This window comes from Pseudoalteromonas sp. NEC-BIFX-2020_002, from assembly GCF_013002825.1.
In the GTDB taxonomy this organism is placed as follows: Bacteria; Pseudomonadota; Gammaproteobacteria; order Enterobacterales; family Alteromonadaceae; genus Pseudoalteromonas; species Pseudoalteromonas neustonica.
Map to the genome: position 1 here is coordinate 57,672 of NZ_JABEPJ010000012.1, position 105,864 is coordinate 163,535.

The following is a 105,864-nucleotide window of genomic DNA, read 5'->3' on the forward strand; positions in this document are numbered from 1 at the left end:
GCTAAAGTTGTGAACGGTTAATCTAGCGTTCTCATTATTTAAGGGCAAGTAGCAAGCTTGCCCTGATCTTCTATTTTACCGTTATTTATAAGGGAGCAAGCGGACTCATGATGATTCTTCGCCCAATCCAGCAATGTGATTACCCAGCTTTATTGAAAATTGCCCATGAATCAGGGCATGGTTTTACCTCTTTGCCTAATAACGAAGCGTTATTACAAAAGAAAATTGACCATTCAGTAAGCTCATTTGCAAAAAGTGCATCTCAACCGGGTGACGAAGGTTACTTGTTTGTTCTTGAAGATAGCGAAACAGGTGAAGTGGTCGGAACCTCAGCCATTGAAGCCGCAGTTGGTTTAGATGATGCGTTTTATCATTACCATTTAAGCAAAGCAATTCATTCATCGCGTACGCTTAATGTGTATAAAGCGGTTGATATTTTAACGCTATGTAATGATTACACAGGCGCTACAGAGCTTTGCACTTTATTTTTAAAAGATGGCTACCGTAAAAACAACAACGGCAAGCTACTTTCAAAAGCCCGTTTTATGTTTATTAAACAGCATAGAGAGCGCTTTGCTGAAACCGTGATTGCAGAAATGCGCGGTGTATCAAATGAAAATGGCGACAGCCCTTTTTGGCAATGGTTAGAAGAGCATTTTTTCTCTATGGACTTCCCAACTGCCGATTATCTAACCGGTATAGGCCAAAAAGTATTTATTGCTGAGTTAATGCCAAAATACCCAATTTACGTCAATCTTTTAAGTAAAGATGCACAGGCGGTTATTGGTCAAGTACATGATAATACACGCCCCGCAATTTCATTACTTAAAAGTGAAGGCTTTACCTTTAACGGTTACGTTGACATCTTTGATGCAGGTCCGACCGTTGAAGCAAAAGTAGATAATATAGCGACAGTACGTAACGCCAAAAACTTTACCGTTAAAATTGGTGAAAATAGTGGCGAGACATCGGTAATGCTAGCAAACGAAAAACTCAATGATTTTAGAGCAACCGTAGCAGAGCTAACGTTTGATGCGAAAAACCCAGAGATTATCTTGTCACAAGAAATCGCTGACGCATTGCACCTTCAAGCTGGCGATACTGTCACAGCAACAAGTTTATAATTTAGGAGAAAGTATATGACTCATCCTGCACAATTTATTAATGGTCAATGGTCACAAGGCCAAGGCGAAGCATTTAGTTCAGTAAACCCAGCAAATAACACCGTTATTTGGCAAGCAAATTCAGCAACAGCTGAACAAGTTGATACAGCTGTTAATGCTGCACGCGACGCTTTTTACAGCTGGGCTGATAAGACATTCGCAGAGCGCTTAGCTATTGTAAAAACGTTTGCTGAAACACTTAAAGCACACAGTGAAGAATTAGCTGTCGCAATCGCACAAGAAACGGGTAAACCATTATGGGAAACTCGCACTGAAGCGGGTGCTATGGTTGGTAAAATTGCAATTTCTGAAAAAGCCCTTCTAGAACGCACTGGTGATGTTGAAAACCCAATGCCGCAAGGCCGTGCGATGATCCGTCATAAGCCACATGGCGTTGTTGCTGTATTTGGCCCGTATAACTTTCCAGGTCATTTGCCTAATGGCCACATTGTGCCTGCACTTTTAGCTGGTAATACAGTGGTATTTAAGCCATCAGAGCTAACGCCCGCTGTTGCAGAGCTAACACTTAAGCTTTGGGAAAAAGCAGGTTTACCAGCCGGTGTTATTAACCTTGTTCAAGGTGAAGTAGAAACAGGTAAAGCATTAGCCGCGCACAAAGGCATTGATGGCTTATTCTTTACAGGCTCATCACGCACGGGTCATATTTTACATGAGCAGTTTGCAGGTCAGCCAGGTAAGATCCTAGCATTAGAGATGGGGGGTAATAATCCGCTTATCATTACTGATGTTGCAGATACTAAAGCAGTGATCCACGATATTATTCAATCAGCATTTATTTCAAGTGGTCAACGTTGTACGTGTGCACGTAAACTGTTTTTACCTGCAGGCGAGCAAGGCGATATAATTTTAGCCGGTTTAATTACTGCCACTAAAGCGATTAAAGTCGGTAACTACGATGACGCAGACCAGCCATTTATGGGGTCGATGATTTCATCAGTGGCAGCCGCAGGAATGGTTACAGCACAACAGCAGTTAGTTGAACTTGGTGCAAAGATGTTAGTTGAGCTTACTCACACTGCCAACACGGGTTTTGTTACTCCAGGCATTATTGAATGTACTGATGTTGCTAACTTCCCAGATGAAGAGCATTTTGGGCCACTGTTAAAAGTATTCCGCTTTACTGACTTTGATCAAGCAATTGATAAAGCTAACGATACAAGCTTTGGTTTATCAGCAGGCTTACTGAGCGATAACGCTGCAGATTACGACCACTTTTTACGTCGTATTCGCGCGGGTATTGTTAACTGGAACCGCCCAATCACAGGTGCATCAAGTGCCGCACCGTTTGGTGGCATTGGCGCATCAGGTAATCACCGCGCAAGTGCATACTATGCGGCAGATTATTGTGCATACCCAGTTGCCTCCGTTGAGCTTGAAAAAGTAGCCATGCCAGCAACATTAAGCCCAGGTTTAAAAATTGACTAATTACTATTAATAAAAATAGCAATAAAGAATTGAAAAAGCAGCCTTGGCTGCTTTTTTTGTATTGCTTCTTGAGCAAAGGTAGCATTTAAATGCGCTTTCTGCTTAAATCAATAGAGTCGTATTTTATTAGGTGAAGAGAATTATGGTTTTAGATAGGCAAGGGTATGATGACCTCATCATGTATCTTACTCAAAACTTAGCTTTATTTGAGAAGCCTGGCGAGATAAAACCAGGTGCACCAACGATTATGGCGTTGATAGAGGATGACATCGCTGAAAATGTGATGCTGATATGCCAACAAAACAAAGCGCTTTCTACAGAGCAACGCAGCCAAATAGTACGTGAAGTGGATGGGATAGTTTACGACCTCCAAGAAGTGCTAAGTAGTGTTACGAGTAATCAAGTTACGATAGAGCAACATGCATTTATTGATGAGTTTGCAGCGTTGGTTAAAAACCTATTCGATAGCGCGGTTGCTGAAAAAATTTAACGACCTCAGATTATCGCTTTTAATTTGCAACTGCCTGTGACTTCCTTACAATCAAGAAAATAACTTCTTTGAGAGTAATAAAATGCAAGCGAATGTAAAATGGGTTGAAGGCGATACGTATCTTGGGCGCTCTAATTCTGGGCATAACGTTGTGTTTGACGCAGGCAGTGATAGCGCAGCACCAAGTCCTATGGAAATGGTGCTCATGTCAGTGGGTTGCTGTTCATCAGTAGATGTGGTCAGCATTTTAAAGAAAGCGAAACAAAACTTCTCAGATGTTCAAGTTAAATTGAGCGCAGAACGTGCTGAATCAGCTCCTCGAGTCTTTACTAAGATTAACTTACACTTTGTAGTAACAGGGGATAATGTCTCTGAGAAGCACCTTGCACGCGCAGTTACATTATCAGCTGAAAAGTATTGTTCAGTTGCATTAATGCTTGATAAAACAGTAGAAATTACCCACAGTCACGAAGTTGTGCAAGAACAGGCAAAATAAGGCTTTTTCCTGCGGTGAAATTCGTATAAAATCCGCGAACTTTCATTCTGCTGTGGCAGATTTCACTAGTTTATAGGTTGGTTTATTATGAACAAACCCTTCGATAAAATTAAACTACATGGCTTTAACAACTTAACCAAAAGTTTAAGCTTTAGTATTTACGATATTTGCTACGCAAAGACCGAGCAACAACGTAAAGAATATATTGAATATATCGACGAGCAGTACAACGCGGATCGACTAACCGATATTTTAGGTGAAGTGGTTGATATCATCGGCGCTAATATTTTAAATATCTCGCGTCAAGATTACGAGCCACAAGGTGCCAGTGTTACTATTTTGGTTTCAGAAGAACCAATTGAGCAGCAGCAGACATTTGACGTTGATGAAGCACCAGGGCCGTTACCTGATACCGTAGTTGCACATTTAGATAAAAGTCATATCTGTGTACATACTTACCCTGAAGCGCATCCTGATGATGGTATTTGTACTTTCCGCGCTGATATCGAAGTATCGACCTGTGGTATTATTTCGCCACTTAAAGCGTTGAACTTCCTGATCCACAGTTTGGATTCAGATGTGGTGACAATCGACTACCGCGTACGTGGTTTTACCCGCGACGTAGATGGCGTGAAGCATTATATTGATCATGCGATTAATTCAATTCAGAATTATATGACGGAAGATACCAAAGAAGCGTACCAAATGATGGACGTAAACGTGTATCAAGAAAACTTGTTCCATACAAAGATGATGCTTAAAGAAACAGATCTAAATACATATTTATTTGGTGTGTCTACTGATGACTTATCTGACGATGAAGAAGAAGAAATTCGTTCTAAGTTAACCCGTGAGATGCAAGAAATTTTCTACGGTCGTAACTTACCATATACAGAATAAGCTAACCCAGTTAGGTTGTTTTAAAGCGGCGTGCAATGTAAATTGCGCGCCGTTTTTGTTTGTGGCGCGTAATATGATACTAATCTACATTTTTTTGAAAGTGTTTTACTACCCAACATCTAGGTTTAGTCGTCGTATGGTTAGCTTGTTGTAATTATAATCAACTGTAATGCCCAATAATGCGGTGTAATATCACGTAATATCTTTTTGTAGTTCATTCCTTTATAACACCCCTAGAACTTAATAATAGTAATAGGTTAGACATGTCTACAGCAGTTCAATACGATTTAATCGTTATTGGAGGCGGCCCCGTTGGGTTATCGACCGCTTTTCATGCATCGCAACGAGGCCTTAAAACACTGGTAATCGAAAAACATGGCTATTTTAATGATTTAGGAAGCTCAGCCGGATACTCTAGGCAGTTTCGTTTGCAGTATGATCAACAGCATATGTCTGAGTTATGTTTAGCATCACAGCAGTATTGGCAGCAAATACAGGCATTGTCAGACGAGCCATTAATTGGCGATGAAGGAAGTTTATGGTTTGGTCAAAAAGGCGTTAAAGATGCGCGAGAAGGCGGTATCGACGAGGCTGAAAAAACCATGGATGCGTTAAATATTCCTTATGAGAGACTGGCAGATGCCACCGCAATACAAAGTAAGGCCTGCTTTGAAGGACTCCCTAAAGAGTATTATGGTTTTTTTCAATCAAATGGCGGCACCATTAATATAAAGCAAACAGAGAGAGCATTTTTTAATGCGGGGTTAAACTCTGGGTGTGTGACTTATCGCGAATGGGAAAATGTGCAAACGATTACCTCATTAGCAGATGATATTGTTGAAGTAACGACCCAGCATAGTGCTGAAGAAGGCATCACTACTACATGTTATACATGTAAAAAACTAGCGATTACTACGGGTGCATATATTAACGAAACCGTACGTAGTTTAGGGGTGTCAGTGCCTATTATTATTTGGCAAATGGCATCAGCGTATTTTAAGAAAGTTGACCCTGTAGCAACGACCCCATCTTGGTTTGTATTTCAACAAGCAGAGAATGAATCAGACCCACGAACCGCAACTAATTCTCTTTTGTGTGGTTTTCCTGAACTTGAATGGGCAAACCCAGGCTACATTCGTGTTGCGACTAATTTTCCTGACGATGCAATTATTTATGATCCAAATGATCGACAGTTAGCCCCAAGTAAGCAATCATTAGCGATTGCGTCCTCATGGGTTGAACAGTTTATGCCGGGCTTGGAGCCAACCCCGTATTTTACTACAACATGCTTAATAGCATTGTGTGATTCACCATTGAAAAAAGGGCAAAAAAAAGCAGAGTTTTTTCTTGATTACATGCCGGATTATATACCTAATAATAAAAATATAGTGACGTATACCGCAGGTTGGGCGGGTAAATTTATACCTATTTTAGGTGATATGCTTTGCCAGATGCTAGAGAACAATGCGCTGACTGAGTTTAATTTCTCCGTTAGCTACAGTACTTTTAGCATCCCAAAAAATCATTTTGCTATAGCGTGGCAAACAGCTAACATTTGATCGGTTAAATAGGTGTTTGCTGGTGAAAATTTACGTAAAGAGTTTTGAGATCATTAGGTAATACTTGCCAATATGGCGCAGCATTAATAGGTGTTACCTGCCAAAAAAGATTCTCAATGATCCCAACATCAATATATTCACGTATCTCTTTACCTGCAAATTGGAATTGACTGCTGAGATACTCAAATAGGCCAGTATATACGGCTGCATCGGATTTATTATACATCTCATTATTGACGACACTTGCAACGCATTCGAACCATGTGTAAATAAATTCAGGCTCTAACTCTCCCCATTGTTTAATGTAATGTTGATCTGTTTTAAGGGCTATGTCTGGAAACTTCTCTCTAAACTCATTGTAAAAAGACAGTACAATCATTTTGGTTTTATACTCTTTGTGGGTGGATTTGTATTGTTTAGCACCAATGAAAAAACACAGCCCTGTATAAAACCAGACTGAGCTTGCCACAATTTGCCAGGTATCAGCCCCTTGCTCTGTTATAAACATAGGTATTGCGATTAAACCTCGCACTATACCCACTGTAGCAATGACAAATAAAGCCACTGTCGTAAAAGGCAGTTTAGGTAGTATTTTTAAAGCAGACAAGGCAAATGCCGAACAAGTAAACATCAACCCCGCAACAACAATCGCCCCCAATGGTGCAAGAAGTGTTCCCTGCTTCGATGACGCAATTAATTGTTCCGGGGCACGGGCAAAAGCAAACCAACTTGGCCCACCCCAAATGCACAATAAGTGCCATACAGCTGCCGCAAAGGCGATAACCGTAGCACTCATTAATAATCTTGATTCAATATTTTGTTGCACTATAAAACCCTGTATTTTAATTATTATATTAATTCATTCATTATCCGGGGGATCACCAGAATCTTCTTTGCGCTTACGCTGTTCTTGCTTTGCTTTTTGTACATTCTCAAATTGAGGTGGTGGGATCGGGAATAACGAAATCAGCGGGAAGAAAGCCAAAAATTAAAATGTACCCCGTGACATTGTTTTACCCGAGGCCAGAATTTTAATCATGGCCCACACTGTAATAAGTAACAGTAAGGTGACTACAAATCAATGTAGCAGTAACGCACCAAGCGTACCCTATCTAATACATTCATTTGTTGTCAATATGGCCACTAGTACAAAGTTAATGAGAGTTAATTGAACAATATCAAGTCAATAGGTGCATTAATGTCATGTGGGTCATGATTTATCGCGACAATTAAACTCGTTTTTAAACCAACTGCAACAAATCCCACTTATTACCGTACAAATCTTCAAATACCACTACAGTACCGTAGGCTTCTTCGCGCGGCTGCTCGTTGAATCTAATGCCATTTTTTTGCATCGTTTTATAATCACGCCAAAAATCATTAGTGTGTAAAAATAAAAACACACGGCCACCCGTTTGGTTACCAATAGCTTCTAATTGCTCTGGTGTACTTGCTTTAGCGAGTAATAGGTTAGTGCCATTGGAGTTGGGTGGTGACACTAATACCCAACGCTTACCATTGCCAAGATCAGTATCTTCAACCAAATAAAAACTCAGTTTTTGTGTGTAAAATGCAATCGCGTCATCATAATTTTTTACAACTAAAGCCATACTACCAATGTGCTGTTTTATATTTGTCATCGCGTTACTTTGAAATAATAAAATGCTTAAAAGTGTTTTAACATATAAGGAGACATAACCCGAGGACAAAAGGCTGGTAAGTTAAATGCCATGTGTGATTCACTTGTAGGTCTGACTTTAGTTAGAAGAATTTTCGGGATAAATCCTGACTTACAGAAGGGGGAATTATTTTATTTGCTACTTTATTGTTGCTCTTAAAGCTAAAAACCCAGCCGAAGCTGGGTTTTTATAAGCGAGGTGCTTAGGGACTGATTTACATCATGCCGCCCATGCCACCCATTCCGCCCATGCCACCCATATCAGGTGCGCCAGCTTCATCCTTAGGGATTTCAGCTACCATGGCTTCAGTAGTGATCATAAGACCCGCAATCGAGCCTGCAAATTGTAGTGCAGAGCGCGTTACTTTAGTTGGATCTAAGATACCCATTTCAATCATGTCGTTGTATTCGCCAGTGGCTGCGTTGTAACCAAAGTTACCTTCGCCGCCTTTAACTGCGTTAATAACAACAGACGCTTCGTCACCTGCGTTAGTTACGATTTGACGAAGTGGGGCTTCCATAGCACGAAGTGCTACTTTAATACCGTGCGTTTGATCTTCGTTGTCGCCAACTAAATCAATAAGCTTATTTGCTGCACGTACTAGTGCAACACCGCCACCAGGTACTACACCTTCTTCAACCGCAGCGCGAGTTGCATGTAATGCATCTTCAACGCGGTCTTTTTTCTCTTTCATTTCGATTTCAGTCGCTGCGCCTACTTTGATTACTGCAACACCGCCGGCAAGTTTTGCCATGCGCTCTTGTAGCTTCTCTTTGTCGTAGTCAGACGTTGCTTCTTCGATTTGTGCTTTGATTTGTGCAACACGACCTGTAATGCCATCTTCTTCGCCAGCACCATCGATGATTGTTGTGTCATCTTTAGTGATCACAACGCGTTTAGCAGTACCTAGGTCTTCAACCGTGGCTTTTTCAAGCTCTAAGCCGATTTCTTCAGAGATAACTGTTGCGCCAGTTAATACAGCGATGTCTTGTAGCATTGCTTTACGACGGTCGCCAAAGCCTGGTGCTTTAACTGCTGATACTTTAACGATACCACGCATGTTGTTAACAACTAATGTAGCTAGCGCTTCACCTTCAAGGTCTTCAGCAATGATTAGTAGTGGTTTGCTTGCTTTAGCAACCGCTTCTAATGTAGGAAGTAACTCACGGATGTTAGATACTTTTTTGTCTACAAGTAGAATAAACGGATTGTCTAATTCAACAGCGCCTTTTTCTGCGTTGTTGATGAAGTACGGAGAAAGGTAACCACGGTCAAACTGCATGCCTTCAACAACATCTAGTTCGTTTTCAAGTGATTGGCCTTCTTCAACAGTGATTACACCACTGTTACGGCCTACTTTTTCCATTGCTTCTGCAATGATGTCGCCAATTTCTTTATCAGAGTTAGCTGAAATAGTACCTACTTGTGCGATTGCTTTTGCATCAGCACATGGAACTGAAAGTTCTTTAAGCTCAGCAACTGCAGCGATGATTGCTTTATCGATACCGCGCTTAAGATCCATTGGGTTCATGCCCGCAGCAACTGCTTTTAAGCCTTCATTTACAATAGACTGTGCAAGCACTGTAGCTGTAGTTGTACCGTCACCGGCTGCATCGTTTGCTTTTGATGCAACTTCTTTAACCATTTGTGCGCCCATGTTTTCAAACTTGTCTTCAAGTTCGATTTCTTTCGCCACTGATACACCATCTTTAGTGATCACTGGTGAGCCAAATGATTTGTCTAGGATTACGTTACGGCCTTTAGGACCTAATGTTACGCGAACTGCGTTTGCTAAGATGTTTACGCCAGCTAGCATTTTAGCGCGTGCGTCACCTGCAAAAAGTACTTCTTTTGCTGCCATGATTAATTTCCTTTAAATTCTAAATGTATGTTAAACGAAAAGTAGGTTTAGCCTACAATGCCTAAAATATTGTCTTCACGCATGATCAGGTACTCTTGACCTTCGATCTTTTCTGCTTTTTCAACATATGAGCCGAATAACACAGTGTCACCGACTTTAACTTCTAATGCTCTCACATCACCGTTATCTAGAGTACGGCCATTACCAACAGCGACAACTTTACCGCGGGTTGATTTCTCAGCCGCAGAACCAGTTAATACAATACCGCCAGCTGATTTAGTTTCTTCTTCTAGGCGCTCAACGATCACGCGATCATGTAAAGGACGAATGTTCATTTTTTAGTTCTCCTAACAGTTTCTGAACAGGACAGAAAAAAGTTGTGTGTGTACCAATTGGCTGGAACCTTATGGTTTAGCGCAATTGGTTTAGTTGTACTCAGTAATGGGGGTGGTGAGTCAAAATCCAAGTGAAAAAATTAAAAAATTTAATCTTTTCTCTCGTATTCACCATCAATCGTGGTTGGCTCACTCATTTTACGCGGTTCTGGCTCTTGTTGAGTCTGTTGTGTAAATGGTGAAGGACCTTGTTGCATGCCTGCACTCATGCGTACAGTTGCTTGACTGGCAAGGCCTGCAGCTAGTTTATTACGAATGACAGGCGTTAGTAATAAAAAGCCAAATACATCGGTCATAATGCCGGGAGTAAGGAGTAAAACGCCAGCGATAATCACACATAAACCGGTAAATAGTTCTTTAGCAGGCATTTGCCCTTGTGCCATTTGCAGTTGTACGTTTTGTAATGCACCCATACCTTGTGTTTTAACTAATTTGGCACCCACAATGGCAGTTATAACAACCAGCGCGATTGTGGCAAAGCCGCCAATCACATCAGCGACTTGAATTAATAATGCGATTTCAATAATCGGCACGAGAATAAATAACAAGAATAAAAATCTAAACATAAAACTCTCTAAATAATGGTCACTCAAGTGAGTGTATGAAATATAAATATGGGTAGTAAGGTCTTTTTTCAAGAGCAGTGATATTGGGTTATGCGCTTGGCTACACTTTGCCTTAGCTATCAGCTACTATGGGTTGGGCAAAGCAATCAATTAAAGGTTCAATATGACGACTCATTTTCGGCTTGTTTTTACCACTTGCGCTAATGCAAGTGAAGCGCGCGCTATGGCAGAGCAACTTGTTCAGCAGAAATTAGCAGCCTGCGTGAGTATTCTTCCAAATGTAGAGTCAGTTTACATGTGGGAAGGTGAAGTTACACATGCAACTGAGTGTAAGTTATTAATTAAAACTAAGTCAGAAAAAATGAACCAAGTGATCCAAACTATAAAAAAATTGCATAGTTATGAGATCCCTGAGATTCAGGTAGTGGACGTATCAACAGGCAATTTGGCCTACTTTAATTGGATGGATGAGGTACTTAATTAATGCGTTGTTTTATTTTATTGCTTTGTGCGCTCTCGCTGATGCCAGCGCAGGCTACAACTAATAATTTATTAAGTGATTTACTGCAACCCGCAGAGCAAACGTTTTTACCTGTTGATCAAGCATTCTCGTTTGATTTTGATCAGCAAGGCAATACACTTTTTATTGGTTGGGATATTGCTCCTGGTTATTATTTGTATAAAAAGAAGCTCGAAATTATTGGCAAAGGCGCAAACATTCAAGTGCCAGAGCTTGGCAAGGGCGTCGTTATTGAAGATGAATTCTTTGGTAAGACGGAAGTATTTTTTGATTCATTAAGTGTAATCAGCAAACTAAGCAATGTTGCTCAAGATGGTATTGTTAAGGTGCGCTATCAAGGCTGCGCAGAAGCAGGGCTATGCTACCCGCCAGAAATTATCTCTATTCCTTTAAGTGTTATTGCAGGGGAAACAGTTGCGATTAAGAATGCGCCGGATTCGGCAACTGCAGGCAATGCACTTACAGCACTTGGTATTGAATCGCCTCATTCTCCAGAAGATGCTGTAGTTCAAGAGGATGATCCTGAAAAAGAATTAAACTTTACTGAAAAACTCGCATCACAAGGTTTGTTGGCTAATTTAGCGATCTTCTTTTTAGTGGGTATTGGCCTTGCCTTCACACCGTGTGTGTTTCCGATGTTTCCGATTCTATCGAGCTTAATTGCCGGGCAAAAAAATCTCTCAACTAAAAAAGCATTTGCGTTGTCTTTTATATATATCCAAGGGATGGCAGTCACGTATGCAGCATTAGGATTGGTGGTTGCATCTTTAGGCGGTCAAGTACAAGGCTATTTGCAACACCCGACAGTATTAATTAGTTTTAGCTTATTGTTTGTTTTACTCGCTATGTCGATGTTTGGCTGGTACGAAATAAAGCTCCCCAGCGGTATGATGAACAAGCTCACGCAGGTTAGTAACAATCAAAAAGGCGGCAATTATATTGGTGTGTTTTTGATGGGCGTATTATCAGGCTTAATTGCATCACCTTGCACAACAGCACCGTTGTCAGCCGCGTTATTATTTGTGGCACAAAGCGGCGACTACCTGGTGGGTGGTTTGACTTTATATGTTTTAAGCTTAGGCATGGGGATTCCATTATTACTACTTGGAACATCTGGTGGTAAGTTGTTACCTAAAGCGGGTGGATGGATGGAGCAAGTTAAAACCCTGTTTGGTTTTATCATGTTAGTAGTGCCACTAATATTGCTAGAGCGCATTGTGGATGCTGACATTATATTACTAATGGCGGGTTTATTAGCGCTAGCAACAGCTTTGTACTTGCATCATTGGCAGAGTGCTCAAACACAAGGTAAATTAAAAACAGCTCTGTGGTTTGCTGCAACGCTATTAGTTGTAGGTGGTGCGAGCTTAACTAAAAATTATATATGGCCAACAGCCCAAGTTGTTAGTACCACAAATGACGAGCAGCAAGAGCGTGGCTTTAAGTTAGTTGCGAACTTAGCTGAACTTAAACAAGCAATTGGTGATGCTAATAACGAGGGCCGATTAGTGATGGTCGACTTATATGCTGAATGGTGTGTTGCGTGTAAAGAATTCGAAAAATACACCTTTCCAGACGCTAAAGTGCAAGCTGAATTTGCTAACTTCGAGTTACTTAAAATTGATTTAACCGAAAGTGACGACATTACAATTGAAGTAATGGAAGAGTTTACGGTATTTGGTTTACCAAGCATTTTATTTTTTGATATGCAAGGCGAAGAGCTTGGCGCACAGCGTGTGACGGGCTTCTTAAACGCAAATGACTTTGCTGAGCATTTGGCAAAGGTAAGTAATAACGTTAAATAAGTACTTTTTTAACGTTATTTTAAACGCCACTTATTATAAGTGGCGTTTTTATTTTTGTTCCTAGCCTTAGTCATTAGACCAGTATTTTGCTGCTATTTACATCGAACTGACTATAATAGGTGGTTAACGTGAGAAATAGTTGCTATTTTAGTTTTCACCCCTTACATTTTATGGGGATTTCTAATCAAAATGGCTTAACTCATTATTTATAGGATTATCGCGTATTATGGCTGCAAAATTTAAACTTTTAGTTGTAAATGGCCCTAACTTAAATATGCTTGGTAAGCGTGAACCAGAAAAGTACGGTTCACAAACACTTAGCGATATCATGAGCGAACTAACAGTGGTTGCTGATGGTCTAGATGTTGAGTTAACGCATTATCAAAGTAATAGTGAGCAAGCTTTAATAGAGCACATACACAGTGCGTGGCAAACTATCGATTACATTATTATCAACCCAGCGGCATTTACGCATACAAGCGTGGCTTTACGTGATGCTCTACTGAGTGTTGATATTCCGTTTTATGAAGTGCACATAACTAATGTGCACGCGCGGGAAGCGTTTCGTCATCATTCGTATTTTTCTGATGTGGCGCAAGGCGTAATATGTGGATTAGGCGCAATGGGTTATCGTTCAGCACTTGAGGCTGCGGTACATCGGTTGCAAAACTCGAATTAATTTTAAACTAACAAACTAACAGGCGGGTCGTTCATGGATATTCGCAAGATCAAAAAGCTAATTGAACTAGTAGAAGAATCAGGTATTGCTGAATTAGAAATCACCGAAGGTGAAGAGTCAGTACGTATCAATCGTAATAACATGAGCGCAGGTCCTGCTTACGCTCCACAATATGCACCACAGTATGCACCCGCTCCGGCTCCAGTAGCTGCGGCACCAGTTGCAAGCGCAGAAGCGCCAGCACCAGCAGGTCCAACAGGTCATCAAGTATTATCGCCAATGGTTGGTTCATTCTACTCAGCAGCTTCTCCAGAAGCGCCTTTATATGTTGAAGTTGGTTCGCAAGTTAAAGTAGGTGACACGCTTTGTATCATCGAAGCGATGAAAATGATGAACCAAATTGAATCAGATAAAGCGGGTACCGTTAAAGCTATTTTAGTTGAAAATGGCGAGCCAGTAGAATTTGATCAACCTTTATTCATTATTGAATAATAGCGTAACCTAAAAGGCCAACTCTAATGTTAGATAAAGTAGTCATTGCAAACCGAGGTGAAATTGCACTTCGTATATTGCGCGCCTGCAAAGAGCTTGGGATCAAAACGGTTGCTGTTCATTCAACGGCAGATCGCGATCTTAAGCACGTATTGCTTGCAGATGAAACAATTTGTATTGGTAGACCTGCTGCTACTGAAAGTTACTTAGATATTCCGCGCATTATTGCTGCGGCAGAAGTAACAGATGCAGTCGCTATTCACCCAGGTTATGGTTTCCTTGCAGAAAACGCTGATTTTGCTGATCAAGTTGAACAAAGTGGTTTTGTATTTATTGGCCCAACAGGCGATACAATTCGTTTAATGGGCGATAAAGTATCAGCAATCAACGCAATGCGTAAAGCGGGTGTACCGTGTGTTCCTGGTTCTGATGGCCCGGTATCGGATGATAAAGACCGTAATATGCAAATAGCTAAGCGCATTGGTTACCCGGTAATCATTAAAGCTGCTGGTGGCGGTGGTGGTCGTGGTATGCGTGTTGTTCGTAGCGAAGCAGAGTTAATTGACTCAATTGCTTTAACGCAGCAAGAAGCTAAGCAGTTTTTTGGTAATAGTATGGTTTACATGGAGAAATTCCTTGAAAACCCACGTCATATCGAAATTCAAGTTTTAGCTGACGGCCAAGGCAATGCAGTTCACCTAGGTGAACGTGATTGTTCTATGCAACGTCGTCATCAAAAAGTAGTTGAAGAAGCGCCAGCACCAGGTATTACTGCTGAAGTGCGTAAGTTTATCGGTGAGCGTTGTACACGTGCATGTATCGAAATCGGTTATCGTGGTGCGGGTACATTTGAGTTCTTATACGAAAATGGTGAGTTCTACTTCATTGAAATGAACACCCGTATTCAGGTTGAGCACCCAGTAACAGAAATGGTTACTGGCGTTGATTTAATCAAAGAACAATTAAAAATTGCTGCTGGTCAACCGTTATCATTCACGCAAGATGACGTGGTTATTCGTGGTCATGCTATTGAATGTCGTATTAACGCAGAAGACCCTGAAACGTTTATCCCATCACCGGGTAAGATCACGCGTTTCCATCCAGCGGGTGGTTTAGGTATTCGTTGGGACAGCCATATTTATGCTGACTACACAGTACCACCACACTATGATTCAATGATTGGCAAATTGATCACTTACGGTGAAAACCGTGATGTAGCTATTGCCCGTGCACGTAACGCATTGAATGAGCTTGTGATTGACGGTATCAAAACCAATACACCACTGCATAAACGCATTTTAGCCGATGAAAATTTCCAAAATGGTGGTACTAATATCCACTATCTTGAGAAAAAATTAGGTTTGTAATAACGTTTACAGTCGTTATTTAAAAAGTCGGCAACTTTGCCGACTTTTTTGTGTCTGATGATCGCTGATTCGCCTTAAGAAAATAATCTGGTATGATTAATTAAGTAATGATTTATTTGTTTTTCATGGGGTACGGATGACGCACAGTGTTGGTTTTCAACTCGCTGATGAAGCTGCAACGGTAAAAATGGGCAATAAGCTTGCCGAGTTTATAGACCAAGGCGCAGTAATTTATTTACACGGTGATTTAGGAGCGGGTAAAACGACTTTAACGCGTGGTGTGGTGCAAGGTTTTGGCCATCAGGGTAAGGTTAAAAGCCCAACTTACACTTTAGTTGAACCGTATGAACTGGCTGAAGCAAATGTGTATCACTTTGATTTATATCGCCTTGGCGATCCTGAAGAGTTAGAGTATATGGGAATTCGCGACTATTTTTCGCCTACAGCTATTTGTGTGGTGGAATGGCCTGAAAAAGGCGGGGAGTTTATTCCGACTCCTGATTTAGATATTACTTTGCGATATGTAGGCGATGCGCGAGAAATTGAGATTCAAAGCATTAGTACCCGTGGTGCTAATATTATAGATAAGCTCAAAAACCAGATCGAGTAGTTACATTCTTAAACAATAATAAAGGTGTATTGGGTCAAATGAGTCAAACTATCATTAAGTGGATGTGTACTTTACTGTTGCTTGTTGTCAGCAGTCATTTGTATGCGAAAAATACTATCAATAGCGTACGAGTTTGGCCATCACCGGATAGTACTCGGGTAGTATTCGACTTAACGGATAAACCAGAATTTAGTTATTTTATGCTGAAAAATCCATTACGTTTAGTGGTTGATTTAGAAGACACTAATAAAATAAAATATTTGCCCAGCATTCCAAAAAAACACCAAATTGTTAGTAAATTAAGATATTCAAAGGCAAAAAATAAGCACGGTGTTAGGCTTGTATTTGAGCTAACTGGCGCTGTTAAGCCAGTGATATTTGCTTTAGCCCCGACGGGTCCATATAAAAATCGCTTGGTGGTGGATTTATATGATAAAGAGCAAGCACAGCCAAATACATCAAACGGAAATTCTACGGTTAAAAAGCGTGAGCTTAAGCAGCAACGTGATATTGTCATTGCAATTGATGCTGGACATGGCGGAGAAGATCCCGGCTCAATTGGGCCGTCAGGTACTTACGAAAAAACCATTACACTGCAAATTGCTAAACGTTTAGAGCGCATGATTGACGGCGAACGCGGGATGATTTCACGCATGGTACGCAGCGGTGATTACTTTGTAAAACTTAATACGCGAACTAGCCGAGCTCGTGCGAAAAAAGCAGATTTTTTTGTTTCTATTCATGCTGATGCATTTACTAGCCCACAGCCAAGCGGTGCCTCTGTTTGGGTGTTATCGTTGCGCAGAGCGAACTCCGAAACGGCTAAATGGATAGAAGATAAAGAAAAACACTCCGAATTGCTCGGTGGTGCTGCTGATGTAATTAAAGACACTGCAAGTGAAAAATATTTAGCGCAAGCGTTGCTTGATATGTCAATGGATCACTCGATGAAGACGGGCTTTAACGTTGCTGAAGAAATGGTGCAAGAGCTAAAAAAAGTGGCCAAGCTACACAAAAAAGAGCCACAAGCTGCCAGTTTGGGAGTGCTTAAGTCGCCAGATATACCGTCAATTTTGGTCGAAACAGGTTTTATATCCAATCCACGCGAAGAAAAACTATTAAAAAGTGCTAACCACCAAGAGCGTTTAGCAAAAGCGATATTTACAGCAATTAAAAGTTATTATTTAAAAAATCCACCGGATGACTCGCTGTTCGCGTCATTAAAATCAAAATACCCTACCAAGCATAAAGTACGCCCTGGTGAGTCCTTGAGTTTGCTAGCGAGCCGTTATGGGGTCTCTATAGGTAAGCTTAAGCAGGTGAATAAACTTAAATCAAACACCTTATTTATTGGTCAAGAGCTCGATATTCCACAAAGCTAATAATGATCAGTACAACGTATATAATTAGGTTAAAACACCATGAGTATTGAAATACTTCCAGCGCGGTTAGCTAACCAAATTGCAGCAGGTGAAGTGGTCGAACGGCCAGCATCCGTTGTTAAAGAGCTTGTTGAAAATAGCTTAGATGCAGGTGCGACACGCATTCAAATAGATATTGAACGTGGCGGTCATAAGCTTATTCGTATTCGTGATAATGGTTCGGGTATTAATAAAGACGAGCTAACGCTTGCGCTTTCTCGCCATGCGACCAGTAAATTAAAGTCCCTCGATGATTTAGAGAATATTTGCTCATTGGGTTTTCGTGGTGAAGCATTGGCTTCGATAAGCTCGGTATCGCGGTTAACTTTGAGCTCAAAAACCAAAGAGCAAGAGGCTGCGTGGCAGGCATTTGCTGAAGGTCGTGATATGGCGGTGCAAATAAAACCAACAGCGCACCCTGACGGCACGACAATTGAAGTGAAAGACTTATTTTTTAATACGCCCGCACGGCGCAAATTTTTACGAACTGAAAAAACCGAATTCAACCATATTGATGAGCTAATTAAACGTATTGCGTTAAGTCGCTTTGATGTATCAATTACGCTTACGCATAACGATAAAGTTGTACGACAATACCGTGCTAAAACTGACCCTGCTCAAGCAATAGCCCGTGTAGCTCAAGTTGCAGGTAAAGCCTTTGCAGAGCAAAGTTTATATATTGAGTCGGGTGATACCGGTTTGCAGTTATATGGCTGGGTGTTGCCTGTGGGCTCCAACAATACGACGCAATATACCTATGTAAACAACCGTATGATGCGCGATAAACTTATTTTACACGCGATACGTCAAGCATTCGAAGAAGTCGCAGGGCAAGAAGAGCTACCCGGTTTTGTAATTTATATTGATATTGACCCGCGTCAGGTTGATGTAAATGTACACCCTGCGAAACACGAAGTGCGTTTTCATCAAGGTCGTTTAGTCCATGACTTTATTTTACAGGCAATCAAACAAGTTGTAGTCCCATTACAAGATGAATTCACAGGTGTTACTCACTCCGTTAACCATCAAGATAATAATCAGCCTCTTCAAACTGAAGAAGCTTCAACTTCACGACTGCACGCTGAAAGTAGTTTATTTGATTATCCTAAGTCAAGCCTTCAGCCTACAGATAGTGTGAGTTACAACGCTAATTCGGCAGCAAAAGGTGGTTCAGGATATAGCACCACAGATAGTAGCCGTGACAGTAAAGCTAGCAGAGCAAATCATCAGGATGTTAGTGCGTTTTACCAAGGTGTAAATGAGCAACATGCAACGCATTTTGATCGAGCTGCAGAAATCACGCCTGCAATTGCAGCTCATTCGCAAGCGCTCAGCGCTCAGCCGTTATTAATTCAAGATGACGGTAGCTGTGTATTTAGTCAGCAGCAACAGCTGTATTGTTCGCATTTTAAATACTTATTAGTAGATGATTGGCTTGAGGTGATTACAGAGCAAGGCCACTTAGAGGGTAAGGCGTTATTATTACCGGTACGGGTTAATATAAGCAAAGAAGACAATGTGAGTTTAACGCAGCAGCAATCATGGTTTACGCTTTTGGGTTTTGACGTGCTCTTGGAAAAACACTTTGTAATGGTTAAAAAGCTCCCTGTATGTTTGTACTTACTCGATGTTAGTAATGCGATTAATATATTACTAGCGGCAGCTAAAGCTAACTTTGAGACTATTGAACAATGGCTTAGTTGGTTGCAGAGCCAAGTACCAGAACGTTTTTTTGCAAGTCAGGCTTTTGCATTGGATATGAAGCGAATGCAAAATAATCCGCAAACAATTCAGCGCTTATCGGCAAAAGCGGTTAAAATAGATTTAAATCATTTTTTAGCACAATTAGATTAAGGTCACCGAGTTGAGTAATTTACCTGTCATTTTTTTAATGGGCCCAACAGCTGCAGGTAAAACTGCGTTAGCAATCGCCTTATGTCAGCATTTAAAAACTGAGATAATCAGCGTCGATTCAGCCTTAGTGTATAAAAATATGAACATTGGTACAGCCAAACCGAACTCGGACGAGCTTGCATTAGCACCACATCATTTAATTGATCTGATAGATCCGAGTGAAAGTTACTCTGTGGCTGATTTTCGCCGTGATGCGATTGAAAAAATTGATCAATTTCATCAGCAAGGTAAAGTACCTGTATTAGTTGGTGGTACAATGATGTACTTTAAAGCCTTAATTGACGGTTTATCACCTTTGCCAGAAGCGTGTCCTATTATACGTGCTGAGCTTGAATCGCAAGCAAATGAGCATGGCTGGCCAACATTATATAAAGAGCTTGAGGCAATTGATCCTCAGGCGGCTCAAAAAATGAGCGAGAATGATTCGCAGCGCATTAACCGTGCGCTTGAAGTGTATCGTTTAACAGGCAAAACTATGACTGAATTGCAAAAATGCAAGCAGCCAAGTTTACCGTATACTTTTCATCAATTTGCTATTGCACCGGATGACCGTGCTGATTTACATCTGCGAATTGAACAAAGGTTTAAAATAATGCTTGATCAGGGGTTTGAAAATGAAGTTTCATCCCTATATCAACGTAAGGATTTACACCCTAATTTGCCTTCTATTCGTTGCGTAGGTTATAGACAAATGTGGGATTACATTGCTGGCGAAACTGACTATGATGAGATGGTATTTCGCGGTATTGCAGCAACACGGCAACTTGCAAAGCGTCAATTGACGTGGTTGAGGAGCTGGCCCGAAGTAACTTGGCTCACTACGGGTGATGAAGAAAACTTGCAACGTGTTGTAAGTTCGCTAAGCTAGTAGTAGTTGAATGTTTTTTAGCTTTGTTAAATGAGTTCAGCCACTTAATTATAATAACACCTAGAACGAAGGAAAATAACATGGCAAAAGGCCAATCGTTACAAGACCCATTTTTGAATGCGTTACGTCGTGAACGTATTCCAGTATCAATATTTTTGGTTAATGGTATCAAGCTGCAAGGTAAGATCCAGTCATTTGATCAATTTGTTATTTTGCTTGAGAATACTGTAAATCAAATGGTGTATAAACACGCCATTTCTACCGTAGTTCCTGCTCGCGCTGTTAACTTCCAAGGTGTACAAGGAAGTGAAGAGGGCGAAGAGCCAGAAGCTGGAAACTTTTAAATTAGGAGCGTAATGTTTGTTTGACCGTTATAAAGCCGGCGAACAGGCAGTTTTAGTTCATATCGACTTTCCTAAAGAGGGAGATCGTGAAGATCTTCATGAATTAGAAATGTTGGTATCTTCTGCTGGTGTTAGCAGTTTGGCGGTTGTGCAAGGCAGCCGTCAATCACCACATCCGAAACTATTCGTCGGTACCGGTAAGGCAGAAGAGATCGCTGAGATTGTCAAAATCCACAATGCAGATGTCGTCATTTTCAATCATCAACTTAGACCATCGCAAGAACGTAATTTAGAACGCGTTTGCCAATGCCGTGTGCTTGATAGAACGACACTTATACTTGATATTTTTGCCCAACGTGCACGTACCCATGAGGGTAAATTGCAGGTTGAGTTAGCACAGCTTCGCCATATGTCCACTCGTTTAATTCGAGGTTGGACTCACCTTGAGCGTCAAAAAGGCGGAATTGGTTTACGTGGCCCGGGTGAAACTCAGCTTGAAACAGATCGTCGCTTGTTAAGAGTGCGAATTCAAAGTATCCGTGCACGCCTAGAGAAAGTCGCAGTACAGCGTGAGCAGGGTAGACGAGCGCGTAATCGCAATGAAATACCTACGGTATCGCTTGTAGGCTATACTAATGCGGGTAAGTCGACCTTATTTAACCGTATCACTAATTCTAATGTATACGCAGCAGATCAATTATTTGCAACGTTAGACCCAACATTACGTAAACTTGAAATAGACGATGTTGGCTCGATAATTTTAGCGGATACAGTCGGATTTATTCGTCACTTACCGCATGATTTAGTCGCCGCATTTAAAGCGACGTTAACGGAAACCCGTGAAGCCGATTTACAATTACATGTTGTAGATGTTGCTGATGAGCGTCGTAAAGAGAATATAGAACAGGTACAATCGGTACTTAAAGAAATTGAAGCTGATGAAGTACCACAATTATTAGTTTACAACAAAATTGATGCGCTAGAAGATGTTTCACCGCGTATTGACCGTGATGACGAAGGTGTGCCGATTCGTGTGTGGTTATCTGCGCACAGTGGTGCAGGCTGTGAGCTGTTATCTGAGGCCATAAGTGAGTTGTTAGCAAAGAAAATGTTTGCTAAAACACTAAAACTAGCACCACAATATGGCCGTTTACGCGCTGCACTGTTTAATTTAAATGCGGTGCATGAAGAGGCGTTTGACGAACAAGGGCAATGGCTACTGACCACTCGTTTACCTGTGGTAGAGTGGAATAAACTCAAAAAAGAGTTTGGTCCTGAAATTGACTCATTTATTTTGTTAAACTAGAAATCTACCGCACACTGTCGTTTTTAGTATGAGAAGTGCGTTATTTTTGTTAGATTTAACGTAATTACCAAGATTATTTTGATAACAATGGAGTATAGCTATGGCCTGGAATGAACCGGGTAATAATGGCAATGACAAAGATCCGTGGAACAAAAAAGGCGGACGTGATCAAGGCCCACCTGATTTAGACGAGGTGTTTCGTAAGTTCAGCAACAAGTTTGGCGGCTTATTTGGCGGTAATAAACCCGGCAAAGAAGGTGGTGGACTTGGCGGTGCAGGGCTTTCATTCATACTAATTATTGCTGTGATTGTTTGGGCTTTGAGCGGTATTTATACTGTCAAAGAAGCTGAACGCGGAATCGTTTTACAATTTGGTAAATTTGAACGCATTGCCGATCCAGGTTTACGCTGGAAAATGACCTTTATTGAAACCGTACTTCCAGTAGATATTGAAGCAGTTCGTTCATTATCGACGTCTGGTTTTATGCTCACTGAAGACGAAAACGTAGTAAGCGTTGAGTTCCAAGTGCAATATCGTGTTATTGACCCATACCTTTATAAATTTAGTGTAACTAATGCTGATTCAAGTTTAGAGGAAGCATTAGAAAGTGCACTACGTTATGTAGTTGGTCATTCAAAAATGGACCAAGTGCTAACGAATGGTCGTGAAATTGTGCGTCAACGTACATGGGATGAATTGAACAAAATTGTTGAACCTTACAATCTTGGTTTAATCGTCACTGACGTAAACTTTAAAGATTCTCGCCCACCGGCAGAGGTTAAAGACGCTTTTGATGATGCTATTGCTGCGCAAGAAGATGAACAGCGCTTTATACGTGAAGCTGAAGCGTATGCCCGTGAAATTGAACCGCGTGCTCGTGGTCAAGTTACGCGTATGACGCAAGAAGCGGAAGGTTATGGCGAGCGTATTATTCTAGAGTCGCAAGGTGAAGTTGCTCGATTTGAGAAATTGTTACCACAATATCAAGCTGCAAAGCGTGTAACACGTGAGCGTTTATATATTGATGCGATGGAAGAAGTACTTGGTAGTAGCTCAAAAGTGCTAGTTGATGTAAAAGGCGGCAATAATATGATGTATTTACCGCTTGATAAAATCATGGAAAAGCAAGGAACTGCAACACGTGTTGCGCTGCCTAGCTCAAGTGATATCAACGATTTACGCAATAAAGTTAACACATCACGCAATAGCACTGTGAACTCAAGTTCAGACCGCTTTGGTGCTGATCGCTTTAATGATGGGAGATAAGCGCAATGAAAAACTTTAGTTTAGTTATATTATTAGCGGCCATTGTGTTGTCTTTTTCGTCTGTTTTTGTAGTACCTGAAGGGCAAAAAGCAATTGTAATGCTATTCAGTAAAGTTCAAAAAGACAGTGATGATCAAGCAATCGTTTACAGCCCAGGTTTACAATTCAAAGTGCCTTTCTTTAGTCAAGTACGCCGTATTGATGCGCGTATTCAGACTTTAGATGGTGCGCCGGATCGTTTTGTTACTAGCGAAAAGAAAGACTTAATCGTTGATTCGTTTGTTAAGTGGCGTGTAGATGACTTTAGCGCTTTTTACTTACGTGCTCGTGGCGACAAGCAATACGCTGAAACGCTACTTAAGCAAAAAGTAAATAACGGCCTTCGTACAAACTTTGGTTCGCGTACAATCCGAGAGATTGTCTCAGGTGAACGTAGCGAGTTAATGGCAGAAGCACTAGTTCAAGCATCAGAAAGTGCAAAAGAGCTAGGTATTGAAGTGCTTGATGTACGTGTTAAGCAAATTAACCTGCCACAAGAAGTCAGTAGCTCTATTTACCAACGTATGCGCGCAGAGCGTACTGCAGTGGCAAAAGAGCACCGTTCTGAAGGTCAAGAAAAAGCCGAAACTATTCGTGCTGAAATTGACCGTCGTGTAACGGTAATGCTAGCAGATGCTGAGCGAAATGCGCGAAGTGTTCGTGGTCAAGGTGATGCCCAAGCAGCTGAAATTTATGCTAATGCGTATAACAAAGATCCTGAGTTCTTTAGTTTTGTACGTTCATTAGAGGCTTATAAAAAGACCTTTAAAGATAAGCAAGATGTAATGGTGTTATCACCTGATAGTGACTTCTTTAAATACATGAAAGGCGCGACTGCGCAGTAATTATTTCCTTACATGTAGAATAAATCCAAACCCTGTGTATGCAGGGTTTTTCTTTTAGTGAGACGAATTTTTGTGAGTAACTTAATGTTATTCAACCAGTTAATTTTTGTTGTTGCGGTCAATTAACGATCAAGCAGAAAAAATAACCTAAACGGGGGTGATCTTTACCCTCATTTTCTGGTAAAATCTCGTCCTAATTTTTTCTAAGTGAATTTACAATGGGTAAAAACGTTGTTGTATTAGGCACCCAATGGGGTGACGAAGGTAAGGGTAAGGTAGTTGACCTCCTTACAGACAAAGCATCTTTAGTAGTTCGTTACCAAGGTGGCCACAACGCAGGTCACACTTTGGTTATCGAAGGTGAAAAGACAGTTTTACACCTTATTCCATCGGGTGTATTACGTGACAATGTTAAGTGTGTGATTGGTAATGGTGTAGTTGTATCACCTGAAGCGCTTATGAAAGAGATTGGCATGCTTGAAGAGCGTGGCGTACCAGTACGCGAGCGTTTATTGATCAGCGAAGCATGTCCGCTTATTCTGCCTTTCCACATCGCATTAGATGTAGCCCGTGAAAAAGCACGCGGTAATAAAGCTATTGGTACTACAGGTCGTGGTATTGGTCCAGCTTACGAAGATAAAGTAGCTCGTCGTGGTTTACGTATCGGTGATTTATTTAATCCTGAACTATTTGCAGCGAAGCTTAAAGAAGTATTGGAATACCATAACTTTACTTTAGTAAATTACTACAAAGTAGATGCAGTAGATTTCCAAAAGACATTTGATGATGCAATGGCTGTTGCAGATATCCTAAAAGCAATGGTTGTTGATGTAACAGAGTTACTTGATCAAACGCGTATAGCGGGTGACAACATCTTGTTTGAAGGTGCACAAGGTACATTACTAGATATCGATCACGGTACTTACCCGTACGTTACGTCGTCTAATACTACTGCCGGTGGTGTTGCTACAGGTGCTGGTTTTGGTCCACTAAATCTTGATTACGTGTTAGGTATTATCAAAGCGTATACAACACGTGTAGGTTCAGGTCCTTTCCCGACAGAACTTTACGATGGTGTTGATAAGCAAGATCCAGTTGGTAAACACTTGGGTACTGTTGGTCATGAGTTTGGTGCTACAACTGGTCGACTTCGTCGTACTGGTTGGTTGGATGCTGTGGCAATGCGCCGTGCAGTACAAATCAACTCTATTTCAGGTTTTTGTTTAACTAAACTTGACGTTTTAGATGGTTTAGAAACACTTAAAATCTGTACTGGTTATCAGTTAGAAGATGGCACAATCACGAACGTGACGCCACTTGCAGCTGAAGGTTACGAAAAAGTAACACCAGTATACGAAGAGATGCCAGGTTGGAGCGAAAACACAGTAGGCGCAACTACTGTTGAACAGCTTCCAAAAGCAGCGCTTGATTACATCAAACGTATTGAAGAAATCACAGGTGTACCTGTTGATATTATTTCTACCGGTCCTGATCGTGTAGAAACTATGGTATTACGCAACCCATTTGCATAATTACTAATAGAACTAAAAAAGCTGCCTTGTGCAGCTTTTTTTGTGTCTGTTAATTACGATTGTGATAAATAATCGTGATTAACTTTTATTCTGGAACGATCTTTGTATAAACTTTAATAAGATGGTTTTAAATTTAAAGTGACCTAAATGCGTTTGTTAACTTGTTTATCATTAGTGCCGCTATCGTTATTGCTAGCAAGCCACACCCAAGCCCAAGAACAGCTGGCTGCAGTTCCACTGTACACAGAAACAGAGCTGTTAGCGTTAATTAATAAGAATACACATTTAGCACGCGTCAAGGCAGATGATTGCCAGTTAGTACAGGATATTGAGGCACGAGCCAATAAAATGGCACTGCCATCGTATCAATTTTTATATGGCGATATGCTGGCTTATGCGGTGTGTGTTGATCGCAATGTGGAGTTAGGTGTGTACTACATGCGCCAAGCTGCAGGACAAGGCTTAGCGGCGGCATTAGAGCAATTAGGGCGCTACTACGACATTGGCCGATTGGTACAAAAAGATAAAGCGATGGCGGTGACCTATTTACGAGAAGCATCAGCACAAGGGAATCTAAAAGCGCAATTAAGATTAGTTAAATTATTTAATGATGGGTTCGGCAGCCCGCGTGACTATGAAGATGCTTATCGCTGGTTATTTCATGCCATGGTTGCAGATAAAGCGACTCATCAAAAGATAGAAACAGCGTTAGCCCAACTTGCGAAAAAAATGCCAGACAGTGTTATTGCGCGTGCCCGTTTGCCTATGTAGGAATGAAGTTAGCAAGGCTGAGGTGTTAATTTTAGCGCAGCAAGCTTGGGTTAGGTAGTTTGAAATCCAAAGAGAAAAAGTTTAACAATAAAATTTATTAAAAACAAAAAGGGCTAGGTTTTTCACCTAGCCCTTTTGTTTATTCTCTAATTTCTTTTGGTTCTTTGTTTTTACCGTTGTTAGGATCTTTTAACACCGACATTTTAGGTGGTAGCATAGCTACAACGCGCTCACCTTCTTGTGGGGGTTTATCCATATTAATAGTAAACGGACGCAGCTTGATTGGTGTATCGTCATCGCTATCTTTATCGCCATTTAGAATGAACAATGGGATAGCTTCGCTGTTCATCTCTAGGTATTGCTCCCAGCTAAATTCTTCAGAAATACGCGTTGCACTGACCTTGCCCCCTTTGGCAATTAGGCTACTTAAACGTGCATATGAACCGCTATCACCAAATAAAATTTGGCGTGATAAGAATGTTGCGCTGTCTTTATTTGCCTTGGCATGAGTGTTCGAAGAGCGTAGAGAAAATACATTCTTCTCATTGAGTAAATGCGAAAAGTACTGCACACCGAGCGCGTTATGATGGCGATTAGGCGACAATGCAATAACACTACGAATAGTTGTTAAGGGTAAATAGCGTTCAGCATGCTCAGACTGCGGGTTACCATAATAACATGCTAGGCCGTCCATGCGCGCCATACGACAGTTTTCCCAAGCAGGATCAGATAAATGCACTGGAATATTTTGCTCTTTCAATCCGCACGCAATCGCTCTTGCGACATGGTTTGCACCAATAATCAAAATTGTATTTGGCGACGGTTGGCGTACACCAAGTAGTTTAGCTACAGGGATTGCTGTTAAGCTTTGCAGTACCACGGTGATAATAATCACGGTGAAGATCAATGGGACTATTTTTTCAGCATCGGCAACACCCGCCTCCATCATACTTAATGCAAACACAGAGCCTACAGCCGCAGCGACGATACCGCGAGGCGCAATCCACGCTAGCACCAATCGTGATTTTACCGGAAGATCTGTACCATATGTAGATATTGCGATACACAATGGGCGCGCAATAAACAATACAATAGCGAGAAAGATAAACACATCACTATCAAGCATCATCAAATCAGATAGTTCTAAACGGGCAGCGAGTAAAATAAACAGTGTAGAAATTAAGATCATAGATAAATCTTCTTTAAACTCTAACACTGAATCTATTTCTAAGTCGTCTTGATTAGCTAACCAAATACCAAATACAGTAACCGCCAATAAGCCTGACTCATGGCTAAGGTAATTTGAGATGCTAAAGCTAATTAACACTAAAGCAAGTATACCAAACTTATGTAATTCAAAAGGTAACCACTCTCTACGAATAAGCTGTGTGGTTAACCATCCAGCAAATACACCAATAGATAAGCCCACGCCTAGAGTCTTAAATAAAGCGACTACAGTATGCAGAAAGACCTCACCTTGACCCACGAGCATAACGGCTTCAAACACTAATACGGCAAATAAAGCACCGATAGGATCAATTACAATGCCTTCCCAGCGTAGGATACGGTCAATATCTTGAGTCGGTCGCATTGAGTTTAATAATGGTGCAATTACCGTTGGGCCAGTAACTACTAATACAGCGCCGAGCACTGCCGCAACGCGCCAGTTGAGCTCTAAAATCCAATAAGCACTTAAACTGATAACGATACAGGTAGCAATCATACCAATAGAGCATAAATTTCGGACCACCTTACCGATACCTTTGAGCTCTCTAAAGTGCAATGTTAATGAGCCTTCAAATAAAATGACTGCAACACTCAGAGAAACCACAGGAAAGAGTAAATCGCCAAGCAGTGCGTCAGGGTCTAATAAACCAGTCGCAGGGCCTAACAGCAACCCTGTAAGTAACAAGAATAAAATAGCAGGGACACGGAAACCCCAGGCTACCCACTGGGCCAAAACCGAGCAAAGGGCGATTCCTGCGATATAAATAGCTGACATAGATGAAGTATTCCTTATTTATAATTAGGGGATATATCCAAACCACCTCAAGATTCGAGCTTCAGTTGGAATTAAAAGCGATTTAGGCAAGGCATTGATTGCAGAGAATGGTTATTCCCTTATTAAAATCGATAACGCAGCATAAATCGCTTTTAAACCAACCCTTAGGGCGTTGCACAGGCACTTATTCCCTGCGTTGCTACTTCTTAAAAGGGATTACCATTCTTACAAAGTAACGCCTTGATACTAAGCTCCTGTGAAACGCTGAATTCTGTATCGTGAGGTGGTTTGGGTATAAGCTTACAAAACGAATAATACAGGGGTATACACGTGTATGTGAACTTTTCCTAATAGAATTTTAGCTGTTTATAAATTTATTTGTGGAAGAAATGATAATTTAGTCGTTTTGAATAAATCTAACGTAATTAACATCAGCTTAACCTATTGAATATGAAGAGTATTTAACCTTTGCTGTGCAGTTAATAAACTATACGGGCGAAATGTAGCCTTGATCTCTAGGTCGATATTAGCGTATTATAGTTAGTGTTCAAACAATTAGTTATCTAATTAATATTAAGCTTAATATAAGCGAATACATATAGTTATTTATTACTACTGATTTATTTAGTAGTTTTAATTGAGGTTACTATATTTATATACTTAAAAATCAAGCTTTTAATTCTTTGAACGATGTTTTGTATGTTTAAATTCACTTTTTAATAATAGTTAACCGTAAAGGCTGTTCCATTATTTGGAGACGAAATACCTTTCGTGTTGAATTGTTATTTCCAATATTTGACACCCATCGTGGTGAGCAAATCTCGGTCCTTGAGTCATCACCCTATCTGTTGGTGTACCAGACTCTAGAGGCTCTATGTATGTTGTTAATAAAAAGGCCTCACACAGTCTTTTACAGCGATGCATAAACAACACTTTTTATTTATTTTATAACAGTTCAGTCTAATGATTGAGCAAAGTTATGCTATACCTGCAATCCACTTTGTTGTAAAACTTAGTGATCGGCTTTTTGCCGAGCGCAGAAAAGTGATAAGTGAAAAATGGAATATACAAAATGCTAACTCGTAACCTAATAAGAAAATTAGGTGATTGTTTTCAGACTGACCCCAAGAGGGTCGTCATAGTTAAAATGGAAAGTTGAACACTTATGCAAAAGTTAAATTGGCGACGTATCGTACTCAAAGTGGGTAGTGCACTAATTGCACCAGACCAAGATGGTTGCCGTTCACGTTATTTATTAACCATCGCACAGTTTATTGTTCGTTGTCGTAGTCAGGGAATCGAAGTGATTTTAGTGTCGTCAGGCTCAGTAGCCGCTGGTGCACACTTATTCCCAGCGACACAAGAGCGTACGGTGAAGATGAAAAAGGCGATGGCCGCAGCAGGCCAAACAGAAATGATGGCGATGTGGGACCGTTTTTTTGATTTTCCATCGGCCCAGATTTTATTAACACATGGTGATTTACGTGACCGTGAGCGCTATCAAAGTATTCGTGAAACAGTATTCACTTTATTAGAGCATGGTGTGCTGCCCATCATGAATGAAAATGACACGGTAACAACAGATGATTTAAAAGTGGGTGATAATGACAATTTATCAGCCATGGTTGCGGCGGCGGCTGATGCCGATGCGCTAATGATTTTTTCAGATGTTGATGGGCTTTATGATAAAAACCCAAATTTACATGATGATGCGGTGTTATTACCTGAAATTAAGTCAATAGATGAGTCAATCTATGCAATGGCAGGATGTGCAACAAGCGCGGTTGGCACAGGTGGGATGAAAACCAAGATTGAAGCGGCTGAAAAGGCGACGTCACACGGCATCGTTACTTATATTATTAATGGGTTTAAAGAGCAGACTTTTACGCAGTTACTTGAAGGTAAAAACCCTGGGACAATTTTCCTACCTTACGAGAAACCAATGCAAGAAGCCGTGCATTGGATGACCCACACCGCAAATGAGCAGGGTGAAGTGGTCGTTGAAGGTTCATATGATGAATCTTTAGAGGGTGAAACTGGTTGCATCCGCGGTGATGAAATCGTTGCCGTTCATGGTGAATTTGCTGTTGGTGATACTATTTTAGTACGTAGTAATGATGGCACTCGCTTAGCTAAAGCGACAGCCAACTACAGTAGTTGTTTATTGAATTTTATAGCGGATAACGAGCAAAGTGAATTTAGCGACAAAATGCAAGATTCAATTGGGCCTGTTATTTCAGAAAAAGATATCGCATTATTGGAGAAGTCATGAGTTTAATTACGGATATATCACGTCAAGCAGCTAAAGCTGCACATCAGTTAGCTTTACTCGATACCGAGACAAAAAACCATGTTTTATTAGATATGGCAACTGCATTACGTGAACAAAAAGCATTTATCATCAAAGAAAACGAAAGTGACTTGGCTGCGGCGCGTGATAATAATTTAGCAGCGTCGATGATCGACCGTTTAACACTCAACGATGAGCGCATTGAAGCGATGGCTGAGGGGATTGAGGTTATCGTAAGTCTTGATGATCCAGTTGGACAGTTACGTGATATTACTGAGCGACCAAATGGTATCAAAATTCGCAAAATGCGTGTGCCACTGGGTGTGGTATGCATGATTTATGAAGCACGTCCTAATGTCACTGCAGATGCAGGCGCTTTGTGTTTTAAATCAGGTAATAGCGTTATATTGCGTGGCGGTAAAGAAGCATTGAAAAGCTCACAAGCAATAGCAAGTGTTATGCATCAAGTGCTTGAACAGCATAATTTGCCTGCAGCGTTAATTTCAGTTATTCCTGATCCAGACCGTGGTTTACTCATGGAACTTATGCAGCAACGCGACAGCATTGATTTAATAATCCCACGCGGTGGTGAGGGGTTGATCAATTTTGTGACTGACAATAGCACTATTCCCGTGATCCAACATTTTAAAGGTGTGTGTCATTTGTATGTGGATAAGGATGCCGATTTAGAAGTGGCAGTTAACTTATTACTTAATGGTAAAACACAGCGTACAGGTGTATGTAATGCGCTTGAAGGCTTGGTTGTACACCAAGATATTGCTGATGAATTTTTAAACTTATGTGCAGTTGTGTTGCGCCAAGAAGGTGTGAAGATAAATGCCGATAGCCAAGCTGCAAAGTATTTTGATGATGCAACAGTACTTGAAGCAGACCAGTTTGGTGAAGAGTACCTAGATTTAGAAATTGCAATTCGCATTGTATCGGATTTTGCTGGTGCGATTGACCATATTTCACAATTTGGCTCACATCACACAGAAGTTATTTGTACAAAAAATCAAGCTACTGCAGAGTTATTTCAACGTAGCGTTGATGCCTCAGTTGTGATGGTGAATGCATCGTCACGTTTTTCTGATGGTTCGCAGCTAGGCTTAGGCGCTGAAATTGGTATAGCAACTTCAAAGCTGCATGCTTATGGGCCTATGGGCCTAGAATCATTAACAACAGAGAAATACCTTGTTAATGGTGAAGGGCAAGTCCGCGAATAATATATAGCGTATACCCAAGCCACCTCAAGATACAGACTTCAGCGTTTCACAGGTGTTTAATATCAAGGCGTTACTTTGCAACAATGGTCATCCCTTTTAATAAGTAACAACGCTGAGAGTAAGCGCCTGTGAAACGCCCAACGGGTTGGTTTAAAAGCGATTTATACTGCGTTATTGATTTTAACAAGGGAACAACCATTATTTGCAATCAATGCCTTGCCTGAATCGCTTTTAACTCCAACTGAAACTGCATCTTGAGGTGGCTTGGGTATATAAAACATGCCCTAGTTCAGGGCATGTTTACTAAGTTTTGGTTAAAATATTTACTTTGAATTAAAGTACTAAGCCGATTGTAATTAAATTCAACGCAGTAAGCGTTGAATTTAGCCGGTTAAGATTACTTTATTATTCAGCGCTCGGGTTCGTTAAGCTATAAAACCATGAATCAGCAGGTTCAGGCTTATGAAGATGATAGCCTTGTAAGATCATATTAGGGTAAGCTTGCAGCATGGTGAAATGTTCCTCGCCTTCAACACCCTCAGCGACAACTTTTAGATCAAATAAATTACCTAAACTGACGATCATATCAATAATCAGTTTGTCATTTTTGTTTGTTGGGGCTTCAAAAACGAATGACTTATCTATTTTAAGCTCGTGGATCGGCAGCTGTTTTAAGTAGGTTAAGCTTGAATAACCAGTACCAAAATCATCAATTGATACCCTAACGCCTAGCTTTTTTAAATGATGCACAGCTGCAATCGCTGCTTCCATATGGTTTAGTAAAGTCCCTTCAATAATCTCAATTGTAAGCGTACTCGGGTTTATTTTACTGCTTTGTATTTGCTTGGTTACAAAGTTCAAAAAACGATTTTCGTGAAAGTGACGACCACTAATGTTAATTGATAACCCGAGTTTTGAATTGAATTGGTTAAGCTTTGCAAGTAGCTCTAATGCTCTACATGTTACCCAGCAATCTAAGTCAAAAATTATATCCGACTCTTCAGCGATCGGGATAAACTCAGCGGGACTAATAAAGCCTTTTCTAGAATGCTCCCAGCGCAGTAATACTTCAGCGCCTTTGAGTTTATGCTGGCTATCGTATTGTGACTGCAGATAAAGCGTTAACTCATTTTGACTAATTGCTTTTCGTAAATCTTGTTCTATTTCAAAACGGCGTTTAGCTTGCTCACCAAAGGAAGTATCAAAAAATGTGATTCGGTTACCGCCCTTTTCTTTGGCTTTATAGCATGCAGCCTCACAATTACGAATTGTCTCAATTGCATTTTCGCGCACATCCATACGCGGAAATATATAGCAGCCAATACTAACGGTTAAAGTGACTTTTTCTTCATCAACAGTAAAAGGTTCGCTTGCAGCGATAAGTAAATTTTGTGCCTTTGTATTAGCGAGCGCTTGGGCTCTACTTCTACCTGTGCCTTTGTTTGTTGCGCACAGAACGGCGAATTCATCACTCCCTAAACGTGCAACGATGTCTTTGCTATCGAGTGTACTATCAATTCGAGCAGCTAACTCTTGGAGAACTTGATCGCCCGCTAATAAACCGAGGCCATCGTTAATGGAATGAAAGCTGTCTATATCAACAATAAAAATATAAGCATAATTCAAATCGATATAAGATTGATTGAGCTGTTGATCTAATAACTTTAAAAAGTTATTTCTATTTGGAAAGCCGGTTAGTTCATCATGCCAGGTTAAATAATCAATACGTTCTTGAGTCACCTTAACACTAGATATATCGCTAAATACACCTATAAAGTTAACGTTCGTATCAATGTCATTTTTCACCATACTCAACGTTAAAAGCTCTGGGTATAGTTCACCATTTTTACGTCGTGTTATTAACTCTCCACTCCAATATCCCGCAGTGCTCGCATGCTGCCAAATGGCATCAAAGTTCATTTCAGGCAGATTATTTTGTTTAATTTTTTTTAGCTGTGTTTCAAGTGCTTCATTCTCACTAAAACCGGTGATCCTGCAAAAAGAGGGGTTAACAGCAATAATAATTCCTTTATTATTGGTAATTACAACGCCATCAGCTGTACTTGTAAGCGCTTGATAGAATAATTCTTGTTTAGCGGTTAATTTTTTTAGCTCGGTGTCACGTTTACTAAGCTCAGAGGCGAGGATCTCAATTTCTAGCAGCTTATCGTGTAGATCAAAGTTCTTTTCAATCAATCTATCTAACATGCCTTGTACGGTCATGTGGGTGCGAATGCGGGCTCTTACTAGCGAAAGTTTATAAGGCTTATGAATATAGTCTATTGCGCCTAATTCAAATCCGTGTTCTTCAGATTCTTCCTCCGTCATTGCTGTAACGAAAATGATAGGGATCCCTTTGGTATTTTGATTACTTTTAAGAATCTTACAGACTTCGTAGCCATCCATTTCAGGCATCATAATATCGAGTAAAATTAAATCAGGGCGTGTAATTTCAATAAACTCTAAGGCTTGCGCGCCGCCCGTTGCAATGCGTACATCATAATCAGAAAGCAAGCCTTCTACCAAAATATGTAAATTATTTGGTTCATCATCGACGATGAGTACCAAAGGTTTTTGCTGCCTATTTTTCATCATAACTTTTGATGTAACTTGATTATTTGAGTGCACTTGCAATCCATGTGTAGCTACTTAACTAATTAAAAAATAGTTCATTGTTCTGAGTCTTGTCTAGTTTTTTGGTGGATTTAAATAATTATTAATAGTCCCTATAACTGTTTGATAATTGAATTGATCAATGGCTTCTTTAAGTTGTAGTAATTGAGGGTCATTACCCGAGGCTACAAGGTGTTCATTTAATTGTTGATTAAGGTTTGCCGTTATTGGGCGAGCTTCTTGAGCGAGTACTTTTATCTCGTTCAAATAAAGTTTTTTATCATCGGAGAAAAGTGTAATTTCTTTGGTCGCTTTCAATTGATTCGTAAGTATGTATTGATCGATAGCGCAACACGCCATCGTTAATTGCTGCTCAAATACAGTTAAGTTGATGAGTTGCTGTTGCTTGATTTCCTCTTTGACCTTAAGTGCTGTTGCTCTTAGCTGTTCGAGTCCTAGCGTGCCTGTAAGACCTATAAATGTGTGGAGTGAGCGCCTTAATTCGAGAATATGTTGCTTTGCGTACAGCTCCTTGATTTGGATATTGTAATCATTGTAATCATTTTTAAAGCGTCGATATAAATCAGTAAGCAGTCGATCATTAAAGTCTAGATTCTCAAGTGCGGTGGGTAAGTCTAATAATTGAGGTTGTTCAAGGTTCTGCATAGTAGCGCCTTCGGGGTCGACTAAAGTAAATGAGAGATTAAATGAAAATTTAGTACCTTCATCAAGTTGGCTGTCAGCTTGAATTTCTCCTCCAAGCAACTTGACTAATTTTTGACTGATTGTTAATCCTAAGCCCGTTCCTCCATGCACTCTACTTGCACTGTTATTACCTTGTGCAAATGAACTGAAAATTTGTTTTATCTCATCAGGTTTTATTCCCGCGCCGGTATCTTGAACTGTAAAGCGTAATGTAATGAGCTGTTGCTGTTGGGAGCAGACCTCAATCAAAACGATCACCTCACCTTGCTTTGTGAATTTAATAGCATTATCAACAAGTGCACCGAGTACTTGTTCGAGTCTTACAGGATCCCCTATGAGCATGGCATCTTTTTTTAAATGGTTAGTCAGTATTAAGTTTAGGCCTTTTTGCTTAGCATTGATTGAAAACCTTTTTTCAATATTTTTAATAATATCGTGCAGTATAAATTGGCTGCTTTCTAATTTTAATCTATTGGTATCAAGCTTGGCAAAATCGAGTAAGTCATTCAATATCTTTAATAATTTACTAGCGCTGGAAAGGGTTTTATTAACATTGCTTTTTTGTTGGTCAGTTAACGGGCTTTCTAACAGCAGCTGTTGCATGCCTAAGATGGCATTCATTGGAGTACGTAACTCATGACTTATATTAGCAACAAAATAGCTCTTAGCTCTGTTGGCTTGCTCAGCTTGATCTTTCGCTAACGATAATGCGGCGTTTATGCTTTGCATTTGGGTATTGAGTGTTTGTGTTTCATGTAATAGGTTTACAGTTTCGTTATTTTTTCTGTAAAGTGAATTTGCTGCAGTTATCACACTACTAAGTTCATTCTTTTTATTCGGCTCAGCCAGTTCTTCATTTTGTGTGCCGTTGTTTAAATTATTCAGAAGCACAATTATCTTGTTCATTGGTAAAATGATTGCAACCACGATAAATACACTAACAATAATACTTAAAATAAACATAGCCAGAGAGAGAAATTGAGATTCTTTAGCGCTATCAGCCAAATGTAGATTGAGTGTTTCTTGTGACTTAATAAACGTACTTTTCTCGCTGTTATTTATTTGTTTTGTTAGATATAACAGTTCGTTAGCAATGCCGGTTAAAACAACATTAATAGAGTATGTATAGCCTCTAGTTAGTAGTGTTAATTGGTTGTAAGCTCTGCGAATGTTGAGCAACTGAGTTTTAAAGTCTACATTAGGAAGTGCATTATTTAGTAATCCATCCTGCTCAATATGGTTTAGCTGTTGCTGTAAAGTCTGAATGCTTAGTTGCGCTTTTTGAGATGAGTCATATTGTGTGTCGTTTAAGTAAGTCAGTGTGGCATGTTCGATACTTGTTACTGAGCGTAATACCTCAAAGTAGCGGTACTTGTGTTCGTTGCTTGCTTTATCTTTTAAAGCATTAAGGCTTGTTTGTAGTGACGCAATGGCTGGCTTGAACTTCTCTTCAACTAATTTTTGACGATGCTTTTTATTGTCAATAACTTGCTCGAATGTATGGCGATAATTATTTAAATGCTCATTTAAGCGCAATAATAAATCATCATACTGGTGCGGGGTTTTATTTGCATTATGTGTAAAGGAAACTAAATCAGCATTTGCCGCGAGAAAAAAACGCTTAAAATTATCTAAAGCAATGGGTCTGCTTTCTTTTCCAACATAGTCAACAACTTGACCTTGTAATGAGATCACATTATTTTCTAGACTGGTTGCAACTTCACTTTGCGCAAGGGCGTGATATTGCAGCGCAAGTAATGCCCTTAAGTCATGCTGAGATTTGTCAAATAGATAGCTTTGCAGTAAAAGCAGGCTAATTAATATGCCCAACGTAATGGATATTTTTGATTTGATTGAAAGCATAATAGTTATCGGCTTATTAACTCATACCATTTTTGAAGGCTATAGTCGTAAGTTGGCATTACAGTGTTCCACACCGCAACATTACTTAGACGTTTTAAATAGCTTCCCCCACTGCGCATAGCGCCCGTTGTTACGGATATTTTTCCTTGTGGATTAAGTAACGGCTCTATAGCTTGTTGGCCTTGATACCAATATTGCCATTCAGCATCAGATAAAAAAGGTTTTGAGCGTTCAGGGTTACTAATGTAATAACCTTGTCTGGCGATAAATGCACCTGGCCACCCAGATAACCACCAATTCATATACTCATAGGCGGCACTTTTCGTGTTTTCGTTCACTTGGGATGATAGGCACATCACGCCATGCCAGCCTCGATAACCTTCCTTAGGAGCAGCAAAGCGCACATTGATACCTTGGCTGTTTAAGCTCTCGACAGCGGGTGAAAACATACTTTCAATGATGGCTCTGTCATTACGCATAAAATCAACTGATTCAGGCACAGAATTCCAATAACCGCTAAAGTGACCTTGTTTTTTGTAATTGAGCAAAATACTAAATAGCTTATCGAGCTCTTGGCGAGTCATTGCACCAATATTATTAAATTTAATTAATCCCTTACTTTGCGCGGCAAGCGCTAAATCAAAAATACCAATTGATGGGGCGTTAACTATAGCGACTTTACCGCGGTGTTTTTCATCTAATAACCATGCCCAGCTTTCACTTTCATACGCGGTGCCAAGTGGTATGTGAGCTGTATTGTACCCAAATGAATCAACATTATGGACATAGGGTAAGTAGCTAATAAAATCGGTTTCATTGCTATTTAAAGTACCGTCATCTTGGATGTTTAAAAGTTTATATGGGGCATCGCCAGCACCGATTGATGCATCTGGAGTGAGCTTGCCTGTTTTAGTGAGTGCGTTAATTTCACTAAAGTTATGAATGCGTTTTTTATCAATAGCTTGGATACTGCCAGCGTTCCATAACACATTGATACTATTGGACCACTGTTCGTAAAGGTCAAAAGAGCCGGGAGCCATCGATGCTTTTTGTAGTACCGCAGCACTGCCAGCTGGTTGAAATACAATATCTATACCCAAGTCAGCCATAGCTTGCTTACGAATAGCCTCTTGTAATGTTACGTGGGTTCCTAACACTCTCAGAGTTGTTTTTTTGCGGGCAAAAACATAGGGAGCGTGGGTGATGATACCGGCGCTTATTCCAAGCGCTGCAATTTTTTTTAGCGTAGCCCTTTTAGGCTCATCCATAATTTAGCCAAAATAACGATAGTTAATGTTTAGGTATAGCTAATGACGGACAAAGGCTCAAGCATTGACGATGAATTATTGAGAATAAAGTAGTATAAAGTTTTAGAGGGATTACTTGAAAAAGTAGATGTTATGAACTTAAAAAGAAAAGGTAGGAAAGTGGTGGAGCTAAGCAGGATCGAACTGCTGACCTCCTGCGTGCAAGGCAGGCGCTCTCCCAGCTGAGCTATAGCCCCACATTCCTAAAATTACGAATTTCGTAACCTACTTGATGTTCCCTTTCAAGCGGGACGAACTTTAATGAGATTTATCAATTTGGTCAAGTTTTTTTTATATATTTGGTGAATTTTCACGTAAAGAGTGATTTTTTGATAGACTACCTGCAACTAGGTAATAAAAATGATTTCGTTATGAAGATATGCATATGGATATTAGTTGTTTTATTAAGTGGTTGTGCGAATCAAAGTGATGACCAACTTTTTGAGATTATTAGCAAGCAGTTATATACCAAATTAGATGAGCAAGAGAGTAAAGTCTTTGCTTATATAGTAACCGTTGAAGCAAAAACGCGTAAAAATGTGAAATTAGATAGGCCGCTTACACGCCGTGAGTTTAAAGATTTTGCTAATCAAGAATACTTTGAAGAATCCAATAGTTTAAAACTCAAGCTAGAAGATCAAGCAGTGCAATTATTAAAACAAGAATTAAATAAAAAAGAATATTGCGAGAATAATAAATATGAAATAGAAGAGGTGTCATGGCGAGATCTCAGCGTACGACTAACAGGACGTTGTTTATAAATGTTGGCTGATAAAACTAAATTAGCGGCGTTTTTAGCGCATTTAGATATTCATTATGATGCGATTGAACATCCAGCGTTACATGGCAGCCTCACCGCAGATGAGTTAATGGTTGAGCGTCCTGGAACACGGCTAAAAAACTTATTTTTACGGGATAACGAAGGTAGAAACCACTTTTTAGTGATTACCGCCCACGATAAGCAATTAGATTTAAAGGCTCTAGGGCGTGTTGAGCTTTGTGGATTGAAATTTGTTCAATCTAGGGGCGATTTAATCGCGGCGCGAGGTTTGTAACCTAGCGGGCTAAGTCAAAACCGAGCAACAAAGAGTCAATCGCCCCTAGAAAGAACCCTTTGGGCAGCGCATGTTTGGCATTTATACTGCGTTATCGCCTATTTATGGGGAACAACCACACACCATAGGCTCTGCCTTGCCTAAATACCAAACATACTGCTGCAAAATTAATCACGAAAGGTCAACACGCCCTAGCTAAATATCAGGGCTTATCGAGATTAGGGTTTGCTTCTGATGAGCGTTTAGCACGTTATTTAAAAGTCGCACCTGGCTGTGTCTCAATGTTAGCGTTAATGAACGACAAGCAAAATAATGTAACGTTATGGCTTGATCAAGATATTTGGTTTGGTGATCTATTTCATTGTCATCCCTTTGATAATAAGCAAACGTGGCTATTAAAAAAAATGGATCTAGATACTTTTTTTACAGCGACAGGGCATCAGCCTAAAGTGGTTTTTTTGCCAGCGAGATAACCTGAACTCACTAACGCTAATCCACATAGGCAGACGAACAGTAGTGATACTATAAACGCGATATGACCAAACTGTTGATAAACCATGCCTGGTACAAAAGAGCCAAGGGCCCCTCCACTGTAATAAAACGATACATATGCGCCGTTAGTAACACTTGCTGGCGCACTGCTTATTTTATTAACCAACGGCGCAGCAGTTGAATGAATAATAAACATTGCACCGCAAAACCCAGTAAAAGCCAATAAAAATACAGCCAGTTGAGAACTCATTAATGCCACTAATGTCACGCTATACAAGGTGAATATTGCGCATAGTAAATACCACGGAGAATGACTTTTTCTTAATAGCCACGGCGTAGCTATAGAAGCTAGCGCACCAATTAAATATCCGCTATAAACTAAGCCAATATCACGCGTGTTGGTGATTAAAAAGGTATCTTGCAGAATAAACGGCAAGTAATTAAGCAGTGCGGCAAAGCAAAAAAACATACAAAATACTGCACCATACAATTTTAATACCGCAGCATCTGCTAGCTGTTTTATATAACTTAATGGCGAAAGTGGATTGCTAACTAATTGCGCTTGATTGCGCGGAATGCATAATGCTAAACCCGTTAGACCCGCAGCGATGATAAAATAGAAACTTTGCCATGCCCATAGATCTGCAAAAACTGCTGCTAATACACGGCCAAAGTAACCGCCGGCAATAGTGCTACCTATATAAAGAGTCATATTTCTTTGTAGGTTATCGGCTTGATAGTTACTGCCTATGTAAGTGGTCATTGCCGTTAATGCGGCCGGTAAGGTCAAACCTTGCAAAAAACGTAACAGCAGTAATAATTCAAAGCTGGGAGCGTATGCAAAAGCGATGCAGGTAAGCGCTAGCACTAACATTGCATAGCGCAAAATTGTTAGAGGGTTACGTTTAGCAAGGAGTAGGCCGTATATTAGCGGCGCAATGGCCAGTGGGATCATAGTGGCAGTCATTAAGCTGCCTGCAATTGCGGGGCTAACAGCAAATTGATCCGCGAATAGACTCAATAATGGCTGCGGGGCATAGAGCACAAAAAAGATAAGCAGTGAGCAAATTAATAAATGACTTAAACGCATTTGTTGCTCCGACTATAAAAATTGTAGCTTAACCTGATTGATATTAAATTCAATTAAGTTAAGTGTTTTTTCTTTAAAATCATCATTTATTGCGCTAAGTCAGGTTATCAATTACTACACTTTGCTAGATTAATGGTCATAACACTATGATTTATGCGCATTGAAGATTAAAATAATCTTAATATCAGTTTTTAATGGAACAAAGCTATGGGTTCATTACAAGACCAATTGCTACAAGCAGGATTAACTACATCACATAAAGCGAAAGTTGCAAAAAGTGAAAAACGTAAGCAACAGAAAAAGCCAAAAAAAGGGGCGACTAGTAACCCTAGTGATCTGCAAAAGCATATTCAGCAAACAAAATTAGAACAGCAAAAAAAAGCAGAAGAGCTAAATCAAGCTCGTCAAGGTGAGTTAAAGCAGCGCGGAGAAGTTGCTCGCGTTAAGCAAATATTAGAGCACCATAATCAAGATACGATTCGTGGCGAACGTACTTTTAATTTTACTTACGAAAATAAAGTAAAAGAGCTGGACGTAAACGAAAAGACTCAAAAAGCACTATCCGGTGGGCGTCTAGCTATTTGTGTTTTAGAAGGGCAATTTTTTGTATTGGAAGATGAGCCTGCTCGTAAAGTCGCTGAAGTCGATGAAAAGTATATTGTTTTCCATGTTGAACCTGAAGATAAAGGGAAAGATGTAGATGATCCATATGCTGACTTTGAAGTCCCAGATGACCTTGTTTGGTAACTAAAAGACTTGTTATTTTTGACAATGTTATGTGATCTTTTGCGTGTATAAATTACGTACAAAGTTAGCATGACATTGAGCATAGTCTACAATTAAGTGAATAGATTTATAAACCGTCATAAAGAAGAGAAAATACAATGAGCAAGATAAAAAAATTACTCTTAGGAGCTGGCCTTGCAATGGCAGCAAGTGTTTCATTTTCATCAATGGCTGCTGATGGTGCAGCGCTTTATACAGCTAAAAACTGTCAAACATGTCACGGCGCTGAAGGTAAATCACCGATCATGGCAATGTACCCTAAGCTAAATGGTCAAAATAAAGAGTATCTACTCGCGCAAATGAAAGATATTAAATCTGGTGCTCGTGCAAATGGTATGAGCATAGCAATGAAAGCAATGGTTGCAACTGTAACTGATGAAGAGCTAGCTGCGATTGCTGACTATTTATCAAAAGTAAAATAATACTTTCTAAGCTAACTACTTTTTAAGTTATTTTATAAATAGCCACGCCATTTTGGTGTGGCTGTTTTGTTTTAAAAGAGATTGATCATCCTCCCGCACTACTTTAGACTTCTATCCATCTACTTCGTGTTTTTCACGTTTGAATAAGGTATTAAAATGTTTGAATTACCTCAACTTGATTTAAAGAATAAAGTTTCTGCCCAAGAGTGGCAGTTACGTGTTGATTTAGCTGCCTGCTATAGGTTAGTTGAACACTTTCGTTGGGGTGATTTGATTTACACGCATTTATCAGCGCGCTTGCCGGGGACGGACTATTATTTAGTAAATGCGTTTGGTTTAACGTTTGATGACGTGACGGCGTCTAACTTAGTAAAAGTAGATTTAGACGGCAATATTTTGGATGATACGCCGTTTGCAATCAATCCTGCAGGTTTTACTATCCATAGCGCTATTCATGAAGTTCGCGATGATGCGCATTGTGTTATTCACTTACACACAAAAGAAACGATTGCAGTCGCAACTCAAAAAAATGGTTTATTGCCTTTGAGCCAGTATTCAATGTTTTCATTACCATCGTTGTCCTATCATGGTTATGAAGGCTTAGCGGTCAATAATGACGAGAAAAAGCGCTTACAAGATGATTTAGGCGATACCAACCATATGTTATTGGTTAATCATGGTGGCTTAACTGTTGGTCCAACAGTCGGTGATGCTTTTATGCGTTTTTACGATTTACAGCGTGCGTGTGAAATACAGCTTGCATTACAAGCGAGCGGCCAAGCAGTTACACCTGTGCCACAAGTCATAATCGATAATATTTATAATCAAGCGAATGTTGTACACAGTGGTAGCACTGGTGGGCAACTTGCTTGGCCTGCGATGTTACGCAAGGCCTATCGTCTTGATCCTAGTTTTGCAAAATAACCTAAGTTTGGTTAATAAGGAATTTTCATGAAAGTTAATCGCGTTGAAGTATTCGATATCCATTGCCCAGATAGACCTGCATGGACGCCAGTATTCGTTCGTATTCATACTGATGAAGGTATTAGTGGTGTTGGAGAGGCTGGCCTTGCTTATGACTTAGGTCACAGTGCGGCGGCGGCCATGATCAAAGAGATGGCAGATGCCTTCTTAATTGGTCATGACCCATTTCAAACCGAAAAGTTATGGTCGCGTATGCTGCGTGAAAGCTTTTGGGGTTTAGGTGGTGGGCCAGTGGTGTATGCAGCGATGAGCGCGATTGATACAGCCTTATGGGACATTAAAGGTAAAGCGTTAGGTTTACCTGTGTACCAGTTATTAGGCGGCAAAGTAAACGATAAGCTGCGTACCTATGCATCGCAGTTACAGTTCGATTGGGATACAGAATTTAAAGCGTTAGTACATCCACAAGAGTACGCAGAAGCGGCATTAAAAGCCGTGGCACAAGGGTATGACGCAGTAAAAGTTGACCCTATTCAATATGATAAAGATGGTAATACGTATTACGACCGTACCAATATCATTTCACGCGCTGAAATGAAGCTGTACCGTGCGCGTATGCAAGCAATTCGTGAAGCGGTAGGCGATGAAGTCGACATCATTTTTGAATGCCACAGCTTACCGGGTGTAACCTCGGCAATTCAAATTGGTGAAATTGCCAAAGAATTTGATTGTATGTTTTATGAAGAGCCGGTTAACTACTTAAATCATTCTTTACATGCAAAAGTAGCTGATAAAGTGGCAGTACCTATTGCTGGTGGCGAGCGTTTATATAACCGTTGGGGTGTGCGTCCGTATTTAGAAGATCAGAGCATTAATGTACTTCAGCCGGATATTGGTTTATGTGGTGGTTTTACTGAAACTAAAAAAGTATGTGACTATGCTGATATCTTTGATGTGCGCATTCAAGCTCACGTATGTGGTGGCCCTGTGGCAACTGCTGCGTCGTTACATTTAGAAACGGCGATTCCAAATTTCTTGATTCATGAGCATCATACGTATGCAATTAAAAAGTGGAATCGTGAATTATGCTTACAAGATCCACAGCCTAAAAATGGTTTCTTTGAAGTATCTGAAGAGCCTGGTATTGGTATTGAGCTAAATGATGAGATTGTAATGCGTTCACAGCGTGTTGAAATTAAATAAGCTGTTCTTTACATGATTTGAAGAAAAAGCCCGTTCGGGCTTTTTTATATTTAACCAGAGTGAAAACCATTCACTTTGCATTGTACTTTGGGTAAGGGTTCAGTTGCTTTGCTATCAAGGTGGCGCAAAAAGCATGTGTTATTTTTGATCAGCAACTCAAATCGATCGGGCATGTTAAGTTGCTTCCCCATAATGGGGTTACCCATCCCATCGCTTTTATTTACATTATCAACAACCATTACACTTTGCTGCATAAATACATCATCCGCCACGGCGATAGGATTACTGCGCATTAGCCTTGCCATACCTTGCGCTATTAGCTCACTTTGTGGCTTTATTAATAGTGCGTGCTGTAGTTTGGGCGTGGGTTTATCTGCATAAAAAGCACAACCGGCAAGTAGAAATATAGATAAAGCTGGTAATAGTCGTTTATTAAATAGCATTACTTAACCTCTTTAATACCCTCAATTAGCGACCTAATTTGAGGGTAAAACCTTATTGGTTTCAATTAATGTGGTAGCACGATTATCAAATACGTCAGGTGTATCGCTAACGCTTGATGGTGCAAAGCCTTGTATACTGGCAGTTGAGGTAGCGACAGGGCAGCTACCATTACTTCGATAGCTTAAAGCTGTTTTAAGTAAGGCTTCATTTGGATCGCCTAGTTGGTAACTAAAATCATCAGCCACTGCACAGCCCGCTATGCGCACAGGTAAGCGCTCATTATCTACTGTATTTTGCGGAGCAAAGCCATCTGAATATTCACCAAACCCTTTATTATTTTCTCCTGTAAATTGAATACTGAAATAGGTTGTATCGCAGTTATCGGTAGGATAAAAACCGTAAGGTTTACCGCAAGTACCTGAACCAATTTGAATTACTTCTATATCAGCTCCTTGTAAGCCATTAATAATCGCTTCACTGGCTGAGCAAGTGCTACTGGTCGTTAATACATAAACCCGTTTTAAATTAAGACTCGGTAAAGGCGTGCCGGGACTTACCGCTGGATTCTCAGCAAAGCCGATAAACTCGTCAATAAACATAACGGGTGCTAAAGGCTTAGCAGTAACAGGGTTTATAGTTGGGTGTTTGTCGTTAAAAATAGTGCGTTCAAATATTTTGTTATTTGTATTGGCGGCTCCAGCGATCATGTAGCCTATTTGGCTCGCCATTTGTAGAAAGCCCCCCCCGTTGTAACGCATATCAATGATGAGATCAGTTACGTTACTTGCTTTTAGAGAATTAAAAGCATCAAAAAGTGGCTTTTCTGCAATCGCGTTGTGGCTATTAAATTGAAAATAACCCACCGAGTCATTTTCAAAGGTTTTTACATTAGTGACTGGTTGCGATGCAATGCTTTGTGAGATTAGCGTTACTTCACGCGTTTGTTGATTATTGATATCTTTGAACAAAAAAGTGGTGCTCACACCAGTTTGTTTTGGATATAAACCAGCATTAAGAGTATCTACGTCAGCTTGGCTGGTCGCGTTAATAAAATCGACACCATTGACTTCTAAAATTTCAAACCCTCGGCGAAGATTTTGATTACTGGCGGGAGAGTTCGCTTCAGTATAGCTGATCAGGCCTTTTCGAGGGGCACTTGAGCTAAATAGCTTCACTTTAAAGCCATAGCCAAACGTGATACCTGATTGACTTTGTGCTTCCCACTCGGCGGTAGAAAGGCTGGAATGAAAGTTATCTTTGTTGGCACCAGAGTCAGTTTTTTGTTCTGTTTTTAATAAGGTGAAATAGTCACTCACACTTGCTGTTAGTGCAGGATCTCGGTCTATTATTTCGTCATACCATAGGTAAGTTTCGTTACTCCATGAGCGAAGAAAATGCTTTTGATTCAATGCTTGGCATTGTTTATCAAAATTATCTGATGGCTGAAAGACACCTTGAGTCCAGCTAATTGTGTTACCAGTACTGCCGCCACTATCGGCCATGGTACTGCCACCACCGCAACCAGTTAGTACGGCCAAAAAAGTAACGTTAAAAAGGCCTAGTATGAGTTTGTTTTTAGATGAAGTAGTCATAAAAGCGTTCTGTTTTTATACAACAATAAGCTGAATATAGCGGTTTTTAATTAAAGTTGATAGCAGTGACGCGCGTTTTTATAACTTAATTGTTGCCATAAGCTGTGGGTTTTGCAAAGCGCAAAATTACTTAACCAGCGCTTTTGATAGCTTGAATTGATTTGGCATACGGGAAAATTACTAGCAAACATCATGCGCTGTTGACCAAAGCATTGAAGAATAAAGTCAAAACACGCTTGTTGCTGAGCTTGCAGTATAGCTGTAAATAGCTCAAAGCCTGAGAATTTAATCGTGCAGTTGGGTATGTGAGCGAGTCGACGAATTCCCTCTTGCCATAGAGAGAGGTTATTCGGCAAACCAGCATGGTTTATGACTACGTGCAAGTTTGGGAGTTGTTGGCAGTACTTAATTAATTGCTCGGTGATAGCTAAGTTTTCAACATTAAACTGTGCTTCAAACATTAGTTGGCAATCATTCAAAAGCGTTAAATTATCAAGGCAATTAGGGTGAGTTAACCGAGTTGCATCCGCACCTTCGGTTATGTCTCTAATCCCCACCAAACTTGAATGTGATAAAGCGTTTATCGCATTATTAAAGTCCTCAGGTGGACTATCAATGCAAGCAAAACCTACTGCTTTATAGTTTTCCCCGTGCAGATGCTGCGCCAGCCAGTTTAGCTCATTAATTGGGTTTTTATTATCAAACCCTGCTTCAATATGCACCAGCCCTATGATTTCAAATGGACTCGTTTGTTGTAGTTGTGCAGCATTAATAGGGCGTTTAATAGTCTCTAAATTTGGCCAAGAGGGCGGATTACTTCCTTGTAGCCACTCATATTGCCCATCTAGCAAATTAAAAAAATGCACGTGAGGGTCAATAATACGTTCGCTCATTGTGCGGTATAACCGCCATCGATAGTTTGTAAGCTGCCAGTAATAAAACAGGCCTCATCGCTGGCTAAAAAATTGACTAACGCGGCGACTTCATCTGCTCGACCCAGCCTACCTAGCGGTTGCAAAGCTCCTTCTTCGGCAACTATGCTGGCTTTATCTGCGCCACTGCGAGCACAGTATGCATCAATCGCATTATGAAATAAGGGGGTTTCAATGGTGCCGGGGCATACAGCATTAGCACGAATATTAAACTGGGCGTAATCAAGCGCGGTTGTTTTTGCCATTGACGCTAACGCATGTTTGGTGAGGTTATACGCAAACGAGTTTGTTTTAGCTATGACGGCTTGATCTGAGGCAATTAAAATAATCGCCCCATTTTTTTGCGTTTTCATACTTGGTAATACGCTTTGAATTGCCGCGTACGCACCTTTTACATTAAGCGCAAACAAACTGTCGAAGGTTGCTTCATCCGTGTTTTCAATGGTTGCACTTAAATGGCGGCCAGCATTAGATACCAATATATCAATGTGCTTAGTTGTGCTAGCAATGTCAGTAATAACGCTTTTAACCGTATTTACATTACTGACATCACAGCGGTGCCAAGTACCTAAATCTGAATGTTCGAGATCAAGGTTGTGAACCTGATAACCATTTTTTATAAAACGTGCAACAATAGCTTGGCCTATGCCTTTACTACCGCCTGTAACGATTGCAACCTTTGACATAGAATTTCCCTAGTGGTTGTGACCACAACCGCCTTCGCTGTGAACGTGACCGTGTGATACTTCTTCACTTGTAGCTTCACGTACGCTTAATACTTGCACATCAAAAGTCAGTGTTTTACCAGCAAAAGGGTGGTTTAAATCACAGTCAGCATTAAAACGACCTACTTTAACAATCGTTACTTGATGACGACCTTGGTTAGAGCTAACCATTGCAGTCATGCCAGCTTTCCACACTTTGGTGTCACCTTGGAGGTGTTTAAGTGGAATACGTTGGATTAGATCATCAACACGCTCACCGTAAGATTCGCTTGGCTCAAGAGTAACACTGAAGCTATCACCAGCGGCTTTGCCTTCAAGGGCTGTTTCTAAACCTGGAAGCATGCCTTCAAGGCCATGAATGTATGTTAATGGTTCATTGCCAGTGCTTGTTTCTATTTGTTCACCGGCTTCACTTAATGTGTAGTGAAACTCAACCGCTGAGTTTTTGCTGATTTGCATGCCAATCTCTTTAATATTTACTGAATGAAACGCTAATTTTACGCTAAATACGGATGATGTGAAACTGCTGGTTAGTGTGGTTGTTTTAAGGTTTTCTCTAATCCTAACAATAAGCCATCATTTTGTAATTGGGAGATCGGCTTTATTGCTTGTGGCAAGTGTAATACGAGCGTTATACCCGGTTTTAAGATGCTAGAGGCACTGAGTTTATTCCACTGTGCGAGGTCTTTATGCGAGACATCATAAAGTTGACTGATATCCCAAATTGTATCCCCAGGCTTGACTTGGTAATTAACAGTAATGGTTGCAGTGGCTACTTGGGTATCATCTAAATAAGGACTGATTTTATAGTCAATTGTCAGTGAGCCTGGCATTGTTTTTGGCTGTCCTGTGAGTAGGCGTTCGCCAATACCAATGAGGTTGGTCTTTTTATTATTTAACATTTTTAGCTTTTTAACGGGCATATCAAACTTTTTAGCGATGCCGTATAAGGTATCGTTTTTCTTAACAAAGTACTCTCCAGTAAAGTTACTCTTGAAGAACTGACTGCTTAGCAATGCTTGCTGTTGCAATGGGAGGAGCAATGTATGAGGCCCATTTGGTGAACTTTGATTTTTTAAATAACCAGGGTTGAGTTTATGCAATTGGCTGCGCCCTACACCTGATAGATTAGCAATAACAGAAAAATCAAACTGTTGACCTACATTAAACTCAGTAGTTTGGGCTTTATTCTTAAGCTTAGGGCGTATTAAGCCTAGCTTAGGGTTTTGCACTAAATAGCTTAATGCTAAGAGCTTAGGTACGTAATCTGACGTTTCTTTAGGGAGTTTGAGAGACCAATAGTCGGTGCTTTTACCACGTTTTTTATTATTAGCAATTGCGCGTTGTACTCGACCTTCGCCACTATTATAAGCCGCGAGTGCATGCATCCAGTTACCATCAAAACGTTTATATAAATATTCTAAATACGCCAGAGCAGCATCTGTTGAAGCCAGTACATCTTGACGGCCGTCATACCATTGATCTGACTTAATACCAAAATGATGCGCAGTGGCTGCGACTAACTGCCATACCCCAACAGCTTGAGCAGAGGAACTGATCGTTGGGCGAAAGTCACTCTCAACAAAAGGTAATAATGCCAGTTCCATCGGCAGCTTACGTTGTTCTACTTTATTGACGATATGGTATAAGTAAGGAGCAGCTCGCTCGTTCACTATTTGTAGATATTTAGGTTGGCGGGTATACCATTTAATACGTTTGTTGAGTGCCCTATTTAGATAGATTTTAATATGTAAGTTGTCAGCAATATGCTGCCATAAATCAGGGCTTGCGGATCGTGAGTGTGACTTTTCAATTGTAGGTTTATACGGACTCGGTACTGTGTGATTTTTTTTATTGGGTTGCAGTAGTTCAGTCGATATAGTGGTCGTAGGCGGTGTTGCTTGTGCGTTCGTGCTTACCGCAATCGCGTTTTTTGTTGACGGCTTAAAGTGGTTAAAAATAACGGGGGCTTGTTCTATATCAGGCGCTGCAGGTTGCAGCTTTGTAGACTGACAGCCGCTGAGTAATATTGCTATTACGAAAATGAAAAAATAATTCCTGCGCATAAACACCACCGAATCAATATCCCTTTATAAGCTTAGCACAACCTTGTGTAGGGTCTATTTTGACTGTTTCGCGCGCTTAAGTCCAGCTTGTAGAAATAAAGGGTAAGCTTTATAGGCAGTTGTATCAATTTGATAATCTTTAGCAAATTCAGCAGGGAAGCTTTGCTGTAATGTTGTAAGTTCCACATTGGGATTGGTTGATACATGCTTAATAATTTGTTGTAAAAACCTGTATGGCTGACTTAAATCAGTTGCTTTTAAGGGCGCTCCATGGCCAGGTAAAATTATTTTTATCTGTTTGTTATTGCTAAATTGTTTAAGTAGTTCTGCCCATTCAACTAAGTTGCCGTGTCCAGGGTAAGGCAGCCAATCTACAATGTCTCCCCCTAGTAAGATGGTTCCTTGTTCTGCTAGTAATGTCAGATCTCCATTTGTATGTGCTTGATGGGCGTGCAGCGTTATAGGGTAGTCACCTAAATTGAGTGTGAGAGAATCAGAGACTTGCATTGCATTTGGCTGCAAATTAAATTTTCGCCAGCGAAGTAGACGCTGTTTGGCTAATTCTAATTTCTTTCTCCATTGTGGCTGTAAAGAAGCTGGTTGTTCAGCTAATCGTTGATAACTAAGCTCAATACTTTGCTCGTAACTATCAAGTTTATCTTCAAAGGCACGTTGAAAATTTGCAAACTCGCGGGCAATCTGTTTATGAACAATGAGTTTGGCGTTTGGGTAACTGTGTTGCAAAATGGCCATGCCTAATAAGTGGTCATCATGAAAATGGCTCGCAACTAAATAGCAAAGAGGGGTCGTCAAAGTTGACTTTAGTTTTACAATTGTAGCTTCAACGGCTGCAAAATTGCCGCTGGCATCAAACATTAAAGCGCACTCTTTACCTTGGATTAATACTTGGTTGGAATCATAAAAGCGTAGCTTTGGTTGCTGTTGTAAAAATTGAATGTTTGGGCTGATTGTTTGCCAAGTTACGGCACTATAGGCGAAAGGTGCTAAGCTGATTAGTAACCCAACAATTAGCAGTTTAAATGTAGTTATTAGTTTGAAAGGACTACTTAGCATGGGTCATATCGATCAATAAAATAGGTCGCTTACAGTAGCTTATTTTATTGGTAATAACAAAAAAAGCGCTAAGTAGCGCTTTTTATTTGGCTGATGAGCTACCTAAGTATGCACTTAGTTTATCAACAAGCTGATCGTGCTGTTGTAGTTCTGCACTTTGCTGTGCTTTTGCTTCAAGCAGTTCGTGACTAATGTTCAAAGCAGCCATTAATAAAGCTTTTTGATCATTGCGAACCGTTGAGCGTTGCTTCATTTGCTCGACTAAATCATTAAGATGTTTAGCGGCAGCAATTAGAGCGTCTTCTTGTCCTACAGGGCAAGCAAATTGCTGCTCTTTACCAAGCAACTCAACGGTGACTCGCTGGTTTTGCAGCTCAGACATTAGTTTGCCTGTTGAGCGCTTTGTAGTTTCTCAAGTAGGCCTGTTAACGTTGTGCTGGTATCTTTTTGTTTTTCTTCGCTTTCAAGTGCTTCAAGTTGAAGAATTTCATTTTCATCGATCAGCTGACTGTTTTTATCTTTAAGTTCATTCACTTCTGTTTGAAGTTGTGAATTTTGGCTAATTAATTGGTCGATCAGTTGTTCTAATTGAGAAAGGGTCTCGTTATTCATAAATGCGCTCATAAAACTGTGATTATTGTCATGCAAATGTAAAGCAAAATTGCTTTATATGCCAGTATTTACGTGTGTTTTAGCTGATTTTTATTCGTCGTTAAGGGATAATTCAGCTAACGGGCTATTTCATTCAGAATTGGTTCACGCTCAGTTGCCAAATGCATAATGTTTATGGTTCACTGGTTTTATAAATAAGCTTATAGCGAAATTAAATTATGCTCAGTTACAGACACTCATTTCATGCGGGTAATCCGGCCGATGTTGTTAAACATTTGGTACTTGCTCAGGTATTAAGTTACCAAACTCTTAAAGATAAACCGTTGGATTATATTGATACGCATTCTGGCGCCGGTTTTTTTGAATTGGCTGGGGCAGATGCCCAAAAGACCCAAGAATACCTCGATGGTATCGCCAAGCTCTATCAACATACGAGTGAACATCAAGAGTTAAATGATTATATTGATCTGATTAAGTCGTTTAATGAAAGTGAGGCGTTAGCGTTTTATCCAGGGTCACCAAAAATTGCAGAGCACTTTTTACGTCGCCAAGACAAAGGTTGGTTCTTTGAGTTGCATCCACGAGACTTGGTATTATTACAAGAAAATATGAGCGGCAAGCGCTCTATACGTGTCCGTGGTGAAAACGGCTTTACAGGCCTAGTCGGGTTATTGCCGCCAGCATCTCGTAGGGCATGTGTATTAATTGATCCACCTTATGAAATTAAAGATGATTACGACACCGTTGTAAAAACATTAACGAAGGCTTATCAGCGTTTTTCTACTGGCACTTATATGATTTGGTATCCAGTTGTAGATAGAGAGCGTATTGAGCGCATGGAAGAGGGCTTAATCGCATCAGGTATGCGTAATATTCAATTATTTGAATTAGCCACAGAAGAAGATACAGACGTTCATGGCATGACAGCCTCAGGTATGATCGTAATTAACCCACCGTGGAAGTTAAAACAAACAATGGATAATGTATTACCTGAGCTAGTTAGCTTATTGAGTGATTCATCAGGTTTTTATCGCAGCGAACAATTAGTCGAAGAATAAAAGTAAACGCCCAGCATAACTGGGCGTTTAATACTCAGAGAAATCAAAATTAATTAAAATACATGGCTTTAAACGTTGCAAGTTGTTTGCCTTGCAGATCTTTTAAAATCAGTGATTCGCCATTAATATCCCATAGAGCTGTGTTCTCTAGTACTGCCGACATTGCACTTTCTTGTTCCATGCTTTTAAAGCACATCATTTTAGTGCTGGCTTGCGGGCCAAATGTGAGTGATTGCTGGTTGACTTGATAACTGCCAGTAAAGTTATTACATCCTAAAAAGCCATGGCTTTTGTTATCTTTACTAAATTGTATAAACGGCTCTCTGGTTTCAACAGTTACAGGCTTACCATTTAAGGTAATGGCTTTAAAGTAGGTGTTAACTAAACTTACATCGGGTTGTTGTGCGGCAACTTTAGAAACTGTAATGGTAAGAGGTTCACTCTGTTGCGAGTGTGAGAACGGGTTATTATGTGTTGTGCTTACATAAAGTAAATTATCTTGATTAACGATACGTGCGCTAACACTGTAGCGGCTGCGTTCGTTTAATATGCTTGCGTCGTAGGGGAGTGTCACTGTGTATGGCGGCGCACCAGCAATATCAATAGTTTGTTGACTGATAATATCGGCAGCTACATCCATTTTCGACACATCGGCTAAAGTTACCGTTAATTGTGAGCCGGGACGCAGCATGCTGCGATCAAGGTAGGTTACTTGTGTTGTTAGCATTGCGACAGTTTCATTTTTAATTGCATGGCTTGCGTTTGTAGCCTGCTGATTTACACAACCAGACAGAATTAACGTGCTGCAAGCTAATATACTAATGTTGGTAATTGATTTTAAAACAGATCGAGGTTTATGTAACAGCATGACTTATTCCTTGAAATAAATTAAGTCAGTAGATAGTGGTTACAGTGTAGTTATTTGCTACTTAATCGCAGCTTAATTTTAAGTATAAAAAGCGCTATTTAGCGCTTTTACTGGATATATGAATAAGACTTACTTTTTAACAAATTTAGTTAAAATAACAATTCGTTGACCGTCAACGCGACCTTCAATGTGCTCAGGGTTGCTGGTTAAACCGATATTACGAACTGCTGTTCCACGCTTTGCAGTTAAGCTGCTGCCTTTCACGTCTAAGTCTTTAATTAGCGTGACAGTATCGCCCGCTTGTAATGTTACGCCATTACTATCTACATGTTTGATGTCATCGTCTTCAGCAAGTGCTACTTTGGCCCATGCTAACGTATCTTCTTCAAGATAAATCATATCTAACGCATCTTGTGCCCAGCCATTATCAGCAGCTAAACGAGATAGCATTCTATAAGCCACTACTTGGACTGCTGGCACTTGGCTCCACATACTATCGTTTAGACAATGCCAATGTGTTGGAGTGATATCGATATTACTTTCAACTTGGTCTTTACATGTCTGGCAGGTATAAATGCACTTGTCTGAATGGGTTTCTGTAACAGGTGGCACTTCGTATACAGATAAGTTGTCAGTTGCAGAGCACAACTCACATTGGTTACTGCTACGTTCTACTAAGGCTTGTTCAATGCTCATGTCATTAGCTCTTGTGATTTTTTACAAAAAAGTATGGCGCTATTATACCCAACCTCAGCCCTGATGAGAACATATCCATGATAAATGTATGGTTATAGTGCCCGATGTTTTTGTTGTGGGTACGAAAGTTGAGGAATCTGAAATTTCGTACCCACAGCATTGTGTTTAGTTAATGCAAGCTTGCAAAAGTTCACTATACTAAGTCAATACAAAAAGAACAATTTAGCTGGCATGAGTCGCTATAAATTATTAGCAGGAAATAATATGCCGAATACACAAATTACAGCGAACGTACCAAATATGGTCACTCAATATATAGCACGACAGCCAATATTTAATACTGATAAGAGTATTTTTGCTTATGAGTTATTGTACAGAGATTCAAGCGATAATTTTTTCCCTGTAGGGACGACCGACGGACAAGCAACAGGTCGCTTATTTTTTAATGCATTGATGTTGATTGGTATCGATAAATTAACAGCTAACCAGTGTGCATTTATCAATCTTTCAACGGATGCTTTGTTAGATGATTTTCCTAAACTATTACAGCCAAAAAGCGCTGTAATAGAAATTGTTGAAAGAGCTGGCAATATAGAGCAAGTTACTAAAAGGGTACGTTCACTGAAGCAAGATGGTTATGTGTTTGCATTAGATGATTATGACGGTGATGCAAAATGGGAGCCCTTATTAGAGCTGGTAGATTTTATAAAGCTAGAAGTTGAAAACCCAATAATTAAAACGAATATTCAACTTAAAAAGCTTAAAAGACGCTTTCCCGATGTAAAAATTATTGTGGAAAGAATCGAAACTCACGAAGAGTTTACGACTTTAAAAGATGCAGGCTGTGACTACTTTCAAGGCTTCTTTTTTGCGCGACCAGAGATGCTCACTTACCACAATGTTGAGCCTTCAAAACTAGCGGTGTTTGATCTTTTACGGTGTACATCGCGACCGGATATTGATTTTGATGAAGTACATCAAAGAGTTGCCAAAGATGTTGGTTTAACTGCACGTATTCTTAAGCTAGTTAATGCGCGCTCGGGTAACCAAAATTTAGAGATTACTTCTATCTCTCAAGCGGTTATTTATTTAGGCGAAGATTCAATCCGCCAATTCGTAAGGGTATTAGCACTTAGCGAATTAGGGGTAGATAAACCCAGCGAGCTAACTAAGCTTGGTTTAACACGAGCCCATTTTATGCTGCTGATGCTTGAGCCTGGCGGTAAGGAAATGTCAGAGCGAGGTTACTTAGTTGGCCTGATGTCTGTACTTGACGCTATTTTAAGCATGGAATTAGGCGCAATAGCAAAAGAGTTTTGTCTAGGTGATGATTTGTCTAGTGCGTTATTGTGTTTTAACGGCATGTTAGGTGCGACTTTACAATTAACTCGCGCTGTAGAAGAAGATAACTGGCTATTGGCAACCAAGTTATTAGAAACCATTAGACCAGCTTCAGAAATTGACATTGTATACAAGGCTATGTTTGTAGCCCGTGAATACGGTGATGAAGTTTTAGCCTCAATTATTGAACAAGCATAATGCCTTGGGTATGATGCGTTATTACAAAGTAATTTTTAAAGACTAGCTATGCGTTTATTATTGCCAATTGCCACTATTTTAATTGCGTTAGCATTGCTTGTACCGGGTGTCACTCAGCCAGTGCTGACGCTAGAAGGTAAAATTGATAAGTCAAAACTAGCTAAAACAGGTATTGAAATGCTTGCTGATGAAGGCGACAGAAATACCAGAAGGATGCTCACAATGGCATCAAGCATGTTTGGTCTTGATAAGCTTGAAGGTGAAGTTAGCGCTTACAAAAAAACGCGGAGCATCTGGGGAACAGTTAACGAACTTGCGAATAACAAAAATTATTTAGTTGCAGGGCTAGTGGCGTTATTTTCAATTGTAGTGCCTACTTTAAAACTGTTAATGCAATTAGTGTATTGTTTAATACCGATGAATAAATTCAAGCATAAACTCGGTCAAGTGATACAAAGCCTGAGTAAATGGAGCATGGTAGATGTATTCGTGATTGCCTTAATTGTTGCGTATCTTGCAGGAAATGCTGATGGCCAAATGGGCGAGCTTATCAACATGCACGCAGAATTTGGCGCAGGTTTTTGGTATTTTACTGGTTATTGTTTATTTGCCATCGCTGCAAGTAACTTAATAAAAATTGCACCAAGAAACAGTTAAACGTTTGTGTTAGCGAACAAGTTACCATAGACTTACAGCTTACAGCTTACAGCTTACAGCTTACAGCTTACAGCTTACAGCTTACAGCTTACAGCTTACAGCTTACAGCTTACATTTATTAAAGGCACTTTTTTGCAACGTATTTACCTTAGTATATTGACCGTCGTTTTGTTACTCACTTTAGTGGGTCAAGCGGTTGCGTCAGTAACTATGAGTTGCGAAATGCCACATATGAACCAAACCGATTCACAAGTCACCGATACCAGCGATATGCACCATGACATACCAGCAGGTATGATGAACATGGATTGCTGTGACGATGACGCAACGGCTAATCAAGAATGTGGCTGCCCGATGAGTGCGTGTAGTACTCATTCAATGTTAAGTATGAACGCGCTATTTAGCGTTACGCTAACTCCCCCCGAAAAAGTACAGCTTTACACACCGCAAAATCAACATCGTATAGCCAGTTCGTTATACCGTCCTCCTATGTCTGCTTAATAGCAGGATAGGTGCGTCTAAAATTTACATAAATCACCTTTTCTGCCTCTAAATTTAATCATTTTTTAATTTTAGTGGAGTAAGTGATGAATCACTTCAGAATATTTAAAGTCAGTTTTTTAGCGTTTTTGCTAACAGTTACAATCTCAGCGCATAGCAATGAGCTTAGCCTCGATGACGCGCTTAGCTATGCGCTTAATAACGAGCCATGGCTAACAGCCAGTAAATATCAACAAGCCGCAGTACAAGCGCAAAGTTTAGTCGCGGGCACCTTGCCAGATCCAGTATTAACTATCGGGCTAATGAATTTACCTACCGATGGCTTTGCGTTTGACCAAGAAGGGATGACCCAGTTAAAGGTTGGTGTAAGTCAGATGTTTAGTCGCGGCGATAGCCTTGCACTTAAAAAACAGGCATTAGCGCAGTCGGCGCAGCAATATCCATGGTTACGATCTGACCGACTCGCACAGGTTAAAACCATCGTGATCGAATCTTGGCTCAATGCGTATCGTGCGCAGCAAAGCATTGCTTTAATTGAGCAAGATAAAGCATTATTCTCGCAGCTGATTGATATTACAGAATCAAGTTATGCCAGCTCGATAGGTAACACTCGCCAACAAGATATTATCCGCGCACAGTTAGAGTTAACCCGTCTTGAAGATAAATTAATGATGCTTGAACAGCAGTTTGAAAGTGCTAAAAAGCGTTTATCACAATGGTTGCCAATCAATATGTTAACTCAGCCTGTGAGTGCTAAGCGCAGTGACATAATACCACTAGTCGATTTTGCACAACTTGAGTTTACACAGTTAATGCAGCTGCTGATGGCGCATCCTGCAATTGTCGCAATTGACCAAACGGTAGCCGCTAAAAAAACTGAAATTGATATTGCCAAACAAGGTTATAAACTACAGTTTGGGGTAAACATGGGCTATGGGTATCGCGATGGTACGCCAATCGGAGACTCGCGGGCGGATCTGTTTTCGGTAGGATTGAGTGTTGATTTACCGCTATTTACTGATAACCGTCAAGATCAACAAGTAAATGCGGCTATCGCCATAGCGGAAGCCGTAAAAACACAAAAGCTGATCGCACTACAAAAGCTTAAAGGCATGTACTTTAAAGAGTTTAGTCAGTTAGCACGGTTAGCTAAGCGCGGTGGGCTTTATCAAACTAAACTGCTGCCACAAATGGCAGAACAAGCGCAAGCCACATTAAACGCCTACACCCGCGATGATGGTGACTTTTCAGAAGTAATGCGCGCGCGTATTAGTGAGCTCAATGCCAAAATAGATGCGTTAAATATCCAAATCGATCAACAAATTATTATTGCTCGCCTGAATTATTACGCCAGTAGCCAAGATGCTGCTGTGATGGCTGAGCAGTTCGCAGGAGATCAAAGTGAATACTAATATAAAGCTTCTTATCGCAGCACTATTAGGTGCGGGAGTCTCCGTTGGTGCATTGTCTTTGCTGGGGAGCAGTAATGAGCATGTTGCTAACGGTACAGAGAAAAAGCCACTATATTGGGTGGCCCCTATGGATAGCAACTATCGCCGTGATGAACCTGGACTCTCACCGATGGGGATGGATTTAGTGCCTGTTTATGATGAGGGCAGCAGTAATAACCAAGATGGTCCTGGCGCAGTGACGATATCACCTGCGGTGTTTAATAACTTGGGGGTTAGAACCGAGAAAGTACAGTTTAAGGCACTGCAAAGTGAAGTAAACACGGTGGGCTATGTGCAGTATAACCAAGACCAACAGGTGCATATTCACCCGCGGGTTGAAGGTTGGTTAGAAACGCTTTACGTTAAAGCGGCCGGTGCTCAAGTAAAGCAAGGCGAACCACTGTATACTTTGTATTCACCACAGTTAGTTAATGCTCAAGAAGAATTTGTACTGGCAGTTAATCGTAAAAATACGGTGCTTATTCGCGCGGCCAAAGCGCGCTTAAAAGCATTGAATGTGTCGGACGGCTTTGTTGAGCGCTTACAAGCTAATAAAAAAGTGATGCAAAACATTACCTTTTACGCACGTCAAAGTGGGGTGGTTGATGAGCTCAATGTACGCGAAGGTTTTTATGTTAAGCCGGGTACTTCAATGATGAGCATAGCTCAGTTGGATGAAGTATGGGTTGAAGCCGAAGTATTTGAGCGCCAAGCACAGCTAATAGAAATAGGTTTACCCGTTACCATGACCCTAGATTACATTGCAGGACAAAGCTGGCGCGGTAACGTTGATTATATCTACCCAACACTGGATGCTAAAAATCGCACACTGCGGGTACGCTTGCGCTTTAATAACCAAAATCACCAGTTAAAACCAAATATGTTTGCGCAGGTGAGTATTCACGCTAAAGAAAGTGACAAGCAGCTTATTGTGCCAAAAGAAGCGGTGATCCGTACCGGCAACCAAGACCGTGTTGTGCTGGCATTAGGTGAAGGGCGCTTTAAATCTGTGGCGGTAGAGCTTGGTCGTAGTGATAACAATGACGCAGTGATTTTATCGGGTCTCAAAGCCGATGATCACGTGGTGACTTCAGCCCAATTTTTATTGGATTCTGAATCAAGTAAAAGCTCCGACTTTAAACGTATGCAAGCGCTAGACACTATCACTCACGTGTGGGGTAAAGGCGTTATTAACAGCGTTATGGCGGATCACCGTATGGTGAATATTAGCCATGAACCAATGGACGAACTCGATTGGCCAAGCATGACTATGGATTTTATAGTTACAGAAGATGTTGATTTCAGTGCGTTACAAGTAGGGCAAACACTGCATTTTGAGCTAACTAAGCAAGTTGATGATAGCTACTTACTGAGCGGTATTCATATTATGGACTCAACACATGTGATGGTCGAGTCTGCGAATACGGCAACCGTAATAGGTACTATCAACCATATTGATAAAACAACGCGTACCGCCAATATTAGCCGTGGTGAGATTGTAAAATGGAACCGCGAAGCTGCCACATTAGATTTTATGTTTGCAGCAGATGTAGACCTCACTGACTTATCTGCACAGCAGCAAGTGGAGTTTACCTTTAGTTTGCAAGACGGTGAGTTTGTGATCAGTCGTATCAAGACTGCAGCAATCATGCAACCAAATAGCGATAGCACCCTGTCATCGCATAACGGACATTAGGAGGCCTTATGATAGCAGCCGTTATTCGTTGGTCTGTGACTAATCGCTTTTTTGTATTGTTACTAACTGCAATACTAATTGGTGGCGGTTTATTTGCCGTTAAAAATACCCCTATAGATGCCTTGCCGGACTTATCTGATGTGCAGGTGATAGTTAAAACGTCATATCCTGGGCAAGCGCCGCAAGTGGTGCAAGATCAAGTTACTTTTCCGCTTACCACCGCGATGCTCTCAGTGCCCGGGGCACAAACGGTCCGTGGTTTTTCATTTTTTGGTGACTCCTACGTGTATGTCATCTTTGATGAAAAAACGGATCTTTATTGGGCGCGTAGTCGAGTACAAGAGTATTTAAGCCAAGTCGCTAGCCGTTTGCCCGACACTGCAACCGCGGAGCTTGGCCCAGATGCCACCGGTGTAGGTTGGATCTATTTATATGCGCTGGTGGATAAAACCAATCAGCACGATATTAGCCAATTACGTAGCTTACAAGATTGGTTTTTAAAGTTTGAATTACAAACTGTGCCAGGAGTGTCAGAAGTCGCCTCCGTTGGCGGCATGGTGAAACAATATCAAGTCAATGTAGAGCCAGATAAACTGCGTGCTTACGGTATTCCACTGAGCTTAATTCAAACGGCCATTAAGCAAGGTAACCAAGAAATGGGCGCTTCGGTAGTGGAAATGGCCGAAGCCGAATACATGGTAACCAGCACCGGTTATATAAAAAGTGTGGCTGATTTAGAGGCCATTCCGCTGGGGGTGAACGCCAACGGCACACCGCTGCAATTACGCGATGTAGCCGATATTCGCCTTGGCCCACAAATGCGCCGCGGCATTGCTGAACTAAACGGAGAAGGTGAAGTTGCAGGTGGTGTCGTGGTGATGCGCTATGGCGAAAACGCACAAAAAACCATAGAGCTGGTTAAAGAAAAGCTCGAATCACTCAAAAAAGGTCTACCTGAAGGCGTTGAAATAGTGCCTGTGTATGACCGCTCTAATTTAATTAAAAGCGCAGTGGATAACCTAACCAGCAAACTACTTGAAGAGTTAGTGGTGGTCGCACTGATCTGCATCGTGTTTTTGTTTCATGTGCGCTCATCCTTGGTGGCTATTATTACTTTACCGCTGGGAATTTTAACGGCATTTATCATCATGTATTGGCAAGGCATTAACGCTAATATTATGTCGCTCGGCGGTATTGCCATTGCCATTGGCGCGATGACCGATGGTGCGATTGTCATGATCGAAAACATGCATAAACACATGGAAAAAACACCGTTGACTGATGAAAATCGCTGGCAAGTTGTCACCGATGCCGCCAGCGAAGTCGGCCCAGCGCTATTTTTTAGTTTAATGATTATTACTGTGAGCTTTATGCCAGTATTTATTTTAGAGGCGCAAGAAGGGCGCATGTTTGCCCCGCTTGCGTACACTAAAACCTATGCCATGGCGGCATCTGCAGGTTTAGCAATTACCTTAGTGCCAGTATTAATGGGCTATTTTATACGTGGCAAAGTGATTTCAGAGCAGAAAAACCCTGTTAATCGCTTATTAGTTAACGGATATAAGCCATTACTGAATCTCGTTTTACGTTTTCCTAAAATGACCTTGGTGTTGGCTGTAGTGGTCGCTATTGTTGGCTTTTATCCAGTGAACAAAATTGGCAGTGAGTTTATTCCGCCACTGGATGAAGGCGATCTAATGTATATGCCAACTACTTACCCTGGTTTGTCGATTGGTAAAGCGCGAGAGATTTTACAGCAAACAGATAAGCTCATAGCCACAGTGCCCGAGGTGTTAACCGTGTTTGGTAAAGTAGGACGCGCAGAAACCGCTACCGATCCTGCGCCACTGACTATGATTGAAACTTTTATTCAGCTCAAGCCAAAGGATCAATGGCGCGAAGGCATGACCTTAGAAAAATTGAAAAAAGAGCTTGATGGTTTAGTGAAATTTCCAGGTCTTACCAACGCATGGGTGATGCCGATAAAAACCCGTATTGATATGCTAGCAACAGGCATAAAAACCCCTGTAGGTATTAAAGTGGCGGGGCCTAATTTGAGTGAAATTCAAAAAATTGGCCAACAGATTGAGGTCTTGCTTAAAGATGTACCCGGCACTGCTTCCGTTTACTCTGAGCGTGTTGCTGGTGGGCGTTATATCAAGGTTGATATCAACCGTGAAAAAGCCGCTCGTTATAGCTTAAACATTGCCGATGTGCAGCAAGTGGTCGCGACCGCAATTGGTGGTATGAATGTCACCGAAACGGTTGAAGGGCAAGAGCGTTACCCAGTTAACCTACGCTACCCGCAAGATTACCGTGATTCACCCGAAGAGTTGATGCTATTGCCAATAGTTACCCCTACAGGGCAGCGTATTGCGCTTGCCGATGTGGCTGATGTATTTATTGAAGATGGCCCACCGGGTATTAAAAGTGAAAATGCCCGCTTAAATGGCTGGAGCTTTATTGATATTGATGGCATTGATATTGGCAGTTATGTAGACAATGCGCGCCAAGTGCTTGACGAAAAGCTAGTGCTACCTGCAGGTTATTCAATAACGTGGGCAGGGCAATATGAATACATGGAGCGTGCCAAAGAGAAGCTCGCCTATGTATTACCACTAACCTTAGCGATTATAATTGTGTTGTTGTATCTCAATTTTAGAAGCTTTGTTGAAGTGGCAATTATAATGGCCACGTTACCGCTGGCGATGCTAGGCGGGATCTGGCTCATGTACTTAGAGGGGTTTAACTTCTCGGTCTCCGTGGGGGTTGGTTTTATTGCCCTTGCCGGTGTCGCAGTGGAAATAGGCGTCATTATGCTGGTGTACTTAAACCAAGCCTACAATGAAAAGTGCGCCCAAGCACAACAAGCAGGTACTACGATTAATTTTGTAGAGCTTAAACAAGCCATTGTCGAAGGCGCTGGCCTGCGAGTACGCCCAGTGATGATGACAGTCGCGACTATTATAATTGGTTTACTGCCCGTGCTTTATGGCACCGGCACTGGTAGTGAAGTAATGAGCCGCATTGCAGCACCCATGGTCGGCGGCATGTTCAGCGCGATAGTTCTGACCTTGTTAGTGTTACCCGCCGTGTATTTATTGTGGAGAAAGCGAGGCCTATAAACTTTACATTTTTTGTGTAACTTATACTAAAAAGAAAAGTATAAGTTGCACCATAATTACCTTTACTGTTGTTCTTAATCACTTTTTTATGTGGCACGTTTTACGCATTCGTTAACTTAAATTAAATGAGTAAGGAATGCACATGCAAGTTAAAACAATACACGAAGTGTACGATTGGACTGTACTCTTTCACACGCAAATGGCTGCCAATTTTTTTAGTTTAAAAGATGATTTAGCAGAGCATAACCGTATGCTCGCAGACTATTTTGTAGAGTACGAAAAAAAGCTAGCTGAAGATTTAGTGGGTTTTAAGGCCATCACTGAAATCAATACACTAGACACGTATTGCTATGAGTACTTTGTTGAAAACCCTGAGCTGATTAATTTTACTGATTTAAACCGTAATACGCGTGTTGATGAGCAAGTGATGCAAGGTTATTTATCAGATCAACACCAAAAGGTAATTAACCTTTATGAGTACTTACTTAGTCGTGCAGAAACACCAGCTGGCAAAGAGAAGCTAGCACAATTGCTAGAGCTTGAGCAGCAAAGTTTAAAGCAGATGATACAAAGTTCTAATCGCCATATGGATATGTAACCATGTGACGAATTGTCGTTTAAATTTAGATAGCTAAGGCTATCCAAATTTAGCTACGTCTGTAAATCATACAAAGTCGATTAAAAAACCCACCTTTTTCAAGTACCTTTGCTCTTGTTGTAAATCGGCATGCAGCAGGGTTTGTTCATTGAGCCAACCTAGTGGAAACTGCAAAAGCATGCTGTTGCCTTTTACTGAAACCACTAGGTCTTGATATTGATCATTAAGGCGCTTTTGGTTCAATAATATGGCCAATCTCAGTAATACAATTAATTGTAATATTTGAAAGTGCGGCACCGAAAGTAAAGTAGGAAATTCTTCTAAGCGAATTTTTTTACGGTAAAAGCGTATCATGCAGCTTAATAGCGTTTGTTGCTGTTGAGTAAACCCCGGTAGTTGGCTGTTTTCAACTACATATGCGCTGTGTTTATGTAAACCTGATGAGTTAATACCTAAACCTATCTCGTGTAATTGCGCTGCCCACAGGAGCAATTGATGATTATCTAATGAATCTAATTGCCACTCTTTTTGCACTTGCAAGAATAACCAATCAGCGGTATTAGCTACACGTTGTGCGTGTACTTTATCTATTGTATTTCTTTCGCTTAAATTAGTAATGGTATTGGTGCGTATATCTTTGAGTGCCAGCTTTTGTTGCATCTCATGAAGTAGGCCTTCGCGTAGCGAAAAGTCACTGTAGTTCATCTCAGTAATATTAAACAGCTCAAAGATTGCGATTAAAATGGCTAAACCACCACAGATACTCACTTGGCGCTCTGGGCTTAAACCTTCAATCAGTAGGTTATCAACAGTCTTTGCCGCAATGAACTGGGTTTTAAGTTCGAGCAACCGCTCTAAAGTGATATGTTTTTGCTCGGGATCATTTGTGCTGATCATCGCTAAAATTGACTTTATTGTGCCTGACGTGCCAACTACTGATTGCCAGCCAGCGCTAATATAAGTGGCAAAAATAACTTCAAGTTCTTGCTCTGCTTTTATTTGTGCTTTGCTAAAGCGTTTATCGTTAATAATACCATCGGCAAAAAATTGTTTTGTATAACTTACGCAGCCCATATTACGACTTGTTAGCAGCTTATGTTTAAAGTGTTTGCCAATAATGAGCTCTGTACTACCGCCACCAATATCAATCACTAAGCGGTTTTCATCGTGATGAATGTAATGGGCAACGCCTTGATAGATTAAACGTGCTTCTTCTTGCCCTGATATCACATCAATATGATAGGGAAAAACAGTACTTGCTTGAGTTAAAAACGAGTTAATGTTTTTAGCGCGTCTTAATGTGTAGGTTGCAGCAATTTTTACATTGCTGGCAGGGAAGTCTTGTAGCGTTGTTGCAAACTGCTTCAGTATCGCCAGTGCTCTATCAATCGCAGTTTGGCTTAATTGATTTTTGTCGTCTAAGCCATCAGCTAAATATACGCGTTGTTTTTCTTTATGCAAAATTTGTAGATTGCCATCCACTTCTCTTGCTACGACTAAATGAAAGCTGTTTGATCCTAAGTCAACCGCAGCAATTGAGGGATAATTATTCATTATTGTAATTGCCTTCCCATTTTTTTAAGTGATCATAAATAGCAATTTGTGAGCGTATTTTTTTACGATTGCCACGCCTCACATAATTATTTTTTTGCTCACTATCGATAATGCGCGCTTTGGTGCGATCTTTAAATTGTAGCTCAATAATATCTACAATAAGCCGTTTTAGTTGCTCATCGTAAATGGGAACGCCCACTTCAACACGATGGTCAAGGTTACGGGTCATCCAATCAGCAGATGAAATATAGACTTTTTCATCACCATTGTTACCAAAAATCATAACGCGTGGATGCTCTAAAAAGCGATCAACAATACTAATAATACGGATGTTATCGCTAAAGTTATTGAGCCCAGGAACTAATGAGCACATACCGCGGACAATAATACGGATTTTAACGCCTTTTCGGGCTGCTAAATAAAGGCTATCAACCAGCGCTTTATCCACTAGGTTGTTTATTTTTACTGTGATTTTACCACTGTGGCCATTTTCAACATGCGTGATCTCTTGCTGAATTAAATTTAAAAGTACGTCACGGGCGTTAACGGGTGAAATCATTAAGTGTTCAAAGGTGAACGGCTTGTAGCTGCTTTCTATAAATTTAAATACGCTATCACTTTCATCACAGATGCCTGTATGTTTAGTGAATAGGCTAAAGTCGGTATATATTTTTGCTGTTTTTTCGTGAAAATTACCAGTGCCTATATGTGCATACTTTACTATTTGGCCTTTCTCACGACGATGAATGATACACAGCTTACTGTGAACTTTGAGTGCAGGGATCCCAAATATAACTTTAATGCCTGCACTACTGAGTATTTTTGCCCACTCGATGTTGTTTTGCTCATCAAAGCGGGCTTTTAGCTCCACCATTACAGTGACTTTTTTACCATTTTTAGCGGCATTGATCAGTGATGAAATAAGCCGAGATTTACTCGCAACACGATAAATATTTACCTTAATTTGCGTTACTTTTGGATCAAAAGCAGCTTGGCGAACATATTCAAGTAAATGGTTAAAAGTATGATATGGATAATAAAGTAAAATATCTTGTTGGCTAATTGCATCAAATACACTGGCATGATTATTAAAAGCTGTGCATTGCAGCGCGGGGAGTGATTTGTTCTCTAAGTATTGACGACCAATATTAGGAAAGCCGATAAAATCCCTAAAGTTACGATAACGTCCGCCTGGGATAAGTGCATCATGGTGGGTGACTCCTAAGCGTTTTTTCATTACTTTTAGCATAGGTTCAGGCATCGCTTGATCGTAAACTAAGCGCACAGGTTCAGCGTAAATACGCTGTTTTAAACCTTTAGACATTTTATCTAAAATGCCTTCTTCAAGCTCATCATCTAAGTTGTATTCTGCGTCTCGTGTGAGCTTTATTGAGTGACCATGGATTTGAGTAAAGCTAAAGAAACTGCTAAATACATCACTTAAAAAAAACAAAATAATGTCATCTAGCATCACGATAGTCTTGTGACGACGGGTTTTTTCAGAAGGTAAAATAACGAAACGTGGCACTCTATCAGTAGGCACTTCGAGCATCGCGTAGTGGCGTTTGTCGTTAAGCATCTCTACAAATAAGTAAGTCATAGTATCGTTTATATGATCAGAGTAATCTTTGTTTTCATCCAACATAATGGGCGATATGTGCTGCAAAACATTGTCATTAAAAAAATTTTTAAGCCAATCAATGTGAAAATCACTAAGTTTTTCAGGACGCTGAACATGAATGTTATGGCTGTTTAAATCATGAAGAATTTGCTGGTGAATAAGATTAAATTTTTGACCTAACTGCAGTACTTTTTGTTGTATTTGGGTGAGTAGGATCTCATCTTCATCAAAATTTGTATCAGGTAGTTTATTTAGTAAAATACGACGTTTTACATCTGCAACTCTTACCCTGAAAAACTCATCAAGGTTATTCGAAAAAATACCTAAAAAACGCATCCGTTCAATAATTGGATTGCTTTTGTCTTTGGCTTCTTGCAATACGCGTTCATTAAATGACAACCAACTTAATTCTGGAGCAAAATAACTAATTGTTTGAGGCAACTCAGTGCAGGCGTTCATGTTCTATTCCTTTGATAGCAGCAGAATAAAATATAGAACATAAAGATGACAGTATAATGACAAACATGTCATTTTTGTGACATGTTTGTCTGTGTTAATTACTGATTTTTAAAAATTATTTATACATCTTCAATATCAACAATTAAATCGGCGGTTATCGCTTCAAGCGCAGCTACAACTTCATCTTTGTTCATACCAGCAGGTAAAGAGACTGTTGCGACGGCACTAAAAATAGGCACTCCCCAGTTTGGGGCGCTTTGTTGTTTAGAGTTTAAGTGAGTGATGTTTGCGCCCTTGTGGCGAATAACACTAGCAAGCTCTTGCACAATACCAGGGCGATCATTACCAGTGATAACGAAATTAAGCTTGGCGGCACTGTTATCTGTTGTGTCATCATTCCCCGTTTCAATGCGTACTTCTAATTTAGGAAGTGCATGTAATGAATCTTGTAGTTCTTGTAAATGTTCTTCAGGTACTGTCACTTCTAAAATGCCGGCAAAATGCCCTGCTAAATGACTTAAATTACTGCTTAACCAGTTACCGTGGTGGTTTAAAACAGTGGATGATATGTCTTCGACAAGTCCGGGACGATCTTGCCCTAAAATAGTTATAACTAATTGCTTCATAAAGTAAATCCCTTAAAATGCCGTAATTAAGTGATAAATGCTCAGGCATGAGAATAGTTGAATGATTATTATATTTAAAAATGAACCGAATTGAGTATTGACTCGGACCTAGAGTTTGTCCAATTTTTTTGCGCTTTCATTAATTAAAAAACAGTAATATAGTACTAGCGTTATTACCTTTATTGGGTAAATTGCTGTTTCTCAATGATAATTTATTAAGTTGAATTTTTTTCATACAGATAGCTTCCTTAAAACAAAATAACGCTATTATGACGTTTGTAACATTACTGTCATCTTGGTGAAATACACTATTCGCAACGTTAAGATTTAAAGGTGTTTTGATGACTTCCAATCCGAATAAACCGTCTTTTAATACGGATAGAAGCCGTCTATTTAAAGATCGGTTTGCCCAATTTAGTATTACAGCCGGTGGAATAATGGTGTTAATAGCGTTGCTATTGATCTTTTTCTATCTACTTTATGTAGTACAGCCTATTTTTGAATCTGCAAAAGTAGAAACGCGTAACAGCTTTACTTTAAGTAATGCTGAGCAAATTGTTGGCTTAGGTGTTGAAGAGCAAACCGAAGTTGCTTTTTTGCTTGGTAAGCAGGGCAATGTCGATTTTCATAGTGTAGAAAAAGCGACCTTTGGTAAAAAGTTGGCAAGCTTGCCCGTTACACTTGACGGTGGAGTAAGCAGTTTTGCAAAAAGCGCCCCTTTTCAAGGGCTTTATGCTTATGGACTAAAAAACGGTGCGGTGATGATCGTGGCACCAAAGTTTTTAGTTACTTTTCCAAATAATACTCGCAAGCTAACACCTCGCTTGGATTATCCTCTTGGTGAAACACCTTTAGTTGTCGATGATGAAGGCGCTGCATTAACGCAGTTTGCATTTAGCCATTACGAAGAAAAAACGGCAGTAGTTGCGCAAACAGCCGATAAGCGTGTTGTATTTAGTAGTTTTGTGGCTGAAGAAAACATGTTCAGCGGTGAAGTTGAGTGGGTCGTTGAGCGCACCGAACTCGATGTCGATGGTCGTGTTGATCAACTGCTTATGTCGCCTGACACTACGCGTACATTTGTACGTTCAGCTAATCAAATTTATGTTTATGATACGCGTGACCCCAGTGAAGTCGAACTGATTCAAATGCTGGCAGCCAATGAAGAAAATGCCAATCTTGTTTCAGCTCAGTTGCTCGCAGGTGCTAACTCGTTGATGCTAGCAAATGATAATGGTGAAGTATCCCAGTGGTTTGAAATTAATACAGATGAAGGTCGTGAATATCAAAAAATTCGTGCCTTTGAAACATCAAAACAAAGCAAGCTGGATATTTTTACTGAATTTTATCGTCGTACATTTTTTACTACCAGTTCAAATGGTGAGTTAGGTGTGTATTACACCACCAGTGAAGCAAAGTTATGGCAAGGTAAAGTAAGTGAAGGGCCGATTGAAAACTTTGCAATAGCGCCACGTTCAAATGCGGCACTTATTTTGGCAGATAACAAGCTAACCGTTGTTGAAATTCATAATGAGCATCCTGAAGTTACCTGGTCTGCATTATGGCAAGAAGTGTGGTACGAAGGTTACCCTGAGCCAGGTTATATTTGGCAATCAACATCTGCCAGTGATGACTTTGAATCTAAATTCTCGTTAGTACCAATTTCATTCGGAACATTAAAAGCAGCCATGTATGCAATGCTATTTGCTGTGCCGATTGCTTTATCAGCCGCAATCTACACAGCCTACTTTATGTCAGGTTCATTGCGTAAAGTGGTAAAGCCAACGGTAGAAATAATGGAAGCATTACCTACCGTAATCCTAGGTTTCTTAGCTGGTTTATGGCTTGCGCCATTAATTGAAGAGCACCTTCCTGCGATAGTTGGATTATTGATCATGTTACCACTGGGGATTTTGGCCACTGCATTTGGTTGGACGAAATTACCGACCAGTATACGTCATCGCATACCAGAAGGGTCGCATTCAATTTTACTTATCCCAGTTGTGTTATGTATTGGTTGGTTGGCATTTGCCATGAGTGGTGTGATTGAGCAGTGGATGTTTGATGGTAATGTACGCCAATATCTAACCAATGAATTAGGTATGACATTTGACCAACGTAACTCGCTTGTTGTGGGTATTGCAATGGGTTTTGCGGTTATTCCAACTATTTTCTCGATTGCTGAAGATGCGGTATTTAGTGTGCCAAAACACTTATCTAATGGTTCCTTGGCATTAGGTGCAACACAATGGCAAACATTGGTCAGCGTGGTATTGCTAACAGCAAGCCCAGGTATTTTCTCTGCAGTAATGATGGGGTTAGGGCGTGCGGTAGGTGAGACAATGATTGTACTTATGGCGACGGGTAATACACCAATAATGGATTGGAGCATTTTCCAAGGTATGCGTACGCTTGCGGCTAATATTGCAGTAGAAATGCCAGAATCTGAAGTGGGTAGTTCACACTATCGAATTCTTTTCTTAGCAGCCTTTGTATTGTTCATATTCACTTTTATTTTCAACACAATTGCTGAGTTTGTTCGTCAGCAGTTGCGTGATAAATACAGCTCGATGTAAGCGGAGAGACACGACATGGTAAAGCAGTGGTTTAAGTCTGGTTCTCCTTGGATATGGATGACAGGTGGTGCAGTTAGTATCAGCTTGATTTCCGTCTTAGGGTTATTAGCAATGATTGCCTGGAAAGGGTTAAGCTTTTTCTGGCCTTCACAAGTAGTGCAACTTGAGTTGCAAGGTTCAGTGGTAAAGCAAACCGTTATTGGTGAGATTTATGACCGAGAAATGGTACCAAAATCACGCCTAGAGGCAATGGGTGTAGATTTATCTGATTACGATAAAGAAGAGCTTGAGCGCTTATTAATTAAAACCGGTAACCGTGAATATGTTGATTTGGACTTTCGTTGGGTTTTAGAAACCGATATTAACTCTCATACCGCACCTGCAACATTGGCGGTGTTTGAACGAAGCAAAAACGGTAACTTTTACGGTTATGTTGACCAAGTGATTAAAGACGGGCAAGTCATCACTGACAACAAAGTAGAGGTGCTAGATGAGCTCGTTGAACGCGCGGTAGACTTAAATGATCAAGCGCTTGATTTACAAAATGGCGATATTGGGCATATTAACTTTGAGTTAGAGCGCTTACGTTTAAAAGAAAAATCTTATTTACTTGATGATGCATTAACGGATGAACGCGTTGCAGAGCTTGCGCAACAGCGTGCACAATTAAGGTCAGAATATGGCGTGCTTGAAAAACAATTGTTTGCACTTCGTAAAGAGGCCAAGCGTGACCAAGTAACGGTAAAAGATATGCGCGGCGAAATAGTCACATTGCCTTTGTATCAAGTTTTGGATTTTTGGTTTCCAAATGACATGGGATTCTTTGCTAAGCTTGGCCATTATTTTGTGCAGCTTGGTAAGTTTGTTTCAGATGACCCGCGTGAAGCAAATACCGAAGGCGGTGTATTCCCGGCTATATTTGGTACTGTGTTTATGGTCATGCTAATGGCTGTAATTGTGACTCCTTTTGGCGTTATTGCTGCAATATATTTACATGAGTATGCAGCTAAAAATGCAGTGACAAAGATGATCCGTATCGCGGTAATTAATTTGGCTGGTGTTCCTTCGATTGTTTATGGGGTATTTGGCTTAGGTTTCTTTGTTTATGTGCTTGGGGGGAGTCTGGATCAATTATTTTATCCTGAAGCATCACCAAGCCCTGTATTTGGTACGCCAGGGGTTATGTGGTCAGCACTAACGCTTGCTATCTTAACCTTACCTGTTGTTATTGTATCAACTGAAGAAGGTTTATCTCGTATTCCTAGTACGGTACGTCATGGTTCACTTGCACTTGGTGCAACAAAAGCAGAAACTCTATGGCGTATAATAGTGCCAATGGCAAGTCCGGCAATTATGACAGGCCTAATACTGGCTGTTGCACGTGCTGCTGGTGAAGTTGCACCACTAATGTTAGTAGGTGTTGTAAAAATGGCACCGACTTTACCGCTTGATGGTAACTTTCCGTACTTTCACTTAGATAGAAAGTTCATGCATTTAGGTTTTCACATATATGATGTTGGCTTCCAAAGCCCGAATGTTGAAGCTGCACGACCGTTAGTCTATGCCACTGCATTCTTATTGGTATCAGTGATTATCGCACTGAATATCACTGCAATCGGTATACGTAACCACTTACGTGAAAAATTTAGATCGCTTGATCAATAATTAGTAAAGATTTTAAGGTAATAAACATGATTACAGTCGCTCCACAGGTAACCCAGTCAAACACGAGTTTGAAGTTGGACTTAGAAAATTTAAGCACTGAGCAAACGGCGCTTCAGATCAAAAACTTAGATCTTTACTATGGTGAAAAACAAGCGCTTAGTTCAGTAAGTATGAATATACCAAAGGGCCAAGTAACGGCTTTCATCGGGCCATCGGGCTGTGGTAAGTCAACGCTATTACGCTGTATTAATCGTATGAATGATTTAGTAGATAGTTGCCGTATTGAAGGTGAAATTTTACTTCATGGGCAAAACATCTACGATAAAAAAGTAGATGTTGCGGCGCTTCGTCGCAATGTAGGAATGGTATTCCAACGTCCAAATCCATTTCCAAAATCTATCTACGAAAACGTAGTTTATGGCCTACGCTTACAAGGTATTAAAGAAAAGCGTAAGTTAGATGAAGTAGTTGAACAGTCACTGCGAGGGGCTGCGTTGTGGGATGAAGTAAAAGACAGACTCCACGACAGTGCATTTGGTTTATCAGGTGGTCAGCAACAACGTTTAGTTATTGCTCGTTCAATTGCGATTGAACCAGAAGTATTATTGCTGGATGAGCCAACATCAGCACTTGATCCAATTTCTACATTGGTTATTGAAGAGTTAATCAATGATTTAAAAAATCAGTTTACCGTTGTTATTGTAACGCACAACATGCAACAAGCGGCGCGCGTTTCTGATCAAACCGCATTTATGTACATGGGTGAGTTAATCGAGTACTCAGATACAAATACGTTATTTACTACGCCGAACAAAAAGAAAACAGAAGACTACATTACCGGCCGATATGGTTAGTATAGTGGGCGTACTGTTTAGGTGATGTTAGCGATTCTGATAAGAAGGTAGACAATGGAACACAATATTAATAAGCATATCTCTGGCCGTTTTAATCAAGAGTTAGAGAACGTGCGTAATCATGTTTTAAGTATGGGCGGATTAGTTGAGCAGCAACTTAATAGCGCACTTGATGCTGTGAGTAATGGTGATGCTGAATTAGCGCGAAAAGTGCGTGAAAATGATTATAAAGTAAATGCCATGGAAGTGAATATTGACGAAGAATGCACTCGTATTATTGCTCGCCGTCAACCTGCAGCCAGCGATTTACGTTTAGTGGTTGCGATTGCTAAAACCATTGCTGATTTAGAGCGTATTGGTGATGAAGCTGAACGAATAGCTAAAGTTGCCCTCGATTCATTTACTAAAGATCAGCAAGATTTATTGGTAAACATTGAAAACATGGGGCGTCAAGTATCTAAGATGTTGCATGATGTTTTAGATGCTTTCGCACGTATGGATGTACAAAAAGCCTTTGAGGTACATAAGGAAGATGCCAAGGTCGATCGTGAATACGAAGCCATTACACGTCAAATAATGACCTATATGATGGAAGATCCACGTTCAATCCCAAAAATTATGGATTTAGTTTGGTCAGTGCGTTCTTTAGAACGAATCGGTGATCGCTGTCAAAATATTGCTGAATATATAATCTATTTCGTAAATGGCAAAGATATTCGTCATACATCTCAAGAAGATATAGAAAAATCATTGTGATTTTTTTTGGTAATTTTTTTTTTATTAAAGCGACCAATGGTCGCTTTTCATGTTCTCGTTATAATTAATATTATGTTCAGGCACCAGTGAAGTAATAAAAGCATTCACAATCGTGGTGAATGCTGTAAAATTCACGCCGCAAAGCATACTAATTTGATTTAAGGGTCAGCTATGCCTACAAACGCATTTTTAGGAGTATTCGCAAAATCTCCTATAAAGCCAATGGAAGATCACATCAAGAAGGTACATCAAGCTAGTAAAGCTTTGATCCCTTTTTTCAATCACGTATTTAAAGAAGAGTGGGTACAAGCAGAAGTGATTCGCTTGGAAATTCGTACTTTAGAGCGTGAAGCCGACGACATGAAAAGAGATATACGTTTACAACTGCCGCGTGGATTGTTCATGCCGGTAGAGCGTACAGATCTGCTCGAACTCGTCACCCAGCAAGACAAAATTGCTAATAAAGCAAAAGACATTGCTGGTCGTGTAATTGGTCGTGAGATGACCATTCCAAAAGAGATTCAAGTCAATTTCTTAGCCTATGTAACACGGTGTGTTGATGCGACTAAACAAGCGTCAAATGCAATTAACGAGTTAGATGAGTTATTAGAAACTGGTTTTAAAGGTCGCGAAGTGACCTTGGTAGAAAAAATGCTCGTTGAATTGGATGCAATTGAACAAGACACGGATGATATGCAAATCATTATACGCCGCCAATTGCGCGCCGTTGAGGATGGGCTTAACCCAGTTGATGTTATGTTTTTATATAAAATAATTGAATGGGTTGGCGAGCTTGCGGATATCGCAGAGCGCGTAGGTTCACGTCTTGAGCTGATGTTAGCTCGTTAATTTACACTCAGTTCAATAACGAAAGATTAAGGTTACACAATGGATATCATTGCATCTTATGGCACGGTATTAATTTTAATTGCCGCAGCAGTCGGTTTTTTTATGGCTTATGGTATTGGCGCAAATGACGTTGCCAATGCTATGGGTACTTCAGTAGGGTCTAAAGCGCTTACAATTAAACAAGCAATTTTTATTGCGATGATTTTTGAGTTTGCAGGTGCTTACTTAGCCGGTGGTGAAGTAACATCGACGATACGCAAAGGCATTATTGACTCTGCCCCATTTATGGATATACCTGAATTAATGGTGTTGGGTATGATCTCAGCGTTATTTGCAGCAGGTAGCTGGCTATTAATTGCTTCTTTTCTTGGTTGGCCAGTATCAACTACTCACTCAATTATTGGTGCTATCATCGGATTCGCGTTAGTTGCAGTTGGCAGCGAAGCAATCCAATGGAATAAAGTGGCTGGAATTGTTGGTAGCTGGATAGTAACACCATTAATTTCAGGTTTTATTGCGTACTTAATATTTATGAGTGCACAAAAACTTATATTTGATACCGAGTCACCACTTAAAAATGCTAAACGTTATGTACCTATATACATGGGTCTTGCGGGTTTTATCATGTCTTTGGTTACGATCAAAAAAGGCCTAAAGCACATTGGTATTGATTTAGGTGCAGTAGAAGGCTATGCATTAGCAATTGGTATTGCTGTTGTAGTTGGTATTATTGGTAAAATAGTTATTTCCCGCTTGAAGATAGATCCAAAAGCTGACAAGAACATGCAATTTAATAATGTTGAGAAAGTATTTGCTATCTTAATGGTATTAACAGCATGTTGTATGGCATTTGCACATGGGTCTAATGACGTAGCTAACGCGATTGGTCCTCTTGCTGCTGTTGTTAACATTGTAGAGAATAATGGTGAAATTGCTAAACAAGCTGCTATTGCATGGTGGATTTTACCGCTGGGTGGTTTTGGTATTGTTGCAGGTTTAGCTATTTTAGGTAAAAAAGTAATAAAAACCATTGGTGAAGGTATTACACATTTAACACCTAGCCGTGGTTTTGCTGCTGAATTAGCCGCTGCTTCTACTGTTGTTATCGCATCAGGAACTGGTTTACCCATCTCAACGACACAAACGTTAGTGGGCGCGGTTTTAGGTGTAGGTATGGCGCGTGGTATTGCTGCACTTAACATGGGCGTGATCAGAAACATTGCTGTTTCTTGGGTAATAACATTGCCAGTTGGCGCTGCCCTTGCTATTGTTATTTTCTACATACTAAGATTTGCCTTTGGAGTTTAATTCCTACGGCTTAAGTATTACAGACTTTTAGCTTGAAAAGATCTCAATGCCCATGGTGTTGGGGTCTTTTTATTTGTGGGTAAGAAAAGTTATGACTAATTTACCAAGTATAAAACAACTGCAATACTTATTAGCGGTTCATCAATATCAGCATTTTGGTCGAGCAGCAAGTGCCTGCTTTATTGGTCAATCCACATTAAGTAGTGCAATTCAAACGCTTGAAGAAACTTTGGGATGTCAGCTTATTGAGCGTGAAAATCGTAGCCTCATGTTTACCGCCATTGGTGAAGATGTCGTAGAGCGAGCGCGCAAAATTATAGATGATACTCTCAGTGTTAAAGAGCTTACAAAAAGCCATTTAAGCCCACTTAGCGGCAAATTAACGCTTGGTGTAATTCCTACTATTGCTAGTTTCATAGCTGCGCCTTTATACGCACTATGCCAACAACAATATGTGGATTTAGAATTAGTACTGGTTGAGGATACAAGTGACAGCTTATTAAATAAGTTAGAGCACGGCCATATAGATATGGCATTACTCGCTTTACCCTATGAGACCGACAAGTTTCATACACAAGTACTTGCACAAGATCATTTTAGCTTAGTGCATCACAAAGATTATTTGCCAGCAACAGGGGTAGAAGACTTTAATCTGTTACCGGATGCAAGCGTATTCCTACTTGAACGAGAGCACTGCATGACAGGTCATGCATTGAGTGCTTGTCACTTAAACCGTTCAAGCTGTATTAACCCGTTTGAAGCGGCAAGCTTACACACACTATTGAGTATGGTTGAACATCAGCTCGGGGTGACCTTTTTGCCACAAATGGCAATTAATGCGGGGATTTTAGATAACAAAAACATGTTAGCCACGGCCTCTCAAGGTGATGCTTATCGTGACATTGGTATTTTATGGCGCAAAACCACAGGGCGAATTCGTGATTTTCGTTTATTTAGCCAAATGCTAGAAAATTTTTTAAAACAGCAATGCCGTTTAATACCAATCGACTTAAATATTTAACCATTCTAGCGAGCTAAATAAAGCGCTAACTGCGTTTATCTGTCGCTATAAATGGTCAGTAACTTAACACGATTGGTATGCAGGAATAGCTCATCAAGGTGAGCTATTTATTTTTTAATTTATTTTCATCTTTTCCAAACTATCCTCGCGCTCCTATCGACTAATCTTATAAGTAAAATAACTAAGCATCGAGAATCGTGTTTTTTCAATCAACAGAAACATTAATCGCCAAAGCACAGCAAGGTAATAAGCGAGCCTGGCTTAAGCTGGTTAAGCAGCACGAGAGCCGAGTTTATAACCATTGCTTGCGGATGCTCAGTAACCCGGATGATGCCATGGATTTAATGCAAAAGGTGTTTATCTCTGTCTATAAGAGCTTGCCAAGTTTTCGTGGTGAGCCGTGATTTACGTGAGTTAGAACGTGAAAAACGTGACTTAGAGTTTGCTAATCGTCACGATAATAGCGCCGCAGCAAAAGAGCTTGAGCAACGTAAAAAAGCATTAGAAAAAGATATTGCGAAGCTTGAAAAGCAACAAACTACGCTTACTAAGCAGCAACAGCAATTACGCCAAGATATACAGGCAAAGCAGGTTGAACGTGAGAGGCAGCAAGCCGCGGAGCAGCAAAAATTACTCACTCAAGTAAGTACGAGTATCAGCCTTACTCTGTGTGATTACGGCAGTGGGCTACGTAGTTCACCTAATGACGAACATGTTAGCTTTGTTCTGAAAGGGCTCGGTGATAAAAACACCAACTTAATTAAAGTGTTTGATAAATCAGATATTAAAAAATGTGTAGTAGGCGACATAAAAGCCAGCGATTTAGCACTTAAGGCAATTACCTATCAGTTTTAATTTGATAAAAACTTATCCCTGACCAACAAAGCAGTCGTTGTTACAAAGGCTGCTTTTCATTATGTCTTTCATATTCAAATTGTTTATTGAAAGGGGTAATGTCTGGCAAAAATAATAAATACACCCACACCACTAAATTGAAATAGGGTATTAAACCTAAGCACGTAAATGTGCTGATAGGATAACCTTTGATATTAGCATAACGGTGGCATTGGTAAGCTATCCCTAAGTTTACTGCCAACAATAATACAATTAATTGCACCATAACCTTCTCCATAAGTAGACAATAGCATAATAAATAACACATTTGTGTTTATTGAGTATGTTATCGTAGATTGGTGATGTCTTGTTTATTTTTGTTTATCTTACAAAAATAGTGACATTTAAAATCTGTATGAGCAAAGTATAGATGAGATTTCAGCGGATGGAAGTAAAATTTTCATCGGTAAGCTTCAAAAATCAACCATGTTTACTTAGGTGCTTGTTCGTAAAAAGTTTTGTTCTGAGAAATTTTTTCTAGTTCGTAAGGGATTCTTTCAATTGGTACTGGGCGAGAAATAAAATACCCTTGGCCGTAATCAACACCAATTTCTTTTAGTGCTAAAAAGATCTCTTTATTTTCAACGTATTCAGCTACAGAGCGCTTATCGAGCGAGCGGCTAATATCATTAATAGCTTTAACGAGTGCTAAATCAATTGGATCATTGAGCATATCCCGAACAAATGAGCCATCTATTTTGACATGTTGAGCGGGAAGCTGTTTAAGGTAATTAAAGGTGCTAAAGCCGGTGCCAAAATCATCTATCGAAAAATGACAACCTAGACGGTTAAGCTTTTCAATCATTGCGCGAGTAGCTACTAGGTTGTTAATACTTGCAGATTCGGTTATTTCAAAGATTACTCTCGTTGGCGATACCTTATATTCTTCGAGGCTAGATTCTATGTGTGGTAATAAACGTTCATCTAAAAATGATTGTGCAGATAAGTTAATAGCGACTTGATTAAGCTCTGGGTATCGCGAAATTGCAGCTATAGCATTTCGGATCACGCATTGGTCCATTAAGTACGTATCGTTAAGCAGCTCAAGAGACGGAATAAACTGGTTAGGGTAAATTAAATCATCGTTGAGTTTTAATCGTAATAGCGCTTCAAAATAGGCAATGTTACCTCTCTTAAAGTCCCAGATTGGTTGATAGTGTAATTCAATTTGATCTTGTTGCAGTGCTTGACGAATGCTGTGCCCCCATTCAAGGCCTGCTTGCATAGTGTTGTTATCTGAATCGTCTTTTGAGTAGCAATGGACTAAGTTTCGGCCTAAATTTTTGGCAACATATAACGCGATATCAGCTTGTTTTAAACATTCACTCGGATCGTTATTTGCTGCTGTAATTTGGGTTAGGCCAATAGAGCAACTAATGGAATAGATTTGCTCTTCTGACTGGAACTGATGGCCTTCAATTGCCATACAAATACCCTCAGCAACTAAGTGTGCATCAAGCAAGTTAATATTTTTTAAAATGATCGAAAACTCATCGCCACCAATACGACATATCAAATGCTCATCGCTAATATTGGCAATAAATAATTGCGCCACTTCCTTTAAGACAATATCACCTTGTTGGTGACCTTTACTGTCATTAATAATTTTAAAGTGATCAAGATCGATATAAATAAGTGCATGCTCAATTTCGCCATGAGTGAGCTCTGTTTGGCATATATGATTGAGCTGCTGATCAAAATAATAGCGGTTATGTAAGCCCGTTAAAGTATCATGCAGTGCTAAATGACGAAGTTGTAACTCAGCTTGCTTACGTTCATGAATATTATCAATAGTTGCAGTAATGGTCGTTGCATTACTGCTGTTTTTTATCAATTGTAAGCGGCACTCTACCCAAATTGTTCTGCCATCTTTATGGCTTATTTGAATTTCAATTTGTTGCTGTTCAATACCTGCGTTCAAAATACTGCTAATTGTATCGAGTAATTTGGGTTTATCATCAACATGGCAGTAATCAGTTAATGATTTAGTTAGTGTTTCTTTAATACCGTAGCCTGTTAAGGCTTCCCAAGCTGGGTTGATAAAACGAATACGTCCTTGCTGATCAAATTCAAGTACGACAGTATTTAAATGCAGTAAAATTCGTTGATGTGCTGAAAATAGTTCTTTGTAGCGACTCTGACTTTGGCTTAATTGTTCTACTTTTTGCGCAAATTCAGCATAGCTGACCATAAAATCTTCACGACGAGCAGCATGATCACATACTTTGGTTAAAAAAGATTGCTCATAAGGCGCACGGATAAAGTCAGTCACGCCAGACAGTAGTAGCTGCTCAGCGTAATCAGCATCATGCGTATCTATTATTGTTACTATTGCTTGCTTAGGATTATGCTGCAGTATTTCTTTGACTAGTTGATTTGCAGATGCTGCTTGTGCAGCGGTGGCATCGAGCAACACGATAGAAAACTTTTGCTGCAAGTAAATAGACAGCGCTTGCTTATTATTAATGACATGTGTGCAAGCAAAATTAAGTTGTAAATGTTGCTCAATTTCAGCGGCTCTATTGTCATCAGTCTCTAGAAGTAATAGATTTAATCGACTGCTTTTTTCAAGGTGAGTAGAGAGCACATTGGCCAATACTTGTGGCAACATATCTTGGCGCTCAAAAGGCAAAACAGCATCAATACCATAACTACGGGCTGTTGTTTCTGCAATTCGCTCACAATAGATAGGAGGGGTAAGTAATATTGGGGTGTTTTTAGGGGTGCTAAGCAGGCCCGAGCGTATCATTCTCGAGAACCGCCAGCCATCAATTTTACCTACATCAAGCCCTGTAATAATGATATCAACAGCTTGATTTTTTAAAATGTCGAGTGCTTGTTGACTGTCATTAACTTCAATGAAAGTAAATACATTGAGTCTATTGAGGGTGGACTTAATGGTTTGACGTTCAGACAAACTAGCGTTTAAGATCAGCAACTTTAGCTGCTTAGCCATAACGTCATACCTCTTTTTCAGTCATGATTAATTCAGTTGATTAGGATAATGCCATTTGCCATGAACCACAAGAGAACATTACAGGGTATTTTTATTCACCTCCTTAGTTGAGCAAATAGCGCGATACAGTTAAACTTGGCGCGACTTTTTTGATGTGGATGTTCCCTCTTATGCGCGTGGCCGATTTTAGCTTTGACCTTCCTGATGAATTAATTGCTCGTTTTCCTAAACAGGATCGAACCAGTAGTCGATTACTCACCTTAGATGGCCCCAGTGGCGACCTAGAACACAAGATATTTAGTGATGTACTTGATCTAGTTAATGAAAATGACTTGCTTGTATTTAATAACACAAAAGTAATCCCTGCGCGTATGTATGGCCAGAAATCCTCTGGTGGTAAAGTTGAAGTATTAGTTGAACGAGTACTCGACGAGCATCGTGTGTTGGCCCATGTGCGAGCCAGTAAATCACCAAAACCTGGGACCACCATCATCCTTGAAGGTAAAGCTGAGGCAACTATGGTGGGTCGTCATGGTGAGTTATTTGAATTGCAATTTACTGATAGCCAAAATGTACTAGAAATATTGAATGACATTGGCCACATGCCATTACCACCTTATATTGACCGCCCAGACACAGACGAAGACCGTAAGCGCTACCAGACTGTTTACGGTGAAAAGCCTGGTGCTGTTGCAGCGCCTACCGCAGGTCTGCATTTTGATGACGCTTTAATGGCGGCTTTAAAAGCAAAGGGTGTGAGTATGGCATTTGTTACATTACACGTAGGCGCAGGTACATTTCAGCCTGTACGTGTAGATTCGGTTGATGATCATATAATGCACTCAGAATACATTGAAGTGCCTGATGATGTTGTCGCTGCTGTAGCCGCAACAAAAGCCAAAGGTGGGCGAGTTATTGCAGTGGGTACAACGTCTGTACGCTCACTTGAATCAGCAGCAAAGATCCATGGTGGCCAATTAGCCACTTACTTTGGTGATACCGATATATTTATTTACCCAGGTTATGAGTTTAATGTAGTTGATGCCATGGTAACTAATTTTCATTTATCAGAATCAACACTGATTATGCTAGTGAGCGCATTTGCGGGGCAAGATAATATTATGGGTGCATATCAAACCGCTATTGAGCAAAAATATCGCTTTTTCAGTTATGGCGATGCAATGTTTTTAACTCGCAAATAGTTTTTATTGTTAAAGTAGATAAAACCCAACTCAGTGTTGGGTTTTTTAGTTTTAGTTTTACACTTTTAATCGCCGCTTTTAGCCCAATTAATGGTATTGCAGTAGTAAGTAATGATAGAATCGAGCGGTTAAATTATAGCTTGTTGGTGTTCGTGACCAACATCAGTAGTTGGACTGTTTTTCCGACATTGAGGTAAATATGAAATTTGAATTAGACCGTACAGATGGTAAAGCCCGCCGCGGCCGCTTGATTTTTGATAGAGGCGTAGTAGAAACGCCTGCATTTATGCCTGTAGGGACTTACGGCACAGTCAAAGGCATGACGCCGGATGAAGTTAAAGATACTGGTGCGCACATTTGCCTTGGTAACACTTTTCACTTAATGCTTCGCCCTGGGACAGAAATCATCAAGCAACATGGTGGTTTACACGGTTTTATGAATTGGGATAAACCAATTTTAACCGATTCAGGTGGTTTCCAAGTATTTAGCTTAGGCGCAATGCGCAAGATTTCTGAAGAAGGTGTTTTATTTAGTTCGCCAGTTAACGGTGAAAAAATTATGTTATCACCTGAAAAAGCGATGCAAGTACAGCGTGATTTAGGCTCAGATATCGTGATGATTTTTGACGAATGTACGCCTTACCCAGCGACTGAAAAAGAAGCGAAAGACTCAATGGAGCTATCACTTCGTTGGGCTAAACGTTCTAAAGAAGGTCATAGTGATAACCCGTCAGCTTTGTTTGGTATTATCCAAGGTGGCATGTATCCAGAGCTACGAGCTCAATCACAAGCTGGTCTTGAAGAGATTGGTTTTGATGGTTATGCGCTAGGTGGTTTATCAGTAGGTGAGCCAAAGGCTGATATGATTAATATTCTTGATCATTGTGCTTATAAAATGCCAGAGAACAAACCTCGCTACCTAATGGGTGTGGGCAAGCCTGAAGATTTAGTCGAAGCGGTACGCCGTGGTATCGACATGTTTGATTGTGTGATGCCAACTCGAAATGCACGTAACGGCCATTTATTTATTACTGGTGGTATTGTCAAAATACGTAACGCAGTACATAAAACAGACACCGGCCCTTTAGATCCAGAATGCGATTGCCATACGTGTAAAAATTACTCTCGCGCTTACTTACATCACCTTGATAAATGTAATGAAATATTAGGTGCGCGACTAAATACTATTCATAACTTACGTTATTACCAGCGTGTTATGGAAGGTTTGCGTAATGCCATTAGTGAAGGCAAATTAGATGAATTCGTAAATGATTTTTATGCACGCCGCGGCCAAGAAGTGCCAGAGCTTGCTGATACAGAAAATTAAAAAATTAAATTTTATAAAAATTAAAGAGGAAGTGTTATGAGTTTATTTATTTCAAACGCCCACGCAAGTGCGGCAGGTGCAGCTCCAGCCGGTGGTGGTTATGAGATGTTGATTATGCTAGCTATTTTTGGTTTAGTATTTTACTTCTTGATTTACCGTCCACAAGCTAAGCGCGTAAAAGAGCATAAAAGCTTAATGAGCGCGATGGCTAAAGGTGACGAAGTACTTACACAAGGTGGTTTAGTCGGTAAAATTGCTAAGATCTCTGAAGATAAAGACTTCATCGTTATCTCATTGAATGACCAAGCAGAAGTCACTGTACAAAAATCAGCAGTGTCAGCTGTGCTGCCTAAAGGCACAATGAAGTCACTATAATAATAAAAATAAGGACGCCCACGTGTTAAACAAGTTTCCATTATGGAAGTATTTACTTGTTCTAGCTGTGATTGCGATTGGCCTTTTATATGCCTCTCCTAATTTGTATGGTCGTGATCCGGCCATACAAATTTCAGGCACTAAAGGCGCTGACGCTGATCTCAGTGTAGTAGATAAAGTAAATTCCATACTTAAAGATCAAAACGTTACTGTAAAATCAGCAAAACTGGAAGACGGCCAAGTATTGATCCGTTTCAAAAATGTTGAAGAGCAGCTTAAAGCGCAAGATTTATTGCGTGATGGATTGAGCGAAGATTACATCTCAGCCATTAATATGGCCCCGGCGCAACCTCATTGGTTAAAAGCCCTTGGCGGTAACCCAATGAAATTGGGCTTGGATTTAAGTGGCGGTGTTCACTTTACGATGGAAATCGATATGGTCACTGCGGTTGATAATGCGCTTGAGCAAATGAACCAAGATTACAAAAGTGACCTACGTGAAGAAAAGTTACGCTATCGCACGGTTCGCCGTGTAGCGGGTACTGAACGTATTCGTGTTGAAATGCGTAACGAAGAAGACAAAGACGCTGCTGAGCGTTTCTTACAATCACGTTACCCTCTACATAACTTCATCGATGATAGCTCTAACGATAATGCGTTTTACGCGAATATTAGTGATCAGAAACTAAAAGAAATTCGTGACTACGCTATCAAGCAAAACGAAACAATTATTCGTAACCGTATCAACCAAATTGGTGTTGCAGAGCCTAATGTTCAACGCCAAGGTGCAGAGCGTATTATTGTTCAGCTACCAGGTGTACAAGATACAGCCCGCGCCAAAGAAATTTTAGGTGCAACGGCAACGCTTGAGTTTCGTGAAGTGGATGAAAATGCAGATCCGAGTGCCGCAGCACAAGGGCGCATTCCACCTGGCACCGAAATGATCATGAGCCGTGATGGTTACCCTGTGGTATTAAAAAAACGCATCATTCTTGAAGGTAGCCACATTACTGGCGCGCAATCAGGTGCTGATGAGTATCAACGTCCACAAGTAAGTATCAGCCTTGACAGCAAAGGCGGCGCAAAAATGAATGCCTTTACCAAGCGTGCTATTGGCAAGCGTATGGCAACTGTATTTATTGAATATAAGCCATCAGGTAAAACTGACGAAAACGGCAAAGCATTACCGCCAATTAAAGTGGAAGAAGTAATTAACGTAGCAACCATTCAAGCCCGCCTTGATCGTTCGTTCCGTATTACCGGCATTGATAACCCAGCAGAAGCGCATAACTTAAGTTTATTACTACGTGCGGGTGCACTTGTAGCACCAATTCAAATCGTTGAAGAACGTACAGTAGGACCAAGCTTAGGCCAAGAAAATATAGAAGCTGGTATGACTGCGGTTGCATTAGGCTTTCTTTTCGTACTGATATTCATGTTGGTTTACTACAAAGGTTTTGGTTTAGTCGCTAACCTTGCATTGGCAGCTAACTTAGTACTAATAGTGGGTGTAATGTCGCTGATCCCTGGTGCTGCATTAACACTGCCTGGTATTGCCGGTATCGTATTAACGGTTGGTATGGCGGTCGATGCGAACGTACTAATATTTGAACGTATTCGTGAAGAATTGGCTGATGGACGTAGTCCTCAGCAAGCAGTTCATCATGGTTATGACAGTGCATTTAGTACAATTTTTGATGCTAATATTACAACCTTAATTGCAGCAGTTATCTTATTCGCTGTTGGTACAGGTCCGATCGCAGGTTTTGCAGTAACACTTGCCATTGGTATTCTTACTTCAATGTTTACAGCCATTGTTGGTACCCGTGCGGTGATCAACTTATTCATTGGCGGTAAGCGAATTGATAAGCTGTCAATCTAAGGAGCATATATGCAAATTTTAAAATTAGGTGGCAGAACGTTAGGTTTCATGTCACTTCGCAAAGTTGCAATGAGTATCTCAACGCTACTTATTTTAGCTTCGTTTGCTTCTTTCTTTGTGAAAGGTTTAAACTTTGGCTTAGATTTTACGGGTGGTACAGCCGTTGAAGTCGGTTTTGCACAGCCAGCGGATTTAAAGAAAGTACGCTCAGTATTAGCTGAAAATGGCTTCGCAGATGCATCAGTACAATTATTTGGTTCAAGCCAAGAAATTTTAGTACGTCTTGCCCCTCGTGGTGATGATGTAAAAGCTGAAGTTATTGGTAACCAAGTAATTGACGCGTTAAAAATAGCCGATAGTAGTGTAGTAATGCGCCGTATCGAGTTTGTTGGGCCAAGCGTAGGTGAAGACTTAAAAGAGCAGGGTGGCCTTGCCATGCTTACTGCACTTATTTGTATCTTAATATACGTGGCGTTTCGTTTTGAATGGCGCTTTGCCGTTGGCGCTGTAGCTGCCCTCTTACACGATGTTATTCTTACTTTAGGTTTGTTCTCAGTATTAGGTTTAGAGTTTGACTTAACCATTTTGGCAGCAATACTAGCGGTAATAGGTTATTCACTTAATGATACGATCGTTGTATCTGACCGTATTCGTGAAAACTTCCGTAAAGTGCGTATAGATGACACTGTTGAGATCATTGATATTTCGTTAACGCAAACACTTAACCGTACCTTAGTAACATCAATCACCACTATTTTAGTATTGATTGCTTTGTTTTCTTGGGGCGGGCAAACAATTCACGGTTTTGCAACCGCGCTATTGTTTGGTGTGTTCATTGGTACTTACTCTTCTGTTTATGTTGCCAGCGCCGTTGCTATTGCAATGGGTGTAAGCAAAGAAGATTTAATACCAGAAGTAATCGAAAAAGAAGGCGCAGACTTAGACCCTATGCCGTAGGCTGGTTCTTAATAGAACAACTAAGTTTTCGTTTAAAAACCGCTCATTGAGCGGTTTTTTGTTTTTGGGTATTAAATTTTTAGGGCTGACCCTTACGCCGCGCAAATCAAGCTCAGATAACATATCAAACCTGCGCGAGGTAAACTCCCGCCTACGGGCGTGATTAACTCGGGCGTGTAAAATCTCTTAAATCTCCTATTTCTAAAATGCGATGTATTATATATAATGAGAATCATTATTAAATATGGATGTAATAAAAGTATGTTAAAGCAACTTGTGTTAGTAAGCAGTCTGTTCACACTCGCAGCATGTAATGATTCAGAACCAAAGCAATCAGCGGCGACCGAAAAAGGTCCATTAACTTCGCTTGAGCAGTATGATTTACAAGCCAAGACTTTATTGGCTAACATACGAGCAAAAAAAGATGCAGCAAGTTTAGAGGTTGAATCAGCTGACTTAGTCACGGTTTCACAAGTACTGTTGAGTGAGTTTACGGTTAAGTACCCGCAATGTACTGAGTATTTAAATGCACTTAATGCCGCAGCTAAATTGATCCCAACGTTGCCGATAGAAGAAATTGAAACGGGTTATCATGCTGATGGCAAATTACCAAAATTTGATGACCCAGTTTGCTATCATGCGAAAGACTTACTTGTACACCCTGCAACAGTACAGGCAATTGCACGTTTAGGTTTTGTTGATGAGCAAGCATTTCAAGATGCAGAACTTGAAATTGTTGAAGTAATAGCTCATTTTGATCAAGTACAAAAAGCACTGAATAAATAACGGATAATACAAATGAGGGTGGGCTCTGACATGAAATTGTCATACACCCTTGATACTTTAGCCGCTTCCCTATTTAAGTATTGGTCGGTCAAGGTGAATTATCAGCTAGCGATACTCGAAGATATACTACAAAACAGTGCAATAACAACGCTTTTCCAACCCATTTTTGATATTTCAGGACAACAAATTTTAGGCTATGAGGCACTCAGTCGCGGGCCTAAATCGTGCGTGTTAGAGATGCCAAGTGCCTTATTTAGTACCGCCGTATATTTTGAAAAAATCTCCGAGCTAGAGTTACTATGTCGCTCTAAAGCAATTGAAAACTTTGTAAACTTAAAGCTGCAAGGTAAATTATTCTTAAATGTGAGTCCTAAAACACTTTTAGATCCTTGCCATCCAAAAGGGGAAACGTTACATCTTGTTGAACACTTTGGTTTAGCTGCAAATAGAGTTGTTATTGAAGTCACCGAACAAGAAAAGGTGGATGATGGTTTTTTACTCTTAAAAACCATCGGGCATTATCGAAAACTTGGTTTTTCAATTGCTATAGATGACCTAGGTGCGGGCTATTCTGGTTTAAAACAATGGTCAGAACTATGCCCTGATTACGTAAAAATTGATCGTTATTTTATAGATCATTGTGATGAGAGCGTTGTTAAAAAAGAATTTTTAAAATCGATTATTGAACTGGCAAAAGTAACAAATACCGCAGTAATAGCCGAAGGCATTGAACGTGTTGAAGAGCTCAGTTTACTTGAAGGGCTGGGCATTATGCATGCTCAAGGTTTTTTATTAGAAAGACCCAGTCAATCCCCCAGCACACAGTTTAATTCTAAACAATTACAAGGGTTAAGTTTTACGCCTCCTAGTAATCAATACGATCAATCATTAGTAATAGGCCGTCTAGCGGTAGAGCATGTACCAATTGATTGGCAAACACGCTGTAAAGATGCACATAATATTTTTGAAAAAAATAAATCCATCATAAGTTTAGCGGTAGTAAATGAAGAGAATGCCCCCATTGGTTTACTGCATAAAGACCAGCTTACTGAAGTATTTGCGGCACCTTATGGACATGCCCTCTATGATAAACGCCCTGTTACTGCGCTAATGCACAAGCAACCTTTAGTTGTTGATGAAAATCAACCACTTGATACCGTAAGCCAACAAATAACAGAAAATGACTTCGACATTCGCCGCCATATTATAATTACTCGTACAGGTCGGTATCTAGGATTAGCGCCGTTACGTGATATTCTAAAACACATTACAGCAGAGAAAATCCGTCATGCTCAGCATGCAAACCCCCTTACAATGTTACCTGGAAATGTGGCGATTAATGAGGCAATTGAGAGCCGTTTACGTGTGAAAAATGGGTTCTCACTTGCTTATATAGATTTAAACCATTTCAAGCAATTTAATGATCTATATGGTTATGCCAGCGGAGACAGCGTAATAAAATTACTGGCAGATGTAACCGTTCAAGCTTGTAAAGATGTTCCCAGTTTTGTGGGTCATATAGGTGGCGATGATTTTATGGTGGTGTTTGATAATGATCAGGCAGTTGCTGTTTGTAATACCATTATCAGCAACTTTGAGTTGCAATCACGTGCTTTTTTTACGCCGGAGCATATCGCCAGTGGAGGATATTGGGCCTCTAATCGAGAAGGTGAAAAACAGTTTGTACCGTTATTAACATTATCGATAGGTGTTGTAGAACCTGATTTGGATCAATGCATTAATAGTCATCAAGTTGCGGCCTTAGCAACAGATGCGAAAAAAGAAGCTAAGCGATATCGTCATAGCTATTTATTTGTGTGTAATCGACGAGGCCCTGCGCCTGCTGTTGTACGCTTAAGTTCAGATAAACAAGCAGTATAAAGTTTACTTAATAGGTACGTATTTTACTTGAGTATTTACTCATCAAGGTGTAGCTTAAAAAAAACACTAGAATATAACTCTGATGACTAAATATTTTTTCTCGTTAGTTTCACTGTTCGTAATGCTGTATGTAAATAATACGCAGGCTCAACAAGCTATTAATATAGCGCAAGAGCAACGCCCACAATATAAGCGCGATGAATATTTAACAACATTGCTCACTCTCGCGCTCAATGCGGCTGAACAGCCAGCCAAACTCAATACGGTTAATGTGCATCCACACCAGCAGCGTACTCTTATTGCGTTAGATAGCGACGCAATTGACTTGTATTGGAGCATGACTAGTCCAGATCGTGAAACGCTAGCAATCCCTATTAAAGTTCCTTTATTTAAAGGATATATAGGAAAACGCGCCTTGGTTACACAACAGGCTTTTTTAAATAGATTTGAGAATATAACAACGCTCGATCAATTAGCATCGTTTACAGCAGTGCAAGGGCATGATTGGCCAGATACAAAAATTTTAGCAAGCAATGGCTTGTCAGTTCGCCCATTGGCTAACTATGAAGCCATGTTTGGTTTGGTCGCAAATGGCCGTGTCGACTATTTTCCACGTTCTTTTATTGAGGTCAGCTCTGAGCTAGTACAAGTTAACAATAAAGCATTAGTGATAGTGCCCAATATATATATTAGTTATCCTAGTGCATTTTATTACTTTGTTACAAAGCGAAAACCAGAGCTTGCTGATGCATTATATAAAGGGCTTGAAATCATGCAAAAAAATGGTTCTTTTGATGCGCTATTTATGAAGTACTTCTCAGCTGATTTAAAAGCATTACCTTTTGAATCAGAGGGTGTCATCGAAATAAAGCTAGATAACCCTTATTTTAAGCCATAAAAAAGGAGCCAAAGCTCCTTTTTTAGTATTAACCAGGTTTTAATTCGCTATTAACGAAGTAAAGCTTCAGTTAATACAGGGCGAATCTCACGAATAATTGCTTGCGTAAGTTTAGGTGAGCCGCAGATAATGTTACCGCTGTGGTTATAGTTATTACCACCTGCAAAATCAACAACCATACCGCCAGCTTCTTTAACCATTAATTCACCTGCAGCGCTATGCCATGGTTTTAAACCAATTTCAAAGAAACCATCAACGCGCCCAGCTGCAACATAAGCCATATCTAATGCTGAGCTACCTGCACGGCGAATATCAGCAGTATGTACAAATAAGGCTTTGAATGCTTCAGTGTATGCATCAATGTGGTGTTTGTTTTTGTATGGGAAACCAGTGGCAAGTACAGTACCTGACAGTACAGTCGTTTTGCTTACACGAAGACGCTTGCTATTTAGCTGTGCGCCTTGACCACGAGAGGCAGTGAAAAGCTCACCACGAATAGGATCGTAGATAACAGCTTGGTCTAAACGACCTTTTACTTTAAGTGCGATAGAAATCGCATAATGAGGAAGACCTTTGATGAAGTTTGTTGTGCCATCAATAGGATCTACAATCCATTGGTAATCTGCATCCTTGCCTACATGTTCGCCTAACTCTTCACCAACAATAGAGTGAGCAGGGAAAGACTGTAAAATAGTGTCACGTATTACGGCTTCGGCTTCTTTATCAATATTAGTTACTAAATCGTTAGTGCCTTTTTGTTGCACTTCAACTTTTGATAAATCTTCACTTGCGCGAAGTAAAATTTTGCCTGCGTTGCGCGCAGCGCGAACCGCAATGTTTAACATTGGATGCATGGTATACCCTTGGGTTGTAAAAGAACGTTTATATATTTCAGCCGGCATATTCTAGCGATTTTTGACACAAAGTAAACAATAAAGCCTAAATAACTTTGTGTGTTTTTTATACGTTATTGTTTACGATAAGGTTTGTTGGTATTGTTTTCCGTCAGCCGTCAGCCGTCAGCCGTCAGCCGTCAGCCGTCAGCCGTCAGCCGTCAGCCCATAAATTTGCATTCTATGGTTTTTGTTCCTATATATTCAACTTATCGTCTATGGACTGGAAATATAATGAACTTTGAAAATTTAGCTGTATGGAAGCGCTCAGCAAGATTAAGCGCTGATATTTATAAATTTACGGTAGAGCTAACCGATTATGGTTTTAGGAATCAATTTACCAGATCGAGTTTGTCTGTACCTAGTAACATAGCCGAGGGAATGACTCGCGAAAGTAACAAAAAGAGCGAGTTAGATTCTTAGATATTTCTAGATCTTCGTTAGCGGAAGCGAGAACACAAATTTATATCGGGATAGACATTAATTATATAAATAAAAATATCGGCGTTCAGTGGATAAATGAAACAATAGAGCTATCAAAAATGTTGACAGCTCTAAAGGAAAAAATCAAAGCTGATAGCTTTTCTCTATGTTATAATCCGCGCAATTTTGGTATGAGTTAAGTGGCATAGTAATGATCTTAGATGACATCCGTATTGTTTTAGTAAACACCTCACATGCTGGTAATATCGGCTCAGCGGCACGCGCAATGAAAACCATGGGTTTATCAAAACTTTATTTAGTTGACCCAGCGTGTGAAGTCGATAGTCATGCCAGTGCATTGGCTGCAGGTGCAACAGATGTACTTGGTAACGCTGTGATTGTTGATACGGTTGCAGATGCAATTGCGGGTTGTGCACTAACGATTGGCACGAGTGCGCGTTCGCGTACATTATCTTGGCCGATGGTAGAGCCACGCGAGTGTGGAGAAAAGTTAGTTGCAGAAGCCGTAAATGGTCCTGTAGCACTTGTCTTTGGTCGTGAAAACAGTGGTCTAAGTAATGAAGAACTGCAAATGTGTAATTATCATGTATGCATTCCCGCTAACCCAGAATACAGTTCACTTAACCTTGCAATGGCCGTTCAAACGCTATGTTATGAAACACGCATGGCATTTTTAAATGAGCAGCCAAAAAAAGTCGAGCAAGATGACGCAGTATACCCAAGTTCAAAGCAAACAGAGTTGTTCTACGATCATTTAGAGTCAACATTGTTGGATACTGGTTTTATTATCAAGCAGCATCCTGGCATGGTGATGACGAAATTACGTCGTTTATTTAACCGTGCTCGCCCAGAGGATGCAGAACTAAATATTCTACGCGGTATTTTAACTTCAATAAATAAGTCTACTAAATAAGCGAAAGTTATAAGGCAATATACCCACTAATACTTGACTAAATTACTCAAGTAATTACAATATGCACAATACCTGACTAAAATAGTCGGGTATTGAAGAATATTGAAGGCTCTAAGCTCACGGCTCTATAGCTGATTCGATATAATACTTGATTATTTTACTCTGGTAATTAAAATTTGCACTCTTTAGTAGTGCGGGGGCTCTATGAAGTTAACATCAAAAGGCAGATATGCCGTCACAGCGATGCTAGATGTTGCACTACATACAAGTGTAGGGCCAGTTCCCCTTGCCGATATTTCAGAACGACAAGAAATTTCGTTGTCGTATCTTGAACAATTATTTGCCCGATTACGTAAAAATGGTTTAGTAAGCTCAGTGCGCGGTCCAGGTGGAGGTTATCTACTTGGTCGAGATCCAAGTGCAATCTCGGTGGGCGATGTAATAAGCGCCGTCGACGAATCAGTTGATGTAACGCGCTGTCATGGCGCAACAGGCGGTTGTCAAAGCGGTATGCGTTGTTTGACACACACTTTGTGGTCAGATTTAAGTGCCCGCATAGAAGATTTTTTAAATGGTATTACCCTTGCTGAATTGGTGGAAAAGTCAGATGTGAAAGAAGTCGCATCTCGCCAAGATAACAGCGTTAATAATGCAATTAAGCAATTGGAAAATATTCAAGTAAGCTGTCAACTTTAGGTTGGCGTCCAGCGGAGAAAGAAATGAAGTTACCGATTTATTTAGATTACGCAGCAACCACGCCAGTTGACGAGCGTGTTGCAAAAGAAATGATGCAATGCCTAACAATGGACGGCAATTTTGGTAACCCTGCATCACGTTCACACCGTTTTGGTTGGCAAGCTGAAGAAGCGATCGATCAAGCACGTACTGATATCGCAGATTTAATTAACGCAGACCCACGTGAAATCGTTTTCACATCGGGTGCGACAGAATCAAACAACCTTGCAATCAAAGGTGCAGCACAGTTTTATAAAAAGAAAGGTAAGCATATTATTACCGCTAAAACTGAGCATAAAGCGGTTATAGATACATGTCGTGAATTAGAGCGTCAAGGTTTTGAAGTCACTTATATGGACGTTGAAGAAAACGGCCTACTTGATCTGCAAAAACTAGCTGACACAATGCGTGATGACACCGTATTAGTGAGCATTATGCACGTTAACAACGAGCTAGGCGTAATTCAAGATATCGCAACGATTGGCGAAATGTGCCGTGAACGTAAAATTATGTTTCATGTTGATGCAGCGCAAAGTGCAGGTAAAGTATTAATCGATATTCAACAGCTTAAAGTTGATTTCATGTCGTTCTCAGCACATAAAATGTATGGCCCTAAAGGTATTGGCGCATTATATGTACGTCGTAAACCACGTGCACGCCTTGAAGCGCAAATGCACGGTGGCGGCCATGAGCGCGGTATGCGCTCTGGAACTCTAGCGACTCACCAACTTGTTGGCATGGGTGCTGCGTTTAGAATCGCAAAACAAGATTTCGAAAAAGATTACGCCCATATCGCAGCGCTACGTAAGCGTTTGATTGATGGCATTATGGCTGATATGGAAGAAGTGTACTTCAACGGTACACCTGATCAATCAGTACCAGGAATTGTTAACATCAGCTTTAATTTTGTTGAAGGTGAATCGTTATTGATGGCTGTTAAAGATATTGCTGTATCATCAGGTTCTGCCTGTACATCAGCAAGCTTAGAGCCTTCTTATGTATTACGTGCGCTTGGTCGTAACGATGAATTAGCACACAGCTCAATTCGTTTTAGTATTGGCCGTTTTACCACCGAAGAAGAGATTGATTATACCGTCAATTTAATGAAAAACTCTATCGGTCGCTTACGTGAGATGTCGCCTCTTTGGGAAATGCATCAAGAAGGTGTTGATTTGGATTCAGTTGAATGGGCACATCATTAATTGATGTGCACATCCGCTAGCAGGTAGTGAGGATAGTATTATGGCGTATAGTAATAAAGTAATCGATCATGTTGAAAACCCACGTAACGTAGGTGTTTTAGACAAAAATGACCCATCAGTAGCAACGGGTATGGTTGGCGCACCAGCATGTGGTGACGTTATGAAGCTGCAAATTAAAGTATCAGCTGAGGGCGTAATTGAAGACGCTAAATTTAAAACATACGGTTGTGGTAGCGCAATAGCTTCATCATCACTTGTAACAGAGTGGGTTAAAGGTAAGACATTAGATGAAGCATCTATGATCAAAAACACTGATATCAGTGCTGAGCTTGAATTACCACCAGTGAAAATTCACTGTTCAATTTTAGCTGAAGATGCAATCCAAGCGGCAATTGCAGATTACAAAAGTAAACAAGCGAAGTAAGAGATAAATCATGGCAGTGACATTGACAGAAGCGGCAGTAAACCGCGTAGAATCATTTTTAGCAAATCGCGGAAAAGGCCTTGGCTTACGCGTAGGCATTAAAACGACGGGCTGTTCAGGTCTTGCATATGTTCTTGAGTTTGTAGACGAGTTATCTGATGGCGATGAAGTATTTGAATCCCAAGGGGTTAAAGTAATCGTTGATGCTAAAAGCTTAGTTTATATTGATGGTACTGAACTTGATTACACCAAAGAAGGTTTGAACGAAGGGTTTAAATTTATTAACCCAAATCAAGCTGACGAGTGTGGTTGTGGCGAAAGTTTCACAGTATAAACAATAAAGTGATTGTATTCTTAAGCCCTGCACCTGTAGGGCTTTGTTCTATCTGAATTTTAAGCCAATATGTTAATTTGGCATGGTTGGAATTATGCGCTATTTTGAGTTATTTGCGATACCGGTTGATTACAATGTGGATTTGGTAAAAGTCAGTAAAAATTACCTAGATCTTCAGCGTGCTGTTCACCCTGATCGTCATGCTAATGCCAGCAGTCGTGATAAGTTATTAGCTGTCCAAAATGCCGCAGAAATTAATGACGCACTACAAATTTTAAAGCATCCGGTAAAACGTGCCGAGTACATGCTCAGTGAATTAGGTGTTGATATTCGTGCTGAGCAGCAAACACTGCAAGATCCGCTGTTTTTAATGCAGCAAATGGAGTTACGCGAAGAGCTTGAAGAGTTAAGCGCAAGTCACGATCCTGATACCGCGATTGCCCATTTTGAACAACAAATAAAACAACTTGATAGCCAATATAGTGCGCAGCTTGCGGAGCAACTAGCAAGTAATGATGAACAGCAATGGCAGCTTGCCGCGGATAACATTCGTAAATTAAAGTTCGTGTACAAATTGCGTGATGAATTAGAACGTATTGAAGACAGTTTATTCGACGATTAATTATCTAACTTACTGAACCATTGGTAAGTCAAACAAGAGTTAAAGAGCATTATGGCATTATTGCAGATTGCTGAGCCGGGGCAGAGCGCGGCACCACATGAACATAAGTTAGCAATAGGTATTGACCTTGGTACGACCAACTCATTAGTTGCGACAGTACAAAGTGGCGAAGCCCGTACATTAACCGATGTTAATGGCGCAGCCATGTTACCGTCTGTTGTACGTTATACCGCTGATGGTATCACAGTGGGCGAACTTGCTGCTCAAGCTGCAACACAAGACCCTGTAAATACTTTAATTTCAGTTAAGCGTTTTTTAGGTAAAACTCAAGCTGAAATAGAGCAAAGCTACGGTCAATTGCCGTATGATTTTTGTCAGCACGATGGCGCATTAGCGATTACCACCGCAGCTGGCAACATCAGCCCAATTACAGCTTCAAGCGACATACTAAAAGCATTAAAGCAACGCGCCGAAGAAAGCTTTGCAGGGCAAGATATTTTAGGTGCGGTGATCACGGTGCCAGCTTATTTTGATGATGCACAGCGCCAAAGCACCAAGGATGCCGCAGAACTTGCTGGCATTAATGTACTGCGATTATTAAATGAACCAACAGCCGCCGCGGTTGCTTATGGTTTAGATTCTGGCCAAGAAGGCATTATCGCTGTTTATGATTTAGGTGGCGGTACGTTTGATATTTCAATCCTGCGTTTAAACCAAGGTGTGTTTGAAGTATTAGCAACGGGTGGAGATTCAAGCCTCGGTGGCGATGATTTTGACTCATTATTAGTCGATCACTTTAAGCGTGAAACCGGTGTGATGACGTTATCTCCATCAGTGTTGCGCTTGTTCATTAATAAAGCAAAAGCCTGTAAAGAAGCGCTCAGTAAATATGCCAAGGTAAATGTTGGGCTAGAGTTTGACGATGAAAAACACATGGTTGAAGTCACTCGCGAAAAGTTTGAAGAACTCGCCATGGTACTGGTTAAAAAAACGCTTCGTTCGTGTCGCAGAGCAGTTAAAGATGCTGGCATTACAAATGATGAAGTACTGCAAGTCGTGATGGTTGGTGGTTCAACCCGTATGCCAATTGTACGCAGTCAAGTTGCCGAGTTTTTTAATAAAGAGCCACTTACTTCTATCGACCCTGATCGCGTAGTTGCACTGGGCGCGGCATTACAAGCTGATGTATTAGTAGGTAATAAGCCTGATTCAGACATGTTATTACTTGATGTATTACCATTGTCCCTAGGCTTAGAAACAATGGGTGGTTTAGTCGAAAAAATCATTCCACGTAATACCACAATACCGGTTGCTCGCGCACAAGAATTTACGACCTTTAAAGATGGTCAAACGGCGATGTCGTTACATGTACTGCAAGGTGAGCGTGAGCTGGTTGATGATTGTCGCTCATTGGCTAAATTTAGCTTAAAAGGTATTCCACCAATGGCAGCCGGTGCTGCGCATATTCGTGTTACCTTCAAAGTAGACGCCGATGGTTTACTTAGCGTATCAGCCATGGAAAAATCAACCGGCGTACAAGCTGAAATTCAAGTTAAACCATCGTTTGGCTTGTCAGATGACCAAGTTGCTAACATGCTTAAAGAGTCAATGACCAATGCTAAAGGTGATATGCAAGCGCGTATGCTTAAAGAGCAGCAAGTTGAAGCATTACGTGTTATTGAAGCACTTTATGCATCATTGGCAACCGATAGCGCTTTACTTGATGAAAAAGAATTAGCTAACTTGAATGCTGAAATTGCTAAACTGGTAACAGTTCGTGAGACAGCCATCGAGCCAAATGAAATAAAAGCAGCCATTGAGAAAGTTGATAACGCCAGTAGTAAATTTGCTGAGTTAAGAATGGATGCATCGATTAAAAAAGCACTGCAAGGGCAGTCAGTAGACAACGTTTAAAAGAGGTTAGAATGCCACAAATTATTTTTCTTCCCCATCCGGAATTATGTCCTGACGGCGCTGCAATTGATGCACCAAGTGGTGAAACAGTACTTAATGTTGCACTTAAAAACGGGATCAGTATTCCGCACGCGTGCGAAAAGTCATGCGCATGTACCACTTGCCATTTAGTTATCCGTGAAGGGTTTGACTCACTTGATGAAAGTGACGAGCTTGAAGACGACATGCTAGATAAAGCATGGGGCTTAGAGCCTGAATCACGCTTAGGTTGCCAAGCAATCATCCGTGATGAAGACTTAATAGTTGAAATACCAAAGTACAACCTCAATATTGTTAATGAAGATCATTGATTTTGAGCTCAGCTATAAGCTGTAAGCCTTAAGCTGTATAGAAAACACCGCGCTCAATTTGAACGCGGTGTTTTTTTTTCTAGATATGAAAAACCAGCGCGAGATAAATGCCCGCCTACGGGTTGGCATTGGTGTTTGGACTCGCGTAGGCGGGACTTTACGCCGCGCGGTTTAGGTCCTTGCAATGCCAAGAGCTGCGCGAGGTGCTGTGGTTAAGTAATTCCGCCTACGGGGTGTATGGGTGTTTGGGTTTACGTAGGCGGGGCTTTACGCCGCGCGGTTTAGGTCCATGCAATGCCAAGAGCTGCGCGAGGTGCTGTGGTTAAGTAATTCCGCCTACGGGTTGGCATTGGACGGGGTGTTTAACAACTTATAACTTACAACTTACAACTTATAACTTACAACTCAATTTTTATAGCTAATTACCTGAGAGGTTTCTATGTCACATCTACTATTTAACGACTCTTTCATTAACGGTGAATTTTACTCCACCGATAAAAACTTCAGTGTTGATGACCCCGCCACACAGCAAAGCATCATCATGGTGAGTGACGTAGATGATATTGGGGTTCATAAAGCAATTAATACCGCTCACGATGCATTTATTAAACTAAAATTAACCAATGCAACAACGCGTAGCAATGTGCTAATGCGTTGGTATGATCTAGTAATACAAAATAAACAAACGCTTGCTGAGTTAATGACTAAAGAGCAAGGCAAGCCTCTAAAAGAAGCACTTGGTGAAGTTGACTACGGGGCTGCGTTTATCAAATGGTACGCTGAACAAGCTAAGCGTAGTTATGGTGATGTCATACCTGCAACAGATAATAACCACCGTTTAACCAGCTTTAAGCAACCAGTTGGTGTAGTTGCAGGAATAACACCATGGAACTTCCCGATTGCAATGGTGACACGTAAAGTAGCACCAGCCTACGCAGCTGGTTGTAGCTTTGTTCTAAAACCTTCAGAACACACGCCTTTATGTGCACTCGCATTAGCATATTTAGCTGATCAAGCTGGTTTTGAAAAAGGTGCATTTAATGTATTACTAAGCGAAGATGCGCCGCGTGTTGGTAAAATTATGACGGAATCAAACATCGTGCGTAAGTTCACTTTTACCGGCTCAACCGGTGTTGGTAAGCAGTTGCTTACTCAGTGCGCCTCTACAGTCAAACGCACATCAATGGAGTTAGGCGGTAATGCACCCTTTATTATTTTTGATAATGCCGATTTAGATGAAGCCGTAACAGGTTTGATGGGCGCTAAATTTAGAAATGGCGGGCAAACCTGCGTCGCCGCTAATCGTATTTTTGTACAGCGCAGCATACTAGATCAAGTTGTCGATAAATTAGCTAAAAAAGTTGCAACATTAAAAGTGGGCAACGGCTTTGACGAAAATACCGACATTGGCCCACTTATTTACCCTAAAGCCAAACAAAAAGTGCAAGAGTTAGTGGCTGATGCAAAAGCAAAAGGCGCAATTCAAATAAGTGATGATGTGCAGCTAGTGGGTAGTTTTCAAGCGCCACTTATTTTAACTGGCGTTAATCCAAAGATGGATATTTATCACCAAGAAGTATTTGGCCCCGTAGTTAGTATTATTGTATTTGATGAAGAGGCTGAAGTGCTCGCACTTGCCAATGATGTACCTTATGGTCTTGCCGCGTATTTTTATAGTCAAAACATCAAGCAAATTTATCGTGTAAGTGAAGCGCTGGAATACGGAATGGTCGGTATTAACGAAGGGCTAATTTCAAACCCTGTGGCTCCATTCGGTGGTGTGAAACAGTCAGGCCTTGGGCGTGAAGGGGGGTATCAAGGGTTAGACGAATACCTCGAAGAAAAATATGTGTGCATCAAGCTCTAAGCTGCAATTTACGCTATATTTTTCTGAAGAAAACCTGATTAAGTTAATTATTGATAGCGCTGTCATTGCGGTTTTTATATGATGGTGTTGAATAAATAACAAAAAGAAGGGCTACGCTGGGGACAATACGTAGCCTTAAGGTTTAAACGAGGAGAGAGCAATGGATTTCAAAAAGCGCGCTTTAGCCAGTCTAATCGCTGCACTGCCACTTATGGCCCAGGCCCAGTTTTCACAAAACGACGTTAATAGTTTTGCAAAAGAAACCACACTGACATTTGCAGTGGTTGATAACTTTCACAATAAAGATGCGGGCTTTTTAGGTAAAATCATACTTAATAACCAATCTGATGTTGCACTTGCTGCAGGTGAAAGCGATTGGCAGCTTTATATTCACTCCGTACGTAAAATAAATACTGAGCATGTTGCAGGTTTAAACATTGAACATGTGAATGGTGATTTACACCGCATAGTACCAACCAAAGACTTTAAAGGTTTGCCTGCAGGTAAAAGTTTAGAGATAGAATTTGATGCTCAAGTATGGGTTGTTGCTTATACCGACTTTATGCCGCGTGCCTTTTTTGTGTCAGGTGATCACAAACCGGCTATTTTCGCTAACACAGATAGCGAAGACATGAGTCAATTTGTAGCCCCGTTTGAGCGTGAAAACCAACTTCGCCGTTATAACGAGCCAAAAGACCGTACAGTACTAATCACGCCAGAAGTGCGTTTTGAACGAAACCAACAAACAACTACAAAAGTATCTCAAGAAGATGCGCTAAAACGCATCATTCCAAAGCCACAAAAAGTTGAGTTTAACCGTGGTGTTGCCAAGCTGGATAATAGCTGGCAAATACGTTTTCAAGGTCAGTTAAAAAATGAAACCATGGTTTTCATGCAAGACCTACAAAATGATTATGGCTTAACCTTAAAAGCAGAGCCTGATCACATAAAAGCAAATAAAGAAAAGCTGATCAGCCTAAAGGTAAACCCACAATTAGCTAACGGTAAAAGCGAAAGCTATACCTTAGAAATTGATGACGACCGTATTGATATTGTTGGTAGTGACAATGCCGGTGTGTTTTATGCAATGCAAAGCCTGCTTAATTTATTACCAGCAAACAGCCAAGGTGCGGTTGAAGTTCCGCAGCTAGAGCTTGAAGATAGTCCGCGTTATGGCTGGCGTGGCATGCATTACGATAATGGTCGTAACTACCATGGTAAAGACGCAATGTTCAAACTTGTTGAACAAATGGCGCGTTATAAAATGAACAAACTACACTGGCATTTTTCTGAAGATGAAGGCTGGCGTTTAGAAATTCCAGGCCTACCAGAGCTAACAGATATTGGTGGTTATCGCTGTTTTGATCTTGAAGAAAAAGAATGTCTATTAACTCAGCTAGGTACCGGGCCATTTAAATCAGGCTCAGGTAACGGCTACCTTACACGCAGCGAGTTTGTTGAACTGCTCACATTTGCCAGAGACCGTCATATTCAAATCATTCCTGAAATTGAAGGTCCAGGCCATGCGCGTGCATCGATAAAAGCAATGGAAGCGCGTTACCATAAGCTTGCCGATGAAGCTCAAAAAGTAGCTAAAAATAATCTTATTAATAAAAAGAATACTAAAAAAGAAGCGCAGCAAGTTGATATTAGCGCCGCAACACAGTATTTGCTAAGCGATCCAAACGACACGTCAGTTTATATGACGGTGCAAAACTACAAAGATAACTCAATGAATGTGTGTATGGATTCAACTTACGCATTTTTAGATAAAGTAACCTACGAGCTACAACAAATGTACCGTGAAGCGGGGGTTCAACTTACTAACCTTCACTTTGGTGGTGATGAAGTAGGTGCGGGGTCTTGGGTAGATTCACCAATATGCCAAGCGATGTTTGCCGACCCTAACAACGGCGTTGCAGGCGCAGGTGATTTAAAGCCTTACTTTACCCAGCGCGTTGCCAAACTACTTGAAAAGCGCGGTATTTCACCAGGCGCATGGGAAGATGGGTTAATGTATGATCGCACAAACCCATTTAAGCGTGATGAATTTCCAAATAAAACCTTTACAGCAAATGTATGGGATAATATTTGGGAGTGGGGCGTAGCTGATAGAGCCTATCGCCTAGCAAATGCAGGTTACCAAGTGATTTTATCGCACGGTACACACCTATACTTTGATCACCCTTATGAGGCTCACCCAGAAGAGCGTGGTTACTACTGGGCAACGCGTTATACCGATACCAAAAAAGCATTTAACTATATGCCTGATGATGTGTATGCGAATGCCGATTACACACGCACGCGTGAGCCAATTGAAAATCTAGAGGCGTTAGTTGGTCGCCCGTTACCGCAACTTGAAAAACCTGAAAATATTTTAGGTATGCAAGGGCAGGTATGGTCAGAAACCATTCGTACTGAAGATCAAGTATTAGCGATGATCTTCCCACGTATATTGTCTGTGGCAGAACGTGCATGGCATAAAGCACCATGGGAAGGCGAAAAGGTTGATACAAAAACCCAAGAAAAAGATTGGGCGCAGTTTTCTGCCGCTGTTGGTTTGAAAGAGTTAACAAAACTCGTAAATGCGGGTGTTAATGTGAATCTGCCAGTACCCGGTGGGATAGTGAATAACGGTAAGTTACAAGTTAATACCCCGTTTGCTTATTTACAAACAGAATATAGTTTAGATAATGGGGCAACGTGGCTTGCGTATACAGCTCCGATCAGTGTTTCTAAAGAGCAATCTATTGCACTTAGAAGTAGCTTAAACGATAAAAGTAAAAGTAGAATTACGTATATAAATTAATGTTTTAGTAATAAATATGTATTTGAAAGGGCCGCAAGGCCCTTTTTTTGTATGCTTGTAAAGTAAATAGTTACTAGTAATATGGCTACAATTGACGTAATGTTTTATGGCAGCGCTGTCATTTTTGTTGCGATAATGTTATTTTTATCTCGCAAAAGTGTTATACAATACAGCAACGCTAATCGTCGAATTAAGTTAATAATTATAACGATAGATCGCAACAAGAAGATGTTAATGGAAGCCACTGTGTCAAAATCAAATAATCAAAGTAATTTTATACCCATGGCCATTGTCGCCACTCTATTTTTTATATTAGGGTTTGCAACGTGGTTAAATGGCTCTCTTATGCCTTACTTAAAGCAGGTATTGCAGCTAAGCCCATTTCAAGCTTCTCTTATTTTATTCTCATTTTATATAGCGGTCACATTTACAGCTGTACCCTCGGCGATGATCATACGTAAAGTGGGCTACAAAAACGGCATGGCGCTAGGCATGGCGACTATGATGGTTGCAGGTTTATTGTTTATTCCTGCGGCAAAAACACAAGTTTTTGCATTGTTTTTATTCGCACAATTAGTGATGGGTGCTGGCCAAACATTATTACAAACAGCAGTTAATCCATATGTTGTGCGTATAGGGCCTGAAGAATCAGCCGCGGCACGCGTAAGTGTAATGGGTATATTGAATAAAGGTGCAGGCGTTATTGCACCAATCGTATTTACAGCATTAATCCTAAGTGACTTTACTGGTTTAGTAGGCAAAGAGTTAACGCAATTAGAAATTGATGCAATGGCAAATAGCTTAATTTACCCTTATTTAGGTATGGCTTTATTTATAGGTGCATTAGCATTTGCAGTAACAAAAATGCCATTACCTGAGTTACAAGATGATGAAGACCAAGGTGCCAAAGGGCAAGTAAAAGAAGCGCTTTCTCATCCAAGTCTTGCATTAGGTGTATTAGCATTATTTGTGTATGTTGCGGTAGAAGTGATAGCAGGTGACACAATTGGCACCTTTGCGTTATCACTAGGTATTGAACAATATAGCATAATGACTTCTTACACTATGGGCTGTATGGTACTAGGCTATATTTTAGGTATTGCACTCATTCCACGATTTATTTCACAACAAGTCGCATTAAGTGCATCAGCGATTTTAGGCTGTATATTAACGTTGGCAGTTGTATTTAGCGATACTAGTTCTGTAGTTGTTGCAACAGCACTTGGTTTAGAAGTACAGTTACCTGATACCTTACTAATGATTGCAGTGTTAGGTTTTGCCAATGCAATAGTTTGGCCTGCAGTTTGGCCGCTAGCCTTGTCAGGTTTAGGTAAGTTAACAAGTGTTGGCTCTGGTTTATTGGTAATGGGTATTGCCGGTGGTGCATTTGGCCCATTATTCTGGGGTTTAGCAAGTGGTGGTGTTGATTCGGCAGAGGCACAACAAGGTGCTTATATTGTAATGCTTCCTTGTTATTTATTTATTCTTTTCTATGCTGTTAAAGGGCATAAAATGAAGAGCTGGAAATAAATGACTTCCTAGGCACTATGAAAGTGTGCAGTGGATATTTAGCTTTACAGAATTGAAGAACCTAGAACCTAATTTTTGAAAAGAATTTCTATAATGTAGAAATAATCCCGTGTGTAATGCCACCGAAAGGTGGCATTTTTTTGCCTGAAATAAAATGGTAAAGCCATAAGTTTAAGTGTAGGAACAGGCTTTAGCCGTGATGTTTTATGACGCGGGTTATGTGCAAAGCCACTCGGCGCTAAAGCGCTTTCCTACGGGTGGGTATGTGTTTTTTGTAGGAGCAGGCTTTAGCCGTGATTGGTTTCATTGAATCACAACAAGGCTCGGGTTATGTGCAAAAACCATTCGGCGCTAAAGCGCACTCCTACAACGGCTTTAAACACCAAACCATCACGTAGGAACAGGCTTTAGCCGTGATTGGCTTCATTGAATCACAACAAGGCTCGGGTTATGTGCAAAAACCATCGGCGCTAAAGCGCACTCCTACAACGGCTTTAAACACCAAACCATCACGTAGGAACAGGCTTTAGCCGTGATGTTTTACGCCCTGATAGTGTTAGTTATTCAGAGGGGTCAAATAAATACAATCCCAATGGGGGTAATCACCAAGTTGCTCAACCATTCCCGCTCTAATTGGGTTGGCAGCTATGTACCTTGATTGATGCAATAAATGTTTTTCATGTCTAATTAATGAATCATAGAAACCAGATTGCCAAATTTTCTCACTTTTATTTTTGTGCATTGAAAATGATGTACGTCCTTTTACTTTGGCTACTACTGAAGAGAGTGGAGTGTGCGTTTTAAGTTGAAATAACCAATGCACATGATCGGGCATTACTACAAAGCATATTGTTTTTGTTAAACCATTTAAGTCTGATTTTTTTAGTGAATTTATTAGAGCTCGTGCATTGTTAAATTCTGCAAAATATTTAATCCGTTGATTTGTGCACGTCGTCACAGAGTAATAGTGGTTAATAGTTGAGTAGCGATGTTGGCGTAATTTGTATGAATGAGGTTTCATTTTAATCCTTTAAATATAAAACTATTTAATAAAGTATAGATTAAATTATGCACTCGGCGCTAAAGCGCACTCCTACGTGTGGTGTGTAGGTGGCTTGTTTTGTAGGAACAGGCTTTAGCCGTGATTGGTTTCATTGAATCACAACAAGGCTCGGGTTATGTACAAAAACCATTCGGCGCTAAAGCGCTTTCCTACGGGTGGGGTATGTGTTTTTTGTAGGAACAGGCTTTAGCCGTGATTGGTTTCATTGGATCACAACAAGGCTCGGGTTATGTGCAAAAACCATCGGCGCTAAAGCGCACTCCTACGTGTGGTGTGTAGGTGGCTTGTTTTGTAGGAACAGGCTTTAGCCGTGATTGGTTTCATTGAATCACAACAAGGCTCGGGTTATGTACAAAAACCATTCGGCGCT

The 105,864-nt window shown here is 40.4% G+C and carries 94 protein-coding genes, 1 tRNA gene and 2 pseudogenes (1 of these 97 cut by a window edge); 68 read left to right on the forward strand and 29 right to left on the reverse strand.

Annotated elements, in window-relative coordinates; all coding sequences use genetic code 11:
• The 7 genes from HJP15_RS14130 to HJP15_RS14160 form a co-directional block, all read left to right on the forward strand.
• Positions 1-21, forward strand: partial view of an aspartate aminotransferase family protein gene (locus HJP15_RS14130; RefSeq protein WP_054204543.1) — the end only. The gene continues 1,185 nt to the left of window position 1, outside the view; only the last 21 of its 1,206 coding nucleotides appear in the window; the start codon falls outside the window, past its left edge; it ends in the stop codon at positions 19-21.
• An 86-nt stretch (positions 22-107) separates the two neighbouring features.
• The gene (gene astA, locus HJP15_RS14135; protein ID WP_054204542.1) at positions 108-1,124 is read left to right on the forward strand and encodes an arginine N-succinyltransferase; all 1,017 of its coding nucleotides are present in this window, start codon (positions 108-110) and stop codon (positions 1,122-1,124) included.
• Positions 1,125-1,139: 15 nt separating this feature from the next.
• A complete protein-coding gene (gene astD / locus HJP15_RS14140) occupies positions 1,140-2,609 on the forward strand; it encodes a succinylglutamate-semialdehyde dehydrogenase (protein ID WP_169328179.1) in 1,470 nt (489 codons plus the stop codon).
• Positions 2,610-2,751: 142 nt separating this feature from the next.
• Positions 2,752-3,099, forward strand: coding sequence for a DUF3802 family protein (locus HJP15_RS14145; protein ID WP_054204540.1), 348 nt, complete (start codon positions 2,752-2,754; stop codon positions 3,097-3,099).
• A gap of 82 nt (positions 3,100-3,181) precedes the next feature.
• Positions 3,182-3,595, forward strand: a complete 414-nt coding sequence (locus HJP15_RS14150; RefSeq protein WP_054204539.1) for an OsmC family protein — start codon at positions 3,182-3,184, stop codon at positions 3,593-3,595.
• Positions 3,596-3,682: 87 nt separating this feature from the next.
• The gene (gene speD, locus HJP15_RS14155) at positions 3,683-4,495 is read left to right on the forward strand and encodes an adenosylmethionine decarboxylase (protein WP_054204538.1); all 813 of its coding nucleotides are present in this window, start codon (positions 3,683-3,685) and stop codon (positions 4,493-4,495) included.
• Positions 4,496-4,758: 263 nt separating this feature from the next.
• The gene (locus tag HJP15_RS14160; protein WP_170174036.1) at positions 4,759-6,054 is read left to right on the forward strand and encodes an FAD-dependent oxidoreductase; all 1,296 of its coding nucleotides are present in this window, start codon (positions 4,759-4,761) and stop codon (positions 6,052-6,054) included.
• Between the two features lie 4 nt (positions 6,055-6,058).
• Here HJP15_RS14160 and HJP15_RS21965 read toward each other — a convergent pair whose 3' ends face one another.
• The 5 genes from HJP15_RS21965 to HJP15_RS14185 form a co-directional block, all read right to left on the reverse strand.
• Positions 6,059-6,880 carry a DUF7674 family protein gene (locus HJP15_RS21965; protein ID WP_249365875.1) on the reverse strand — a complete coding sequence of 274 codons (822 nt, stop codon included), beginning with the start codon at positions 6,878-6,880 and terminating at the stop codon, positions 6,059-6,061.
• 415 nt (positions 6,881-7,295) lie between these two features.
• Positions 7,296-7,694, reverse strand: a complete 399-nt coding sequence (locus HJP15_RS14170; protein WP_170174037.1) for a VOC family protein — start codon at positions 7,692-7,694, stop codon at positions 7,296-7,298.
• 253 nt (positions 7,695-7,947) lie between these two features.
• The gene (gene groL, locus HJP15_RS14175; RefSeq protein WP_054204534.1) at positions 7,948-9,594 is read right to left on the reverse strand and encodes a chaperonin GroEL; all 1,647 of its coding nucleotides are present in this window, start codon (positions 9,592-9,594) and stop codon (positions 7,948-7,950) included.
• 47 nt (positions 9,595-9,641) lie between these two features.
• Positions 9,642-9,929, reverse strand: coding sequence for a co-chaperone GroES (locus HJP15_RS14180; protein WP_054204533.1), 288 nt, complete (start codon positions 9,927-9,929; stop codon positions 9,642-9,644).
• 149 nt (positions 9,930-10,078) lie between these two features.
• Positions 10,079-10,555 carry an FxsA family protein gene (locus tag HJP15_RS14185; protein WP_054204532.1) on the reverse strand — a complete coding sequence of 159 codons (477 nt, stop codon included), beginning with the start codon at positions 10,553-10,555 and terminating at the stop codon, positions 10,079-10,081.
• A 163-nt stretch (positions 10,556-10,718) separates the two neighbouring features.
• Between HJP15_RS14185 and cutA the strand changes: the two genes are divergently transcribed.
• The 15 genes from cutA to HJP15_RS14260 all read left to right on the forward strand — a co-directional run bounded on the left by cutA (position 10,719) and on the right by HJP15_RS14260 (position 26,335).
• Positions 10,719-11,039, forward strand: coding sequence for a divalent-cation tolerance protein CutA (gene cutA, locus HJP15_RS14190; RefSeq protein WP_054204531.1), 321 nt, complete (start codon positions 10,719-10,721; stop codon positions 11,037-11,039).
• A complete protein-coding gene (locus HJP15_RS14195) occupies positions 11,039-12,880 on the forward strand; it encodes a protein-disulfide reductase DsbD (RefSeq protein ID WP_054204530.1) in 1,842 nt (613 codons plus the stop codon). Before cutA ends, HJP15_RS14195 begins: the two co-directional genes overlap by 1 nt.
• Before the next feature lie 226 nt (positions 12,881-13,106).
• Positions 13,107-13,559, forward strand: a complete 453-nt coding sequence (gene aroQ, locus HJP15_RS14200; RefSeq protein WP_054204529.1) for a type II 3-dehydroquinate dehydratase — start codon at positions 13,107-13,109, stop codon at positions 13,557-13,559.
• A gap of 33 nt (positions 13,560-13,592) precedes the next feature.
• Complete coding sequence (gene accB / locus HJP15_RS14205; protein WP_054204528.1) at positions 13,593-14,051, forward strand: acetyl-CoA carboxylase biotin carboxyl carrier protein; 459 nt, start codon at positions 13,593-13,595, stop codon at positions 14,049-14,051.
• 26 nt (positions 14,052-14,077) lie between these two features.
• Positions 14,078-15,418 (forward strand): acetyl-CoA carboxylase biotin carboxylase subunit, encoded by a 1,341-nt coding sequence (accC, locus tag HJP15_RS14210; protein WP_054204527.1) that lies wholly within the window; start codon positions 14,078-14,080, stop codon positions 15,416-15,418.
• A gap of 136 nt (positions 15,419-15,554) precedes the next feature.
• Positions 15,555-16,028 carry a tRNA (adenosine(37)-N6)-threonylcarbamoyltransferase complex ATPase subunit type 1 TsaE gene (tsaE, locus tag HJP15_RS14215; protein ID WP_054204526.1) on the forward strand — a complete coding sequence of 158 codons (474 nt, stop codon included), beginning with the start codon at positions 15,555-15,557 and terminating at the stop codon, positions 16,026-16,028.
• Between the two features lie 38 nt (positions 16,029-16,066).
• Positions 16,067-17,410 carry an N-acetylmuramoyl-L-alanine amidase gene (locus HJP15_RS14220; RefSeq protein WP_054204525.1) on the forward strand — a complete coding sequence of 448 codons (1,344 nt, stop codon included), beginning with the start codon at positions 16,067-16,069 and terminating at the stop codon, positions 17,408-17,410.
• 39 nt (positions 17,411-17,449) lie between these two features.
• A complete protein-coding gene (gene mutL, locus HJP15_RS14225; RefSeq protein WP_054452866.1) occupies positions 17,450-19,303 on the forward strand; it encodes a DNA mismatch repair endonuclease MutL in 1,854 nt (617 codons plus the stop codon).
• A 37-nt stretch (positions 19,304-19,340) separates the two neighbouring features.
• A complete protein-coding gene (gene miaA, locus HJP15_RS14230; RefSeq protein WP_054204560.1) occupies positions 19,341-20,231 on the forward strand; it encodes a tRNA (adenosine(37)-N6)-dimethylallyltransferase MiaA in 891 nt (296 codons plus the stop codon).
• 80 nt (positions 20,232-20,311) lie between these two features.
• Entirely contained in the window at positions 20,312-20,575 is a 264-nt protein-coding gene (gene hfq, locus HJP15_RS14235) for an RNA chaperone Hfq (protein ID WP_054204523.1), read from the forward strand.
• 16 nt (positions 20,576-20,591) lie between these two features.
• Positions 20,592-21,881: a ribosome rescue GTPase HflX gene (gene hflX / locus HJP15_RS14240; protein ID WP_054452864.1), complete on the forward strand. Its 1,290-nt coding sequence runs from the start codon at positions 20,592-20,594 to the stop codon at positions 21,879-21,881.
• A 100-nt stretch (positions 21,882-21,981) separates the two neighbouring features.
• Positions 21,982-23,148, forward strand: a complete 1,167-nt coding sequence (hflK, locus tag HJP15_RS14245) for an FtsH protease activity modulator HflK (RefSeq protein ID WP_054204521.1) — start codon at positions 21,982-21,984, stop codon at positions 23,146-23,148.
• Between the two features lie 5 nt (positions 23,149-23,153).
• A complete protein-coding gene (hflC, locus tag HJP15_RS14250; protein ID WP_054204520.1) occupies positions 23,154-24,032 on the forward strand; it encodes a protease modulator HflC in 879 nt (292 codons plus the stop codon).
• Positions 24,033-24,250: 218 nt separating this feature from the next.
• Positions 24,251-25,564, forward strand: coding sequence for an adenylosuccinate synthase (locus HJP15_RS14255; RefSeq protein ID WP_054452862.1), 1,314 nt, complete (start codon positions 24,251-24,253; stop codon positions 25,562-25,564).
• A gap of 147 nt (positions 25,565-25,711) precedes the next feature.
• Complete coding sequence (locus HJP15_RS14260; RefSeq protein ID WP_170174038.1) at positions 25,712-26,335, forward strand: tetratricopeptide repeat protein; 624 nt, start codon at positions 25,712-25,714, stop codon at positions 26,333-26,335.
• A 139-nt stretch (positions 26,336-26,474) separates the two neighbouring features.
• On the opposite strand, the gene HJP15_RS14265 is transcribed toward HJP15_RS14260, so the two are convergent.
• A complete protein-coding gene (locus tag HJP15_RS14265) occupies positions 26,475-28,337 on the reverse strand; it encodes a cation:proton antiporter (RefSeq protein ID WP_054204517.1) in 1,863 nt (620 codons plus the stop codon).
• A gap of 1,165 nt (positions 28,338-29,502) precedes the next feature.
• On the opposite strand from HJP15_RS14265, the gene proB reads away from it, so the two are divergent.
• Together proB and HJP15_RS14275 are read left to right on the forward strand one after the other, a co-directional pair.
• A complete protein-coding gene (gene proB, locus HJP15_RS14270; RefSeq protein WP_054204516.1) occupies positions 29,503-30,609 on the forward strand; it encodes a glutamate 5-kinase in 1,107 nt (368 codons plus the stop codon).
• A complete protein-coding gene (locus tag HJP15_RS14275) occupies positions 30,606-31,853 on the forward strand; it encodes a glutamate-5-semialdehyde dehydrogenase (RefSeq protein WP_054452860.1) in 1,248 nt (415 codons plus the stop codon). Before proB ends, HJP15_RS14275 begins: the two co-directional genes overlap by 4 nt.
• Positions 31,854-32,258: 405 nt before the next feature.
• Here HJP15_RS14275 and HJP15_RS14280 read toward each other — a convergent pair whose 3' ends face one another.
• From HJP15_RS14280 to HJP15_RS14295, 4 genes are all read right to left on the reverse strand, one after another.
• The gene (locus tag HJP15_RS14280; RefSeq protein ID WP_170174060.1) at positions 32,259-34,445 is read right to left on the reverse strand and encodes a two-component system response regulator; all 2,187 of its coding nucleotides are present in this window, start codon (positions 34,443-34,445) and stop codon (positions 32,259-32,261) included.
• Positions 34,446-34,541: 96 nt separating this feature from the next.
• A complete protein-coding gene (locus HJP15_RS14285) occupies positions 34,542-37,034 on the reverse strand; it encodes a sensor histidine kinase (protein ID WP_170174039.1) in 2,493 nt (830 codons plus the stop codon).
• A gap of 5 nt (positions 37,035-37,039) precedes the next feature.
• Positions 37,040-38,302 (reverse strand): ABC transporter substrate-binding protein, encoded by a 1,263-nt coding sequence (locus tag HJP15_RS14290; protein WP_054452856.1) that lies wholly within the window; start codon positions 38,300-38,302, stop codon positions 37,040-37,042.
• 160 nt (positions 38,303-38,462) lie between these two features.
• Positions 38,463-38,538, reverse strand: a tRNA-Ala gene (locus HJP15_RS14295).
• A 174-nt stretch (positions 38,539-38,712) separates the two neighbouring features.
• On the opposite strand from HJP15_RS14295, the gene HJP15_RS14300 reads away from it, so the two are divergent.
• The 3 genes and pseudogenes from HJP15_RS14300 to HJP15_RS14310 all read left to right on the forward strand — a co-directional run.
• Positions 38,713-39,102 carry a hypothetical protein gene (locus tag HJP15_RS14300; protein WP_054452942.1) on the forward strand — a complete coding sequence of 130 codons (390 nt, stop codon included), beginning with the start codon at positions 38,713-38,715 and terminating at the stop codon, positions 39,100-39,102.
• Entirely contained in the window at positions 39,103-39,396 is a 294-nt protein-coding gene (locus HJP15_RS14305; protein WP_249365876.1) for a YbaK/EbsC family protein, read from the forward strand. It abuts the gene before it with no gap.
• 188 nt (positions 39,397-39,584) lie between these two features.
• Positions 39,585-39,869 (forward strand): annotated as a pseudogene (locus HJP15_RS14310) (YbaK/EbsC family protein); the annotation flags it as partial.
• Here HJP15_RS14310 and HJP15_RS14315 read toward each other — a convergent pair.
• Positions 39,836-40,978 (reverse strand): MFS transporter, encoded by a 1,143-nt coding sequence (locus HJP15_RS14315; protein ID WP_170174040.1) that lies wholly within the window; start codon positions 40,976-40,978, stop codon positions 39,836-39,838. The pseudogene HJP15_RS14310 and the gene HJP15_RS14315 sit on opposite strands and share 34 nt — an antisense overlap.
• Positions 40,979-41,185: 207 nt before the next feature.
• Between HJP15_RS14315 and HJP15_RS14320 the strand changes: the two genes are divergently transcribed.
• The 4 genes from HJP15_RS14320 (at position 41,186) to HJP15_RS14335 (ending at position 44,313) form a co-directional block, all read left to right on the forward strand.
• A complete protein-coding gene (locus tag HJP15_RS14320; protein WP_054204510.1) occupies positions 41,186-41,725 on the forward strand; it encodes a DUF2058 domain-containing protein in 540 nt (179 codons plus the stop codon).
• A 137-nt stretch (positions 41,726-41,862) separates the two neighbouring features.
• Positions 41,863-42,186 (forward strand): c-type cytochrome, encoded by a 324-nt coding sequence (locus HJP15_RS14325; protein ID WP_054204509.1) that lies wholly within the window; start codon positions 41,863-41,865, stop codon positions 42,184-42,186.
• A gap of 156 nt (positions 42,187-42,342) precedes the next feature.
• Positions 42,343-43,110 (forward strand): class II aldolase/adducin family protein, encoded by a 768-nt coding sequence (locus HJP15_RS14330; RefSeq protein WP_170174041.1) that lies wholly within the window; start codon positions 42,343-42,345, stop codon positions 43,108-43,110.
• Between the two features lie 27 nt (positions 43,111-43,137).
• Positions 43,138-44,313: a mandelate racemase/muconate lactonizing enzyme family protein gene (locus tag HJP15_RS14335; protein WP_054204507.1), complete on the forward strand. Its 1,176-nt coding sequence runs from the start codon at positions 43,138-43,140 to the stop codon at positions 44,311-44,313.
• 50 nt (positions 44,314-44,363) lie between these two features.
• On the opposite strand, the gene HJP15_RS14340 is transcribed toward HJP15_RS14335, so the two are convergent.
• The 9 genes from HJP15_RS14340 to zapB all read right to left on the reverse strand — a co-directional run bounded on the left by HJP15_RS14340 (position 44,364) and on the right by zapB (position 51,758).
• Positions 44,364-44,756: a hypothetical protein gene (locus HJP15_RS14340; RefSeq protein WP_054204506.1), complete on the reverse strand. Its 393-nt coding sequence runs from the start codon at positions 44,754-44,756 to the stop codon at positions 44,364-44,366.
• A 33-nt stretch (positions 44,757-44,789) separates the two neighbouring features.
• Complete coding sequence (locus HJP15_RS14345) at positions 44,790-46,349, reverse strand: S41 family peptidase (RefSeq protein WP_170174042.1); 1,560 nt, start codon at positions 46,347-46,349, stop codon at positions 44,790-44,792.
• 50 nt (positions 46,350-46,399) lie between these two features.
• Entirely contained in the window at positions 46,400-47,242 is an 843-nt protein-coding gene (locus HJP15_RS14350; RefSeq protein WP_170174043.1) for an amidohydrolase family protein, read from the reverse strand.
• Positions 47,239-47,967: an SDR family NAD(P)-dependent oxidoreductase gene (locus HJP15_RS14355; RefSeq protein WP_170174044.1), complete on the reverse strand. Its 729-nt coding sequence runs from the start codon at positions 47,965-47,967 to the stop codon at positions 47,239-47,241. Before HJP15_RS14355 ends, HJP15_RS14350 begins: the two co-directional genes overlap by 4 nt.
• Positions 47,968-47,976: 9 nt before the next feature.
• Positions 47,977-48,465 carry an FKBP-type peptidyl-prolyl cis-trans isomerase gene (locus HJP15_RS14360; RefSeq protein ID WP_054204502.1) on the reverse strand — a complete coding sequence of 163 codons (489 nt, stop codon included), beginning with the start codon at positions 48,463-48,465 and terminating at the stop codon, positions 47,977-47,979.
• A gap of 71 nt (positions 48,466-48,536) precedes the next feature.
• The gene (locus tag HJP15_RS14365; protein ID WP_054204501.1) at positions 48,537-50,072 is read right to left on the reverse strand and encodes a transglycosylase SLT domain-containing protein; all 1,536 of its coding nucleotides are present in this window, start codon (positions 50,070-50,072) and stop codon (positions 48,537-48,539) included.
• Positions 50,073-50,126: 54 nt separating this feature from the next.
• Positions 50,127-51,146, reverse strand: a complete 1,020-nt coding sequence (locus tag HJP15_RS14370) for an MBL fold metallo-hydrolase (RefSeq protein ID WP_170174045.1) — start codon at positions 51,144-51,146, stop codon at positions 50,127-50,129.
• 82 nt (positions 51,147-51,228) lie between these two features.
• Positions 51,229-51,528, reverse strand: coding sequence for a cell division protein ZapA (locus HJP15_RS14375; protein ID WP_054204499.1), 300 nt, complete (start codon positions 51,526-51,528; stop codon positions 51,229-51,231).
• The gene (gene zapB, locus HJP15_RS14380) at positions 51,528-51,758 is read right to left on the reverse strand and encodes a cell division protein ZapB (RefSeq protein ID WP_054204498.1); all 231 of its coding nucleotides are present in this window, start codon (positions 51,756-51,758) and stop codon (positions 51,528-51,530) included. Before zapB ends, HJP15_RS14375 begins: the two co-directional genes overlap by 1 nt.
• 218 nt (positions 51,759-51,976) lie before the next feature.
• Here zapB and HJP15_RS14385 point away from each other — a divergent pair, with 218 nt between their 5' ends.
• Positions 51,977-52,816, forward strand: a complete 840-nt coding sequence (locus tag HJP15_RS14385) for a 23S rRNA (adenine(2030)-N(6))-methyltransferase RlmJ (protein ID WP_170174046.1) — start codon at positions 51,977-51,979, stop codon at positions 52,814-52,816.
• Between the two features lie 49 nt (positions 52,817-52,865).
• Here the strand turns inward: HJP15_RS14385 and HJP15_RS14390 are convergent, their stop codons facing one another.
• A complete protein-coding gene (locus HJP15_RS14390; protein WP_054204496.1) occupies positions 52,866-53,684 on the reverse strand; it encodes an META domain-containing protein in 819 nt (272 codons plus the stop codon).
• Between the two features lie 129 nt (positions 53,685-53,813).
• Positions 53,814-54,380, reverse strand: a complete 567-nt coding sequence (locus HJP15_RS14395) for a PhnA domain-containing protein (protein ID WP_170174047.1) — start codon at positions 54,378-54,380, stop codon at positions 53,814-53,816.
• A gap of 264 nt (positions 54,381-54,644) precedes the next feature.
• On the opposite strand from HJP15_RS14395, the gene HJP15_RS14400 reads away from it, so the two are divergent.
• The 7 genes from HJP15_RS14400 to HJP15_RS14430 all read left to right on the forward strand — a co-directional run bounded on the left by HJP15_RS14400 (position 54,645) and on the right by HJP15_RS14430 (position 63,947).
• A complete protein-coding gene (locus HJP15_RS14400) occupies positions 54,645-55,919 on the forward strand; it encodes an EAL and HDOD domain-containing protein (protein ID WP_170174048.1) in 1,275 nt (424 codons plus the stop codon).
• 48 nt (positions 55,920-55,967) lie between these two features.
• Positions 55,968-56,576, forward strand: coding sequence for a paraquat-inducible protein A (locus HJP15_RS14405; RefSeq protein WP_054204494.1), 609 nt, complete (start codon positions 55,968-55,970; stop codon positions 56,574-56,576).
• A 132-nt stretch (positions 56,577-56,708) separates the two neighbouring features.
• On the forward strand, positions 56,709-57,077 hold the full coding sequence (locus HJP15_RS14410) for a hypothetical protein (protein ID WP_170174049.1): 369 nt from the start codon (positions 56,709-56,711) through the stop codon (positions 57,075-57,077).
• A gap of 86 nt (positions 57,078-57,163) precedes the next feature.
• Entirely contained in the window at positions 57,164-58,489 is a 1,326-nt protein-coding gene (locus HJP15_RS14415; RefSeq protein WP_170174050.1) for a TolC family protein, read from the forward strand.
• On the forward strand, positions 58,479-60,224 hold the full coding sequence (locus HJP15_RS14420) for an efflux RND transporter periplasmic adaptor subunit (protein ID WP_170174051.1): 1,746 nt from the start codon (positions 58,479-58,481) through the stop codon (positions 60,222-60,224). Before HJP15_RS14415 ends, HJP15_RS14420 begins: the two co-directional genes overlap by 11 nt.
• An 8-nt stretch (positions 60,225-60,232) precedes the next feature.
• Positions 60,233-63,349, forward strand: coding sequence for an efflux RND transporter permease subunit (locus HJP15_RS14425; RefSeq protein WP_170174052.1), 3,117 nt, complete (start codon positions 60,233-60,235; stop codon positions 63,347-63,349).
• A gap of 142 nt (positions 63,350-63,491) precedes the next feature.
• Complete coding sequence (locus tag HJP15_RS14430; protein ID WP_054204489.1) at positions 63,492-63,947, forward strand: hypothetical protein; 456 nt, start codon at positions 63,492-63,494, stop codon at positions 63,945-63,947.
• 66 nt (positions 63,948-64,013) lie between these two features.
• On the opposite strand, the gene HJP15_RS14435 is transcribed toward HJP15_RS14430, so the two are convergent.
• From HJP15_RS14435 to HJP15_RS14445, 3 genes are all read right to left on the reverse strand, one after another.
• Positions 64,014-65,501 carry a Ppx/GppA phosphatase family protein gene (locus tag HJP15_RS14435; protein ID WP_170174053.1) on the reverse strand — a complete coding sequence of 496 codons (1,488 nt, stop codon included), beginning with the start codon at positions 65,499-65,501 and terminating at the stop codon, positions 64,014-64,016.
• Positions 65,494-67,581 carry a polyphosphate kinase 1 gene (gene ppk1 / locus HJP15_RS14440; RefSeq protein ID WP_054204487.1) on the reverse strand — a complete coding sequence of 696 codons (2,088 nt, stop codon included), beginning with the start codon at positions 67,579-67,581 and terminating at the stop codon, positions 65,494-65,496. The genes HJP15_RS14435 and ppk1 overlap by 8 nt, the downstream gene beginning before the upstream one ends.
• A 119-nt stretch (positions 67,582-67,700) precedes the next feature.
• Complete coding sequence (locus tag HJP15_RS14445) at positions 67,701-68,207, reverse strand: glycine cleavage system transcriptional repressor (RefSeq protein ID WP_054204486.1); 507 nt, start codon at positions 68,205-68,207, stop codon at positions 67,701-67,703.
• Positions 68,208-68,548: 341 nt separating this feature from the next.
• Here HJP15_RS14445 and HJP15_RS14450 point away from each other — a divergent pair, with 341 nt between their 5' ends.
• The 9 genes from HJP15_RS14450 (at position 68,549) to HJP15_RS14490 (ending at position 78,091) form a co-directional block, all read left to right on the forward strand.
• On the forward strand, positions 68,549-70,783 hold the full coding sequence (locus HJP15_RS14450; RefSeq protein WP_054452826.1) for an ABC transporter permease subunit: 2,235 nt from the start codon (positions 68,549-68,551) through the stop codon (positions 70,781-70,783).
• A gap of 15 nt (positions 70,784-70,798) precedes the next feature.
• On the forward strand, positions 70,799-72,448 hold the full coding sequence (pstA, locus tag HJP15_RS14455) for a phosphate ABC transporter permease PstA (RefSeq protein WP_054452824.1): 1,650 nt from the start codon (positions 70,799-70,801) through the stop codon (positions 72,446-72,448).
• Positions 72,449-72,474: 26 nt separating this feature from the next.
• The gene (gene pstB, locus HJP15_RS14460; protein WP_054204483.1) at positions 72,475-73,302 is read left to right on the forward strand and encodes a phosphate ABC transporter ATP-binding protein PstB; all 828 of its coding nucleotides are present in this window, start codon (positions 72,475-72,477) and stop codon (positions 73,300-73,302) included.
• Positions 73,303-73,356: 54 nt separating this feature from the next.
• On the forward strand, positions 73,357-74,058 hold the full coding sequence (gene phoU / locus HJP15_RS14465) for a phosphate signaling complex protein PhoU (protein ID WP_054204482.1): 702 nt from the start codon (positions 73,357-73,359) through the stop codon (positions 74,056-74,058).
• Between the two features lie 171 nt (positions 74,059-74,229).
• On the forward strand, positions 74,230-74,907 hold the full coding sequence (locus tag HJP15_RS14470) for a TIGR00153 family protein (RefSeq protein WP_054204481.1): 678 nt from the start codon (positions 74,230-74,232) through the stop codon (positions 74,905-74,907).
• Positions 74,908-74,946: 39 nt separating this feature from the next.
• Positions 74,947-76,215: an inorganic phosphate transporter gene (locus HJP15_RS14475; protein ID WP_054204480.1), complete on the forward strand. Its 1,269-nt coding sequence runs from the start codon at positions 74,947-74,949 to the stop codon at positions 76,213-76,215.
• A gap of 91 nt (positions 76,216-76,306) precedes the next feature.
• Positions 76,307-77,236, forward strand: coding sequence for a hydrogen peroxide-inducible genes activator (locus HJP15_RS14480; RefSeq protein WP_054204479.1), 930 nt, complete (start codon positions 76,307-76,309; stop codon positions 77,234-77,236).
• A 197-nt stretch (positions 77,237-77,433) separates the two neighbouring features.
• Positions 77,434-77,640: an RNA polymerase sigma factor gene (locus HJP15_RS21970; RefSeq protein ID WP_349304635.1), complete on the forward strand. Its 207-nt coding sequence runs from the start codon at positions 77,434-77,436 to the stop codon at positions 77,638-77,640.
• Entirely contained in the window at positions 77,630-78,091 is a 462-nt protein-coding gene (locus HJP15_RS14490; RefSeq protein ID WP_170174054.1) for a hypothetical protein, read from the forward strand. The genes HJP15_RS21970 and HJP15_RS14490 overlap by 11 nt, the downstream gene beginning before the upstream one ends.
• Before the next feature lie 40 nt (positions 78,092-78,131).
• On the opposite strand, the gene HJP15_RS14495 is transcribed toward HJP15_RS14490, so the two are convergent.
• Positions 78,132-78,356: a hypothetical protein gene (locus tag HJP15_RS14495; protein WP_054204475.1), complete on the reverse strand. Its 225-nt coding sequence runs from the start codon at positions 78,354-78,356 to the stop codon at positions 78,132-78,134.
• A gap of 204 nt (positions 78,357-78,560) precedes the next feature.
• Complete coding sequence (locus HJP15_RS14500) at positions 78,561-81,086, reverse strand: EAL domain-containing protein (RefSeq protein WP_170174055.1); 2,526 nt, start codon at positions 81,084-81,086, stop codon at positions 78,561-78,563.
• A 170-nt stretch (positions 81,087-81,256) separates the two neighbouring features.
• Here HJP15_RS14500 and queA point away from each other — a divergent pair, with 170 nt between their 5' ends.
• From queA to HJP15_RS14540, 8 genes are all read left to right on the forward strand, one after another.
• A complete protein-coding gene (queA, locus tag HJP15_RS14505; protein WP_054204473.1) occupies positions 81,257-82,288 on the forward strand; it encodes a tRNA preQ1(34) S-adenosylmethionine ribosyltransferase-isomerase QueA in 1,032 nt (343 codons plus the stop codon).
• 199 nt (positions 82,289-82,487) lie between these two features.
• On the forward strand, positions 82,488-83,615 hold the full coding sequence (gene tgt / locus HJP15_RS14510) for a tRNA guanosine(34) transglycosylase Tgt (protein ID WP_054204472.1): 1,128 nt from the start codon (positions 82,488-82,490) through the stop codon (positions 83,613-83,615).
• A gap of 36 nt (positions 83,616-83,651) precedes the next feature.
• Positions 83,652-83,990 carry a preprotein translocase subunit YajC gene (gene yajC, locus HJP15_RS14515; protein ID WP_054204471.1) on the forward strand — a complete coding sequence of 113 codons (339 nt, stop codon included), beginning with the start codon at positions 83,652-83,654 and terminating at the stop codon, positions 83,988-83,990.
• Between the two features lie 22 nt (positions 83,991-84,012).
• A complete protein-coding gene (gene secD, locus HJP15_RS14520; protein ID WP_054204470.1) occupies positions 84,013-85,872 on the forward strand; it encodes a protein translocase subunit SecD in 1,860 nt (619 codons plus the stop codon).
• Positions 85,873-85,881: 9 nt separating this feature from the next.
• The gene (gene secF, locus HJP15_RS14525) at positions 85,882-86,829 is read left to right on the forward strand and encodes a protein translocase subunit SecF (RefSeq protein WP_054204469.1); all 948 of its coding nucleotides are present in this window, start codon (positions 85,882-85,884) and stop codon (positions 86,827-86,829) included.
• A 261-nt stretch (positions 86,830-87,090) separates the two neighbouring features.
• A complete protein-coding gene (locus HJP15_RS14530; protein WP_054204468.1) occupies positions 87,091-87,615 on the forward strand; it encodes a hypothetical protein in 525 nt (174 codons plus the stop codon).
• A gap of 30 nt (positions 87,616-87,645) precedes the next feature.
• On the forward strand, positions 87,646-89,496 hold the full coding sequence (locus tag HJP15_RS14535; protein ID WP_082916330.1) for a GGDEF domain-containing protein: 1,851 nt from the start codon (positions 87,646-87,648) through the stop codon (positions 89,494-89,496).
• Between the two features lie 82 nt (positions 89,497-89,578).
• Positions 89,579-90,394 carry a substrate-binding periplasmic protein gene (locus tag HJP15_RS14540; protein ID WP_064435722.1) on the forward strand — a complete coding sequence of 272 codons (816 nt, stop codon included), beginning with the start codon at positions 89,579-89,581 and terminating at the stop codon, positions 90,392-90,394.
• Positions 90,395-90,444: 50 nt separating this feature from the next.
• Here HJP15_RS14540 and suhB read toward each other — a convergent pair whose 3' ends face one another.
• The gene (gene suhB / locus HJP15_RS14545; RefSeq protein ID WP_054452814.1) at positions 90,445-91,248 is read right to left on the reverse strand and encodes an inositol-1-monophosphatase; all 804 of its coding nucleotides are present in this window, start codon (positions 91,246-91,248) and stop codon (positions 90,445-90,447) included.
• A gap of 273 nt (positions 91,249-91,521) precedes the next feature.
• On the opposite strand from suhB, the pseudogene HJP15_RS14550 reads away from it, so the two are divergent.
• From HJP15_RS14550 to nagP, 12 genes and pseudogenes are all read left to right on the forward strand, one after another.
• Positions 91,522-91,910: pseudogene (locus tag HJP15_RS14550) on the forward strand (four helix bundle protein).
• 11 nt (positions 91,911-91,921) lie between these two features.
• Complete coding sequence (gene trmJ, locus HJP15_RS14555) at positions 91,922-92,644, forward strand: tRNA (cytosine(32)/uridine(32)-2'-O)-methyltransferase TrmJ (protein ID WP_054204461.1); 723 nt, start codon at positions 91,922-91,924, stop codon at positions 92,642-92,644.
• Between the two features lie 204 nt (positions 92,645-92,848).
• Positions 92,849-93,340, forward strand: a complete 492-nt coding sequence (gene iscR / locus HJP15_RS14560) for a Fe-S cluster assembly transcriptional regulator IscR (RefSeq protein ID WP_054204460.1) — start codon at positions 92,849-92,851, stop codon at positions 93,338-93,340.
• Positions 93,341-93,363: 23 nt separating this feature from the next.
• Positions 93,364-94,581 (forward strand): IscS subfamily cysteine desulfurase, encoded by a 1,218-nt coding sequence (locus HJP15_RS14565; protein ID WP_054204459.1) that lies wholly within the window; start codon positions 93,364-93,366, stop codon positions 94,579-94,581.
• Between the two features lie 40 nt (positions 94,582-94,621).
• Entirely contained in the window at positions 94,622-95,005 is a 384-nt protein-coding gene (gene iscU / locus HJP15_RS14570) for a Fe-S cluster assembly scaffold IscU (RefSeq protein ID WP_054204458.1), read from the forward strand.
• 10 nt (positions 95,006-95,015) lie between these two features.
• Entirely contained in the window at positions 95,016-95,339 is a 324-nt protein-coding gene (gene iscA / locus HJP15_RS14575; RefSeq protein WP_054204457.1) for an iron-sulfur cluster assembly protein IscA, read from the forward strand.
• 94 nt (positions 95,340-95,433) lie between these two features.
• Positions 95,434-95,961, forward strand: a complete 528-nt coding sequence (gene hscB, locus HJP15_RS14580; RefSeq protein WP_169327912.1) for a co-chaperone HscB — start codon at positions 95,434-95,436, stop codon at positions 95,959-95,961.
• Positions 95,962-96,012: 51 nt separating this feature from the next.
• Complete coding sequence (hscA, locus tag HJP15_RS14585; protein WP_170174056.1) at positions 96,013-97,875, forward strand: Fe-S protein assembly chaperone HscA; 1,863 nt, start codon at positions 96,013-96,015, stop codon at positions 97,873-97,875.
• Between the two features lie 11 nt (positions 97,876-97,886).
• Positions 97,887-98,225 carry an ISC system 2Fe-2S type ferredoxin gene (gene fdx / locus HJP15_RS14590; RefSeq protein WP_054204454.1) on the forward strand — a complete coding sequence of 113 codons (339 nt, stop codon included), beginning with the start codon at positions 97,887-97,889 and terminating at the stop codon, positions 98,223-98,225.
• 439 nt (positions 98,226-98,664) lie between these two features.
• On the forward strand, positions 98,665-100,092 hold the full coding sequence (locus tag HJP15_RS14595; RefSeq protein ID WP_170174057.1) for an NAD-dependent succinate-semialdehyde dehydrogenase: 1,428 nt from the start codon (positions 98,665-98,667) through the stop codon (positions 100,090-100,092).
• A gap of 160 nt (positions 100,093-100,252) precedes the next feature.
• Positions 100,253-102,901 carry a family 20 glycosylhydrolase gene (locus tag HJP15_RS14600; RefSeq protein WP_054452808.1) on the forward strand — a complete coding sequence of 883 codons (2,649 nt, stop codon included), beginning with the start codon at positions 100,253-100,255 and terminating at the stop codon, positions 102,899-102,901.
• 234 nt (positions 102,902-103,135) lie between these two features.
• On the forward strand, positions 103,136-104,431 hold the full coding sequence (nagP, locus tag HJP15_RS14605; protein ID WP_054204557.1) for an N-acetylglucosamine MFS transporter NagP: 1,296 nt from the start codon (positions 103,136-103,138) through the stop codon (positions 104,429-104,431).
• Between the two features lie 556 nt (positions 104,432-104,987).
• Here the strand turns inward: nagP and HJP15_RS14610 are convergent.
• Positions 104,988-105,452 carry an REP-associated tyrosine transposase gene (locus tag HJP15_RS14610; RefSeq protein ID WP_170174058.1) on the reverse strand — a complete coding sequence of 155 codons (465 nt, stop codon included), beginning with the start codon at positions 105,450-105,452 and terminating at the stop codon, positions 104,988-104,990.
• Positions 105,453-105,864: the final 412 nt, after the last annotated feature.

Bases quoted from the DNA above. Each gene is read 5' to 3' on its own strand.
- astA (WP_054204542.1), top strand. From the start codon at position 108: ATGATGATTCTTCGCCCAATCCAGCAATGTGATTACCCAGCTTTATTG.
- astD (WP_169328179.1), top strand. From the start codon at position 1,140: ATGACTCATCCTGCACAATTTATTAATGGTCAATGGTCACAAGGCCAA.
- HJP15_RS14145 (WP_054204540.1), top strand. From the start codon at position 2,752: ATGGTTTTAGATAGGCAAGGGTATGATGACCTCATCATGTATCTTACT.
- HJP15_RS14150 (WP_054204539.1), top strand. From the start codon at position 3,182: ATGCAAGCGAATGTAAAATGGGTTGAAGGCGATACGTATCTTGGGCGC.
- speD (WP_054204538.1), top strand. From the start codon at position 3,683: ATGAACAAACCCTTCGATAAAATTAAACTACATGGCTTTAACAACTTA.
- HJP15_RS14160 (WP_170174036.1), top strand. From the start codon at position 4,759: ATGTCTACAGCAGTTCAATACGATTTAATCGTTATTGGAGGCGGCCCC.
- HJP15_RS14170 (WP_170174037.1), bottom strand. From the start codon at position 7,694: ATGACAAATATAAAACAGCACATTGGTAGTATGGCTTTAGTTGTAAAA.
- groL (WP_054204534.1), bottom strand. From the start codon at position 9,594: ATGGCAGCAAAAGAAGTACTTTTTGCAGGTGACGCACGCGCTAAAATG.
- HJP15_RS14180 (WP_054204533.1), bottom strand. From the start codon at position 9,929: ATGAACATTCGTCCTTTACATGATCGCGTGATCGTTGAGCGCCTAGAA.
- HJP15_RS14185 (WP_054204532.1), bottom strand. From the start codon at position 10,555: ATGTTTAGATTTTTATTCTTGTTATTTATTCTCGTGCCGATTATTGAA.
- cutA (WP_054204531.1), top strand. From the start codon at position 10,719: ATGACGACTCATTTTCGGCTTGTTTTTACCACTTGCGCTAATGCAAGT.
- HJP15_RS14195 (WP_054204530.1), top strand. From the start codon at position 11,039: ATGCGTTGTTTTATTTTATTGCTTTGTGCGCTCTCGCTGATGCCAGCG.
- aroQ (WP_054204529.1), top strand. From the start codon at position 13,107: ATGGCTGCAAAATTTAAACTTTTAGTTGTAAATGGCCCTAACTTAAAT.
- accB (WP_054204528.1), top strand. From the start codon at position 13,593: ATGGATATTCGCAAGATCAAAAAGCTAATTGAACTAGTAGAAGAATCA.
- accC (WP_054204527.1), top strand. From the start codon at position 14,078: ATGTTAGATAAAGTAGTCATTGCAAACCGAGGTGAAATTGCACTTCGT.
- tsaE (WP_054204526.1), top strand. From the start codon at position 15,555: ATGACGCACAGTGTTGGTTTTCAACTCGCTGATGAAGCTGCAACGGTA.
- HJP15_RS14220 (WP_054204525.1), top strand. From the start codon at position 16,067: ATGAGTCAAACTATCATTAAGTGGATGTGTACTTTACTGTTGCTTGTT.
- mutL (WP_054452866.1), top strand. From the start codon at position 17,450: ATGAGTATTGAAATACTTCCAGCGCGGTTAGCTAACCAAATTGCAGCA.
- miaA (WP_054204560.1), top strand. From the start codon at position 19,341: ATGGGCCCAACAGCTGCAGGTAAAACTGCGTTAGCAATCGCCTTATGT.
- hfq (WP_054204523.1), top strand. From the start codon at position 20,312: ATGGCAAAAGGCCAATCGTTACAAGACCCATTTTTGAATGCGTTACGT.
- hflK (WP_054204521.1), top strand. From the start codon at position 21,982: ATGGCCTGGAATGAACCGGGTAATAATGGCAATGACAAAGATCCGTGG.
- hflC (WP_054204520.1), top strand. From the start codon at position 23,154: ATGAAAAACTTTAGTTTAGTTATATTATTAGCGGCCATTGTGTTGTCT.
- HJP15_RS14255 (WP_054452862.1), top strand. From the start codon at position 24,251: ATGGGTAAAAACGTTGTTGTATTAGGCACCCAATGGGGTGACGAAGGT.
- HJP15_RS14260 (WP_170174038.1), top strand. From the start codon at position 25,712: ATGCGTTTGTTAACTTGTTTATCATTAGTGCCGCTATCGTTATTGCTA.
- HJP15_RS14265 (WP_054204517.1), bottom strand. From the start codon at position 28,337: ATGTCAGCTATTTATATCGCAGGAATCGCCCTTTGCTCGGTTTTGGCC.
- proB (WP_054204516.1), top strand. From the start codon at position 29,503: ATGCAAAAGTTAAATTGGCGACGTATCGTACTCAAAGTGGGTAGTGCA.
- HJP15_RS14275 (WP_054452860.1), top strand. From the start codon at position 30,606: ATGAGTTTAATTACGGATATATCACGTCAAGCAGCTAAAGCTGCACAT.
- HJP15_RS14280 (WP_170174060.1), bottom strand. From the start codon at position 34,445: ATGAAAAATAGGCAGCAAAAACCTTTGGTACTCATCGTCGATGATGAA.
- HJP15_RS14285 (WP_170174039.1), bottom strand. From the start codon at position 37,034: ATGCTTTCAATCAAATCAAAAATATCCATTACGTTGGGCATATTAATT.
- HJP15_RS14290 (WP_054452856.1), bottom strand. From the start codon at position 38,302: ATGGATGAGCCTAAAAGGGCTACGCTAAAAAAAATTGCAGCGCTTGGA.
- HJP15_RS14300 (WP_054452942.1), top strand. From the start codon at position 38,713: ATGAAGATATGCATATGGATATTAGTTGTTTTATTAAGTGGTTGTGCG.
- HJP15_RS14305 (WP_249365876.1), top strand. From the start codon at position 39,103: ATGTTGGCTGATAAAACTAAATTAGCGGCGTTTTTAGCGCATTTAGAT.
- HJP15_RS14315 (WP_170174040.1), bottom strand. From the start codon at position 40,978: ATGCGTTTAAGTCATTTATTAATTTGCTCACTGCTTATCTTTTTTGTG.
- HJP15_RS14320 (WP_054204510.1), top strand. From the start codon at position 41,186: ATGGGTTCATTACAAGACCAATTGCTACAAGCAGGATTAACTACATCA.
- HJP15_RS14325 (WP_054204509.1), top strand. From the start codon at position 41,863: ATGAGCAAGATAAAAAAATTACTCTTAGGAGCTGGCCTTGCAATGGCA.
- HJP15_RS14330 (WP_170174041.1), top strand. From the start codon at position 42,343: ATGTTTGAATTACCTCAACTTGATTTAAAGAATAAAGTTTCTGCCCAA.
- HJP15_RS14335 (WP_054204507.1), top strand. From the start codon at position 43,138: ATGAAAGTTAATCGCGTTGAAGTATTCGATATCCATTGCCCAGATAGA.
- HJP15_RS14340 (WP_054204506.1), bottom strand. From the start codon at position 44,756: ATGCTATTTAATAAACGACTATTACCAGCTTTATCTATATTTCTACTT.
- HJP15_RS14345 (WP_170174042.1), bottom strand. From the start codon at position 46,349: ATGACTACTTCATCTAAAAACAAACTCATACTAGGCCTTTTTAACGTT.
- HJP15_RS14350 (WP_170174043.1), bottom strand. From the start codon at position 47,242: ATGAGCGAACGTATTATTGACCCTCACGTGCATTTTTTTAATTTGCTA.
- HJP15_RS14355 (WP_170174044.1), bottom strand. From the start codon at position 47,967: ATGTCAAAGGTTGCAATCGTTACAGGCGGTAGTAAAGGCATAGGCCAA.
- HJP15_RS14360 (WP_054204502.1), bottom strand. From the start codon at position 48,465: ATGCAAATCAGCAAAAACTCAGCGGTTGAGTTTCACTACACATTAAGT.
- HJP15_RS14365 (WP_054204501.1), bottom strand. From the start codon at position 50,072: ATGCGCAGGAATTATTTTTTCATTTTCGTAATAGCAATATTACTCAGC.
- HJP15_RS14370 (WP_170174045.1), bottom strand. From the start codon at position 51,146: ATGCTAAGTAGTCCTTTCAAACTAATAACTACATTTAAACTGCTAATT.
- HJP15_RS14375 (WP_054204499.1), bottom strand. From the start codon at position 51,528: ATGTCTGAGCTGCAAAACCAGCGAGTCACCGTTGAGTTGCTTGGTAAA.
- zapB (WP_054204498.1), bottom strand. From the start codon at position 51,758: ATGAATAACGAGACCCTTTCTCAATTAGAACAACTGATCGACCAATTA.
- HJP15_RS14385 (WP_170174046.1), top strand. From the start codon at position 51,977: ATGCTCAGTTACAGACACTCATTTCATGCGGGTAATCCGGCCGATGTT.
- HJP15_RS14390 (WP_054204496.1), bottom strand. From the start codon at position 53,684: ATGCTGTTACATAAACCTCGATCTGTTTTAAAATCAATTACCAACATT.
- HJP15_RS14395 (WP_170174047.1), bottom strand. From the start codon at position 54,380: ATGAGCATTGAACAAGCCTTAGTAGAACGTAGCAGTAACCAATGTGAG.
- HJP15_RS14400 (WP_170174048.1), top strand. From the start codon at position 54,645: ATGCCGAATACACAAATTACAGCGAACGTACCAAATATGGTCACTCAA.
- HJP15_RS14405 (WP_054204494.1), top strand. From the start codon at position 55,968: ATGCGTTTATTATTGCCAATTGCCACTATTTTAATTGCGTTAGCATTG.
- HJP15_RS14415 (WP_170174050.1), top strand. From the start codon at position 57,164: ATGAATCACTTCAGAATATTTAAAGTCAGTTTTTTAGCGTTTTTGCTA.
- HJP15_RS14425 (WP_170174052.1), top strand. From the start codon at position 60,233: ATGATAGCAGCCGTTATTCGTTGGTCTGTGACTAATCGCTTTTTTGTA.
- HJP15_RS14430 (WP_054204489.1), top strand. From the start codon at position 63,492: ATGCAAGTTAAAACAATACACGAAGTGTACGATTGGACTGTACTCTTT.
- HJP15_RS14435 (WP_170174053.1), bottom strand. From the start codon at position 65,501: ATGAATAATTATCCCTCAATTGCTGCGGTTGACTTAGGATCAAACAGC.
- ppk1 (WP_054204487.1), bottom strand. From the start codon at position 67,581: ATGAACGCCTGCACTGAGTTGCCTCAAACAATTAGTTATTTTGCTCCA.
- HJP15_RS14445 (WP_054204486.1), bottom strand. From the start codon at position 68,207: ATGAAGCAATTAGTTATAACTATTTTAGGGCAAGATCGTCCCGGACTT.
- HJP15_RS14450 (WP_054452826.1), top strand. From the start codon at position 68,549: ATGACTTCCAATCCGAATAAACCGTCTTTTAATACGGATAGAAGCCGT.
- pstA (WP_054452824.1), top strand. From the start codon at position 70,799: ATGGTAAAGCAGTGGTTTAAGTCTGGTTCTCCTTGGATATGGATGACA.
- pstB (WP_054204483.1), top strand. From the start codon at position 72,475: ATGATTACAGTCGCTCCACAGGTAACCCAGTCAAACACGAGTTTGAAG.
- phoU (WP_054204482.1), top strand. From the start codon at position 73,357: ATGGAACACAATATTAATAAGCATATCTCTGGCCGTTTTAATCAAGAG.
- HJP15_RS14470 (WP_054204481.1), top strand. From the start codon at position 74,230: ATGCCTACAAACGCATTTTTAGGAGTATTCGCAAAATCTCCTATAAAG.
- HJP15_RS14475 (WP_054204480.1), top strand. From the start codon at position 74,947: ATGGATATCATTGCATCTTATGGCACGGTATTAATTTTAATTGCCGCA.
- HJP15_RS14480 (WP_054204479.1), top strand. From the start codon at position 76,307: ATGACTAATTTACCAAGTATAAAACAACTGCAATACTTATTAGCGGTT.
- HJP15_RS14495 (WP_054204475.1), bottom strand. From the start codon at position 78,356: ATGGTGCAATTAATTGTATTATTGTTGGCAGTAAACTTAGGGATAGCT.
- HJP15_RS14500 (WP_170174055.1), bottom strand. From the start codon at position 81,086: ATGGCTAAGCAGCTAAAGTTGCTGATCTTAAACGCTAGTTTGTCTGAA.
- queA (WP_054204473.1), top strand. From the start codon at position 81,257: ATGCGCGTGGCCGATTTTAGCTTTGACCTTCCTGATGAATTAATTGCT.
- tgt (WP_054204472.1), top strand. From the start codon at position 82,488: ATGAAATTTGAATTAGACCGTACAGATGGTAAAGCCCGCCGCGGCCGC.
- yajC (WP_054204471.1), top strand. From the start codon at position 83,652: ATGAGTTTATTTATTTCAAACGCCCACGCAAGTGCGGCAGGTGCAGCT.
- secF (WP_054204469.1), top strand. From the start codon at position 85,882: ATGCAAATTTTAAAATTAGGTGGCAGAACGTTAGGTTTCATGTCACTT.
- HJP15_RS14530 (WP_054204468.1), top strand. From the start codon at position 87,091: ATGTTAAAGCAACTTGTGTTAGTAAGCAGTCTGTTCACACTCGCAGCA.
- HJP15_RS14535 (WP_082916330.1), top strand. From the start codon at position 87,646: ATGAAATTGTCATACACCCTTGATACTTTAGCCGCTTCCCTATTTAAG.
- HJP15_RS14540 (WP_064435722.1), top strand. From the start codon at position 89,579: ATGACTAAATATTTTTTCTCGTTAGTTTCACTGTTCGTAATGCTGTAT.
- suhB (WP_054452814.1), bottom strand. From the start codon at position 91,248: ATGCATCCAATGTTAAACATTGCGGTTCGCGCTGCGCGCAACGCAGGC.
- trmJ (WP_054204461.1), top strand. From the start codon at position 91,922: ATGATCTTAGATGACATCCGTATTGTTTTAGTAAACACCTCACATGCT.
- iscR (WP_054204460.1), top strand. From the start codon at position 92,849: ATGAAGTTAACATCAAAAGGCAGATATGCCGTCACAGCGATGCTAGAT.
- HJP15_RS14565 (WP_054204459.1), top strand. From the start codon at position 93,364: ATGAAGTTACCGATTTATTTAGATTACGCAGCAACCACGCCAGTTGAC.
- iscU (WP_054204458.1), top strand. From the start codon at position 94,622: ATGGCGTATAGTAATAAAGTAATCGATCATGTTGAAAACCCACGTAAC.
- iscA (WP_054204457.1), top strand. From the start codon at position 95,016: ATGGCAGTGACATTGACAGAAGCGGCAGTAAACCGCGTAGAATCATTT.
- hscB (WP_169327912.1), top strand. From the start codon at position 95,434: ATGCGCTATTTTGAGTTATTTGCGATACCGGTTGATTACAATGTGGAT.
- hscA (WP_170174056.1), top strand. From the start codon at position 96,013: ATGGCATTATTGCAGATTGCTGAGCCGGGGCAGAGCGCGGCACCACAT.
- fdx (WP_054204454.1), top strand. From the start codon at position 97,887: ATGCCACAAATTATTTTTCTTCCCCATCCGGAATTATGTCCTGACGGC.
- HJP15_RS14595 (WP_170174057.1), top strand. From the start codon at position 98,665: ATGTCACATCTACTATTTAACGACTCTTTCATTAACGGTGAATTTTAC.
- HJP15_RS14600 (WP_054452808.1), top strand. From the start codon at position 100,253: ATGGATTTCAAAAAGCGCGCTTTAGCCAGTCTAATCGCTGCACTGCCA.
- nagP (WP_054204557.1), top strand. From the start codon at position 103,136: ATGGAAGCCACTGTGTCAAAATCAAATAATCAAAGTAATTTTATACCC.
- HJP15_RS14610 (WP_170174058.1), bottom strand. From the start codon at position 105,452: ATGAAACCTCATTCATACAAATTACGCCAACATCGCTACTCAACTATT.